This window comes from Acinetobacter sp. HZNU-JH01 (genome assembly GCF_037996845.1).
In the GTDB taxonomy this organism is placed as follows: domain Bacteria; phylum Pseudomonadota; class Gammaproteobacteria; order Pseudomonadales; family Moraxellaceae; genus Acinetobacter; species Acinetobacter haemolyticus.
Window position 1 is genome coordinate 2,364,529 of the sequence record NZ_JBBMZX010000001.1, and the last position, 115,343, is coordinate 2,479,871.

At 40.5% G+C, this 115,343-nt stretch carries 110 protein-coding genes, 4 tRNA genes and 3 rRNA genes (1 of these 117 running past the window's edge); 61 read left to right on the top strand and 56 right to left on the bottom strand.

Features of this window, described 5'->3' with window-relative positions; translation table 11 throughout:
- Nucleotides 1-28: 28 nt before the first annotated feature.
- The gene (locus AAC851_RS11245) at nt 29-1,327 is read right to left on the bottom strand and encodes an MATE family efflux transporter (RefSeq protein ID WP_161421508.1); all 1,299 of its coding nucleotides are present in this window, start codon (nt 1,325-1,327) and stop codon (nt 29-31) included.
- Nucleotides 1,328-1,397: 70 nt separating this feature from the next.
- Nucleotides 1,398-1,859: a DMT family transporter gene (locus AAC851_RS11250; protein WP_004637767.1), complete on the bottom strand. Its 462-nt coding sequence runs from the start codon at nt 1,857-1,859 to the stop codon at nt 1,398-1,400.
- 140 nt (nt 1,860-1,999) lie between these two features.
- On the opposite strand from AAC851_RS11250, the gene hemW reads away from it, so the two are divergent.
- Complete coding sequence (gene hemW / locus AAC851_RS11255) at nt 2,000-3,154, top strand: radical SAM family heme chaperone HemW (protein ID WP_125501120.1); 1,155 nt, start codon at nt 2,000-2,002, stop codon at nt 3,152-3,154.
- 126 nt (nt 3,155-3,280) lie between these two features.
- Here hemW and AAC851_RS11260 read toward each other — a convergent pair.
- The 4 genes from AAC851_RS11260 to AAC851_RS11275 form a co-directional block, all read right to left on the bottom strand.
- A tRNA-Lys gene (locus tag AAC851_RS11260) sits at nt 3,281-3,356 on the bottom strand.
- A 116-nt stretch (nt 3,357-3,472) separates the two neighbouring features.
- Nucleotides 3,473-3,548, bottom strand: a tRNA-Lys gene (locus AAC851_RS11265).
- 231 nt (nt 3,549-3,779) lie between these two features.
- Nucleotides 3,780-5,621: a long-chain-acyl-CoA synthetase gene (locus AAC851_RS11270; protein WP_340600872.1), complete on the bottom strand. Its 1,842-nt coding sequence runs from the start codon at nt 5,619-5,621 to the stop codon at nt 3,780-3,782.
- Between the two features lie 189 nt (nt 5,622-5,810).
- On the bottom strand, nt 5,811-9,182 hold the full coding sequence (locus AAC851_RS11275) for an Rne/Rng family ribonuclease (RefSeq protein ID WP_340600873.1): 3,372 nt from the start codon (nt 9,180-9,182) through the stop codon (nt 5,811-5,813).
- 426 nt (nt 9,183-9,608) lie between these two features.
- Between AAC851_RS11275 and AAC851_RS11280 the strand changes: the two genes are divergently transcribed.
- The 6 genes from AAC851_RS11280 (at nt 9,609) to AAC851_RS11305 (ending at nt 14,406) form a co-directional block, all read left to right on the top strand.
- A complete protein-coding gene (locus tag AAC851_RS11280) occupies nt 9,609-9,905 on the top strand; it encodes a hypothetical protein (protein ID WP_005083706.1) in 297 nt (98 codons plus the stop codon).
- A gap of 62 nt (nt 9,906-9,967) precedes the next feature.
- Complete coding sequence (locus tag AAC851_RS11285; protein ID WP_262570132.1) at nt 9,968-10,900, top strand: RluA family pseudouridine synthase; 933 nt, start codon at nt 9,968-9,970, stop codon at nt 10,898-10,900.
- A 20-nt stretch (nt 10,901-10,920) separates the two neighbouring features.
- A complete protein-coding gene (locus AAC851_RS11290) occupies nt 10,921-11,595 on the top strand; it encodes an HAD-IA family hydrolase (protein ID WP_026056289.1) in 675 nt (224 codons plus the stop codon).
- Between the two features lie 75 nt (nt 11,596-11,670).
- The gene (locus AAC851_RS11295; RefSeq protein ID WP_151211308.1) at nt 11,671-12,369 is read left to right on the top strand and encodes a helix-turn-helix transcriptional regulator; all 699 of its coding nucleotides are present in this window, start codon (nt 11,671-11,673) and stop codon (nt 12,367-12,369) included.
- Between the two features lie 52 nt (nt 12,370-12,421).
- Nucleotides 12,422-13,033, top strand: coding sequence for a glutathione S-transferase family protein (locus tag AAC851_RS11300; RefSeq protein ID WP_340600874.1), 612 nt, complete (start codon nt 12,422-12,424; stop codon nt 13,031-13,033).
- A 320-nt stretch (nt 13,034-13,353) separates the two neighbouring features.
- Nucleotides 13,354-14,406, top strand: a complete 1,053-nt coding sequence (locus tag AAC851_RS11305; protein WP_125501117.1) for an MBL fold metallo-hydrolase — start codon at nt 13,354-13,356, stop codon at nt 14,404-14,406.
- Nucleotides 14,407-14,542: 136 nt separating this feature from the next.
- On the opposite strand, the gene katG is transcribed toward AAC851_RS11305, so the two are convergent.
- The gene (gene katG, locus AAC851_RS11310; protein WP_340600875.1) at nt 14,543-16,747 is read right to left on the bottom strand and encodes a catalase/peroxidase HPI; all 2,205 of its coding nucleotides are present in this window, start codon (nt 16,745-16,747) and stop codon (nt 14,543-14,545) included.
- Nucleotides 16,748-17,330: 583 nt separating this feature from the next.
- On the opposite strand from katG, the gene AAC851_RS11315 reads away from it, so the two are divergent.
- On the top strand, nt 17,331-17,789 hold the full coding sequence (locus AAC851_RS11315) for a hypothetical protein (protein WP_340600876.1): 459 nt from the start codon (nt 17,331-17,333) through the stop codon (nt 17,787-17,789).
- 55 nt (nt 17,790-17,844) lie between these two features.
- Here the strand turns inward: AAC851_RS11315 and ptsP are convergent, their stop codons facing one another.
- Together ptsP and AAC851_RS11325 are read right to left on the bottom strand one after the other, a co-directional pair.
- Nucleotides 17,845-20,139, bottom strand: coding sequence for a phosphoenolpyruvate--protein phosphotransferase (gene ptsP, locus AAC851_RS11320; protein WP_004637783.1), 2,295 nt, complete (start codon nt 20,137-20,139; stop codon nt 17,845-17,847).
- Nucleotides 20,140-20,230: 91 nt separating this feature from the next.
- A complete protein-coding gene (locus AAC851_RS11325; protein WP_004637784.1) occupies nt 20,231-20,707 on the bottom strand; it encodes an RNA pyrophosphohydrolase in 477 nt (158 codons plus the stop codon).
- Nucleotides 20,708-20,891: 184 nt separating this feature from the next.
- On the opposite strand from AAC851_RS11325, the gene AAC851_RS11330 reads away from it, so the two are divergent.
- Nucleotides 20,892-21,542 (top strand): HAD family hydrolase, encoded by a 651-nt coding sequence (locus AAC851_RS11330; protein ID WP_125501114.1) that lies wholly within the window; start codon nt 20,892-20,894, stop codon nt 21,540-21,542.
- Here AAC851_RS11330 and AAC851_RS11335 read toward each other — a convergent pair.
- Nucleotides 21,539-22,396, bottom strand: a complete 858-nt coding sequence (locus tag AAC851_RS11335; protein ID WP_075316255.1) for a LysR family transcriptional regulator — start codon at nt 22,394-22,396, stop codon at nt 21,539-21,541. The two genes, AAC851_RS11330 and AAC851_RS11335, sit on opposite strands and share 4 nt — an antisense overlap.
- Nucleotides 22,397-22,520: 124 nt before the next feature.
- Nucleotides 22,521-22,739: a DUF2061 domain-containing protein gene (locus tag AAC851_RS11340; RefSeq protein WP_340600877.1), complete on the bottom strand. Its 219-nt coding sequence runs from the start codon at nt 22,737-22,739 to the stop codon at nt 22,521-22,523.
- Between the two features lie 128 nt (nt 22,740-22,867).
- Between AAC851_RS11340 and AAC851_RS11345 the strand changes: the two genes are divergently transcribed.
- The 5 genes from AAC851_RS11345 (at nt 22,868) to leuB (ending at nt 27,509) form a co-directional block, all read left to right on the top strand.
- Entirely contained in the window at nt 22,868-23,491 is a 624-nt protein-coding gene (locus AAC851_RS11345; RefSeq protein WP_252150417.1) for a hypothetical protein, read from the top strand.
- A 121-nt stretch (nt 23,492-23,612) separates the two neighbouring features.
- The gene (gene leuC / locus AAC851_RS11350) at nt 23,613-25,031 is read left to right on the top strand and encodes a 3-isopropylmalate dehydratase large subunit (protein WP_125501113.1); all 1,419 of its coding nucleotides are present in this window, start codon (nt 23,613-23,615) and stop codon (nt 25,029-25,031) included.
- Nucleotides 25,032-25,043: 12 nt separating this feature from the next.
- The gene (gene leuD, locus AAC851_RS11355) at nt 25,044-25,694 is read left to right on the top strand and encodes a 3-isopropylmalate dehydratase small subunit (RefSeq protein WP_340600878.1); all 651 of its coding nucleotides are present in this window, start codon (nt 25,044-25,046) and stop codon (nt 25,692-25,694) included.
- A 116-nt stretch (nt 25,695-25,810) separates the two neighbouring features.
- Nucleotides 25,811-26,386, top strand: coding sequence for a hypothetical protein (locus tag AAC851_RS11360; protein WP_340600879.1), 576 nt, complete (start codon nt 25,811-25,813; stop codon nt 26,384-26,386).
- 43 nt (nt 26,387-26,429) lie between these two features.
- Nucleotides 26,430-27,509: a 3-isopropylmalate dehydrogenase gene (gene leuB, locus AAC851_RS11365; RefSeq protein WP_340600880.1), complete on the top strand. Its 1,080-nt coding sequence runs from the start codon at nt 26,430-26,432 to the stop codon at nt 27,507-27,509.
- A gap of 57 nt (nt 27,510-27,566) precedes the next feature.
- Here leuB and AAC851_RS11370 read toward each other — a convergent pair whose 3' ends face one another.
- Both AAC851_RS11370 and infA read right to left on the bottom strand, forming a co-directional pair.
- Complete coding sequence (locus AAC851_RS11370) at nt 27,567-27,974, bottom strand: hypothetical protein (protein ID WP_004637793.1); 408 nt, start codon at nt 27,972-27,974, stop codon at nt 27,567-27,569.
- Nucleotides 27,975-28,196: 222 nt separating this feature from the next.
- Nucleotides 28,197-28,418, bottom strand: coding sequence for a translation initiation factor IF-1 (infA, locus tag AAC851_RS11375; RefSeq protein WP_001284370.1), 222 nt, complete (start codon nt 28,416-28,418; stop codon nt 28,197-28,199).
- Nucleotides 28,419-28,648: 230 nt separating this feature from the next.
- Here infA and AAC851_RS11380 point away from each other — a divergent pair, with 230 nt between their 5' ends.
- On the top strand, nt 28,649-29,656 hold the full coding sequence (locus tag AAC851_RS11380) for an AraC family transcriptional regulator (RefSeq protein WP_004637794.1): 1,008 nt from the start codon (nt 28,649-28,651) through the stop codon (nt 29,654-29,656).
- Nucleotides 29,657-29,704: 48 nt separating this feature from the next.
- Here AAC851_RS11380 and truA read toward each other — a convergent pair whose 3' ends face one another.
- The 5 genes from truA to asd all read right to left on the bottom strand — a co-directional run bounded on the left by truA (nt 29,705) and on the right by asd (nt 35,538).
- Entirely contained in the window at nt 29,705-30,502 is a 798-nt protein-coding gene (gene truA / locus AAC851_RS11385) for a tRNA pseudouridine(38-40) synthase TruA (RefSeq protein ID WP_134252907.1), read from the bottom strand.
- Nucleotides 30,503-30,517: 15 nt separating this feature from the next.
- Nucleotides 30,518-31,483 (bottom strand): asparaginase domain-containing protein, encoded by a 966-nt coding sequence (locus AAC851_RS11390; RefSeq protein WP_134252906.1) that lies wholly within the window; start codon nt 31,481-31,483, stop codon nt 30,518-30,520.
- A gap of 64 nt (nt 31,484-31,547) precedes the next feature.
- Nucleotides 31,548-32,753 (bottom strand): FimV/HubP family polar landmark protein, encoded by a 1,206-nt coding sequence (locus AAC851_RS11395; protein WP_134252905.1) that lies wholly within the window; start codon nt 32,751-32,753, stop codon nt 31,548-31,550.
- 58 nt (nt 32,754-32,811) lie between these two features.
- Nucleotides 32,812-34,236 carry a FimV/HubP-related protein gene (locus tag AAC851_RS11400; protein WP_340600881.1) on the bottom strand — a complete coding sequence of 475 codons (1,425 nt, stop codon included), beginning with the start codon at nt 34,234-34,236 and terminating at the stop codon, nt 32,812-32,814.
- A gap of 183 nt (nt 34,237-34,419) precedes the next feature.
- Complete coding sequence (gene asd, locus AAC851_RS11405) at nt 34,420-35,538, bottom strand: aspartate-semialdehyde dehydrogenase (protein ID WP_004637799.1); 1,119 nt, start codon at nt 35,536-35,538, stop codon at nt 34,420-34,422.
- A gap of 186 nt (nt 35,539-35,724) precedes the next feature.
- Here asd and AAC851_RS11410 point away from each other — a divergent pair, with 186 nt between their 5' ends.
- Nucleotides 35,725-36,870 (top strand): endonuclease/exonuclease/phosphatase family protein, encoded by a 1,146-nt coding sequence (locus tag AAC851_RS11410; protein WP_161411291.1) that lies wholly within the window; start codon nt 35,725-35,727, stop codon nt 36,868-36,870.
- Between the two features lie 240 nt (nt 36,871-37,110).
- Here AAC851_RS11410 and AAC851_RS11415 read toward each other — a convergent pair whose 3' ends face one another.
- Nucleotides 37,111-38,046 carry an LpxL/LpxP family acyltransferase gene (locus tag AAC851_RS11415; RefSeq protein WP_340600882.1) on the bottom strand — a complete coding sequence of 312 codons (936 nt, stop codon included), beginning with the start codon at nt 38,044-38,046 and terminating at the stop codon, nt 37,111-37,113.
- A gap of 207 nt (nt 38,047-38,253) precedes the next feature.
- Here AAC851_RS11415 and AAC851_RS11420 point away from each other — a divergent pair, with 207 nt between their 5' ends.
- Nucleotides 38,254-38,796 carry a DUF4334 domain-containing protein gene (locus AAC851_RS11420; protein ID WP_161409201.1) on the top strand — a complete coding sequence of 181 codons (543 nt, stop codon included), beginning with the start codon at nt 38,254-38,256 and terminating at the stop codon, nt 38,794-38,796.
- A gap of 55 nt (nt 38,797-38,851) precedes the next feature.
- Here AAC851_RS11420 and AAC851_RS11425 read toward each other — a convergent pair whose 3' ends face one another.
- A complete protein-coding gene (locus AAC851_RS11425) occupies nt 38,852-40,765 on the bottom strand; it encodes an ATP-binding cassette domain-containing protein (RefSeq protein WP_161404855.1) in 1,914 nt (637 codons plus the stop codon).
- 32 nt (nt 40,766-40,797) lie between these two features.
- Here AAC851_RS11425 and AAC851_RS11430 point away from each other — a divergent pair, with 32 nt between their 5' ends.
- From AAC851_RS11430 to AAC851_RS11475, 10 genes are all read left to right on the top strand, one after another.
- Nucleotides 40,798-41,043 (top strand): SlyX family protein, encoded by a 246-nt coding sequence (locus AAC851_RS11430; RefSeq protein WP_075316243.1) that lies wholly within the window; start codon nt 40,798-40,800, stop codon nt 41,041-41,043.
- 60 nt (nt 41,044-41,103) lie between these two features.
- Complete coding sequence (locus tag AAC851_RS11435; protein ID WP_075316242.1) at nt 41,104-42,246, top strand: PIN domain-containing protein; 1,143 nt, start codon at nt 41,104-41,106, stop codon at nt 42,244-42,246.
- A 66-nt stretch (nt 42,247-42,312) separates the two neighbouring features.
- Entirely contained in the window at nt 42,313-42,762 is a 450-nt protein-coding gene (locus AAC851_RS11440) for an ammonium transporter (protein WP_340600883.1), read from the top strand.
- 33 nt (nt 42,763-42,795) lie between these two features.
- Nucleotides 42,796-45,435 carry a type I DNA topoisomerase gene (topA, locus tag AAC851_RS11445; RefSeq protein WP_005083647.1) on the top strand — a complete coding sequence of 880 codons (2,640 nt, stop codon included), beginning with the start codon at nt 42,796-42,798 and terminating at the stop codon, nt 45,433-45,435.
- A gap of 88 nt (nt 45,436-45,523) precedes the next feature.
- Nucleotides 45,524-46,282: a hypothetical protein gene (locus AAC851_RS11450; protein WP_340600884.1), complete on the top strand. Its 759-nt coding sequence runs from the start codon at nt 45,524-45,526 to the stop codon at nt 46,280-46,282.
- Nucleotides 46,283-46,465: 183 nt separating this feature from the next.
- A complete protein-coding gene (locus tag AAC851_RS11455; protein WP_005083641.1) occupies nt 46,466-47,035 on the top strand; it encodes an HdeD family acid-resistance protein in 570 nt (189 codons plus the stop codon).
- A 120-nt stretch (nt 47,036-47,155) separates the two neighbouring features.
- On the top strand, nt 47,156-49,135 hold the full coding sequence (locus tag AAC851_RS11460; protein ID WP_340600885.1) for an ATP-dependent helicase: 1,980 nt from the start codon (nt 47,156-47,158) through the stop codon (nt 49,133-49,135).
- 63 nt (nt 49,136-49,198) lie between these two features.
- Nucleotides 49,199-49,444, top strand: a complete 246-nt coding sequence (locus tag AAC851_RS11465; RefSeq protein WP_340600886.1) for an RNA recognition motif domain-containing protein — start codon at nt 49,199-49,201, stop codon at nt 49,442-49,444.
- Nucleotides 49,445-49,562: 118 nt separating this feature from the next.
- Nucleotides 49,563-50,066 carry a DUF6586 family protein gene (locus tag AAC851_RS11470; protein WP_004637814.1) on the top strand — a complete coding sequence of 168 codons (504 nt, stop codon included), beginning with the start codon at nt 49,563-49,565 and terminating at the stop codon, nt 50,064-50,066.
- 113 nt (nt 50,067-50,179) lie between these two features.
- The gene (locus AAC851_RS11475) at nt 50,180-50,458 is read left to right on the top strand and encodes a hypothetical protein (protein ID WP_005083636.1); all 279 of its coding nucleotides are present in this window, start codon (nt 50,180-50,182) and stop codon (nt 50,456-50,458) included.
- A gap of 50 nt (nt 50,459-50,508) precedes the next feature.
- On the opposite strand, the gene AAC851_RS11480 is transcribed toward AAC851_RS11475, so the two are convergent.
- The 4 genes from AAC851_RS11480 to AAC851_RS11495 form a co-directional block, all read right to left on the bottom strand.
- Nucleotides 50,509-52,224: a cation:proton antiporter gene (locus AAC851_RS11480; RefSeq protein WP_340600887.1), complete on the bottom strand. Its 1,716-nt coding sequence runs from the start codon at nt 52,222-52,224 to the stop codon at nt 50,509-50,511.
- Nucleotides 52,225-52,472: 248 nt separating this feature from the next.
- Nucleotides 52,473-52,628 carry a 50S ribosomal protein L33 gene (rpmG, locus tag AAC851_RS11485; RefSeq protein WP_003654787.1) on the bottom strand — a complete coding sequence of 52 codons (156 nt, stop codon included), beginning with the start codon at nt 52,626-52,628 and terminating at the stop codon, nt 52,473-52,475.
- 12 nt (nt 52,629-52,640) lie between these two features.
- The gene (gene rpmB / locus AAC851_RS11490; RefSeq protein WP_004649871.1) at nt 52,641-52,877 is read right to left on the bottom strand and encodes a 50S ribosomal protein L28; all 237 of its coding nucleotides are present in this window, start codon (nt 52,875-52,877) and stop codon (nt 52,641-52,643) included.
- 168 nt (nt 52,878-53,045) lie between these two features.
- Nucleotides 53,046-54,500, bottom strand: coding sequence for a coniferyl aldehyde dehydrogenase (locus tag AAC851_RS11495; RefSeq protein WP_004637818.1), 1,455 nt, complete (start codon nt 54,498-54,500; stop codon nt 53,046-53,048).
- Between the two features lie 122 nt (nt 54,501-54,622).
- Between AAC851_RS11495 and AAC851_RS11500 the strand changes: the two genes are divergently transcribed.
- From AAC851_RS11500 to AAC851_RS11520, 5 genes are all read left to right on the top strand, one after another.
- Entirely contained in the window at nt 54,623-55,327 is a 705-nt protein-coding gene (locus AAC851_RS11500) for a TetR/AcrR family transcriptional regulator (protein ID WP_004637819.1), read from the top strand.
- Nucleotides 55,328-55,410: 83 nt separating this feature from the next.
- Nucleotides 55,411-56,277, top strand: coding sequence for a formyltetrahydrofolate deformylase (purU, locus tag AAC851_RS11505; protein ID WP_004637820.1), 867 nt, complete (start codon nt 55,411-55,413; stop codon nt 56,275-56,277).
- A 235-nt stretch (nt 56,278-56,512) separates the two neighbouring features.
- Nucleotides 56,513-57,271, top strand: a complete 759-nt coding sequence (locus AAC851_RS11510) for an energy transducer TonB (RefSeq protein WP_340600889.1) — start codon at nt 56,513-56,515, stop codon at nt 57,269-57,271.
- Between the two features lie 42 nt (nt 57,272-57,313).
- Nucleotides 57,314-57,934, top strand: a complete 621-nt coding sequence (locus AAC851_RS11515) for a MotA/TolQ/ExbB proton channel family protein (protein WP_004637822.1) — start codon at nt 57,314-57,316, stop codon at nt 57,932-57,934.
- Between the two features lies 1 nt (nt 57,935).
- On the top strand, nt 57,936-58,340 hold the full coding sequence (locus tag AAC851_RS11520) for an ExbD/TolR family protein (RefSeq protein ID WP_004637823.1): 405 nt from the start codon (nt 57,936-57,938) through the stop codon (nt 58,338-58,340).
- A gap of 57 nt (nt 58,341-58,397) precedes the next feature.
- On the opposite strand, the gene msrA is transcribed toward AAC851_RS11520, so the two are convergent.
- From msrA to AAC851_RS11560, 8 genes are all read right to left on the bottom strand, one after another.
- Nucleotides 58,398-58,922, bottom strand: coding sequence for a peptide-methionine (S)-S-oxide reductase MsrA (gene msrA, locus AAC851_RS11525; protein WP_075316236.1), 525 nt, complete (start codon nt 58,920-58,922; stop codon nt 58,398-58,400).
- Between the two features lie 104 nt (nt 58,923-59,026).
- Complete coding sequence (locus AAC851_RS11530; protein WP_075316235.1) at nt 59,027-59,503, bottom strand: META domain-containing protein; 477 nt, start codon at nt 59,501-59,503, stop codon at nt 59,027-59,029.
- A gap of 124 nt (nt 59,504-59,627) precedes the next feature.
- Nucleotides 59,628-60,683: an Lnb N-terminal periplasmic domain-containing protein gene (locus AAC851_RS11535; RefSeq protein ID WP_100834054.1), complete on the bottom strand. Its 1,056-nt coding sequence runs from the start codon at nt 60,681-60,683 to the stop codon at nt 59,628-59,630.
- A gap of 18 nt (nt 60,684-60,701) precedes the next feature.
- The gene (locus AAC851_RS11540; protein ID WP_125501098.1) at nt 60,702-61,211 is read right to left on the bottom strand and encodes a dihydrofolate reductase; all 510 of its coding nucleotides are present in this window, start codon (nt 61,209-61,211) and stop codon (nt 60,702-60,704) included.
- 20 nt (nt 61,212-61,231) lie between these two features.
- On the bottom strand, nt 61,232-62,074 hold the full coding sequence (thyA, locus tag AAC851_RS11545) for a thymidylate synthase (protein WP_004637829.1): 843 nt from the start codon (nt 62,072-62,074) through the stop codon (nt 61,232-61,234).
- Nucleotides 62,075-62,278: 204 nt separating this feature from the next.
- Nucleotides 62,279-62,854, bottom strand: coding sequence for a xanthine phosphoribosyltransferase (locus AAC851_RS11550; protein ID WP_004637831.1), 576 nt, complete (start codon nt 62,852-62,854; stop codon nt 62,279-62,281).
- A 144-nt stretch (nt 62,855-62,998) separates the two neighbouring features.
- The gene (locus AAC851_RS11555; protein ID WP_004637832.1) at nt 62,999-63,715 is read right to left on the bottom strand and encodes a DUF3108 domain-containing protein; all 717 of its coding nucleotides are present in this window, start codon (nt 63,713-63,715) and stop codon (nt 62,999-63,001) included.
- Nucleotides 63,716-63,909: 194 nt separating this feature from the next.
- A complete protein-coding gene (locus tag AAC851_RS11560) occupies nt 63,910-64,593 on the bottom strand; it encodes a hypothetical protein (protein WP_340600890.1) in 684 nt (227 codons plus the stop codon).
- A 234-nt stretch (nt 64,594-64,827) separates the two neighbouring features.
- On the opposite strand from AAC851_RS11560, the gene AAC851_RS11565 reads away from it, so the two are divergent.
- Together AAC851_RS11565 and AAC851_RS11570 are read left to right on the top strand one after the other, a co-directional pair.
- On the top strand, nt 64,828-65,712 hold the full coding sequence (locus tag AAC851_RS11565) for an energy transducer TonB (RefSeq protein WP_340601045.1): 885 nt from the start codon (nt 64,828-64,830) through the stop codon (nt 65,710-65,712).
- A 269-nt stretch (nt 65,713-65,981) separates the two neighbouring features.
- Nucleotides 65,982-68,159, top strand: a complete 2,178-nt coding sequence (locus AAC851_RS11570; protein WP_340600891.1) for a TonB-dependent siderophore receptor — start codon at nt 65,982-65,984, stop codon at nt 68,157-68,159.
- A gap of 70 nt (nt 68,160-68,229) precedes the next feature.
- Here AAC851_RS11570 and AAC851_RS11575 read toward each other — a convergent pair whose 3' ends face one another.
- From AAC851_RS11575 to miaB, 4 genes are read right to left on the bottom strand one after another with little or no spacing between them, the layout of a single operon-like run.
- Nucleotides 68,230-68,529 (bottom strand): antibiotic biosynthesis monooxygenase family protein, encoded by a 300-nt coding sequence (locus AAC851_RS11575; protein ID WP_005088154.1) that lies wholly within the window; start codon nt 68,527-68,529, stop codon nt 68,230-68,232.
- Nucleotides 68,530-68,540: 11 nt separating this feature from the next.
- Nucleotides 68,541-69,026: an rRNA maturation RNase YbeY gene (gene ybeY, locus AAC851_RS11580; protein ID WP_160127318.1), complete on the bottom strand. Its 486-nt coding sequence runs from the start codon at nt 69,024-69,026 to the stop codon at nt 68,541-68,543.
- A gap of 18 nt (nt 69,027-69,044) precedes the next feature.
- On the bottom strand, nt 69,045-70,124 hold the full coding sequence (locus tag AAC851_RS11585; protein ID WP_017394568.1) for a PhoH family protein: 1,080 nt from the start codon (nt 70,122-70,124) through the stop codon (nt 69,045-69,047).
- A 39-nt stretch (nt 70,125-70,163) separates the two neighbouring features.
- Nucleotides 70,164-71,615, bottom strand: a complete 1,452-nt coding sequence (gene miaB, locus AAC851_RS11590; protein ID WP_075316229.1) for a tRNA (N6-isopentenyl adenosine(37)-C2)-methylthiotransferase MiaB — start codon at nt 71,613-71,615, stop codon at nt 70,164-70,166.
- 215 nt (nt 71,616-71,830) lie between these two features.
- On the opposite strand from miaB, the gene AAC851_RS11595 reads away from it, so the two are divergent.
- From AAC851_RS11595 to AAC851_RS11610, 4 genes are all read left to right on the top strand, one after another.
- Nucleotides 71,831-73,822 (top strand): lytic transglycosylase domain-containing protein, encoded by a 1,992-nt coding sequence (locus AAC851_RS11595; RefSeq protein WP_004637840.1) that lies wholly within the window; start codon nt 71,831-71,833, stop codon nt 73,820-73,822.
- Between the two features lie 28 nt (nt 73,823-73,850).
- Nucleotides 73,851-74,537, top strand: coding sequence for a ribonuclease T2 family protein (locus AAC851_RS11600; protein ID WP_197684827.1), 687 nt, complete (start codon nt 73,851-73,853; stop codon nt 74,535-74,537).
- 169 nt (nt 74,538-74,706) lie between these two features.
- Nucleotides 74,707-75,693, top strand: a complete 987-nt coding sequence (locus tag AAC851_RS11605; RefSeq protein ID WP_004637843.1) for a malate dehydrogenase — start codon at nt 74,707-74,709, stop codon at nt 75,691-75,693.
- 154 nt (nt 75,694-75,847) lie between these two features.
- Nucleotides 75,848-76,090, top strand: coding sequence for a DUF2789 family protein (locus tag AAC851_RS11610; RefSeq protein WP_004637844.1), 243 nt, complete (start codon nt 75,848-75,850; stop codon nt 76,088-76,090).
- A 31-nt stretch (nt 76,091-76,121) separates the two neighbouring features.
- Here AAC851_RS11610 and AAC851_RS11615 read toward each other — a convergent pair whose 3' ends face one another.
- Nucleotides 76,122-76,649 carry a hypothetical protein gene (locus tag AAC851_RS11615; protein ID WP_005083598.1) on the bottom strand — a complete coding sequence of 176 codons (528 nt, stop codon included), beginning with the start codon at nt 76,647-76,649 and terminating at the stop codon, nt 76,122-76,124.
- A 92-nt stretch (nt 76,650-76,741) separates the two neighbouring features.
- On the bottom strand, nt 76,742-77,350 hold the full coding sequence (locus tag AAC851_RS11620; RefSeq protein WP_004637846.1) for a 2OG-Fe(II) oxygenase: 609 nt from the start codon (nt 77,348-77,350) through the stop codon (nt 76,742-76,744).
- 118 nt (nt 77,351-77,468) lie between these two features.
- Here AAC851_RS11620 and AAC851_RS11625 point away from each other — a divergent pair, with 118 nt between their 5' ends.
- From AAC851_RS11625 to AAC851_RS11670, 10 genes are all read left to right on the top strand, one after another.
- Complete coding sequence (locus tag AAC851_RS11625; RefSeq protein WP_005083594.1) at nt 77,469-78,326, top strand: 23S rRNA (adenine(2030)-N(6))-methyltransferase RlmJ; 858 nt, start codon at nt 77,469-77,471, stop codon at nt 78,324-78,326.
- 38 nt (nt 78,327-78,364) lie between these two features.
- The gene (gene pssA, locus AAC851_RS11630; protein ID WP_004637848.1) at nt 78,365-79,198 is read left to right on the top strand and encodes a CDP-diacylglycerol--serine O-phosphatidyltransferase; all 834 of its coding nucleotides are present in this window, start codon (nt 78,365-78,367) and stop codon (nt 79,196-79,198) included.
- A 16-nt stretch (nt 79,199-79,214) separates the two neighbouring features.
- Entirely contained in the window at nt 79,215-80,276 is a 1,062-nt protein-coding gene (locus AAC851_RS11635; RefSeq protein WP_005088163.1) for a DUF6670 family protein, read from the top strand.
- Nucleotides 80,277-80,674: 398 nt separating this feature from the next.
- Nucleotides 80,675-82,211: ribosomal RNA gene (locus AAC851_RS11640) — 16S ribosomal RNA — on the top strand.
- Nucleotides 82,212-82,375: 164 nt separating this feature from the next.
- Nucleotides 82,376-82,452, top strand: a tRNA-Ile gene (locus AAC851_RS11645).
- Between the two features lie 36 nt (nt 82,453-82,488).
- Nucleotides 82,489-82,564 (top strand) — tRNA-Ala (locus AAC851_RS11650).
- 317 nt (nt 82,565-82,881) lie between these two features.
- Nucleotides 82,882-85,772 (top strand): 23S ribosomal RNA (locus tag AAC851_RS11655).
- Nucleotides 85,773-85,947: 175 nt separating this feature from the next.
- Nucleotides 85,948-86,062, top strand: a 5S ribosomal RNA gene (gene rrf / locus AAC851_RS11660).
- The 16S, 23S and 5S rRNA genes sit together here with 2 tRNA genes alongside, the layout of an rRNA operon.
- A 118-nt stretch (nt 86,063-86,180) precedes the next feature.
- Nucleotides 86,181-87,257, top strand: a complete 1,077-nt coding sequence (locus AAC851_RS11665) for an AI-2E family transporter (RefSeq protein ID WP_151211592.1) — start codon at nt 86,181-86,183, stop codon at nt 87,255-87,257.
- A gap of 201 nt (nt 87,258-87,458) precedes the next feature.
- Complete coding sequence (locus tag AAC851_RS11670; protein WP_151211593.1) at nt 87,459-88,622, top strand: acyl-CoA dehydrogenase family protein; 1,164 nt, start codon at nt 87,459-87,461, stop codon at nt 88,620-88,622.
- 70 nt (nt 88,623-88,692) lie between these two features.
- On the opposite strand, the gene AAC851_RS11675 is transcribed toward AAC851_RS11670, so the two are convergent.
- The 3 genes from AAC851_RS11675 to AAC851_RS11685 form a co-directional block, all read right to left on the bottom strand.
- Nucleotides 88,693-89,040, bottom strand: a complete 348-nt coding sequence (locus AAC851_RS11675; protein ID WP_100834044.1) for a hypothetical protein — start codon at nt 89,038-89,040, stop codon at nt 88,693-88,695.
- A 65-nt stretch (nt 89,041-89,105) separates the two neighbouring features.
- Nucleotides 89,106-89,615 carry a GNAT family N-acetyltransferase gene (locus AAC851_RS11680; protein WP_125501261.1) on the bottom strand — a complete coding sequence of 170 codons (510 nt, stop codon included), beginning with the start codon at nt 89,613-89,615 and terminating at the stop codon, nt 89,106-89,108.
- Nucleotides 89,612-90,211, bottom strand: coding sequence for a TetR/AcrR family transcriptional regulator (locus AAC851_RS11685; RefSeq protein ID WP_005083429.1), 600 nt, complete (start codon nt 90,209-90,211; stop codon nt 89,612-89,614). The genes AAC851_RS11680 and AAC851_RS11685 overlap by 4 nt, the downstream gene beginning before the upstream one ends.
- 191 nt (nt 90,212-90,402) lie before the next feature.
- On the opposite strand from AAC851_RS11685, the gene AAC851_RS11690 reads away from it, so the two are divergent.
- From AAC851_RS11690 to AAC851_RS11700, 3 genes are all read left to right on the top strand, one after another.
- Entirely contained in the window at nt 90,403-92,205 is a 1,803-nt protein-coding gene (locus AAC851_RS11690; protein ID WP_100834042.1) for an acyclic terpene utilization AtuA family protein, read from the top strand.
- Nucleotides 92,206-92,372: 167 nt separating this feature from the next.
- The gene (locus AAC851_RS11695) at nt 92,373-92,726 is read left to right on the top strand and encodes a hypothetical protein (protein ID WP_100834041.1); all 354 of its coding nucleotides are present in this window, start codon (nt 92,373-92,375) and stop codon (nt 92,724-92,726) included.
- Between the two features lie 102 nt (nt 92,727-92,828).
- A complete protein-coding gene (locus AAC851_RS11700; RefSeq protein ID WP_205680631.1) occupies nt 92,829-93,260 on the top strand; it encodes a hypothetical protein in 432 nt (143 codons plus the stop codon).
- 167 nt (nt 93,261-93,427) lie between these two features.
- Here AAC851_RS11700 and AAC851_RS11705 read toward each other — a convergent pair whose 3' ends face one another.
- Both AAC851_RS11705 and AAC851_RS11710 read right to left on the bottom strand, forming a co-directional pair.
- Nucleotides 93,428-93,841, bottom strand: a complete 414-nt coding sequence (locus AAC851_RS11705) for a type II toxin-antitoxin system VapC family toxin (protein ID WP_100834040.1) — start codon at nt 93,839-93,841, stop codon at nt 93,428-93,430.
- On the bottom strand, nt 93,838-94,107 hold the full coding sequence (locus tag AAC851_RS11710; protein WP_100834039.1) for an antitoxin: 270 nt from the start codon (nt 94,105-94,107) through the stop codon (nt 93,838-93,840). The genes AAC851_RS11705 and AAC851_RS11710 overlap by 4 nt, the downstream gene beginning before the upstream one ends.
- Nucleotides 94,108-94,291: 184 nt before the next feature.
- Here AAC851_RS11710 and AAC851_RS11715 point away from each other — a divergent pair, with 184 nt between their 5' ends.
- From AAC851_RS11715 to AAC851_RS11735, 5 genes are all read left to right on the top strand, one after another.
- Nucleotides 94,292-95,218, top strand: coding sequence for an SDR family oxidoreductase (locus AAC851_RS11715; RefSeq protein WP_100834038.1), 927 nt, complete (start codon nt 94,292-94,294; stop codon nt 95,216-95,218).
- Between the two features lie 9 nt (nt 95,219-95,227).
- Entirely contained in the window at nt 95,228-96,841 is a 1,614-nt protein-coding gene (locus AAC851_RS11720; RefSeq protein ID WP_100834037.1) for an acyl-CoA carboxylase subunit beta, read from the top strand.
- A gap of 90 nt (nt 96,842-96,931) precedes the next feature.
- On the top strand, nt 96,932-98,089 hold the full coding sequence (locus tag AAC851_RS11725) for an acyl-CoA dehydrogenase family protein (protein WP_160126887.1): 1,158 nt from the start codon (nt 96,932-96,934) through the stop codon (nt 98,087-98,089).
- 14 nt (nt 98,090-98,103) lie between these two features.
- A complete protein-coding gene (locus AAC851_RS11730) occupies nt 98,104-98,940 on the top strand; it encodes an enoyl-CoA hydratase/isomerase family protein (RefSeq protein WP_075314769.1) in 837 nt (278 codons plus the stop codon).
- A 59-nt stretch (nt 98,941-98,999) separates the two neighbouring features.
- Complete coding sequence (locus AAC851_RS11735; protein ID WP_125501265.1) at nt 99,000-100,946, top strand: acetyl/propionyl/methylcrotonyl-CoA carboxylase subunit alpha; 1,947 nt, start codon at nt 99,000-99,002, stop codon at nt 100,944-100,946.
- 29 nt (nt 100,947-100,975) lie between these two features.
- Here the strand turns inward: AAC851_RS11735 and AAC851_RS11740 are convergent, their stop codons facing one another.
- From AAC851_RS11740 to rplM, 12 genes are all read right to left on the bottom strand, one after another.
- Nucleotides 100,976-101,443 carry a hypothetical protein gene (locus tag AAC851_RS11740; protein WP_005083417.1) on the bottom strand — a complete coding sequence of 156 codons (468 nt, stop codon included), beginning with the start codon at nt 101,441-101,443 and terminating at the stop codon, nt 100,976-100,978.
- A gap of 103 nt (nt 101,444-101,546) precedes the next feature.
- Nucleotides 101,547-102,467 carry a lipase secretion chaperone gene (locus AAC851_RS11745; protein WP_125501267.1) on the bottom strand — a complete coding sequence of 307 codons (921 nt, stop codon included), beginning with the start codon at nt 102,465-102,467 and terminating at the stop codon, nt 101,547-101,549.
- A 13-nt stretch (nt 102,468-102,480) separates the two neighbouring features.
- Nucleotides 102,481-103,827: a sphingomyelin phosphodiesterase gene (locus AAC851_RS11750; protein ID WP_340600892.1), complete on the bottom strand. Its 1,347-nt coding sequence runs from the start codon at nt 103,825-103,827 to the stop codon at nt 102,481-102,483.
- 357 nt (nt 103,828-104,184) lie between these two features.
- Nucleotides 104,185-104,604, bottom strand: coding sequence for a roadblock/LC7 domain-containing protein (locus AAC851_RS11755; RefSeq protein WP_340600893.1), 420 nt, complete (start codon nt 104,602-104,604; stop codon nt 104,185-104,187).
- 23 nt (nt 104,605-104,627) lie between these two features.
- The gene (locus tag AAC851_RS11760) at nt 104,628-105,170 is read right to left on the bottom strand and encodes a GTP-binding protein (RefSeq protein ID WP_004640850.1); all 543 of its coding nucleotides are present in this window, start codon (nt 105,168-105,170) and stop codon (nt 104,628-104,630) included.
- A gap of 8 nt (nt 105,171-105,178) precedes the next feature.
- A complete protein-coding gene (locus tag AAC851_RS11765) occupies nt 105,179-106,147 on the bottom strand; it encodes a hypothetical protein (RefSeq protein WP_004640848.1) in 969 nt (322 codons plus the stop codon).
- 153 nt (nt 106,148-106,300) lie between these two features.
- Nucleotides 106,301-106,660 carry a hypothetical protein gene (locus AAC851_RS11770; protein ID WP_005083406.1) on the bottom strand — a complete coding sequence of 120 codons (360 nt, stop codon included), beginning with the start codon at nt 106,658-106,660 and terminating at the stop codon, nt 106,301-106,303.
- A 378-nt stretch (nt 106,661-107,038) separates the two neighbouring features.
- Nucleotides 107,039-107,695, bottom strand: a complete 657-nt coding sequence (locus AAC851_RS11775) for a hypothetical protein (RefSeq protein WP_004640846.1) — start codon at nt 107,693-107,695, stop codon at nt 107,039-107,041.
- A gap of 15 nt (nt 107,696-107,710) precedes the next feature.
- Nucleotides 107,711-108,136 carry a ClpXP protease specificity-enhancing factor gene (locus tag AAC851_RS11780; RefSeq protein WP_004640844.1) on the bottom strand — a complete coding sequence of 142 codons (426 nt, stop codon included), beginning with the start codon at nt 108,134-108,136 and terminating at the stop codon, nt 107,711-107,713.
- 13 nt (nt 108,137-108,149) lie between these two features.
- Nucleotides 108,150-108,806: a glutathione S-transferase N-terminal domain-containing protein gene (locus tag AAC851_RS11785; RefSeq protein WP_005083402.1), complete on the bottom strand. Its 657-nt coding sequence runs from the start codon at nt 108,804-108,806 to the stop codon at nt 108,150-108,152.
- A 131-nt stretch (nt 108,807-108,937) separates the two neighbouring features.
- The gene (gene rpsI, locus AAC851_RS11790; protein ID WP_004640839.1) at nt 108,938-109,324 is read right to left on the bottom strand and encodes a 30S ribosomal protein S9; all 387 of its coding nucleotides are present in this window, start codon (nt 109,322-109,324) and stop codon (nt 108,938-108,940) included.
- Between the two features lie 12 nt (nt 109,325-109,336).
- On the bottom strand, nt 109,337-109,765 hold the full coding sequence (gene rplM, locus AAC851_RS11795) for a 50S ribosomal protein L13 (RefSeq protein ID WP_004640836.1): 429 nt from the start codon (nt 109,763-109,765) through the stop codon (nt 109,337-109,339).
- A 264-nt stretch (nt 109,766-110,029) separates the two neighbouring features.
- On the opposite strand from rplM, the gene AAC851_RS11800 reads away from it, so the two are divergent.
- From AAC851_RS11800 to AAC851_RS11815, 4 genes are all read left to right on the top strand, one after another.
- The gene (locus tag AAC851_RS11800; RefSeq protein ID WP_125501275.1) at nt 110,030-110,671 is read left to right on the top strand and encodes a hypothetical protein; all 642 of its coding nucleotides are present in this window, start codon (nt 110,030-110,032) and stop codon (nt 110,669-110,671) included.
- 86 nt (nt 110,672-110,757) lie between these two features.
- A complete protein-coding gene (gene pdxA / locus AAC851_RS11805) occupies nt 110,758-111,723 on the top strand; it encodes a 4-hydroxythreonine-4-phosphate dehydrogenase PdxA (protein ID WP_100834028.1) in 966 nt (321 codons plus the stop codon).
- A 35-nt stretch (nt 111,724-111,758) separates the two neighbouring features.
- Nucleotides 111,759-112,571, top strand: a complete 813-nt coding sequence (rsmA, locus tag AAC851_RS11810; protein WP_100834027.1) for a 16S rRNA (adenine(1518)-N(6)/adenine(1519)-N(6))-dimethyltransferase RsmA — start codon at nt 111,759-111,761, stop codon at nt 112,569-112,571.
- On the top strand, nt 112,571-113,410 hold the full coding sequence (locus AAC851_RS11815) for a symmetrical bis(5'-nucleosyl)-tetraphosphatase (RefSeq protein ID WP_125501277.1): 840 nt from the start codon (nt 112,571-112,573) through the stop codon (nt 113,408-113,410). The genes rsmA and AAC851_RS11815 overlap by 1 nt, the downstream gene beginning before the upstream one ends.
- Here the strand turns inward: AAC851_RS11815 and AAC851_RS11820 are convergent.
- Entirely contained in the window at nt 113,407-114,381 is a 975-nt protein-coding gene (locus AAC851_RS11820; protein ID WP_125501279.1) for a hypothetical protein, read from the bottom strand. The two genes, AAC851_RS11815 and AAC851_RS11820, sit on opposite strands and share 4 nt — an antisense overlap.
- A 111-nt stretch (nt 114,382-114,492) precedes the next feature.
- Here AAC851_RS11820 and AAC851_RS11825 point away from each other — a divergent pair, with 111 nt between their 5' ends.
- A protein-coding gene (locus tag AAC851_RS11825) for a glycosyltransferase family 4 protein (protein WP_005083393.1) crosses the window boundary here: on the top strand, nt 114,493-115,343 show its 5' portion. The gene runs 466 nt beyond the window's last position; the window shows 851 of its 1,317 coding nt (coding positions 1-851); the start codon lies at nt 114,493-114,495; the stop codon falls past the right edge of the window.

Genomic DNA, 115,343 nt, shown 5'->3' on the forward strand with positions numbered 1-115,343 from the left:
TGCCTTCATGATCATCATGAAACGTAATTTATGTGGTCTCTGCTAAACGTTTATTATTTAAGTATAAGCGCCCAATCAAGAGTACACAGGCAATGCTTAAACCAATAATCAAACCGAGCCAAACGCCTGCGACGCCCCAAATGGTATAACGTGCTAAATATAAGCCAATCGGAAAAGCAATGACCCAATAAGCCATGAGGGTAATCCACATCGGTGCTTGGGTGTCTTGCATGCCACGTAGACAACCTGCCGCACCGACTTGCCAAGCATCCATGAGCTGATAAGCCATCGCAAACCAGAGTAAATACATGGCTACAGGAATGACATGAGGGTCTGTTGTATAGATCGCAACGATATATGGACGTGCAACTGCAATCAACAGCATGGTACAGATTGCAAAGAAAGTCGCACTCATTAGTCCGATTTTCTGAACTTGACGCATGGCATGCCAGTTTTTCTCTCCATAGTACATTCCAACACGAATCGTAAGTGCAATCGCGAGAGATAACGGAATCATAAATAAGACAGAGGTTACAGAGATTGCAATTTGATGTGCAGCAATCGCATTTTCCCCTAATGGACTTAATACCAATGCACCTGTGCTGAAGATACTCACCTCAAAGAAAATCGCCAAACCAATCGGCAGACCTAGCATCAAGATGCGCTTTGCCCACATTGGGTCAAGTTTTTCCCATGTCGTGAAGATCGGAGTTTTTTGATAGGCTTTGGCTTTAGAAATATAAATGGCCAAGGTGATAAACATCAACCATTGTAGAATTGCTGTTGCGAAACCACAGCCTGCACTCCCTAAAGCAGGAATCGGCCCAAAACCATACATGAAAATTAGGTTCAGTGGGATCAGTATCACAAGCGCGGCTAAACTAATGACGGTGACTGGACGAGGATGCCCCAATGCCTCTGAGTAACTGCGTAATGCGGCATACATCATCACTGCAGGCATCCCAAAACCAATTGCATGCAAGAATAAGCTTGCCTTGGGCAATAAGCTTTCAGGTACGCCAAACAATGGCAATAATAGTGGCATCGCTTGCAAAATGAGCATAGCGATTACACCGAGAATGGCAGCAACCCACAATGATTGGCGTGCAATGGTGGGAATCTTCTCGGGTGTCTTGGCACCTCGTGCTTCGGCAACGAGAGGTGTCGTTGCAATCATAATGCCTGCAAAGAGCAGCATAATGGGCATCCACAATCCAACCCCAACGGCAATTGCCGCAAGATCACCTGCGGATAGATGCCCCGCCATAATGGTATCAATCAAACCAAAACCAGCTTGAGCAAATTGGGTGATCAAAATAGGGAGCATTAAATGAGACAGTTGTTTGAGTTCAAACCGTGTGTTGGTAACGTGAGCCACTAAATATACTCTTCAAAAATTAACGCTGTAGTGTGAGTAAAACACCAATAAAAATGACAATACTGCCGAGTAGGCGTTGCCAATTTACGGGGATTTTTTCTGTGCCTAACCAACCAAAATGATCTAATAAAATTGAGATGGTGAGCTGGCCAAAAATCACAAGGCCCGAAAAAGTCAGAAATCCGAGTTTAGGCGCAGTATAGATACTCATACTGATGGCATAAACCCCAAGAAAGCCGCCAATCCATAGAAACCATGGAATTTGTGAAAGTTCACCTAAACTAGGTTTGGCTGTGCTTTGAAAGTAAACCAATAACGCCAAGATAATCGTACCGACTAAAAAAGACAGAAAGGCTGCCTGTAATGGAGAGTGAAGATGCTCTCTGAGTTGAGCATTAATTGCAGTTTGAAATGCCATTGCCACGCCAACGCCGAGCGCTAGGGGAAGCATCAGAAGCAATTGGCTTGAAATTTTCATCATATGATTTGGTCTAATTGTTCTTTATTTTTACAGTCTAACTGAATCCAAGCATGATGATAAGCAATAGCATTGTTGCAACATGCAACCGACTTAAAGGGAGTCATGATAAAATAGAGTGGTTCTTTTATTGAGCCGCTATTTTGAGTCCGTTAAATCCAGCAAATATTCCTTTATCCCTATATATTCACATGCCTTGGTGTGTGCGTAAATGTCCTTACTGTGATTTTAATTCACATGCTGTTCCTGATGGGCATTTGTCTATGGATTTGGAACAGCAATATCTTGCAGCCTTAGTGGCTGATTTTGAGACGCAAATTGAAATGGCACAAGGGCGATCAATTCATAGCGTGTTTATAGGTGGGGGAACGCCATCGCTGATTTCTGCTCAAGGTTATCAGTGGTTATTTGAACAACTGAAAGCACGGTTGAGTTTTGAAGCTGATTGTGAAATTACCCTCGAAGCCAATCCCGGTACGGTTGAGCATGATCCATTTGCAGATTATCTTGCGGTTGGTATTAATCGGTTATCGCTTGGTGTGCAAAGTTTCGATACAGAGCATTTGCAGCATTTGGGACGTATTCATACCGCCAGCAATGCACTGGATGCGATTCAACAAGCACGTCAAGCAGGTTTCGAGCGTGTGAATGTCGATTTGATGCATGGTTTACCTCAGCAAACAGAGCAACAGGCATTAACTGATCTAAAATTGGCTGTAGAGCATGGTGCGACGCATATTAGCTGGTATCAATTGACTATTGAGCCGAATACGGTTTTCTTTAGAACTCAGCCTGTGTTGCCACAAGACGAAGTCTTAGAACACATCCAAGCGGAGGGTGAGGCATACTTAAAAGCCAATGGCTATGTAAATTATGAAGTTTCCGCATGGCGAAAGGAAAAGCCATCAGCACATAATTTGAATTATTGGCAATTTGGCGATTACCTCGCGATTGGAGCCGGCGCACATGGAAAGGTGACACGTCCTGAAGGTGTCTATCGGTTTCAGAAAACTCGTTTACCGAAAGATTATTTAGCTAAAGTTCCTGCTGAACATGTGCAAATGAAGCGTATTGAAGCAGATGAGTTAGCATTTGAATTTATGATGAATGCTCTACGTCTCAATGATGGTGTTGAAGCGACTTTATATGAACAACGTACTGGTTTAAGTTTGGCGGAGTTAGCGCCTATTTTGAACACATTACGCGAGAAGAAACTTTTGGTGGCTGATGCAGATCGTATTGCATGTACTGAGCAGGGGCATATCTTTTTGAACTCAGTATTAGAGGCATTTTTATAACTTGATCATCATTTACGTTGAGCAAGGATGCTTAAAGTAAGTTAAATATTATAGCTGTCATCTTTTGGAAAGATATTCCATACAAAATAAAAAACCTCATCATAAATGATGAGGTTTTTTAGAATCTGGTGGGTCGTCCGCGACTCGAACGCGGGACCAACGGATTAAAAGTCCGCTGCTCTACCAACTGAGCTAACGACCCTGAAATAATTTTAGAGTAACACTCTAAAATTGTTGCAAGACAAGCGAAGCGCGTAGTCTTACAAATCTTGATAACTTTCGGTTATCAATCCTTTTCAGGAGTATCAAAACTTAAAGTGGTGGGTCGTCCGCGACTCGAACGCGGGACCAACGGATTAAAAGTCCGCTGCTCTACCAACTGAGCTAACGACCCTGAGCGCGGAGAAGTAAAACAACGTTTTACCCGAGTGCAAGAGAAAATCTGTGATTTTCTTTAGCATTCATACTCGAACTGACTCAGAGAGAAGTAAAACTTCTAAACACTGTATCGTTTTGATGATGCGTATTCTAGCAACTTATTCAGCTAACACAAGAGGAAATTTAAAAACATGTGCATGATTGTTTATAAAAAGCACGATTTCCTCTTGTTTAGCTAAAAAATAAACTAGAAACGGTATTGATAACTTTGAATATTATCAAATATCTCAGTGTTTACATCACAATAGCTTGATGCACCAGGTAATAAAACCAGTAAACGTTCAGAAGTTTTGCTTGGATCAAATGAATCTTCTTTCAGCTTATTTTTCTGGTATTTAAATGTACCTGTAGTTTCAACTTTCTCTTGTACACGTAAGAACACTGGAATCGCATAAGATGGTAGGCATTTTTTAAATACATTGACCATTTCGCTAAGATCGGTTTCAGTGAGTTCCTGTCCATCAACTAAGGTGATCGCTGCCATACCAGCACGACCATTGGTATTTGGAATTTCTACACCGTATACGACAGCTTCAGCAATCTTGTCATATTCGCAAACCATGTTTTCGACTTGAGTTGTTGAAACGTTTTCACCTTTCCAACGGAAGGTGTCGCCAAGACGGTCCACGAATTGTGCATGGCGGAAACCGATATCACGAACTAAATCACCTGTGTTGAAGTATGAGTCGCCTTTTGTGAAGACATCTTTCAATATAACAGATTTGTTTTTTTCAGGATCAGTGTAGCCATCAAAAGGAGAGCGGCTGGTAATCTTACCTACCAGTAAGCCAACTTCACCTGTTTTTACTTTCTTGCAATAGCCTTTGCTATCACGTACCAGTTCATTTTTCTCTTTGTCATATTCAACGATTGCATATGGTGTTGGAGAAAAGCCAACGGTGTTGTCAAAGTTAAAGATATTACTAAAACCAACGTTACCTTCACTTGATGCATAAAGTTCAAGGACTTCTTGCACACCAAAGCGTTCTTTAAACTTGCCCCAAATATTTGGACGCATACCGTTACCAATCATTTTAGTGACACGATGTGCGCGATCAAGCTCAGTAACAGGTGCATCCATGAGGTAGCGACACAATTCACCAACATAGCCGATTGCTGATGCATTGAACTTTTGTACGTCTTTCCAGAATGCGCTGGTTGAGTATTTACGGCGTACCGCCAGTGTTGCGCTACCTGCAATCACACCACACCAACACACCACTACACCTGTGGCGTGGTAAAGCGGTAAAGTCACATACATGACATCATCTTTACCTAGATTGAGGATATGGCCATAGGTACCGTAAGCCAGTGTCCAGCGGCTATGTGTAAAGATCACAGCCTTTGGTAGACCTGTTGTACCCGAAGTATAAATGTAAAATAAACCATCTTTGCCTGTTACTGTACGTGTGGTCGATGGATTGAATTTTGGAAATTGATCAATTTGTTGAGCTAGATTGACGTAGTCCTGAGGCGCAGTCCCCGCATTCTTGCGTGTCTCTTGATCAGCAAACCAATGAAAACGGTCTGGCGCGACGGTTAAGTCTTGACGAATTTCATCAATTACAGCGCGAACTTCTTCACCGGCAATCACTGCAATTGGATTGACTAGATTAATACTATGCGCGAGTACTTTACCAATTTGTGAAGTATTAACGAGTGCAATGGTTACCCCAATTTTTGCCAAAGCAACAATCGTTGCAATAAGCTCAGGACGATTCTCAACCATTACCGCAATCACATCACCTTTTTTTGCGCCGATTGAAAGGTAGTAGTGCGCAATTTGGTTGGCCCATTCATTGAGTGCCTGATAGCTATAGCTTTGCTCTTCAAATAATAGTGCTGTGCCTTGAGGATTACGTTTTACAGCTTTTTCAAAAGCGATGCCTAAACCTGCTGGTGAAGTCGGAGTGCGTATATACGCCTGCTTAAGTCCATTGAGGATATGAGGTACTTTGGTGATGAAGTTCGGGAGTCGAGTCGCGACATCACTTAGGGTAATAATATCGGTTTGTGTAGTTTGGCTCATATCAATCCTATTTATTTTTTGATCAATCCAAAATGGCTATCTATTGGAACACAACCATTTACATCACTGTTGTTGATGCTGTTTTTAATGGTAAGTTCCTAGAGCAATCAACCTAATTTTGACAAAATAACAAAAAAGCCCAGTCATCGAAATGACTAGGCTTTTGTTTATTGTGCGCAATTTAGCAAATTATTCATTGCCAGGCGTACTTTTCTTCGGCGGACGTCCACGCGGGCGGCGCGGGCGACTTGATTTTTCTTTTTCAATTTTAGCAGCTTCGTCTTCCTCAGCTTCAGTTGCTTCCGTTTTTTCTACAGCTTCAGCTTTTTCAGTCACTTTTTCTGCTTTGGTTGCTTTTTCTACAACCTCTTTCGCAGGCTTAGGCGCTGGTTGTTGAGGTTCTGGTTGCGTTTCTTCAACAACGGCTGTAACTGTTTCTGTTTCAGCGGCTTCTACTGCTGTAGCTGCAAGTTCCAAAGGTTGTTGCTCTGGTACTGGTGTTGCCTCTACTGAAGGTTCTTCAAGAGGTGCGGTTTCTTTCACCTCTTCAGCAGCGACTTCAGTGTTCTCTACAACAGCAGGTGTGGCATTTGAAGCAAGATGTGCTTCTTTTGCTTGTTCTGCAGCAAGTTTTGCTAAACGGCGACGCTCACGAGGATCGTTTGCGACACGAGCAGCGGATGCTTTAGGCGGTGTTAGGTCTAACACTGGCGCAGGTTCTGCTTCTTCCATTGCCTTTTGAGTTGGAAGTTCTGCATCTCGTGTTACAGGACGCTTTTCTTCAACAACTGTATTTTCCACAACAAGTGTGCTTGCATATTGTTCAGTGAACTTTTGCAAAGCACGATTGAACGTGGTGATTAAACCAAACTGCTCAATCAAGATTTTGCAATCTTCACCGTATACATGACGGATTAAGCTGCCAAGCGTGTATTGTCCCAATGTTGGGATTTGTGACGGCGCTATTTTAACGGAAGTTTCTTTAGCAACAGCTTGACCACCACGTTGGCGACGGCGTGAACGTGGATCATTGCTGGCACGTTTCGCTGGAGTTTGAGTTGCTTTAGTCTCAGCTTCTTGTTCAATAACTACTGGCTCGGCTTCGGCAGTTGGAGTCACCTCAGCTTTTTCCACAACAGCAGGTACAGCTTCAACTTTAGTTGCTGGTGTCGTTTTTTGTTGCGGATTCAGTGCAATAATTTCACTTTGTCCTTGATCGATATTCACGACCAATGCAGTATTCATCGGCTCAGTGCGAGGAGCATCGATCACATCTACTTTGACCTGTTGAGGGTTAACCGCAGTTTCAGTGACAACTGGTGCTTCATTTAAAACGCTTTGATCGCGGTGGCGATTTGGGCGATTTGGACGCTGTTGATTACGCTCACGGCGTGGAACAGGAGCAGACTCATTGCCTTGTGCAGCATCGTGATGCTGTTGCTGGTTTTGAGGCTCTTGTGTTTGCTGACGTTTTTGTTGACGTTTTAGCTCACGTTGCTCATGGCGTTGTTCTTGGCGCGATAGTTGTACAACTTCTTCATGCACTTGATTTTGTTGTTCATGGGCATGTGCATGTTGTTCACGTTGCTCTTTATGCTTGCGCTTCTTCTGGTTTTGATTTGGACGATGTGTTTTTTCGTCTTTTTCAAAGCTTTCGCGTGCTTCATGTTTCACAGGGTTTTGTGAAATATAGGCATTGTTCGTTGTTGACGCAGGTGCTGGTGTTTCAGTGACAACAGGGGTGTTGACTTGACCAAATTGACCGCGGCTGACCGCACCACCATTGACCAATTGCTCAATCGCTGCTGCCGCATTTTGTGCAGAACGAGATTGATCAATCGTCTGTGCTTGTTTTTGAACAAATAGATTTTCTAACCAAGCACAAGGACTTGCTGACTTCTGTGCAGGCACTTGTGCTTGCTTCGGTTGAGCAGCCTGTGGCTGAGCAGTTTTTTTCTGTGGAGCGGCAGTTTGAGCTTGTGCTGGAGCAGCATGAACGTGTTCTGCATCTTCTAAATGCCATTCAGATGACTCATAGCCCAGTTCTTTTTCACTTGAACGTGTTGCTTCGGTACGTTCATAGCTTGAAGGTGCAAAGCCTGCTGGATTGTATTGGATTTGGTAATGTGGTGTTTCTAAATGCGGATGAGGCAATACAGTGACACGTACATTTGAAGTTTGTTCAAGATAAACAAGACTATGACGTTTTTCATTCAATAAGAAGGCTGCGATTTCTACAGGAACTTCAACTTGAACTTCACCTTGGCGCTCACGTAATGCAATTTCCTCGACCTTACGCATGATCGATAGTGAAAGTGAACGTAAGTCACGTACCATACCTGTACCATGGCAACGAGGGCATACATAACCAGTTGCCTCTTCTAAGGAAGGGCGTAAGCGTTGACGACTCATTTCCATGAGGCCAAAACGTGACAGTTGACCAAACTGGATACGTGCGCGATCGCTTTGTGTTGCTTCACGAAGTTTCGCTTCAACCATGCGTTGATTACGGTCTTTGGTCATGTCGATGAAATCGATCACAACCAAGCCACCAATATCACGTAAACGAAGTTGGCGTGCAATTTCTTCAGCTGCTTCTAAATTGGTATTTAAAGCGGTTTCTTCAACATCATGACCACGTGTTGATTTCGCTGAGTTGATATCGATTGAAACCAATGCTTCAGTTTGGTCAATCACGATAGAACCACCAGACGGAAGTTTTACTTCACGTTCATAAGCGGTTTGGATTTGGCTTTCGATACCAAAATGAGCGAATAACGGTTCATTTAAAGTATAGGTTTTTAATTTGTCGAGTTGACGTGGCATTACTGCTTTAACAAAGTTATACGCTTCGTTATAAGCTTGTTCACTATCAATTAAAATTTCACCCACATCATCGCGTAAATAGTCACGAATCGCGCGCGTAACAACACCAGCTTCTTGATGAACGAGCATTGGAGAAGGGCCAGTGCTTGCAGAGCTTTGGATTTGTGCCCAAAGGTCAAGTAAGTGTTGTAGGTCGAGTTGTAATTCTTCTTGCGTACGCCCGATACCTGCAGTACGAACGATGACGCTCATGCCACGAGGGATGTTTAGTGTCGCTAAAATTTCTTTAAGCTCTTCACGGACTGAACCCGAAATTTGACGACTAATACCGCCACCTTTCGGATTGTTTGGCATAAGAACTAAATAACGACCAGCAAGTGAAATAAATGTCGAAAGCGCAGCACCTTTGTTGCCGCGCTCTTCTTTTTCAACTTGAACTAATAATTCAGTGCCTTCAGTAATGAGTTCACGAATATTAGAAGTTTGGCGAGGATCCGCTTTGAAATATGAGTTTGCGATTTCTCGCATAGACAAAAAGCCTTGACGCTGTGCGCCGTACTCAACAAAAACCGCCTCTAAAGATGGCTCAACGCGAGTGACATGGCCTTTATAGATATTTGATTTTTTTTGTTCACGAGTACGATTTTCTAAATCGAAATCGTAAAGACGATTACCAGTGATAAGTGCAACGCGGACTTCTTCTGCGTGGGTTGCATTAATCAACATACGTTTCATGGGTGTGACACCTAATAGTGATGCACACAAACAACTGGCCCAATATTTTTGAGCAAACATCAAATTGGCGCGATCAAGACTCAGAAGCAACTATATTTCGGATGCTCTGAAACCACTGACTGTAAATCCAGCTTGGGCTTTGATACGGTTGTTTCGATGTCAGCAATACTGCTTTAATCTTCGATCTATTGACATTTCATTCATGTCTTACATCTGTGAAATATCACTAGATCCGACATAATCAAAGTTTCCTGTACGCTTCACTGGCGGGTGAGCGGTGCATTGGATGGTGACTTTCACTGTCATTAAGCATTGAAGTCGATCCATCTGGAAGTCTTGATACGGAATGATCATCGTATCTCTGCTTAGCAGTTCCAATGCATCAACGCTTTAGCCTGAATGCGACATCAGGGAGCAAATTGTCTGATGTGGATCAGTTTACGTTTAATAACCAACAAGAGTTGGCGACATATTTTTTCTGAACAAACTGTATGTGCAGATGCACAATTAAACGCAACAGTTTGTCATTTTGCCGATATAATAAGCCTTCGGCGTCGGCATAATTCTTTAGGACCTATTCGAGCTGTTGGTGAATATCTCATCGATTTAAAATTTTATCTAAATAAAATTTTTGATTTGATGCTCACTTACGGTGGTATCCGTGCGCTGAATATATCAAACCTTGCGGCATCTGCCTATGGGCTAAGTTTAGGTTTCTTGTGAAATAACTTAGCTAAATGATCATTTTTTAATCATATTTAGCAAATCTTGGATAAATCGAGCGTATGAATTCTACACAACAATGGCAAAGTGTCACTTGGTTTGACGTGGATGAGCATCAAGACGGGCAGCGAATAGACAACTTTTTATTTACCCGATTAAAAGGTGTCCCAAAAAGTCGAATCTATCGTTTGATTCGTGAAGGACAAGTACGTGTCAATAAAAAAAGAATAAAAGCAGAAACACGGTTGCAGATTGGTGACCAGATTCGTGTTGCACCGATTCGTTATGAGCAAAAAGATGAAACGGCTGCGCCTGTGAGTGATAGCGTTGCTCAAAGCTTATTGAGCCGTGTCGTCTATGAAGATGAAGGTTTATTGGTAGTTAATAAGCCTTCCGGCATTGCAGTACATGGCGGTAGTGGTGTCGCATATGGCTTGATTGAGGCTTTGCGTGCGGCGACAGGAAAAAAATATTTAGAACTGATTCATCGTATTGACCGAGATACTTCTGGCTTGGTGATGATCAGTAAAAAGCGTAGTACCTTAAAATTGCTACAAGACCTACTGCGTGAGCATAAAATTCAAAAAACCTATGCTGCGATTGTCAAAGGACAGGTCAGCTTGGATAAGCAGTTGATTGACGCGCCTTTATTGCGTTATGAACTGGCCAATGGTGAACGCCGTGTGCGTGTCACCAAAGAAGGTAAGCCAAGTAAAACAGAATGGAAGGTGGCTGAACGTTTTAAAACAGCAACTCTGGTGCATGCTTCGCCTTTGTCAGGTCGTACCCATCAAATTCGTGTACATGGTTTAAGTATTGGTCATCCACTGATTGGTGATGATAAATATGGTCACAATACATCATATTCAGGGCCTGAGGCGAGACGTTTGTGTTTACATGCCATGCGTTTAGAGATTCCAAATTATCCAACCATTGAAGCACCTATGCCTGAAGATATGCAGCAGTTAATTGATGAGTTGAGAAAGCAATCATGAATCAAATTGAGAACATCATCATGCGTCAAAATGTGGAATTGGTGATTTTTGATTGGGATGGAACCTTGTTTGATTCTGTTGGGCAAATTGTGGCAAGTTTGCAGCATGCTGCACAACAATTTGAACAGCCGCTGAGCAGTGACGCTGCGAAAAGTATTATTGGTTTGGGCTTGCCTGAGGTTATGCAAATCTTATTTCCACAGGTACCCCATTTACAGCAGGATATTTTGCAATGTTATGCGGATCATTATGTGGCGAACTCGAAGGGTGATGTCTGGTTTAATGGCGTTGCTGAACTACTCACTGATTTAAAGCAACAAGGTTTGAAACTTGCTGTTGCGACGGGCAAAAGCCGTAAAGGCTTGGATCGAGTGCTTGGACAAACCAATAGCCATGACATTTTTGATATTACCCGTGCGGCGAGCGAAACAAGATCGAAACCAGATCCATTGATGTTAAAAGAAATCATTTCAGAGATGGATGTGGCTGTGGATCGCGCCATTATGGTGGGAGATACCAGTTATGATCTTGAGATGGCACAAAATCTGAATATGCCAAGAATCGGCGTCAGTTATGGCGTGCATAGTGTTGAAACGTTACAACGTTATCAACCGCTTACGATTGCGGATAATGTGCAACAATTGCATGGTTATTTGCAAGGGATGATACAATCGACGGCACTCTCAGAGAGTTAAGTGGTTTAAGCATTACACCAAGGTGGGGGAGTATGCTCTCCCATCAGACAATAATAACAAAGCAATAGGGAAGCCATGAGTCGCTCAATTCGTTTGCTCAATCTTTTGCAATTATTAAGAGAATATCGATATCCAGTAACAGCAAAGGTACTGGCGGAACGTTTACGGATCAGTCAGCGTAGTGTTTATCGTGATATTGAGAGTTTGCGAGAGCAAGGGGTAAATATTGATGCTGCTGCGGGTCTAGGTTTTCAACTTAAAGAAAACTTCTTACTTCCACCGATGACATTAAATGAAACCGAAATTGAAGCTATTTTCTTGGCATTAAACTGGTTAAGTGAGATTCCTGATCAAGCCCTAAAATCAGCATCAACTTCTGTATTGGCAAAACTGAATGCGGTACTACCCGCGCATTGTCAGCATCTATTAGAACAAACCACGCTAAGATCAATTCAAACATGGTTGCCTGTAGATGAGCAGTTGGTCGAGCAGGTTCGAATCGCGATTCGTCAACAAGTCAAAATCATGGTTGATTATGTCGATGAGCAGCAACGAGTCAGTTCAAGAGTATTGTGGCCATTTGCATTAGGATATTTTAATGATCGTATCGTTTTAGCAGCATGGTGTGAACTGCGTAATGGATTTCGACATTTCAGAATAGATCGCATACAGCAATTGAGTTTAAGCCAAGAATTATATCCTCATTTTAAACAACAACTTTTTCAACAATGGTGGATACAAGAAGTTTGCCATTCGACTACTGACAAAAACTGACAATCACAAGTATTAAATTTAAATAAGACCAAATAAACAAGGAAATATCAAAATGGCTCTAAAACTATATACAAATTCTTTTTCACGTGGTGTTGTTGTCGATTGGTTGTTAATCGAACTGGGTATTGAATGTGAACGCATTGAAGTTGCTTTTGATACGGAAATGAAAACACCTGAATATTTAAAAATTAATCCTTTTGGGAAAGTACCTGTTCTGGTTGATGATGATGTGGTGATCTATGAGTTGGGGGCTATTTGCGCTTATTTGACCGATAAGTTTGTAGAGAAAGGCTTAGCGCCAGCGTTAAATGATCCACAACGTGGCGTTTATTATCGTTGGTTATTCTTCATTTCTGGACCATGGGAAGCTGCTGCAACCGACCGTATGCTTGGTGTAGGGGTGAATCCTGAACAAAAGTCTTCAGTTGGCTATGGCGACTATGATGATGCTTATAATGCCTTTGTGATTGGCGTGGGTGAAGCTGCACCTTATTTATGTGGTGAGCAGTTTACAACGGCGGATGTGTTGGTGGCAGCTATGTTATTTTGGCAACTGAAAATGGAAGAAATACAACCTCATCCAGCAATAGCGCGTTATCTGGATCATGTGAGTAAGCGCCCTAGTTATGAGAAATTTGCTGAATTTTTTAGTCATGCTGGTTAAGGATATAGAATTGTTAGAAACAGTCGCTTGATGCGGCTGTTTTTTTTATGTGGTAAGGACATTCGTGAAAATGCCCGTGTATATCATCTGGAATAAAATCAACCACCAAACCGTATGATAACGACGTGAAAATGGTATTGACTCGGTCAAAGAAAATCAGCATAACTAACAGCTTATGTTAGGATCAGAGCATCATTAAATTTTCTGAGATTGATACTTTTTGTATATGAGAAAAGCTTGGATTGACTTGATACTTAAAGCCTAAAGATCGAAATATTCCTATTATCCCATGCGATTGGATTTCACCATAGAAGACGTACATGAAAGATAAGCCGACATTAACCTATCAATTGCCGACACAATCTTGCTTGAGCCATACATGGATGAAGCCTCCATTTCCGCATGAGGCATCTGAGCATAGTGGTCTTGATCGTTTCTACAATCTAGAGCGTCCTTTGTCACCACTAGGTCGTAAAGGCTTGGTGAAATGGCTTGCCACACGGAAGTCCTTTACATGGCAGGTTGATCGTGCTCATGAGTTGAATCAGCGTAATCAAATTTTGGAGTTTCCCCAAAACCGTCCGCATGCAGATCTGAATGATTGGCAAATATGGTTTGTGGGGCATGCGACTGTTTTGATCCAAATAGGTCCGTATAACTTTTTAACAGATCCTGTTTGGAGTGAATATGCAAGTCCGCGGCAAGGACGTGGCCCTCAGCGTGCGTGTACAGCTGGAATTGCTTTAGAGCATCTGCCTTATATTCATGGTGTGCTATTGAGCCATAATCATTATGATCATCTTGATTTGGCGACTTTAGAATGGCTTCATCAGAAGTTTGAAATGCCGATCTATACGGGTTTAGGCAATGGTTATTATATGCCTGAACATTTGCATGTGATTGAAATGGATTGGTGGCAAGAAATTCCATTTCATGATGAATTGAAAATTGCGTATACACCTGCACAGCATGCCTCTGGGCGTGGATTGAGAGATCAGAATCGTGCATTGTGGGGCGGATTTTCGTTGCTCACAAAAACAGGACATTGTTTTTTTGCTGGTGATACAGGATATGCTGGGCACTTTAAACAGATTCATGAGCGTTATGGTGATGCGAGAGTGGCATTGTTACCTATAGGCGCTTATGAGCCTCGTCATTTGATGCGTTATGTTCATATGAATCCACAAGATGCATTCCATGCACATTTAGACTTACATGCCCATCGCTCTCTCGCAATACATTATCGAACTTTTCAGCTCACGGATGAAGATCGTGATGCGCCAGAACAAGAGCTGATGCATGAGATGAAAGCATCCTCAAAATTAGTGAGCCCATTTTATTGTATTCGTGAAGGGCATTTTATTCGAGCTTAGTGTGTTGAAGCATATTCATACACGAAAGTGAAATCATTGAACGACTTGCATTGTTCTTCTCATCATCAGGGTTCATTTTATTCACTACAAATGATGAAGACCCTTTACAGGGCCTTCAGCTTAAAACCTATTTTATTCATGATGCAAGATCAAAACGATCTGCATTCATCACTTTGACCCAAGTTTTCACAAAGTCTTTGACGAATTTCTCTTTGTTATCATCTTGAGCATATACTTCTGCATAAGCACGTAGAATTGAATTTGAACCAAAAACTAAATCCACACGGCTTGCTGTCCATTTAACTACACCGCTGTCACGTTCGACGATGTCATAACTATTGCGGCCTGTTGGCTTCCAGTTATATTTCATGTCAGTGAGATTCACAAAGAAATCGTTACTAAGTACGCCAACACGATCCGTCAAGACACCTTGCGGGTTGTTACCATAGTTCGCACCGAGTACACGTAGGCCACCAACCAATACTGTCATTTCCGGTGCAGTAAGTCCCATGAGTTGTGCTCGATCTAATAGCAACTCTTCTGGCATTGTTGCATAGTGTTGCTTCTGCCAGTTACGGAAACCATCATGTAACGGTTCTAATGGTTCAAATGAATAAACATCAGTTTGTTCTGCGGTTGCATCACCACGACCTGGGGCAAATGGTACAGTGATCTGTACACCTGCTTTATGTGCAGCTTGTTCTACGGCAGCCGTACCTCCAAGTACGATTAAATCAGCAATACTGACTTTTTTGCTTAAACTTGCTTGGATTGACTCCAATACACTTAACACACGTTGTAAACGCTCAGGTTCATTGCCAACCCAGTCTTTTTGAGGTGCTAAACGGATACGGGCGCCGTTGGCTCCACCGCGGAAATCTGAACCACGATAAGTACGTGCACTGTCCCAAGCAGTTGTAATTAAATCTGAGCTAGATAAACCACTTGCAAGTAACTTCGCTTTAAGCTCTGCAATTTCGCTATCTGTCAAAGTATAGTCAACAGTTGGAATTGGATCTTGCCAAATTAAATCTTCTTGAGGAACATCTGGACCTAGATAACGGCTCTTTGGCCCCATGTCACGATGGGTCAACTTAAACCATGCGCGCGAGAATACTTCCGCTAAATAAGCTGGATCACGATAAAAACGTTCTGAAATTTTACGATATTCAGGATCGATTTTGAGTGCCATGTCGGCATCGGTCATGATCGGATTACGACGGACATTTGGGTTGTGGGCATCGACAGGCTTGTCTTCTTCTTTAATGTTAATGGGTTCCCACTGATGAGCACCTGCTGGGCTCTTGCGCAACTCCCAATCATAAGTGAAAAGTAGATAGAAAAATTCGTTATCCCATCGAGTTGGGTGAGTGGTCCAAGCGCCTTCGATACCGCTGACCATCGTATTTGCACCATTACCCGTTCCTTCAGAGTTATGCCAACCTAAACCTTGGAATTCAACATCTGCACCTTCAACGTCAGCACCTAAATTCTCTGCTTTACCATTTCCGTGTGCTTTACCGACAGTATGACCACCTGCAGTTAATGCGACGGTTTCTTCATCATCCATTCCCATTCGATCAAATGTGGTACGCATATCTTGAGCTGTGCGTAAAGGATCAGGTACACCATCAACGCCTTCAGGGTTGACATAAATGAGGCCCATTTGAACTGCTGCAAGCGGATTTTCTAAAGATTCACGGTCTTGATCATTGTCATAACGGTTTTTGGTTGCATCTAACCATTTTTTTTCGCTACCCCAGTACACATCTTTTTCGGGTGCCCAAATGTCGACGCGACCACCAGCAAAACCAAATGTTTTCAGTCCTGCAACCTCATAAGCGACTGTACCTGCAAGCACAATTAAATCGCCCCATGAAATTTTATTGCCATATTTTCTTTTGATTGGCCAAAGCAGACGACGGCCTTTATCGGTATTGACGTTATCAGGCCAGCTATTTAGAGGTGCAAAACGTTGGTTACCAGTATTTGCGCCACCACGCCCGTCTTGTTTACGGTAGCTACCGGCAAGGTGCCATGCTGTACGCACCATCATACCAACATAACTGCCCCAATCGGCAGGCCACCAGTCTTGGCTCGTATTGATGAGTTCTCGTAAATCTTGCTTGACGGCTTCTAAATCAAGTTCTGAAAAAGCTTTTGCGTAATCAAAATCAGGATCCATTGGATCAGTTTTTTTATCATGTTGATGTAAAATATCGAGATTTAAGGCATTTGGCCACCAAGCCATGGGGCCGCCTTGCATTTCTGTATTGCCGCCGTGGAGAACAGGGCATTGTCCTGATGATGTATTGGTTTGTAATTTATCGTCGTGGTTCATATTTTCTCTCCATGAAGATGGCTCGTGGGTTATAGACCATCTCAACTGATTGACCGTTCTAAGATATGAATGTTTCACCGTTTCATGTACAAATTGGGTATCGAAATTTCAGATGCCTAAGTTGGTTTGTAATGAATGAGTTCACATCCTTTGTATTTTTACTCTAGGTTGATGAAAGCTTTTTTTCCAATGGATTAAAGTTGATGTCATAAATGCTTTATTCGATTGAAATTGTTTAAAGCTTAAACAGGAATAGGAGATTTGTGGATGTGAAAATTGTTAAAAATGATAAAAAATGTTGAAAAATAAAAAGCTTAATTCATTTTTAATTTTTTATATAAAAAGTCGTTGTGATGATTAATGACCTAACTAAAAATAGATGAAATCGGTAAAAAAGCATGAAATAGACCTGTTGCAGTTATGTAAAAATAGTGAATTTATGCATATTTTTCTACACTTATTTTAATAAAGAGGCTCATTTAAGTTTCTCAATGAAATGCTAGGTAGGAGATGTGTAAGTCACAGGAATTTGCAGATTTACTATGATATTTTTGATTTTATCTTTTGGGGAGATTAAAAAATAATGAAAGCATTCGCAATAGGAGTTGGCCTATCATTAACAGCACTTGCAGGTTGTACATCTATGCCTGAAACAGATGGAGGCAAAGCTAACTCATTACAATCACTCAGTGTTGAGTTTGTGGGGCAAGGAACTTATGGCGTCTCGCCACAGCAAGGTACGGCAAGTTTGTATGCAGTAGATAGTCGTATGGCTGATGTGCCAGCAACGTTGATTCAGCAAAAGAAAATTCAAGTTTCTCAGATTCCTTTTACTGTGGATTTTACAATTCCAGCAGATCATAAAAAGCTGATTCAACCAGCGGTTCGAGCGGATGCTGAAATTACGTATTATGTGATATGGGAATCTGATCGTAAAAATCTTGCAGCTAAAGATATGATTGTGATTGACTATGATCGTCAATTTCCTCGTGTGAGCTTAAATCAAGGTAAGCAGCAAGTTTATCTTCGTGCTGCAAAATAATTAGATTGATAAAGGGGACTCTGTCTGAACAGCATCCCCTTTGATGATGTTGCGTTTAGGCGCCGACTAAACGATTCGATTTGACCATATCAGCTAAACCATGTGTTCTGAAATAGTGTTCTAACCAACTTTTAATGACTAAAGGGTTATTCATTTGCAGAACGTCATCCAGTAGACGCTTCGCGTCACTCATTGGGACATGGCAAATCGCTTTACGTACTCTTAAAATATTACTTGAACTCATTGACAGTGTGTCAAAGCCCATTGCAATTAATAAAATAGCGGTTAATGGGTCACCTGCCATTTCTCCACAGACACTCACTGGTTTTTGGTGTGCCTGACAGTCGAGTGCTAAACGCTTTAAGGCTCTGAGGACTGATGGGTGATAATGTGAATAAACGTTGGCAACATGAGGATTGTTACGATCAACAGCGAGTAAATATTGAGTTAAATCGTTTGAACCCACAGAGAAAAAATCGACTAATTCTGCAAACTCATCAATTTGAAAGAGTACACTTGGGACTTCAACCATAATCCCAATTTTAGGTTTATTGATTTTGACTTGTTCTTCTTCTTGAACTGCAATCCAGTCACGTTCCAATAAATACAGAACTTCCTCGACCTCACTGACACTGGTCACCATCGGCAAGAGGATGTGTAGATTGTTTAGACCAATACTTGCCTTTAGCATTGCCCGAATTTGAGCTGAGAAAATTTCTGGGTGGTCGAGTGTAAAACGCAGACCACGCCAACCTAAAGCGGAGTTTTCTTCTTCAATGCTAAAGTATGGTAGATCCTTATCTGCACCAATGTCGAGAGTTCGCATGGTGACAGGTTTATTGGCAAAATGGCTGAGCTGTTGACGATATATTGCTCGTTGTTCTTCTTCACCAGGAAAGCGATCACGGAGCATGAACGGGATTTCACTACGGTATAAACCAACGCCTTTTGCACCACGTTGCACGCCACGAACTACATCAATCATTAAACCCGTATTTACAAATAGCGGAATCGCAACGCCATCTGGGGTAATCGCATCTTTGGTTTCGTATTGCTTTAAATCTTTGGCAATTTGCTCTTCTTCTTTTTGTACTTCTTTATAGCGTTGGCGCAAACGACGGGGTGGATTGACAAAGATACGCCCTTGATAGGCATCCACAATCATTTCAATATCATCGAGCGTGGTAATGGGTAACTCAGTCACACCCACTACTGTAGGAATGCCTAATGCACGCGCTACGATGACCATATGTGAATTGGCTGCGCCTTCAGATGTGACAATCGCTGCGATATTATCGACAGGTAGTTCAACTAATGCAGCAGTACTGATTTCTTCACCGATCAGGATACTATCTGGGCTCAACTCTCGATGACTAGTATCATTTTCTTGTAAACAAGCGAGGATTCGACGGCCTAGATCTTTTAGATCAGATACGCGTTCACGCAAATAATCATCTTCCATTTGTGCAAATAGAGCAGAGTGCTTGTCGATGACTTTTCGTACGGCACCTTGTGCCCAGCTACCATCACGAATATGATCTTTGATCTCACTTGGAAGTGCATTTTCATCTAGCATTCGTAAGAACACACTAAACAGTGCACGTTCTTCCGACATCAATGAATCTTGCATCTTTTCATCAAGTGATTGGATTTCTGCGCGAACAGCAACGATTGCTTGATCCAAGAGTTCCAGCTCTTCACTGATATCATCAGCCTCACGATCTGGAATCGCAGTGAGATCTGCGGGTGGATACAATACGATAGCACGTCCTAAGGCAATTCCCCCAGCACCTGATACGCCTTGAAAGGTTTTGTAGCTAGGTCCATTACTTGGTTTACGGAATACATCAATATTTCCCACCGCATGCGCATGGGCAATAACACCTGAGAGCTGTGCACAAAGCGTAACGAGAAAAGATTCAGCCGCTTCACTAAAGTCTTGGGGCTCTTTCTTTTGTACAACGAGAACGCCCATTACCTTACGACGGTACATGACGGGAACGCCGAGGAAGGAGTTAAATAACTCTTCACCTGTTTCGGGTAAATAAGCAAAACGATCATGTTTCGGTGCATTGTCTAGGTTGACGATTTCTTCGCGTTGACCGACTAAGCCAACAAGTCCTTCACCTACATTTAATGCAACTTGACCAACAGATTCTGGATTTAGACCTTTAGAGGCCATGAGCACATAACGTTTATTACGCTCATCCAGTAAATAAATCGAGCACACATCCACATCCATTGCTTCTGCAACATGGTTGACCATAATGTCCAAAGAATCATGCAAACTGACGGACGCATTAATTTCTTGGACAATGCGTCTAAGGGTGTCGAGTTGCATGTTTGACATGGATGTTTACTCCAATTTATAAATCGTTATTGCCTAGTTATAACAGCTCTCTTGTCAAAAATCATTGCTTAAAGTGATGATTTATTAACGTTTAACGCTGAGGTAATTGTAAACACAACTCCATCATGGCCTTACGGTAAACATCACGTTTGAAGTTGACCACTTGACCCAAAGGATACCAATAACTCACCCATTGCCATTCGTCGAATTCGGGTGGGTCAGAGAGGTTTAACTGAATATGATGTGGCGATGCCGTCAGCTTCAGTAAAAACCACTTTTGCTTTTGTCCAATACATACCGGATCTGAATCTGACCGAATGTACCGATGTGGCAAACGATAACGCAGCCAACCTTTTGTTTGCGCTATAATTTGGACGTGTTCGGGCAATAAACCGACTTCTTCTCTCAGTTCACGATAAAGTGCCTGTTCAGGGGTTTCTCCAAACTGGATTCCTCCTTGTGGAAATTGCCAAGCATTGTGACCAATGCGTTTTGCCCATAAGACGTGTCCGTCATCGTTTGCCAAAATGATCCCGACGTTGGGTCGGAAACCTTCTGAGTCGATCATTTGGCTACCTAAATTTTGTCTATATCGTTGACTTTGATCTCGGGGACAGTCACGCTTGCACGTCCAACTCGTAAAAGATCAAAGTAAAATGTTTAAAATTGCTATGATCTTAACGAATTTTTAGTGACTTACGGAAATAGATTTACGTTTTTTTTCTTTAATTTGCATTTAAATGAGCATTTATATGAAATTGGCTTTGTTTGATTTAGATCACACCCTGTTAAATACCGATTCTGACCATTCGTGGGGTGAATTTTTGGTCAATGAAGGTTTAGTTGATCCAGTTCATCATCGTCAAATGAACGATAAATTTTATGAAGATTACAAAGCAGGGCAACTGGATCCGATTGCTTATAACGAGTTTGTTTTTGAGTTTTTAACCAAGCATGACAATAACTACTTAACTGATCTTCATCAGTTGTTTATGCAAAAAGTTATTCGCCCTAAAATGCGCCCCAAAGGTTTTGATGCCATTAAAAAACATCAAGATCTGGGACATGCCATTGTGGGAATTACCGCGACCAGTGATTTTATTACAGCACCAATTTTCCGTGAATTTGGCATTACTGAAATTATTGCGACCAATGCAGAAATATCCGATGGCAAATACACCGGCAAGGTGACAGGGATTCCATGCTATCAAAAAGGCAAGCTTGCACGTTTAGATCAATGGTTAGCAGGGCGCACGGTGAGTGAGTCTTGGGCCTATTCCGATTCAATCAACGATCGGTTCTTACTTGAATATGCGACCCATGCCATTGCTGTAAATCCAGATGATCGTTTGGAAAAACTTGCACAAGAACAACAATGGGATATTCAGGACTGGTCAATTTAAGTCATCATTTGGATCAGTTCCTCAGCCGCTTTCGATTGGATTCGTGCTGGATGCCAAACCATTCCTAACTGGCGATTCATGTTTAGATTCAAATCTAAGCGGGTGAGTTCATGATTGAGTAAGGTTTTTGGCAAGACTGACCAGCCTAAACCGATCGAAACGAGCATTCTGATGGACTCTAAAGGATTATTACTCATGGTAATTCTGGGTTTTAATCCTTTTTTCTCAAACTCAGCCAAAGTGATTTGGCTGGTATAGGTATGTGCCGCAGGTAATAGGCTCGGATAGGCAATCAAATCCTCAAGTTGAAGATCATGTTGTTGGGCCAGTGGATGAAATGGTGCGGAGACGAAAACCAAAGGATCTTCCCAGATCGTGACATAATTAAGACGATCATCGCCGACAGGCGGCAAGGTCAGAAATGCCAGCTCCAATTCTCCAGCCAGTACTTGTTCATGAGCCTGTTCAGAATCAACAAAATGAACATCTAAAGTGACTTTGGGATAATGTTGCACAAACTTTTTTAATGGTTCGGCAAGATGATGCAGGCCAATATGATGGCTGGTACCGATTTTGAGGCGACCCTGAACTTGGGCTTGCTCATGGCTCAATGTATGATGAATCTCACCGAGTTCATTTAACCATGTTTTGACTTTGGGTAATAATGAGTGAGCAGCATGAGTAGGCTGAATTCCTCGTCCAGCCGATTCAAATAGTTTGACGCCAAAATAATCTTCTAAACTATGAATTCGTTTAGTGACCGCTGGTTGAGTAATGAAAAGCTGTTCAGCAGCAGTTGAAATTGAACTTGTTTCCATAACTTTAACAAACGCTTCAAAGGCGGCAAGATTCATAATTTAGGCTCGAAAATCATTAAAATTTAGATGTTTATTTTTGATGGCTAAGCATATACAGCAAACTATTTTAGGCAAAAGCGGTGAACGAAGATAGTTTAAGCTGTATATGTATAATTAAAAGTTAGGCTTTTTGTTCTGTTTTATTCCAAATTTTTTCATGGAAGAAGTAGGCAAATGCTTGTACGGTTGGTTCAAGTAAACTCAAAGTTACCGCCATGATGAGATTTCCAGTAACTACATAAGCGACCAACATGGCCACTGTGATATGCATGAAGTAGTAGCTCAAGGTTTTTTTTAAAGTTCGCTGATTTTTAATCACAAACTGTTGGACATTAGCCATGCTGTCACCGTCTTATCAAATTAGATTTATATAAATAATAATCATTATCATTAAAAATGTAAAAAAGAATTTTTGATTAATGATGATTGGATTTTTAGATGGTTTAACCAAATTTAAAGGAATGAACTGTGAGAAATGAATTGGTTAGAAATTTACAAGTGCTAAGTGACGAATGTATTACTTATGAAATACCTAAAAAATACATGTATTCTAGTAAAAGTAGAATCCTCATAAAAATAATTTGTCTTAGTGTATTGAGTGTTCTCTATCTAGACCTATATAAATTCATGTATTTTTTCTTTTATTCAAAAATGAGTATAGATATTAGTATTTTCTCTTATTTAGGTATAGGCGTGTTCATAGCTGTACTTACATTGATCATGCTTCAAAGTAATGGCAAGCACAATTTAAAAGTTAAATTAATATTTAGCCGTCGTTCAAAAAGATTGACGATTTATTTAAATGATAAGAAAAAAACAGTTTTTTATCCTAACTATGTAGAAGTAAAGTATGACCACATTCCTGCTATGACAATGACTCAATTACCTACTCTTGTATTCTATCTTAACTTATATAGCTTTAACCGATTAAATAAGTATTCATTAATAGCAATTAATTGTACGGATATGATGATCGCTAAAAATTTATTTGATCAATTTATTCTTGAGTCTCAGCCTTTGATTAAATGGCTTAATCTACCTTTGCATAAGAATGCTAATTGTGAGCTAATGAAATATTATTTTAAAGATTAATCATTCTAAAAAGTTTGTTAATTTATAAAAACGATAAATTAGATTTATGTGAAAGCATTGCTATAATCATTTTAAGATTTAGATACCCAGTCCTATGACAAGCACGATGGAGAGCGATGACATGGCAGGCAAGACATTGTATGACAAATTATGGGATGACCATTTAGTCACTGAGCGTGATGATGGATCGTGTTTAATTTACATTGATCGTCATTTATTACATGAAGTGACTAGTCCACAAGCATTTGAGGGTTTACAGCTTGCAGGACGTCAACCATGGCGTTTAAGTGCCAATGTCGCAACACCTGACCACAATGTACCGACCTCTAAAAAAGAGCGTGAACAAGGCATTGCAGGGATTGAAGATGATACGTCTCGTATCCAAGTTCAAACCTTAGATGATAACTGTAAGACCTTTAATATCGTTGAATTTGGTATTAATGATATCCGTCAAGGTATCGCACATGTTGTTGGTCCAGAACAAGGTTTAACATTACCTGGGATGACGGTGGTATGTGGTGATTCGCATACGGCAACGCATGGTGCTTTCGGTTGTTTAGCACATGGTATTGGGACATCTGAAGTTGAGCATGTTTTAGCGACTCAATGCTTGGTACAGAAAAAATCGAAGAATATGCTTGTTCGCGTTGACGGTGTATTAGGTAAAGGTGTAACTCCAAAAGACGTGGTTTTAGCGATTATTGGTAAAATCGGTACAGCGGGTGGTACAGGCTATGCCATCGAATTTGGCGGTCAAGTATTCCGTGATATGTCGATTGAAGGTCGTATGACGGTTTGTAATATGGCGATAGAGGCTGGCGCACGCGTGGGTATGGTGGCTGTCGATGATAAAACTATTGCTTATGTGAAAGATCGTAATTATGCACCTAAAGGTGAACAGTGGGATCAAGCAGTAGAATATTGGAATACGTTACATTCGGATGATGATGCTGAGTTTGATGCAGTCGTGGTGTTAAATGGTGCTGAGATTGAACCACAAGTATCATGGGGAACTTCTCCAGAAATGGTGATTCCTGTTTCACAGGCTGTTCCGACATTAGAACAAGCCAAAGATGATGTACAACGCAATGACTGGACACGCGCATACCAATATATGGGATTGAATGCAGGTCAGGCATTGGCAGACATCCAGTTGGATCGCGTATTTATTGGTTCATGTACCAACTCTCGTATTGAAGATATTCGTGCAGCGGCTGAAGTCGTGAAAGGTCGTAAAGTTGCTTCTAGCATTAAACAAGCCATGATTGTTCCGGGTTCTGGTTTAGTCAAGCAACAAGCTGAACAAGAAGGTTTAGATCAGATTTTCTTGGAAGCAGGTTTTGAATGGCGTGAACCAGGTTGCTCAATGTGCTTAGCGATGAATGCTGATAAATTGCAACCAGGTGAGCATTGTGCATCGACTTCAAATCGTAATTTTGAAGGTCGTCAAGGTAATGGTGGACGTACTCATTTGGTTAGTCCAGCAATGGCAGCAGCGGCAGCAATTGCAGGTCATTTTGTTGATGTTCGTTCATTCTAAAGGAGCTAAACCATGGAAAAATACACTGTAGAACAAGGTATTGTTGCACCTTTAGATCGTGCCAATGTCGATACAGACTTAATTATCCCAAAACAGTTTTTGAAATCAATTAAGCGTACTGGCTTTGGTGACAACTTATTTGACGAGTTACGTTATTTGGATGAAGGATATTTGGGACAAGACATTAGTCAGCGCCCCAAAAATCCAGATTTCGTATTGAATCAACAGCGTTATCAGGGCTCTACTATTTTATTGGCACGTACCAATTTTGGTTGTGGTTCAAGTCGTGAACATGCGCCTTGGGCGTTGAATGAATATGGCTTCCGTACGGTGATTGCGCCTAGCTTTGCTGATATTTTCTTTAATAACTGCTTTAAAAATGGCATGTTACCTGTGATCTTGTCTGAAGCAATTGTAGATCAGTTATTTAAAGAGTGTGCTGAGACTGAAGGGTATCAACTCACCATTGATTTAGAGGCGCAGGAAGTACGTACACCGAATGGTGATGCATTTAAATTTGAAATTGATCCATTCCGTAAGCACTGTTTATTGAATGGTTTGGATGATATTGGCTTAACTTTACAAGTTGCAGATGACATTCGTGCCTATGAACAAAAAGTCAAACAAGCGCGTCCTTGGGTGTTTGAAGAAATCAAAGCCTAATTGTTTGAATGCAATTTGAACATAGTCATAGCATAGCGATACAACTCTTGCTAACATGCAAACAAAGATTATTTTTGCTTGCATGTTTGATATGACATGAGGACTGGGCCTGAACAATGAGAAGGATATTGGCACGCAATATTTTGTTGTGTTTATCTGTTGGAACAATTTTAGCTGGATGTCAAAACAGACCGAATATGGTTGACCAAGTTCGTATTGCTCAAAATACTTTAGAGCAAAAAGCGAATAATGCAACTTTACATTGTTCAGGCGTAGAGAATTGTGAGTTTGCGCGGATTGGTGATATTGAAGTCATTAATGCAACTTCGCATCGAATCAGTCGGCAGGCGATGGAGCGCGGTATCGTTAGATTGCAAGGTTCGGTGTTTAGCCGAAAACAGCAAGTCTATCTCAGTGTTCCTGCCAAACAATATGAAATCGTGATTCGTTTCTACCCGATCTCTCTTGATCGTGCAGAAACTTTCCATGTCATACATGAGTTTAAGCCGTCTGTACGTTATACATTTAAAATGTATCGAGATCGAACACCGCGTTCAGGTAGTTTGTTGAATGTGTCTGTACCTGAGCCCTTATGTGTTGATTTACAGCAAGAGCAACAAACAATTCGCCGTTTTTGCAGATCTTATGATGTCAGCAAAGGCTTAGGTGAATTTATTGAAAAAAAGATTTAATTCGCTTGCAGTGAGAACTGCGCATATCAAACTGGAAAAATAGATGTCTAAACATATTTTAATTTTAGCGGGTGATGGCATTGGTCCTGAGATTGTTGGCGCTGCTGAAAAAGTACTAACTAAGGTCAATGATAAATTTAATTTAGGTTTGACATGGGAGCATGGTTTACTCGGTGGATCAGCGATTGATAAACACGGTGAACCTTATCCAGCCATCACGAGCGAACAAGCTAAAAAAGCTGATGCAATTTTATTGGGTGCAGTGGGTGGACCGAAGTGGGATACCATTGAACGTTCTATCCGTCCTGAGCGTGGACTATTAAAAATTCGTAGTGAACTCAATCTATTTGCAAATCTACGTCCAGCAATTTTATATCCACAATTGGCTGATGCTTCGAGCTTAAAACCAGAAATTGTTTCGGGTTTAGATATTTTGATTGTTCGTGAATTAACGGGTGGGATCTATTTCGGTCAACCACGTGGTATTCGTGAACTCGAAAATGGTGAGAAACAAGGCTATAACACGGACGTTTATTCAGAAAGTGAAATCAAGCGTATCGCAAAAGTAGCATTTGAACTTGCAGGATTGCGTGGCGGAAAAGTTTGCTCAGTGGATAAGGCCAATGTGCTCGAAGTGACTGAGTTGTGGAAGCAAACTGTTACTGATTTACAGCAAGCACAATATTCAAATATTCAGTTATCACACATGTATGTTGACAATGCTGCGATGCAATTGGTACGCGCGCCTAAACAGTTTGATGTGATTGTGACTGGTAATCTATTCGGTGATATTTTATCGGATGAAGCGGCGATGTTAACGGGTTCAATTGGTATGTTACCTTCTGCATCGTTGGATGAGAATGGCAAGGGAATGTATGAGCCTTGTCATGGTTCTGCGCCAGATATCGCAGGTCAAAATGTCGCAAACCCGCTTGCAACCATTCTCTCTGTAGCGATGATGTTGCGTTATACCTTCCGTGAAGAGGCTGCTGCCAAAGCAATTGAAGATGCTGTTGGTCAAGTATTGGATCAAGGTTTCCGTACAGCTGACATTATGTCAGAAGGTATGAGCAAAGTAGGTACCGATGCGATGGGTGAGGCGGTAGTTTCTGCACTCAACTAAATGCTTATAAATAAAAAAACGCAGCTAAGGCTGCGTTTTTTTATTTGGGATATCGCTTTAGCAAGCTTTGCCTTCATAGCGAATTGAGCGCGCAATTTGTTGCTGATCGAGCTCAAAAATAATATGGCAGTAAAAATTGACATCATAAGACTGTTGTCGGGTAGAGGCTGAGTTTAATCGCACTGAACCTCCCATATTTGGCCCTGAACCACTTATAGACTCGGCAATGGGTATAGGAATGTTAATTGGTCGCAAAACCGTATACGTTAAGGTATTTGTTGTCATTTGAGGATGTTTAAGCGTTTGAAAGCCTAAGTCATTCAAGTTGAGATTCTGTTGAATGTTCTGAGCAGATTGTCCGATGTAAGGTTGGAGATAATCTTGTAATTGAATAGACTGCCATTTGGGTGTTGCACAGCCTTGCAATAGTAATGCGAAGAAAATAATAAAAAATTTATAATGCATTGCGACTATTTCCTTATTTTTGGAATAAATAATTTTTTATATTTGATCGAAGAATATGAGATGCGTATACAAATCTATCGGTTCTGGAGACGATATTATATTACAGTGATAATTACTATTGCTCTAAACAACTAAGTGAGTGTTAGATCATTAAATAGCGTATTCGCTTATAGCTTATAAAAAAAGCCACATGAGTTGTGGCTTTTTTGCATTCACGAATTCTTAGCGCGCACGATAAGTAATACGACCCTTTGTTAAATCATAAGGTGTCATTTCAACTTTTACGCTGTCGCCTGTCAAAATACGGATATAGTGTTTACGCATTTTACCAGAAATGTGAGCAATAACTTCGTGACCGTTTTCTAAACGTACACGGAACATAGTATTAGGAAGCGTTTCGGTGACAACGCCTTCGAACTCGATGAGTTCCTCTTTATTGGCCATGGCCTACCTGATGATCAAATTGGAAAGGCGCAAATTATAGTCAATTTATTTAAAATTTACAAGATGAAGTCACGATAAGGCAGCCAGATATTAGCCGAAAGAAATTGTTAGACAATTTATAAATTTTTTTTACAAAAGAAGCAGAATATTGTTGTCAGTTTGGTCAATCAACGTTAATCTAAATTTATTGTTCATTGTCACAATAACGTACTTACAGGGAAGGGCACTGCGTGGGTCAGCTAACAGATGCATCAGTTGTATTGCGCTTTGGTTATCAGGCAATTCGTAAAGCAGGATTACCGACTGAAGAGATTTTAACCAAGGCTGGAGTGGCTCTCAATCAAGTTGATACCAATGCACGAACGCCATTAAGTGCACAGAATGCATTTTGGATCGCTGCACAAGAAGTAAGTAACGATCCTGATATTGGGCTACATCTTGGTGAGCATTTGCCTTTGTATCGAGGGCAGGTCATTGAACATTTGTTTATTAGTAGCGAAACTTTTGGTGAGGGGCTAAAGCGTGCTTTGGCTTACCAACGTTTAATCAGTGATGCTTTTGATGCGAAATTGATTATTGAAGATGGTCGTTGTTATCTCAGTAATGGCGAGCAATATTGGCCAGATAACTTGGTGAATCGTCATTTTTCTGAATGTGCGATGTCGGGTATTCTACGGTTCTTTAAGTTTATTACTGAAGGTCAGTTTCAGCCGATTTATATTGATTTCAATTTTAATGAAGGTGCTGACGATGATGAGTATTTTCGTGTTTTCGGTTGTCCTGTGAGCTTGGGTCAAAAAGAGACTCGACTTTATTTTGATGCAACTGTATTAGATTATCCGTTATGGCAAGCTGAACCAGAACTATTGCAGCTCCATGAACAATTAGCGATTGAAAAATTACAAGAGCTAGCCCGCTATGATTTAGTGGGTGAGGTACGTCGTGCCATTGGTTCAACCTTGGAAAGTGGTGAGACAACTTTGGAGACAGTTGCCGCACAATTGAACATCACACCTCGCCGTCTAAGAACTCAATTGAGTGAGGCAAATACCAGTTTTCAGCAAATTCTTTCTGATTATCGTTGCCGTTTAGCCAAAAAGTTATTGGCAAACACCAATGAGAGTGTAGAGCGTATTGTGTATTTAACTGGATTTTCAGAGCCAAGTACTTTTTATCGCGCATTTAAGCGCTGGACCAATGAAACGCCTGTTGAATATCGTAAGCGTAAACAACGATAATCTTTCCTAAATTCTTAAAAGTCTTATCCTTAATCGATAAGGCTTTTTTTATTCAGGGAGATTTAACCACTGTGGTCCTAACGGTGGTTGGGGGAGATCAAACTGTTCAGGATACTCTGCTTGAATGAAGTACAGTCCATCGGCAGGTGCCGTAATACCAGCGGCTTTGCGGTCTTGTGCAGCGAACATGTGATCAATATGGTCGATCTCATACATCCCTTGTCCAATCTCAAGTAAGCAGCCCATAATATTTCGCACCATATGATGCAAAAAACCATCCGCTTGGATATCAAGAACTAGATAGCGGCCATGTTCAAACAAACGACAATGTTTGACGTGGCGTACAGGTTGATTGGATTGGCATGCTGCAGCGCGGAAGGTCTCAAAATTGTGCGTGCCTTCAAATTTTGCAGCAGCAGCAATCATTTTCTGTACATCAAGGGTTTGATAGAGATGGGTTACTTGCTTATACAATAACGCGGGGCGAGTTGGGGCGTTATAAACGATATAGCGATAGCGTCTTGCGCGAGCTTTAAAGCGAGCATGGAAGCTTTCATCCATGCGTTTAATCCACTGAAGTGAGATATCCTTCGGAAGTTGGCTGTTTGTCCCCATGAGCCAACCACGATCTGGGCGGATTGCGGTAGTATCAAAATGCGCAACCATATTGGTTGCATGTACTCCTGCATCCGTACGTCCAGCACCATGCAACATAATAGGGTGATCTGCAATTGTGCTTAAGACTTTTTCAATGGTTTCTTGAACACTTGCAACGCCTGCTTGTTGTGTTTGCCAACCACGGTATTGAGTACCGCAAAATTCAATACCAATTGCATAACGTTGCATGTCTTAACCTCAGAATTAGTGTTGCTGCCAATGAGTGAACCATTGATCGTGGGTCGGGTATTTTAAATACATTTGCAGGGCTTTTGCATATAAATCGGCATGGCTATGACAATCATTGAGCAAAACTTTGGCGGAATGAATCCATGAACTAACTGCATAACGTTGATCTATTTGCCCGAAGGTGACTTGAGTACTAACAATGGTGAGGCATTGGCGCTGATAGAGGGCTTCAAATAACGATAGTATCTCATCATTGACAGCAATATTGCCCGTCCCAAATCCTTGTAAAATTAAAAAGTGAGGTGGGTTTGCAAGAATATTCTTTAGCTGTAGGGTGAGCTGCTCTTGCGCGATGGGTTGTAACATCAAGTTGAGTACGCTGAGCTGTGTGGCTTGTTCAAAATGTTCATTTTGGACCACAAAATAATCGGCGACAGTATGACATTCTTGAGTTGCTGCAACACCTGCAAATGCATTCAATTCAGTCGTATGAACTTTTTGTGCTGTTTGTGCATGGAAAATCTGTTGATGAAAGGCAAGATAGACACCAGCAGGGAGTCGAAGGACTTGCTCACATGCGAGAGTTAAATTACTCAATGCATCAGTAAACTCTCGGATGTCATTTGCATCAATGTTGAGTAGAGGATACTGGCTACCTGTAATCACGACATGGCAAGAATGCCCTATGAAACGCGCAAGTGTTGCTGCTGCATAGCTTAAAGTATCTGTACCATGGATGATGACAAAATGCTGAAAACCGTCAAGTTGTAGTTGCTGAACTTGTTGTATAAGTTGGAGCCAGTCTGTTGCAGTACAAGCGCTACTGTCTTTGATGCTTGGTGCAGCAAAACACTCTACCGAGAAATGTGTAGGGATTACTTTTTTCAGTGCAGGTAAAAAGCTGTGTTCAGGCATCGGCATTAAAGGATCACCAACGCAGCCAAAGGTTCCACCCATATAAATTAAAGCGATTGTTTTCATAATAGAAATTTTTTCATCATAAAAAAAGCAGTCATGGAGACTGCTTATTTTAGACCGATCTGCTTTATGACGCTATTTGATTCAGTAATTTTTGTGAACGTTGTTGTTGTTCAGCATTAAACTGAGATTGGCTGCTTTGTAGCAATGCTTGGGCAGACTCGTATGCCCCAAGTTCGATGTATTGCTCAGCAAGATCTAAGTTAAGTTGAGCTTCGTCTAGCTGCTGCAAATCTGGAAAAGATTGGGCAAGTGGATCAGTTAGCGTAACAGCTTCTGGTACGACCTGTGCAGGAGAATTTGCTGCTAAATCAACATTTGTTTCGGTTGTACCAAAGTCCAATTCAGCTTTTTCTAGTTCAACTGGACTGTCTTCAAATGCCACTTGTTCAGGTGCGAGGTTCGGGGATAGATCCGCTTTAGATTGAGTCTCCTCAACTTTATCTAAAGGTTGAGTGGGTGCTAACTCTAAATTACCAAAGCTAAAATCTAGGGCTGGTTTTTCTTCAGGCTGTTTTGTTTCTTCGATACTTGGTGTTGAATCAATACTTGGGGTAAATGCCAGCGCTTGCTGGTCTTGAACATCTACAGCAGTAGTGTCAGTTTTGGCTGTTTCTTTTTGCTCGAAAGAGAAGTCAAAATCTAAAGGTTCAACGGCTGATTTCGGCTCTGCAACCTTTTCTTGTTCAGCAGGTGCAATATATTCAGATTGCAAGTCATCAAAACTTTGGGGAGTATCTTGTGCTAAGCCATCAAACTCAGATTTTTGCTCTGATGTCGTGTCTATCGTAGGAGCACTAGCTTGATGGTCGAACTCAATACTGTCAAATGAAGTCGCTTTTAACCCTTCTTTTTTCTTAACTTCAGCAGCTTGAGCAATATCGGCTAACTTTAATGCATGCAAATGTTTGATCAATTGATCAATTGCGAACTCATCTTTTTGTGCTAAATGAATATCTGCTAAAAATAAATATAATTCATGTTGAGCATTATCTTGTTTTAACGCTTGGTTAATCTGTGCTTCAGCAGTCAGATAATTACCCTGTTGAATTTCATGACTCAGTTTTTGACGCAGACTTTCCGAGATTGGTGTTGTCACTGCTGGGGCAGGTACATGCTCTTCTTGAACCAATGTAGTACGCGATGAAGCTTTTTTCGCAGTTTTGCTAGCAGTTTTTTTTGCTGCGGTCTGCTTTTGCTGACCTTCACGCTTTTTAAGAACGATTGCTACAATCAAAACGATGACGAGCAATACGATTATTATAGTTGACATGATCTATACCCCTTAAAGCCAGAACCGCTTTATACAAATCTATAAATGTTTTCGTAACTTAGTGCGCTGAATTCTTCGCTTCCTGTTGCGCTTTCAACTGATCTTGTAGTGCAGCGAGTCGAGCATTGAGCAGTTGAATCCGTTGTTCCTTTTGGCGTAAAGCCAATTCTAACTGCGTTACGTTTTTTTGTAATGTAACGGTTTTTTCTCGTGCTGTCATAACTTTTAATGACAAGTCTGCAGTGCTTTTTTGCTGTAATGTGTCTTTTTTGGCACTTCCAGTGCTTGAATCTTGATTGCTTTCCGCAACTAAGGTCATTTCAGCCTGTTGCAAGCGATATTTCGCTTTCTCAGCTGGTATACGTGATTGTGCAGTTATAGTTGATGTTGGTGGTGTTTTTCTCACTGGAACTGAGTTGAGATTGAAGTTTAAATGAGAACCTTGTCTTAAGCGATTGGCATTGCCGCCGATAAAAGCATGTTCGTTCTGTTGCTTAATTTGATGCATCACTTGATGTAATGGTTGTTGCGTCTGCGCTGAAATGCGTTGGGCAATACTCCAAAGTGACTCATTTCGCTGTACGACATGCTGTTGAGCATTGGCTGATGCTGGTTGTTGATTGGTTGGCGCTTTAGGCTTTGTTGCCTCTTTTAACGGCTGTTTTTGGGCCTTTTCAGATGCTTGTTCTATTTTTACTTCTGCTTGGGCAGTTTCTATTTTGCTTTCATTTGCTGTGGTATTGCTTTGCGTAATGGCTTCATCTGTAGCAGTTTGAGTTGCTAACGTATTTGTATTGGCTTGATTTTTAGCTGTAGAGTTGATTTCTTCTTTTATTTGAGCTTGCTCAATAGTTGCAGTTGCAGTTGCAGTTGCAGTTGCAGTTGCAGTTGCAGTTGCAGAATGACGTGTCTCTGAAATATTTAAGACGGGAGGGAGTACAAAGGGCGCGTTTAAGAGCTTTTCTTGTTTCAAACTGGGCTGGGTTGTTGTATTAAATTGAGTACTTTCAGGCAGGTTTAAAGCAATGTCTTTTTCACTTACGATGAACTTGGGTGTCAAAGATTTTTCATAGCTGCTTTTAGCATTGTTTGCGACTTTGGCATTTTGTCGAATGGGTTGTCGAATATGCTTTAAATGTGAGGCACTACCTTCTTGTATTTTTAGAATAATATTTAGCTCAGGATCTAGCATTGGGCGGGTAGAGGTAACAACGATAACACCCTCGCCGCGATTATTACGACGTGTAAAAAAATTGAGATGTGCAGGTGGTTGATGTGTTGCACCTAACATACGCAAGTCATCTGGTGTTGCTAATGAAACCTCTAATCTTGCATTTGAATCTGCTTGATGAAAGCTCATTTCAGCATAAAGTAATTCACCAGGTGCAGATTGAATTTGCAGCGGGTCAAAGGTAATCGCATAAAGAGATTGCGAAGATAAAATGGCTAAAATGGCAATTTTTAATTTGTTATTAACAGTCATCTCGATCCATGAATAGTGGTGTTGTAGTCAGGTCTAGGGCCCGTTGATATTTCAGCCATGGTGAAATGCCAACACTAGCTGAGTATACATTACCGTGATGTAAATGGATTGTAAATTCCTTATCTACGGTAATAAAAAAAGCCGATCAAATGTGATCGGCTTTTGTTTTTTATCAGTTTTTGCTTACGCGTTCTTGAATTCCACAAGAATGCGTAACATACGACGTAAAGGTTCAGCAGCGCCCCAAAGTAGTTGGTCTCCTACCGTAAATGCACCGAGGTATTCTTTACCCATGTTCAATTTACGTAAACGACCAACAGGTACAGTTAAAGTACCAGTAACTGCAACAGGGGTCAGATCGGTCATTGACGCTTCGCGTGTATTAGGAACAACTTTAGCCCATTGACTCGAATTACGGATCATATCCTCGATCTCATCAAGCGGTACATCTTTTTTCAATTTCAAAGTAATTGCTTGAGAGTGACAACGCATCGCACCGATGCGGACACAATGACCATCGATAGGAACAATTTGTTGATTACCTAAAATCTTGTTGGTTTCAACTTGACCTTTCCATTCTTCTTTTGACTGACCACTTTCGAGTTGTTTGTCGATATAAGGGATCAATGAACCTGCCAATGGCACGCCAAAGTTAGCTTTAGGGAAGCCTTCACCACGTTGTAAGTCAGCAATTTGACGATCAATATCAAGAATTGCAGACTTAGGGTCATCTAATAATTCTTTAGTATTGTTGTACAAATAACCCATACCTGTAATGAGTTCACGCATGTTTTGGGCACCAGCACCAGAAGCTGCTTGGTAAGTCATAGAGGTCGCCCACTCAACCAAATTATTTTGGAAAAGTGAACCTAAGCCCATCAGCATCAATGAAACGGTACAGTTACCACCAACGAAAGTCTTTGTTCCGTTGACTAAACCATCTTTGATCACATTTAAGTTTACTGGATCAAGAACAATGATTGCATCATCTGCCATACGTAGTGTAGATGCAGCATCAATCCAGTAACCATCCCAACCCTCGGCTTTAAGTTTTGGGAAAACTTCAGAGGTGTAGTCTCCACCTTGACAGGTCAAAATGACATCCATTTGCTTCAGACTATTAATGTCCGTTGCATCCATAAGTGCTGGGGCAGTCTTACCACCAAATGAAGGTGCTTCGCCACCTGCATTACTGGTAGAGAAATAAAATGGCTCAATGTGAGCAAAATCATTCTCTTCAACCATACGTTGCATAAGGACAGAACCTACCATCCCACGCCAACCGACCAGACCTACTTTCATGTCATTTTGCCTCGGTATCTAAAAAACTTTAAGGGGCTTGAGTGTATCAAAAGTGAACGCAACTGCAAGCGTTACATGAATAAAACAGTTGATTTATTGTGTGGAATTATTTGTTTGTGTTAGATGGAAAACTGATAAAGCCACAACTTTATTTAAAATTTATCACCTCCCAAGAGAAAAATGAACATGATATGGATTCAGGTTGGTGCGGTACTGGTTATATGGCTGACGTTTTGGTCACTGATCCCACGAGATGAATGGTGGTTTCGAGGAACGGATTTCCCTCGATTGCAAATCTTAGCCGTTGGTCTTTTTATTTTCTGTGCGATGTTATTTGTAGTCGCAGATTGGACGATCTGGAGTGAGGTGCTGTTTGTTCTATTAGTTGCCGCAATTGCTTATCAATTAAAAATGGTTTTGCCGTATACGCCATTGTGGAAAAAGCAAGTGCTTAAAGTGAAGACTGGTCAATTAAAGTCTGAACAACAAATCTCATTATTGGTGGCTAATGTTTTAACACCTAATGATCAATATCATTTGTTGTTAAAACAGATTGAAAGTTTAAAACCTGATGTTGTACTAACACTTGAATCTGATGTAGTGTGGCAGCAAGCATTGAGTTCAATTGAAAAAGATTATCCTTACCGCGTTCCTGTTCCTCTGGATAATTTATATGGTATGCATTTATATAGTCGTTTACCACTTAGCCATAGCGAAGTTAAATTTATTTTAAGTGATGAAATTCCATCGATTCACACAACTTTAACTCTGCCATCAGGTTTGCATGTGCAATTATATTGCTTGCATCCTAAGCCCCCAAGTCCAACTGAAGCAAAAGATTCAACGCTGAGAGATGCTGAGTTACTTATTGTTGGGGATCAGATTAAAGATCTGGATCAATCTTGTATTGTGATGGGCGATTTAAATGATGTTGCGTGGTCCAGAACTACACGATTATTTCAAAGAATTAGTGGTTTACTCGATCCACGAGTTGGTCGCTATTTTATGAATACTTTTCATGCTGATTATCCTTTGCTGCGCTGGTCTCTCGACCATATTTTTCATAGCACCGATTTTGGTTTGGTTGAAATGAAAAGACTTGCTCATATTGGCTCTGATCATTTTCCTATCTATGTGGTTTTGCAAACAGATCGCATTTTTGAGCAGCAACACCAAGTGTTAGAGCAAAGTGCAGAAGATGAGCAGGATGCAAAGGAAGCGATCCAAGATGGTATAGAAAAAGCTGAAAAAGAAGAGAAAATAGTTGTAGATGAGTTGGCTCAGCCACATAAACGTGAGATGGAAAGTGAAAATAGACAAGGAGTATTGTAAGCATTATCGTACAGGAATTTAGGTCTACAGCGAATAGTCTGACAAGATTAAAAGGTTTATTCTAAATACATCAGTACAAGGAAGCAGGAATGGATTTCCGTTTAAGGATAGCAACGCTGAGATGGATAAAAGCATTATGGATATGATGCATGCGATGGACGCAAGAGAATAAAAAAGATGTGAAAGCACAACCTCATTTGCCCGAGTTTTGCAGGATGCGAAACTCGGGTTTTAATTTTTTTAATAAATATCTTCATACCCTTCAGCACGGGTTTTAAAACGGCGATGGAACCACATCCATTGCGTTGGTGCAATGCGTAGTTGAGCTTCAATGATTTTATTGACACGAATCGCATCATCTACTTCATCTTCACTTGGCATATTTTCGACGATTGGTTCGATAAGGACTTTATATTGTGGATTGCGGATATCACCATAACGGTAAAAATACAATGGAATCGCAACGGATTTAGAGATTTTTAATAAACGACGATGCGCAGTCACGGTTGCAGCAGGTACACCAAAAAAGGGAGCCATCACACCTTGTTTTAAACCAAAATCTTGATCTGGACTATACCAAATAGCACCGCCATCTTTTAAACGACGTACTAAGCCTCGCATATCATCATGATCAATTTGTTGTTGGTAAATGGTCGCACGACAACGATAAATTAACATATCGAGCATTGGATTGTTTTGTGGTCGATAAACTACATCAGGTTCGAAATATTGAGCACAAATAAAACCACCAGCATCAAGTAGAGTGCTGTGTGTGCCAAGTAGTAGAATACCTTTACCTTGAGCCTTTGCGTTGGTGATATGTTCTAGTCCATCTATGCTATGACGACCCTTAAACCAATTTGGGCAATACCATGCATTTAAAGTTTCAAACATACCGATCATCATATCAATGAAGACCTGTTTGGCTTTCGCCTCGACTTTCTGAGCTGACCATTCAGGAAAACACAGCTCTAAATTCCTTAGCGTGGTTTTACGACGTGATTTAAGCAGGTGCCAACACAAAGCTGCTAAAACATGCGCCAAGCGCCATTGAATCACCCAAGGCAGGATAGCCAAAAGCATAAGAAAAGTAAGGGCGATCCAAATTTTCCAATATTTTGGAAGTAAAAATTCCCATCGAAACTCGCCAGGAATATAAGACTGTTGTTGGCTCATAGACTTAGATGCGTAAATTAATTGAATTTTTGTGAAGTGTAACACGAAGTTGCTTGTGAAATAATTGTTCTAAGGGGTTTGTTATATTGCTTATAAAAAACATAAACTGGTGTTCGAGTTTTGGCCTACTCCTATGCAAATGAAAGGAAAACATCTTGATCTGGCCATATTATCGAAAATTTAAAAACAAAAACTAAGGAAAAATAGATGAATATCCTAGAGTTGCTGCAAGGGAAGAAAATGAATTCTCAGGAGATGGTGGGCTTCTTTGATCATTTGGACGAGATAGATTGCGAGTTTATGCATGGTCAATGGAAAGGTTTAGAGGTATTCACTGATCATCCAATGAATGGTGTACTGGATCATGCAAATTGGTATGGAAAATTATTTGTAGACAATGAAACCGTTTTTCCTCTTGTTTTGTTTAATCCCAAAAGAACCGCATTGTTTTCGATTGATCCTAAATGGTTGCCACTAAGCTTGGATTTTAATCTTCTAAAAAGAAATAGTCAGTATCTGGTCGGTGCTTTGAGATTACTCAAAACAGATAAAAGCAAAGCAAGACTAAGGATGATTGAGTTTAGAGGTAAATCATCTGCAACCATGATTTATGATGAAAAGCCGATTCATGATGTATTTAGACGTATTGACCAAAATACAGTGCTTGGGTGGATGGATTTAAAAGCTCAAGCTCAGCCTTATTTTTTTATTCTTATACGAGATGATATGAGTAAACTAAATTTAGAATAGACCAATCTTCAAATTGTTATTTAAAACAATTTGAAGATTGGGTGATCGAATTGAATTATAAGCCTTTGCTAAGATTTTCTAACACATCCCAACGTTCTAACTTTTCTAGCAGTAACTCTTCAATTTCTGCTAGACGTTGGCTGGCTAAGGTCGCAGCATTGGCATCGCTCACAAACCATGAACCATCCGCTAGTTTGTCTGAAAGTTCAGTTTGTTCTGCTTCTAATTTCTCAATCTCAGCAGGAAGTTGCTCAAGCTCACGTTGATCTTTATAGCTTAACTTTACTTTTTTCGGCGCTGGGGCTGCGGCGGCTAATGCAGCAGCTTCAGCTTTGGCTTGCGCTTTTTTTACATCACTTTTTTGATCAACGACTTTCTGATCTGGACGTTGTTCCAAGTAGTCTTGATAACCACCAATGTATTCATCAATATTGCCTTTGCCATCAAACACCCAAGTTGAAGTCACGACATTGTCCATAAATGCACGGTCATGTGAGATTAACAGGAGAGTACCTTTATACTCAGACAACATTTCTTCAAGTAACTCAAGTGTTACCATATCCAAATCATTGGTTGGCTCATCCATCACAATTAAGTTTGATGGTTTGAGAAGAAGTTTTGCCAACAGAATTCGGTTACGCTCACCACCAGAAAGTGCTTTCACAGGTGTGCGTGCGCGTTCAGGTGAGAATAAAAAGTCTTGTAAATAACTATAGATATGACGACGATTACCATTCACATCGACAAAGTCTGAGCCTTCCGACACGTTAGCCATAACGGTTTTTTCGAGGTCGAGTGCATTACGTAATTGATCAAAATAAGCAACTTCGAGTTGTGTCCCTGTTTTAACCGAACCACCGTGTTGGATTTGACCTAAAATCGCTTTGATAAGTGTAGTTTTGCCGACGCCATTATCGCCAACTAAACCAATACGATCTCCACGTAACACGATTGCAGAGAAATCTTTAATCAGTGGTTTACTGTCATAGCTGACGCTTAAATTCTCAATCTCAAACACCAACTTACCTGAACGGTTGGCCTCTTGGGTCGCCATGCTGACTTTGCCTTGTTGTGAGCGGCGTGCTTTGGACTCTTCACGTAATGCTTTTAAGGCACGAACACGTCCTTCGTTACGGGTACGACGTGCTTTAATACCTTGACGAATCCATGCTTCTTCTTCAGCAAGCTTTTTGTCAAATAAAGCATTTTGCTTTTCTTCGGCTTCCATTTGTTGTGCTTTGAGATCAAGGTAGCGTGAATAGTTACCTTCATAGCTGCGCAAAATGCCACGATCAAGTTCAACAATTCGTGTAGCGATACTGTCTACAAATGAGCGGTCATGTGAGATAAATAAAAGCGTTAGATTATTTTGGTCCAGTAAGAATTTTTCTAGCCATTCAATACTTTCGACATCCAAGTGGTTGGTTGGTTCGTCGAGTAATAATACATCTGGTTGGGTGAGTAGGGCGCGCGCGAGGAGCACACGACGTTTACGACCACCTGAAAGGTCAGCCAAATCTGCATTTGGGTCGAGTCCCATTTTGCCCAAAATAGTATTTACTTTGTTTTCTAAAGCCCAGCCATCTAGCTGATCTAGTTTGTGTTGTAGCATGCCCATACGATCACAGGCATCCATATCACCGAGTACACAGGCATCGCTTGCCTCATGGTATTCTTTTAATACACTGGCGGCTTCACCAGCACCATCAGCAACAATATCTGCTACTTTACCCGAATCCATAGGTACATCTTGGGCTAACATTGAAACAGTTAAACCATTTTGAATCGAAACTTCGCCACCATCAGGCAATAAGCTTCCCTCAATGAGTTTAAGTAAAGTAGACTTACCTTCACCATTACGACCGATTAGACACACTCGCTCACCTCGTTCTAGGTTAAAGTTCGCGCCGTCGAGTAGGGCTGGTCCGCCAAATGCGAGATGGACATCCCTTAAAGTAATATAGGCCATAATGTTTCCTAAAAGCTCAGATGAGGTCTGAAATGACTAAACAACAAAATTTCGATGATCACGCGTCATTGTCCGCACCCATTGAAGATTTGCAAGTGCGAATTGCATTTTTAGACGATTTAGTTGAACAACTCAATCAACAGCTCGCTATTCAGACACAAGAAATCGCAGTTTTAAAGAAACAGATGCAAATTTTGTATCAACGTGTTGAGGCTTCTGACTTGTCTGAAGGCATTGCACCTTTTGATCCGGTGAGTAACAAACCACCGCATTATTGATAAAATAAATCTTAAACGCTAAAGTGATGAAATTAGGGGATTTTACATTTAGAGATAAAAATGAAAAAAGTCTTGCTCTTGGATATTGAAAATATTCATAAAACTGAAAAAGAGCTATTACAACTATTGAAAACTTATGCTTGCGTGTATTTAGTCTATGCAAAGTCTCCTGTGACTTTAAGTTTAGACGCATTAATTAAATTTTCTCCTTTTGTCATGGATAAAAAGCTGGTTGTCATTAAAATGCCTAAAATTGGTAAAGATGCTGCTGATTTTGGTCTTGCATTTTTAGCAGGACAACTTTCAATTCAAATGGATAAAAATCAGACTTGTTTTGATATCATGTCTAATGACGGGGCTTTAGAGTATATTGTTGATTTATTGAGGATAATGGGTTTTAAAGCATCGCAACTTAAAATGCTTGCGGAGGTGAAAGAGGTTGAAAAAATAAAAGAACAACCATCACTAGTCTTAGCTCAAAATAACTTAAGTGATTCTGACTTTACATTAAAATTAAAGCATCTTATTAGCATTCTTTCAAAACTAAAAAATATGCCAAGTAATGAAAAAGCATTATTAAATGGTGTTAAATCATGGGCAAATGTCACGACTAAAGAGGCTGAAAAATTAATCAAGGCGTTAATGAATTTCAAGATGATTAAATTTAGCGCACAAGGAATTACGCTTAATCGAGAGAATTTAAAAACTTTTTTAAATAAATCTGAAATAGCACACAATGAAAGTCCAAATGAGTCTGAGATAATTGAAGAAATTCCTGCAATCCAAGATATCTCAGAAAAATTTCATCTACGGCAAATTAAAGAATATTGTGATTATTTAATTAAGCAACAAGGAAAGCCGTCGAGTTTATCTAGCTTAAATAATTCAATTAAATCAGTTTTAAAGTTAGAAAGTGATAGTTTAGTTAAGAATAGATTTAAGCTTCTTCTTCGTTATAGCATTGTGAAGAACTTAGATAATGAGAAAATTATTTACATAGATAAAAATATTAGAAGATGGTCAAATTTGGAATTATTGCCACAGCATCCTCCTATGGATATGGTGATACCTGACTTTGAGCTTTGTCAGAAAGAGTCTAAAGAAAAACTGATTCAAAAAATCATTTATGTTTTGAGTGAAATAAAAATACAGAAATCGTTTGTGATGAAAACATCAAATAATTTTTATTTGGAAGAGATGTAAAAACTCAACTTGCGTTTTTGATTCAACTTATGTAACGCTAATAAAAGGAAGTTTTGGGCACCTTAAATGAGTAATGTTGGAATTTGGATAACGGCAGCGATTGTACTTTTTGTACTTGGCTCTATTTTTGGTTTACGTGTGAGTCCGCGCGAAAAAGCGCTTGGATCAATGCGTGATCAAGCTAGAAAAATGGATTTGCATCCTCGTATTATTGTTGCTCCAGAGTGGACCAAAGTTCCAATGGCAACCGAAAAACGTGCCAGTATGGTGGCCTATTATAGTGTATTGATTCCAGATGCACGTTTAGCACTTATGCGAGCAAGAGTTGTTGATGGAAAGCTTCAAGTCGTGCAAGGTGATCAGAAATTTAATGATTTAACCATTGCATTAAAAGGAGTTTATGCTATTGATATGCAGGCAAACTGTGTTGGGTTGTATTGGAATGAAGAAATTGATTTAAAAGCCACACAGCTTGATGAAATGAAAGCTTATTTATACCAATTAGCTCAACGCTAATTATCTGATTAATTACAGGAAAAACGATTTATTATGGCGAATACTCCACGCTCTGCTTCAGAAAGCACAGCAGCTTCCGCATCTGCTGCAAAGAAACGTGCCTTAGTGATTGTGGAATCGCCTGCAAAAGCGAAAACAATTAATAAATATTTAGGCTCACAATATGTGGTGAAGTCTTCCGTTGGTCATGTGCGTGATTTACCGACAGGAGGTGGGGCAAAATCCACCGAAAAGAAGCCTGCAACACGTGTTAAATTAACGGAAGCACAAAAAGCTGAAAAAGCACAATCTGCCTTAATTAATCGTATGGGTGTCGATCCAGAACATGATTGGATTGCACACTATGAAGTGCTTCCAGGTAAAGAGCATGTAGTCGCTGAACTTAAAAAACTTGCTAAAGATGCTGACGCAATCTATCTCGCAACGGATTTGGATAGAGAAGGAGAAGCGATCGCTTGGCATTTAAGAGAAGTGATTGGAGGTGATGACAGTCGTTATCATCGTGTGGTCTTTAACGAGATTACCAAAAATGCGATTCAGGAAGCCTTTAAGCAGCCAACACGTCTTGATTTAAATCGTGTCAATGCACAACAAGCTCGCCGATTCCTTGACCGTGTTGTTGGTTTTATGGTTTCACCATTGCTGTGGGAAAAGATTGCCCGTGGCTTATCGGCAGGTCGAGTTCAATCTGTTGCGGTCAAACTGGTGGTCGAACGCGAGCGTGAGATTCGTGCTTTTATCCCAGAAGAATATTGGCAAGTCTTTGCGGATACGTTGTCTAAAAAAGACGACATCCGTTTAGAAGCCGTTAGACAAGCAGGTAAAACGCTTAAACTCAAGAATAAAGCTGAAACAGATGCGCTATTAAGCGTATTAAAAGATGCTGAATACAAAGTCGCATTACGTGAAGATAAACCGACCAAGGTTAATCCAAGTGCACCATATATCACCTCAACCTTACAGCAAGCGGCTAGTACACGTTTAGGTTTCTCAGTAAAGAAAACCATGATGTTGGCGCAGCGTTTGTATGAGGGTGGTTTTATTACCTATATGCGTACCGATTCAACCTTCTTGAGCGATGATGCTGTGAATATGGTGCGTAATCATATTCAACAAAACTTTGGTGAAAAATATGTGCCTGCTAAGCCAAATCGTTATGGCAACAAAGCGGGAGCGCAAGAAGCCCATGAAGCCATTCGTCCATCTGATGTTGGCTTGACAGGGGATAAGCTTGCAGGTGTTGAACGAGATGCACAGCGGTTATATGATTTAATTTGGCGTCAGTTTGTGGCTTGTCAGATGACACCAGCAGAGTATTTATCTTCAACGTTAACGGTTCAGGCGGCTGATGTTGAACTTAAAGCCAAAGGTCGTACCTTAGTTTTTGATGGTTTTACCAAAGTTCGTGGTGCAAATAAATCAGACGATGATGTATTGCTGCCAGCAGTTAAAGTGGGTGAGGTGCTCAAGTTAGAAAAGCTTGATCCGAGTCAGCATTTTACCAAGCCACCTGCACGCTTTACTGAAGCATCACTGGTTAAGGAATTAGAGAAAAAAGGCATTGGTCGTCCATCAACCTATGCAGCGATCATTTCAACCATTCAAGATCGTGGTTATGTGAAGTTGGAAAATCGTCGTCTCTTTGCTGAGAAGATGGGAGAAATCGTCACGGACCGCCTTGATGAAAGCTTTAATAACCTGATGAATTATGCATTTACCGCTGATTTGGAAGGCCAGCTAGACCGTGTTGCTGTGGGTGAGCGGAATTGGAAGGAGCTACTTGATACATTCTATGGTGACTTTAAAAAGCGTTTGACCAATGCGCAAGGCGAAAACGGTATGCGCCGTAATCAGCCAGTTGAAGTCGCGGATGTTGCTTGTCCTGAATGTTCTCGTCCAATGCAAGTTCGTACAGGAACAACAGGTGTATTCTTAGGATGTTCAGGTTATAACTTGCCACCTAAAGAGCGTTGTAAGGGAACATTGAATTTAACCCCAGTTGAGTCTTTAGCTGCGCTATCGGATGATGATGGCGCTGAGACAGCCGATCTCATGTCTAAACATCGTTGTCCAAAATGTGGTACAGCAATGGATAGTTATGTGATTGATGGTGGACGTAAGCTTCATGTCTGCGGTAATAATCCAGACTGTGATGGTTATGAGCTTGAGGAAGGGCAATTTAAGATCAAGGGCTATGATGGCCCAACCATTCCTTGTGATAAATGTGATGGTGAAATGCAGCTTAAAACTGGACGTTTTGGTCCTTATTTCGCATGTACCAGCTGTGACAACACTCGTAAGGTCTTGAAGAGTGGTCAACCTGCGCCACCGCGCGTAGATCCGATCAAAATGGAGCATTTACGCTCAACCAAACATGATGACTTCTTCGTACTGCGTGATGGTGCTGCAGGTCTATTCTTGGCAGCAAGTAAATTTCCGAAAATTCGTGAAACACGTGCGCCAAAGGTTGCAGAATTACGGAGCGTTGCAGATCAACTGGACGCTAAATATCAGTTCTTATTACAAGCACCAGATGTAGACCCTGAAGGAAATCCGACAGTGGTGAAGTTTAGCCGTAAGAACCAAGTACAATATGTGGGTTCTGAAACTTTGGAAGGGAAGCAGACCAAATGGAGTTTGGTGTTCCAAGATGGGAAATGGGTTGAGGCTTAAAAACTGAGATCATCAAAATGCTAGCAATCGCTAGCATTTTTTATAGCCAAAATAAAAAATAGATAAGATTTAGTTGAAGGGGGAGTACATGTGGAAAAATATTCGAGTTGCCTGTTTGCTGCTGGTGTTATTGATCGTCGCAGTTAATGCGTATCGTGATCAAAATCAGGATTGGAATCAGCCGATTCAGGTGTTGTTGCATCCGATTAATGCCGATGGGTTGCCTACAACACAGCAGTATATTCAACAATTGCAGCAAGATGATTTTGCTGAGGTGAAGCACTATCTAGAAAAAAACAGCCAGCAATATCGAGGGCAAAGTAGTTATTTTATGCTTCAGATTGGTCGTCAATTGAGTCAAAAACCGCCTCAAATGCCAGCACAACCAAGCCTTCTGAATAATATTTTATGGAGTTTAAAATTTCGTTTTTATGCATGGAAACAACATCAATCTGTTGATGGTTCACCGACATTAACGCTGTATTTAAATTTCCATGATCCTAAGCAAAGCAATGAATTGAAGCATTCAACTGCTTTAGAGCGTGGTCGGATTGGTTCAGTGAACTTATTTGCTTCGGATAGACAAGCTGCACAAAATAATGTGGTCATTGTGCATGAGTTACTTCATGGATTCGGTGCAACTGATAAATACAATTTAGCGACTGGAGAGCCACTTTTCCCAATTGGATATGCACAACCAGAACAGCAGCCGTTATATCCACAAACACAAGCTGAAATTATGGGTGGACGAATCCCGCTATCAGAGCATAAAAGTAAAATGCCGAATGGTTTGGAGCAAACCATAATCAGTGCGCTGACTGCACAAGAAATTGGCTGGATCAAGTAATTTGTGGATAAGTTCTGACTTATCCATACCTGCTGGATTACGCTTACTTAAAGAAAAATGATGCAATAAAAGCCTACTTTTTCTGACATTCCGTCATTAATTATCAACATGCCTTATACAGAGTTTAGGGAAAAACTTGCTCAATATAGAGATATAACATTGATGATAAAAGAGTAAATAAATATGAAAACAGTGGGCAATGATTTGATTCGTAATCAGCTGCACGCTGATCGTAAATGGTATTTATTATTAGGCATTTTATTGGTTGTCTTTGGCTTCATTCTTTTAGCTGCTTTACCGTTTGCAACCCTTTCAGCCGTTCTATTATTCGGTGTGCTGATGATGTTAAGTGGTGTCATGCATTTGGGTGCTGCATTTATTGTATTTAAAGGTGGAACCCGATGGTTATGGGCAATATTTGGAATATTGTATTTAATCGCAGGTTATTTTGCTTTTACCACACCTGTGATTACGGCTGTCGTGCTAACGAATTTGTTAGCGATTGCTTTAATTATTGCAGGCATGATTCGCTTAATTAATGCATTTATCCTAAAACCGCTTTCTGGGTGGGGCTGGATTTTGTTTTCGGGTTTATTGACATTGTTGACTGGTATCTTGATTTTGTCGTTACCAGGATCACCTTTTTGGGTATTAGGTATGTTTCTTGCGATTGATATCCTATTCCAAGGAATTAATTACCTCACCTTTGCAAATGCGATTAAACAATTACCGCATAGTTCAACCGCTGTTTGAGTGAAGCGATCATTTTAAAATTAAGAGCATGCATTGACATGCTCTTTTTGTTTTGCCGCAAGGCGGATTGAAGCATTCTAGTCTGCTAAAATAGTAATTCATTTTTAATTGACCATTTCTATGACGCTTGCCAAGCTAATTGATGAATTAAACCCACAACAGCGACTCGCTGCAACAACAGTTGCTCAAAACTGTTTGGTCTTAGCAGGTGCAGGTTGTGGCAAGACCAAAACCATTGTGGCGAGAGCAGCGTATTTAATTGATCAGGGTCTACCAGCTCAACAGATTCAGATTCTCACGTTTACGCGCCGTGCCGCGAGTGAAATCGTGACGCGTGTTGAACAACATATGGGGGCACAGGCGAAGGGCTTACGGGCTTCGACATTTCATACCTTTTGTATGTATTTATTGCGTCGTAATCCGCGCGCATTTGGTTTGACCCAATTCAGTATTATTGATCGTGATGATCAGCTACTGATGTTTCGTTTGTTACGTGGTAAAGATAAAGGGAATGTACTGCCTAAAGCGGCTGAGCTGTGTGATTTGTACTCGTATGCACGAAATACCAAGACTAAACTATCAGAAGCCTTGGCGGCGCAGCTACCACAAGCTATCGAGTATAAAGCACAAATTACTGAACTCATGAAAGCTTATGAGCAGCGTAAGCGAGAGCGAAACTTCCTTGATTACGATGATATTTTGGCGATCGTGGCGGTACATTTGCAGAATTCACCTGAATTGGTGAAGTGGGTAACCGGTTTTTGCTCAGCGCTTTTGGTCGATGAGATGCAAGATACCAATCCTTTACAATGGGCTTTGTTGCAGCCCTTGGTCGGTAAAGTGAAATTATTCTGCGTAGGGGATGACGCACAATCTATTTATGGCTTTCGCGGTGCGGATTTTGAAAATATTCATCACTTTAAAGAGCGTGTGCCTGATGCAGAAGTGCTGACCTTGCAAATGAATTATCGTTCGACACAAGGCATTTTAGATTTATCCAATTGGTTACTCGATCAAAGTCAGATTGAATATGATAAACATTTGAAAGCCTATCGTGGGCAGGGCTTAAAACCCCAACTTCATATTTTAAGTAATGAGTTTGAGGAAGCGAACTGGATCATTCAGGATTTAAATCAGCGTCATCTACAAGGCGCTGCGTGGTCTGAGCATATGGTGTTGCTGCGTTCTGGTTTTAGTGGGCGTTATTTGGAAGGGGCATTGATCGCGGCCAATATTCCTTATCGCTTCATTGGCGGTGTAAAATTACTTGAATCTGCACACGTCAAAGATGTATTGAGCCTGCTGCGGGTGAGTGTCAATCCACAGGATGATTTGGCTTGGATGCGCTTTTTGACTTTATGGGATGGGGTGGGGGATGTCGGTGCAAGTAAATTAGCGCAAGAGTTGATTCAGCTTCCTGATATTGAGGCTCGCTGTCAGCGCTTAGAACGCCACGGTAAAGTTCCACAACAAGCGATTTTGATCTTGATGCAGTTGGATGTGTTACAGCAACATGTGGAAGCCTGTATTGGTTTGGCGCTTGATGCGCTCAATGAACAATTAGAGAATAACTATAAAAACAAAGATTGGTCTCGTCGTACGAAAGATTTTGATTTGGTTAAACAATTGGCACGTAAGCATCGTTCTCTCGGGGAGTTTTTAGAAGAATATGTCCTCGATCCAATCTCTGTTTCAGAAATTGATAAAACACCTGATCAAGATTTGGTGACTCTGATTACGATCCACTCGGCGAAAGGAACTGAGCAAAAGGTCTGCTACGTCCCACATGTGTCGCCAAATCAATATCCACACGCTAGAGCACAAGGTGATTTTGATGATGTTGAAGAGGAACGGCGTGTATTGTATGTGGCATTGACACGTGCGGAAAATGAATTGATTTTGACCAAACAGAATTTAAATCTATGGTCACAAGATCAATATGATGAGTTAGGACGGAAGATAGAAAGCTACTTTCTAAATGATTTACCTCAACATTTTGTGGATGTGCAGATTCATCGTCAGGTTCCATCGTCATTTAATAAAAGTAATTGGCAGCGTAACTCAGCAATAAGTTTAGGTTTTGGTATTGATCTCGATTAAACTAGGCATATTCAATTATTTTGATTCATTTCTTTAAAAATGAATCATTTTTTAGGTTTTAGCATGAAAATTTTAGTTCGTAATTTAGATCGTTCCGTGACTGATGCAGAAGTCCTTGAGTTATTCAAGCAATATGGCAAAGTCGAATCTTGTGTCGTAGTGAAGGATGAGGGAACAGGGAAATCTAAAGGTTTTGGCTTTGTAGAAATGACCAACCCTAGAGAAGCTGTTAAAGCGATTAAAGGCTTAAATACCTTACGTGTCAAAGATGTGGGTATCCGAGTGAAAGCTGCAGACGATAAAGCTTAAATTATTCTTAAGGAATCACTTCCTCGTCTTTCTTTGATGTAATCTCGGCTATTTGTTTCTCACATATTTCGTTTTACAATCGATCATGCTTTAAATTATTTGAAATAGGGATTTATCTATGTCTCGTGTTGCTCGTTATCATGCTGATCGGACCAATCAAAAACTGTATTTTGCTCGACTCGCATGTCAACAAGCAGAGCAAACTGAACATATTCAACAAGTGCAAGCGCATCGTGAAGCTGCTGTATTTCACTTACATGGTGCGATTTTAGCGTTCTTACAAGAATTGGTACGTTATTATCGTCTGAATGATTTGCAACCAACTTTCAAGTCAATTGAAGAGCATATGGCTGACAAGGGGCAAGTTTCACCTGAAGTTGCGGTGTTACAACAATTAGCAAAAGATGGTTTTATTGCTGAGTTAAAACGAGCTTACCGTATGTGCCAATATGCCCCTGAGCCGACTGCGCCTGAACCTGAAAATGAGACTTCTTCAAATCTAATTATTAAAGTTACGCAAAGCCCTCAAGCATGGTTACCTGATGTAAAAATCTTGCGTGAATGGCATCGTGAACTCAGCCATTTAATTGATGGTTTTCGTAATGAAATGGTTGAGTTTTAAGTCTTAGCAGTGAGATACTTGAAATCTATGCACATCGTACTTATATAAATAAGACGTGAGAGAGTAAAGCACATTTGTGTTTTGCCACCATGGTTGAAGCATGGAGAACTTATATGTCAATGCAGCAGTTAAAAGAATTATTTGGTAATCAAGAAGCCGTTCTCGAATTAGTTCAACTCGAAGGTGGTGTACTTGCTTTGCGTAATGCAGGTTCTGAGAATGAACCTTTAGTAAAAATTCAATTTAGCGAAGAAGTGAAACAAATACTCGGTGATCAAACACCTACTGTCGCACAACACATGATACAAGCGGCGCTCTTTGGTCTGTTGGAAAAACAGATGAATCAATGGCAAGCTGAAGTGGTGGATGAACAACCACAGCATTTCAGCTGATCAAAGCAAAAAAAAGCGTACTTCAAGTACGCTTTTTTTTGCTTTAGGAATTAATGTCCAGCAGGGTGATGGGCAAGTTCGATTTGATTGAGAATATGGTGGCTCATATTCTTTGCCATTTCTTCTTTGGCATAGAACACCTCACCAATATTTTCCTCTCGAATAACGGCTGCTTCCTCTTTACTTTCAGCACAGATGAGAACTTGAATTTTCGGATTAAGCTTTTTAGAAATATCGACAATGCGATGAATATCTAAGATATCCATTGGTGAGATCACCAACAAACGAGCATGATGTATGTGTGCTTGAATTAATACATTTGGTTCGGTTGCCTCACCACTAACCGCAGCAACACCTTCAGCTCTTAGCTTTTCTACTATTTCTCGGTTTTCCTCTGCGATCACAACTTTGATATCTTGTGCGATGAGATTCTCCGTAATACGACGTCCAACACCGCCATAGCCGATAATCACGACCTGATCACGTAAATACTCCTGATCTACTTCATCTGGAAGCATGGCAAGCGGGTCACCGCTACGCTCTAACAAACGTGCTAAATGCGAACGTTGACGAATCCAGCGTTGTGTCGGTTCAATTGCTGAGAACACAAAAGAGTTTAATGTGATCGAGAACAAAGCTCCCGCTAAAATAAGATTTTGTGCTTCGAGCGTAAGTAATCCTAGTGCGACCCCCATGGTTGCTAAAATAAATGAGAATTCGCCAATTTGTGCGAGACTTGCACCGACTGTTAAAGCTGTATTGAGGGGATAACGGAAAAACAAAACCAGAGCAATCGCTGCAAGCGTTTTACCAATCATAATGATCGCAACAACTGCGAGAATATGATGTGGTTCTTTGAGCAAGATGCTTGGGTCGAATAACATGCCGACCGAAACGAAGAACAAAATGGCAAAGATTTCACGAAGAGGAAGTGTTTCCTCTTCAGCACGATGACTAAAGTCTGACTCTTTGACCACCATACCCGCAAAGAAAGCACCCAGTGCCATAGAGACACCAAATACCGCATAAGAGCCATAAGCAATCGAAACCGCGGCAGCCACAACCGTTAGGGTAAATAACTCACGTGAGCCAAGACGAGCAACAAACTGCATGATCATGGGTACAAGGCGCTTACCTACAATCAGCATAAAGGCAATGAAGCCCGTTACTTTTAAAAGTGTTAAGCCAATTGTGACCCAGATACTCTGTTCGGGATCTGTGCCATGCAGGGCTTGCCCACCGAGTAATACAGCAACAGCAGGTAGTAGTACCAAAGCTAAAACCATAACCAGGTCTTCGACCAAAAGCCAACCCACGGCAATTTTGCCGTTGACCGAGTCGAGTAAACCTCGATCTCCTAGGGCTTTAAGTAGAACAACGGTGCTCGCACACGATAAGCTGAGACCAAAAATGAGTGCAGCTCCAAAGTCCCAGCCCCAGTACATGGATACACCAATACCAAGCAAGGTGGCTACAGTGATCTGTAAAATTGCACCAGGTAAAGCAATTCGGCGAACTTGTAATAAGTCATTGATCGAGAAATGCATGCCCACGCCGAACATGAGAAACATCACTCCAAGTTCGGCGAGTTGATTTGCGAGTTTCATATCGCCCACAAAGCCTGGGGTGTTCGGGCTAATAATAATCCCGGCAATAAGATAACCAATTAAAGGAGGTAGGCGTAAACGTGCTGCGATAAAGCCAAAAACCAGCGCCAAACCAAAACCAGCAGCAAGTAATATAATTAAACCAACGTCATGTGGCATTGTCGCTCCTTAATCATTGCGGTTAAGGTATAAATAAATGAGCATAAAACATGCCAAGAAAATTTCGAATAAATTGTAACAAGTAAAATCGGATTTGTTGATGTCAATTTTTTTAATTATCAAAAAAAATTATGTAAATTTTCTCTAACTTTGAGCGGTATTCTGAGTTTCATAGCAATAGATGCAGAGTAGAAATGTTAAGCAAAAAAAACGACTTCAATAGAAGTCGTTTTTTTAAAGAACTAAAATTATTTAATTTTAGCTTCTTTGAAGATTACGTGTTGACGGATTTTTGGATCAAATTTTTTGATTTCCATTTTTTCCGGCATAGTACGTTTGTTCTTAGTAGTGGTATAGAAATAACCTGTACCAGCTGTAGAAACGAGGCGAATCTTATCACGCATTGTTCAGACTCCTTAGATCTTTTGACCTTGAGCACGGAGATCAGCAACAACTTTCTCGATACCCAATTTATCAATAATACGCATACCTTTAGTGGTTAAACGAAGACGTACAAAACGCTTTTCGCTTTCTAACCAAAAACGGTGGTGGTGCAGGTTCGGCTCGAACCGGCGTTTGGTTTTGTTGTTTGCGTGCGATACGTTGTTACCAACGATAGGACGCTTGCCGGTAACTTGGCAAACCTTAGACATGGTGAACTCCATTGCTAGTTCATATAGCACGGTTTCGTGCAACTAGCCATTCAAGTAAACGGATGAAATCATTCAAGGGGCGTTTTATACCAAAAATACGATTAAAAGACAAGCGAATTTGGTAAAAACTCGGCATGATCTCGTGTGATAGATCATGCCTTGATCATCTTAACGGAATAGTGTTTTCAAAAGCAGTTTGTGTGCTGCTTTATTGTACGGAGGTAAAATAAATTTCAGACTATAAAGTTTAGGGCTGACTGGATTTGACATCATTGAGCGTTCATGAGAGAAGCTAAAGAAGCCTTCTTTACCATGATATTTACCCATACCTGATGCGCCAACACCGCCAAACGGTAAGTCATCCTGAGCAACATGAGTTAAGACTTGGTTGATCCCGAAATGCCCAGAATGGGTACGACCAGCAATATATTCAGCACGAGCGCTATCGACATCAAAATAATAGAATGCGAGCGGGCGAGGGCGGCTATTGATAAATTGTAGTGCGTCTTCAATTTGCTCATATTCTAAAATCGGAAGAATTGGACCAAAGATCTCATTCTTCATGATTTCCATGTCAGTTGTTACACCTGTGACTAATGTCGGTGCAATTTTACGTGCTTCAGTGAGAGATTCATTGTTATTGTTTAATTCAACAATGGTTGCACCTTGCTTATGAGCATCTTCAAGATAGCCTTGGAGGCGATTGTATTGTTTATCGTTCACAATCGAGGTGAAGTCTTTGTTATCAGCAAGTGTTGGATACATGCTATTCACAAAGTCTTGATAATGTTTGGTGAACTCTTGAGTTTTTCCTTTAGGAAGGAACATATAATCAGGTGCGACACAGGTTTGACCTGCATTCCACAATTTACCAACAGCAACACGTTGTGCGACATCGCGAATATTCATGGAAGAATGTACAAGCGCAGGTGATTTACCACCGAGCTCCAAGATCACAGGTACGAGATTTTGAGAAGCAGCAGCCATCACTGTTTTACCGACAGAGGTTGAGCCAGTGAAAATCATTTTGTCGAATGGTAAATGACTAAACGCATCAGAGATTTTACCGCCGCCGTTTACAACTGCGACAAGTTCTTGAGGAAATGCTTCTGAAAGTGCATTTTCAAGTACATATCCAAAATTAGATGAGGCACTTGAGATTTTGATCATGGCGTGGTTACCCGCAGCCAATGCACAGATTAGTGGTCCAACCGAAAGCAATAGTGGATAGTTCCACGGTGCAATAATTCCGATTACACCGAGTGGTTGATACTGTACCCAACCTTTTGCGGGTTGATGTAACATGCTGATATGGCGTTTAGAGGGCTTCATCCACTCGGTTAAGTTCTTGCTATAGTACTTAATATGTTCTAAACAAGTTAGAACTTCACCAATTTTGGTTTCCATAACGGCACGATTGCCATAATCTTGACTAATTGCATCCGCAAATTGATCTTGATATTTTACCAAGATGTTTTTTAATCGAGCCAAGCGTTCAATACGTTCTTTTGCGCTTGGTACAGGATGGCGTTGGTAAGCTACTTTTTGTTGCTCAAGCAAATCATGTAATCGTTGCACGTCAACATGAGGTGTCATTGCGGTTGTTTTTGTTTGACTGTTCATAGGAGTAGACCAAAAGAAATCTTATTACTTTTTAATTTTTAGAGTAAATACTCTAAAGTGTCAAGTCGCTTTTATGGGCTTGTTTTATAACCTATTGATAATGTTATAGATGGTTGAATTCAATGTCGCATGCTAAACCAAACAAAACCAAAGACAGAATTTTGCAAATCAGTTTGCAATTATTTAATGAGCGTGGTGAACGTTCAGTCACAACCAATCATATCGCGGCTGAACTCGGCATTAGCCCAGGCAACTTGTATTATCACTTTCGTAATAAGCAAGAAATCATCAAAGAACTAGCATTGCAATATCAGGCTGAAACTTTGGAAATGTTAGCGCTACCTGATGATCGTCCTCTCAATGCCAATGATAAAATTAGTTATTTTCAGGTATTAAGTAACCAGCTTTGGGCTTATCGTTTTATTCATCGTGATGTTTACCATCTTGTTGAAAATAATGAAGACTTTAGAAAGATTTACCCTCGCTTTGCAGGGCAGGTCATGCAGCAAGGACAAAAAATTTATCGTGCCTTTGTGGATGCAGGATTGATGAAAATGACTGACTCAGAAATTGAGGCATTGATCATTAACTTGTGGATCGTACTGACCAACTGGACCAACTTCTTATATATGTCGGGTCATATTAGTGACAACAATCGTTTGGAAGAAAAATGGGTCTGGCAAGCATTGCGACAAATGGTGTTCTTAGAAGGACCATATTTAATGGGTGAAAGTCGTCAAACCTATGAGCAATTATTGCAATCGCTTGGACCTTCAGAGTTATTTGCTAGTTTATCGAATCTTAAAAATGATGATGATCATCTGTGACTAGCTATTTAGTCGTAGGCAAAAAAGCGTTAGAATGCTCGGCTTGATTTTTTTAATTTGATTCGAATAAGTGAATTAACAACATGAACACGACTACTGCCCATACAGCACGACTACTGATTACTTGTGAAGACAAGCCAGGAATTGTGCAAGCTGTATCGAGCTTTTTGTATCATCAGGGAGCAAACATCACCGCACTTGATCAGTACGCAACAGAAGCTCAAGGCGGACGTTATTTTATGCGTGTTGAATTTGAGTTGGATCATTTACAATCGCGTAAAGAAGCATTGATGCAAACCTTTGCAGCAAATGTTGCTGAACGTTATGGCATGCAATGGAAACTAAATTTTGTTGGCGAGCTAAAGAAAGTCGGCATTTTGGTTTCTAAAGTAGATCATGCTTTGTTAGAGCTATTATGGCGTCATGCACGCGGTTCATTAGCTTGTGAAATCACTCAGGTGATCTCAAATCATCCTGACTTACGTGAAGCAGTGGAAAATTTTGGGATTCCATTCCATGTTGTGCCGGTGAATAAAGACAATAAAGCAGAAGCTTATGCACAAATTAATGACATGATGCAAGGCAATGATTTATTGATCTTAGCGCGATATATGCAGATATTGAGTGAAGACTTTGTTTCTCAATGGGAAATGAAAATTATCAATATTCATCATTCATTCTTACCTGCTTTTGTGGGCGCAAATCCATATAAGCAAGCGTATGAGAAAGGGGTGAAGTTGATTGGTGCAACAGCGCATTATGTGACTGCTGATCTTGATCAAGGTCCAATTATTGAACAAGATGTTGAGCGTGTGAGCCATGACTACAATGTTGAGCAGTTACGTGAGTTAGGTGAAGATGTTGAACGTAATGTGTTAGCACGTGCGGTAAAGTGGCATCTTGAAGACCGTGTGATTGTTGATGGCAATAAAACGGTTGTGTTTCAATAAGCGATCAAAAATTTTAAAAGTATGCTTTTTTAGGCATACTTTTTTTATGTGAATGTGTTGTTACATTATAACGTTACTTTTTTGTGTGGCTTATCAGTGATTTGAAGTATATTCACAAAAAAACAGTTGCAAATGAAAACACTTCTCATTTATTATTACGGCACTTTAATTGTTCTATCCGATGTGTGTAATCGTTTTTTAGACTAACACCATCTATATAGGTACTTAGATTCTTATGAGTCCATCTCCTGCATCATTTAACACACCAAACCCGATGAAAAAGAAAATCATCACTGCTTTAGTTGCAGTTATGATTGGACATGTGGGAGTCTTGTGGGCAGTTAGCCACATCAAAACGATTGAGTTAAAACCAATCGAAAAAGAACCGCTTAAAGTCAAATTTGTTAAAATTAAAGAGCCACCAAAAGCTGAGCTTCCTAAGCCAAAAGAGCTGCCTAAACCTGAACCGAAAAAAGAGGTAAAAGAGGTTAAGGTCGTTGAAAAGCCTGTTGCGCCACCTCCAAAGAAAATTGAGAAAGTGCAACAAGTTAAGACTGAAGCACCTAAGCAAGTGATTCAAAAAACTGAACCAAAAGTTGAAACCAAAATTGAAACGACTGTTGTTAGTACAACGGTAAAAGAAAAGGTTGTTGAAAAACCGCAACCAGTCCAAGAGGTGGCGAGACCTCAGCCAGCAGCTGATCCGTCACCGAGAACCGTATCGATTGGTGGTTCAGGTGTACAATGGAGTCGATCTCCAAGAATTAGCTTCACACCTAAAGAGTTAGACAACCAAGCACGCACCATTATGGTTATGATTGAAGCGGATGAAAAAGGCCGTGTGACCAATGTGCGTGTGACACGCAGTTCGGGCATACCTGCTTTGGATGAAAAAGTAGTACGTGCTGTGAAAAGTGCAAAGTTTAAACCGTATATGGAGAATGGTGTTGCTTACCCAATTCGAGCAGAGCAACCGTTTGATCTTAATCCTTAATAAATTTGAGTCCTTGTGACAGATTAAATCAGGAGTTCGTATATGAACTTTTCAGTTTATTGGCAACATGCAGATGCAGTAAGTAAAACACTGTATTTTGTTCTTCTCGCAATGTCGATTGCAACGTGGACGATTTTTATTCTACGTATTTTAGGAACACGCCAATTAAAACAACAAGCTTATGCTCAGCTTGCTCAGGCTTTGGCTACACTGAAAGCAAAGTTACAACCACTCACCTTTGAACAGCGTAAAGCGGTTGCTGAACAAGCTTTGCTTCGTCAGATTTCTGCTGAAAAATCGCAAGCTGAAAAAGGCGTTTCAGTCTTGGGTACGATTGCTTCACTTGCACCGTTTGTGGGTTTGTTCGGTACGGTGTGGGGGATTTTCCATGCACTTGTCGCTGTTGGTAAAAGTGGTCAGGCAGGCTTAGCGCAGGTTGCAATTCCTGTCGGTGAGGCATTGATCATGACGGGTCTTGGTCTTGCTGTTGCGATTCCTGCGGTATTGGCTTACAACATTTGTATGCGTTTTAACCGTGGTTTGGCACATGAACTTCAAGATCAAGCACATCTGTTGCTTATCGATACGATGTTGCAACAAGAGACAACGGTAAAAACTGAAGCTAAAGCAACGCAACAAAGTTTAGTTGGAGGTCAAGCTTAAAATGGGCTTTCAATTGGGTGAAGACCACGACAGTGGCATGAATGAGATGAACCTCATTCCTCTGATCGATATTATGTTGGTATTGATGATTATCTTTTTAGTCACAGCAACGGTTGCAAACCCATCAATTCCATTAAGTTTACCAAAAACAACTGCTGAAATTATCGATCCACCACCAAAAGCAATTACGATTAGTATTAATGCCAAAGGTGAAGTTGCTTGGGATACTCAGATCATTAGTTTGGATGAGTTAGAAACACGCTTTGCAGAAGCGGGTCAAGCAACTACAAAACCGACAGTGCAGTTACGTGCAGATAAAGAATCAAAATATGACACGGTTGCACAAGTTATGTCGCGTGCCAGTGAAGCTGGATTGAGTGATATTGCTTTCGTTAGTGAAAACTAGAGCTAGCGCCTATCATTGAAAAATTAAAGCAACTCTTTCGAGTTGCTTTTTTTATTGCTATTCAGTTTTGAGTAAATCTAAAAACTTAGAGCGTAGCTTGGATAATTTGGGTGGAATACTAAAGTTGCAATAACCTTGGGAAGGATTACGGGCATAGAAATTTTGATGATATTCTTCAGCTGGATAGAAAGTCGGTTCAGGACTTAGTTCAGTCACAATGTTGAGCCCTTCATCCTCTAAATTTTGGATGACCTGTTCGGCTTGTTGTTTCTGCTCTTCATTGAAATAATAAATAACAGAACGGTATTGTGTTCCAATATCATTGCCTTGACGGTTTAATGTGGTTGGATCATGGGTGGTAAAAAACACATTTAAAAGTTGGGTGTAACTGATTTGTTGCTCATCAAAATCGATAAGCACAACTTCAGCGTGTTGAGTATTACCTTGGCAAACCTGCTCATAGCTTGGATTCTGCACAATACCGCCAGCATAACCACTGACTACTTTTTCAACGCCTTTGAGCTGTAAAAAAACTGCTTCTACACACCAGAAACATCCACCACCAAATAGTGCTTGTTGCATTTAAGTCCCCAATTTCTAATTTTATGAATGCCTTTAAAGTAAACGATGTCGACAAAAAGTAAAAGCCCGTGTTTGCAACGGGTTGTGGCTTTGATCAAGGTGAATTACGGTAATGGTTGAACCACCGTAACGAAAGTTACAAGAACTTGTCCAGAAGCATCGAGGAATTTTAGTTCATGTCCTTTCAGCTGGTAGTTTGTAGTTGCAGCTAAGGCATTTGCGTATTGACGTGATAGGTCATTGTTGTCTTTACCAATACATGCCATCTTGGTTGATGCGACAGCACCTAAGCGTAAAATAGCACCTTGGCTTTCGAAGCTTCCTTGAATATTGTTACAACCATCTGCACCCAAAAAGCGTTTAGCTTGAGCATCAAACTGAATCGAAGGTCGTTTTATTGATAACTCATTACTTTTGACTTCGATACCGTTAATATGTGTAGCAATCCACGTGCGATTATATAAATTGATTGTTTCTTTCTGTGATGCGTTTGGAGAGGTGCTTAAAGATTCTGTGGTTGTACAACCCGTCATGATGATCGTAACTGCCAAAGTACAAGAAGCTAATAATGGTTTTAACATAAATGAAAGATCCGAGTCTTTGAGTTTAATGATTTTAATTAAACTTAATAAACGTGGATCTGAGCCGCATATTACGTATCATTTTGTAAATATTGAGATAGGTTTGACTAAGTGAGCAGAAGAATTATTCAGTTTTGGGTAGTCCTGCGCGAATGACTTCAGAATAATATTCACTACTTTGATTTGGTTGTTTGGCATATTGTTCGGTACGTGGATTGATATGTGCCAGTTGATACCATTCTTTCATGCTGTAATTCTGATTCAATGCTTTGAGATCATGTAGATAATTTGGCAAATAACCAGAAGCCAGTAAGCGGTAATCTTTGGGTAATGCTTGCTGGCTAATGGCTTGTGCCATATCAAAGATTAAGGTGGTACAGTTACTGGTCAGGGTGTTATACCATTTTGCTTCCGCACGCAGTTCATCTGCCTTTTTAAGATATTCAATAAATAATGCTTTACGTTCCGCAGCAGGAATTTTGATCGGGAATAAATAAACCTGTTCATTACGAATATTGCTACGTGTATAGACAATATCTTTCTCATCGGATGCAATTAGGCTTAACTCATATTTACGAAAGAATCCTCCGATCGCAGAGAAAGATTCGCCTTTTTCTTTTCGAATTTCGATCGAGAATACCAGTGGTTTTTGATCTGAGAAGTCAAAGCTCACGAGAGTATGTGCGATTTGGGGACCCATCCAGTAGGAGGCAATCACATTAATTCCTGTGATTTTGTTCAGATCAATTGTCCGATCCTCCCAGTGAATGTCATAACTTCCATCGGGGTACCAATTAAAGTTTCGTACCTTGTGCAACGTTACAATATCGCCTTTTTTCTCATAGCTGAGTTGCTCAGATACCTCTGGATCCCAGACGCGGTCTTGACGTGCATCTAAAGAAAAATACCAGAACAAAGAACAAGCGAACGCAAAACAATAGAGCAGAATATCTGTACGTCGACTAAAAATATGTCCGCTGACATAGAAACCAAGCAAACTCAGTGCGAATAGTCCCCAAAGAATAATGATAATGCGACTAAAGATCGGACCAAGGGGTTGCTGTATCCATAAGGCTAAACATAGCCAAATACTGGAAAGGATCACGAAAAGAGTAAAGGTACTATGTAAGAACCATATCCCTAATCCAATGAAGAACTCACGTGATCCAATCTCATGCATAACAATTCGCAGTCCATTTTATTTTTGGTAAGTTGCGAACTCGAAGGCGATATTTGATTTTTCATCAGTATGTAGTTCTGAGTTCACTTTTTGAAAATTCTCAGAGATTTTTGGGTAATGTGCATCGCCTTGAACATCTAAATCTACATGGGTCAGTTCTAGGCGGTCAGCAAAGGCAAGTGTTTGATTAAAAATCTCTCCTCCACCAATAATAAATAAGGATGCTTTTTCAGAGTGTTGTACGTCTGTAAGTGCAGCATCTAAAGCCTCCTCAATACTATGCGCAATTTTTACACCATCAAATTGCCAAGATGGATCTCGCGTAATCACCCAATTTACGCGATTCGGTAATGCACGTCCCATTGACTCAAGGGTTTTACGACCCATGATAACCACACCACCTTGAGTGATGGCTTTAAAATGTTTGAGATCTGCAGAAATATGCCACGGCAGGGCATTTCCTTTTCCAATACAGTTATTTCTATCCATTGCCACTACGTGGACAACTTCTGTGCCTTGCCATGCCATAAGTGAGCTCTCTTATCGTTTTAAACTGCAACGGGTGCTTTAATTGCTGGGTGTGATTCATAACCCACGATTTCGATATCTTCAAATTTAAAATCAAAAATATCGGTAATTTCTGGATTCAGTTTAAGCTGGCACAACGGTAGAGGATCACGGCTAAGTTGTAATTTCGCTTGTTCAAAATGGTTCGCATAGAGATGCGTATCACCACCTGTCCATACAAAATCACCGACGCCTAAACCGCAAACCTGTGCAATCATATGTGTCAGCAAGGCATAGCTGGCAATATTAAATGGCACACCTAAGAACACATCAGCACTGCGCTGATACAGCTGGCATGACAATTTATTATCTTGTACGAAAAATTGGAATAGCGTATGACAAGGCGGTAAAGCAACCTTTCCAGCCTCGTTAGGATTCCATCCAGACACGATTAAGCGACGTGAATTTGGATTGGTTTTAATTTCGTTAATCAGCCATTTGATTTGATCAAAACCATTTTGTTGATAACTACCATCCTCATTTTGAGTTGCACCAAAATTACGCCACTGATGTCCATACACTGGACCTAATTCACCTTCTGGACGACCAAAGCGAGCGGTTTGTTCGGCAGTTGCCCATTCATCCCAAATGGTGACTTTATTGTCTTTGAGATATTGAACATTAGTATCACCTTTGAGGAACCACAGTAGTTCAATCACGATGGAACGAAAATGGACTTTCTTGGTGGTGAGTAAGGGGAAACCTTTAGAAAGATCAAAGCGCATTTGATGACCAAATACTGAACGTGTACCCGTACCTGTACGATCACCTTTGTCGCCGCCATTGTCGAGAATATGTTGTAAAAGGTCTAAATATGTGCGCATAGCTTTCTCTAAAATCTTGTGTGAACTTTCAGTTTGAGTGGCATCGATGGGTTCAATCAATCGAGTGTAGTTCCATTGACTGGGTATAGAATGATACTTGATTATTCTGATTAAGGCACTTATCTCTGTTGCTTCGATGATGAAATCCTACAAAAGAAAAGAGCGCTTTATATTGAAAGCGCTCTTTCGAATTCATAATGTTGCTTATTCAGTCACGAAGGTTACTTTACCATCGCTGAGGGATTTAACGCGTGCCAAAGACTCTACACGATAGCCTTTTTCGAGTAAGACATCACGACCAGGTTGGAATGATTTTTCAATCACGATTCCTACTCCAACCACTTCAGCATTGGCTTGATGAATAAGGTCAATCAGGCCCAATGCCGCTTGGCCATTTGCCAAGAAGTCATCAATCACAAGTGCTTTATCACTTGAACTGATGTGCTTGTTAGAAATAGCAATTGTACTTTCAGTTTGTTTAGTAAATGAAAACACTTTAGAACGATAAAGATCATCTTTTAATGTTAATGACTGATATTTGCGAGCAAAAATCACAGGCACACCAAGCTCTAGACCCGCCATGATCGCAGGTGCAATACCTGATGCTTCAATGGTAATAATTTTGGTAATGCCAGCATCTTTGAAACGAGCAGCAAATTCTTTGCCGATCTGCTGCATGAGCACAGGGTCGATTTGGTGATTCAAGAAAGCGTCAACTTTCAAGACTTGATCAGATAGAACGATACCTTCATTTAAGATTTTCTGTTCTAGAGCGTACACGGGAGAATCCTCTAAACGGATGCTTTTTCAAGCAAAGGCATATTTTAAAAAGCATCAAAAAAATTGCAAGCCATAAATTAAAGCTTTGTTGATATTTCACAGAACTTTACGATGTTTGGTATATGGCTGCAATTTTAGCGCTGATTAATTAGTTTTACCCGTATAGCCCGTTAATAAAAGCCCATACGAAGATTTTCCGTCATTATGTGTCACCTTGACAGGGAGATAATCAAGTTTTGGCGCGAGCCAGAATACCGTGTTGCGTTCTGGTTTGTCGTGCTGAAGTACGACTTTAATTGTGTTAAAAGTCCCATAATTAGTTTTGATGGTTTCAGTACCTTGGCGAATAAAACGGCGCTCATCCACTGCTTTACTATCTGCAATGAAATAGCGTGTTTGTAAGGTGTTACCATTTTTGAGATCTTCACGAACTTGTAATTCGGCATTCAGCTCATCTAAAACACCATCTTTCCAAGGGAAAGAGCGCTTTTTGTCATCTTTCTGGGTGTTAATTACTTTCGCACTAGGATTAAAGTTGATGTTCATAGTATTGTTATGAATCAAGATCTTACTGGTGCGACTAAATTTTTGCGATGTGATCTTATTGTCAGCAAAGCTAAATTGACTGGTTTCAGAGGCAGAGGCGATACCACCAGCACGTGCGTTAAAAGAATATGTCCAGTTATTACCTTGTTGAGCGAGTGTACGTGTTGCAGAACCTAGGTTTTTGTTATTGTAGCTAAATTGATAGTTTGCTTGGAATGGGGTCATTGCCAAAGCATGACTAGATAAACTGCCGCATAGAATCGCTGCAGATGTTACTGTTGCAATACCGAGCACTTTTGATAATTTCTGTGTCATAACGTTGAGTCCTTAGAGCGAATACGAGGTATTTGCACTCATTTATCAGGAAAATTTAGATTTATTATGCCTGTAGATTGTGAAGAAAAGTTCAGCCTTTTTACTAAGCGCTTGTTAATTTTCGTATAAATCGTAAAGGTGGAGGCTCAATGGGGTAGGTGTAAAGTAATAAGTAAACCCATTGAGCATTTTATTTATTTTCTTTTCGCCTTCTTCTGTTGAATGGGCGTCACAGTACTATCTTCTAACTCATCTTCACCAAAATCATCATCATTCGGTGGGTATAGAATCGCAGTGAGATTGACATTGCCCCACACGATGAGCTCAGCAGGTCGGACCCTTGCTCGGTTGACATGAACCTTACTCAAAGTTTCAATAATGCTTGGCTTTTTCCCAAACCAGCGATTTAGATCGAGATAGAGTAAATCATCTTTCACCGTTACAATTTCAAAATGCGCTAAAATTTTGCCTAAAGGATCTTCTTCCTTAAATTTTTGGTAATACCAAATCGCAATATGGAAGCCCCATTTTTGAAAAATGTTTTTGAATTTTGCTTCGATCACTTGAGTATTACTAATTTGTTCAAACACCATCAGTTGAACATCCTGATTCATTTCCATTTGAATCAGTTTTAAATCAACGGATAGCGTCGTGTGTAAGCCTTTTACATCCAAAGTGGTGTATAGACGTAACCAACCATCATATAGATCTGCATGTAAATCTTGCATGATTCCGACATTATTGGTGACGTACCGCTCCATTGTGGCATTTACAAATACTTGTGAAAGTGGGAATTCTCTTTCTTCTTCAATGAAATCTTCGGCTTTTTGGTAAACTTTACGTAGACGTTTAACAACAGATGAAAGTAGCGTTTGCATAAAAGTTGTTCCAGAAAGTGAATGGTGTATTCGCCATCTTTGCTTAACTAAAAAGTAAAAATTAAATTTGTGGCTTGCAGTGTAGCAAAATTAATTGCTACATTTTCATAAAATGATGCGATGGAAGCACTCAAGCTATAAGTGGATCACATTTTTTCGTACTTTTGAATATTGGTTTGGTTTTTTATGCGGTAGCTGCCGTTGGGGATGAGACATTTTTGTCGCTTATATACCATGTGGAATAAAATAAATTTTCGTACTCAGATGACTTCCTTTTGGTGGCAAGATCCGATTTTTGTTGGAGCAGTTGTTATTGCAATCATGGTACATGGACTCGTACTGATAACACAATTTTCAATGCCTGCACCTACTGATACATCAACCAAAGAAATCGCCGTGTCTGTACGTCCAAGTCAAGATAAGGTCGAGCATGCAGATTTTTTAGCGCAAACTGATCAACAAGGATCAGGTGAATTTCATCAAGCACATCGTATGTCTAGTGATATGCCCACGCCAATGCAAAGTGATGCAACCACAGGAGAGCATGAGCTAGAAAGTCTCGAAACCATACAACAGAAGCGTGAACTCCTCTTTGAGGAAAAAGTGTTAATGACAGTGTTAAGTTGGCAAAAGCAAGCTGAACAGAATGAACGTAAGAAAGCATTAGAAGAATTACAAAGTCAATTTCAAGCCAAAGCTGCGATGGTGGCAAGTTTAGAAGCGCAATATTTACAACGGCAACAAAATTTTAGCCGTAAGCAACGTATTAAAACGGTTGATGGGATACAAGCGAAACAAGATGCATCGGCAGCGTATCTCGATAAATTCCGACAAAAAGTTGAGTTGTATGGCAATCGTTATTATCCCGATGCGGCAAAACAGCAACGCTTAGCGGGTGAAGTCCGTTTAATGGTGATTTTAAATGCGCAAGGCGGTATCCGAGCCATTCGTTTAATTGAGAGCTCAGGACATCCGATTTTGGATGAAGCAGCTCGTGCTTCTGTTCGCCGTGGTGCACCATTTGGAGCTTTTGACAGCAGTATGGAAGATATTTCTGAGTTACGTATTATCCGAACATGGCGTTTTGATCCAGTGGATGCTGAATTTGAAGTGCATTAACTAAGACAGAATTTACTTTGTTGTATGTGTTGAAATATCCATTAAAATTAATATCTTATATTTTATGAGTCATCTTTTTTAAGTACAAACTTCATAGTCATAGCTGCTTTTGGTTTATAGCTCTTGAATTGATAATAAAAACGATTATCATTCGTCTTGTAATTTCTTTAATTCTCCTTTAGGGCATTCATACATCCTTCTTTAAAATTTCGGGGGGAAGTGGTGTGTGTCTCCAAATGCTCTAAACTTTGTGAAAAGGATAATTTTGCATGCAACACGATTCTGAATTGAGCTTATTTAAAGCACACCCGCTTGTTCTGGCAATGGCAGCAATATTTTTACCCTCATTGGCTTCTGCTCAGTCAAATATTGAAAGTACACAAATGCCAACAATTACAGTAAAAGCTAAAGAAAATAATGATGCGACCACTGAAGGTACGGGGAGTTATACAGCAAAAAGTACCAATACAGCGACTAAACTGAATATGTCTTTACGAGAAACACCACAAGCAGTGAAGATATATACTCGGGAATATTTAGATGATCGAAATATTGAGTCGTTTCAAGAGTTAATGAGTAATGTCACAGGAGTAACAGTTTCTCGAACAGATGAACGTCAAAGTTATTTTGCTCGCGGTTTTCAGTTGGATTATCACTTAATCGATGGGATGCCAAGTACATCATCACTTGCAGAAGGTGATTTAGATTTGGGAATTTATGATCGTGTTGAGGTGGTGAAAGGAGCAAATGGTCTTAACTCTGGCGCAGGTAACCCTTCAATGGGGATAAATATGGTGCGTAAACGAGCGAATGCCACAGAGTTTACAGGCAATGTTAATGCAGCTGTTGGATCATGGAATAATTATACAAGTTCTGCGGATCTTTCGAATTCATTAAATGAGGATGGTTCATTACGTGGTCGCATTTATGTGAAACATTCAGATGAAGATTCCTTCATGGACTACTATTCAAGAGAGCGAAATATTGTTTATGGTGTAATTGATTACGATGTGACTGATAGAACAAATTTATCATTGGCTGCAACCTATCAGGAATTAAAGCGCGATGGAATCCGTTGGGGAGGATTACCAGCTTTTTATAATGATGGGACAAGAACCAAATTTGATCGTTCTTTGACTGTAAGTTCGGATTGGACTTATTGGAACGTTGATACGAAAGCGGTTTTTGCTAACTTGAAACAGAACCTTTTTAATGATGTTGCTTTAAATATTGCTTATTCATACCAGCAAAACGATAACCAATCAGCTCTGCTCTATGTCGCAGGTAAAGTCGATAAGGAGACGAACAAAAGCTTAGGGGCTGTGTCTGTATATTCTTCTGATAAGCGGAATGAAGAAAATAACATAGATATGTATATATCAGCACCTTTCACCATTGCCAATCGTAAGCAAGAAATTATATTGGGCAGCTCATGGAATAAAAATGAATTGGTTTATAGCCGTTATGGAACGATTCAGGGAAAAGATAAAGGAACCAATGATTTGGATATTGATCAATGGGAACATTTAGATTTTTCTAATATGAATACTCAATTGTTAACGCCTATTACTAATCCCAATAAATTAGCTGGAAATGAAACCACGCAAACAGGATATTACATTGCAGGTAAATTCCAAGTTCTTGATCCATTAAAGATTGTGGCAGGGGCCAGATTGACGAACTGGGAATATAAGTCTGAAGATCATAAAGGTAATCGACAATTTAATGATCAACTCACGCCATATTTTGGTGTTATTTATGACTTTGCTCAAGATCATTCTCTTTATGCAAGTTATACCGATATTTTCACGCCTCAAAATCGTCGTGAAGAAAATGGGAACTATTTAGACCCAATCATTGGACGGAATTATGAAACAGGAATCAAAAGTGAATGGTTTGGTGGTCATTTAAATACAGCTCTATCTATCTTTAGAATTGAACAAACCAATTTCGCTGAAGCAATTTCAGGTAAGTTCGTTAAGAATGCGCAAGGTATAGATACTTCTGAGCAAGCTTATCGTGGGGTTGATGGCGTTGTAAGTAAAGGGGTTGAGCTCGAAGTTGATGGGGAGATCAATGACAATTGGGCAATCAACTTTGGCATCGCGAACTTTGAAGCAAAAGATGGTAAAGATCAGAAAGTCGCTACAACAAGCGCCCGCACAACATCTAATTTATTCGTTAAATACAAACGTGATCAGTGGAATACGGGTGTTGGGGTAAATTATCGTGGTAAAACCTATACAGGGACTGGAGCAACTTTAATTGAGCAAGATGAGGTTTTCTTATTGAGTGCGATGCTAGGTTATAAAGTTGATCAAAATATCAGTGTGCAACTGAACTTGGATAATTTATTAGATAAAGAATATTTTGATGGTATTGGTGAAAATCGTATGAATTATGGCGCACCACGAAATGCAACATTGACTTTCCGTTATCAATTCTAAAAGTTTAATAAATAAAAAACGGCTGAATTCAGTCGTTTTTTATTGAACATGTGGATAACTTAAATGTTATTCACAATCCATTTTGACTAGAGTAAGCACGCTCAACTTTGCAAATTTCCACGCTAAAGTGTTGGTACCATATTTCTTTACCTAGACGCTGAGCAACTTGATGTTCAGCGTCTTGTTGCCAATATCTGATATCTTCATGGTTGTGCCAATAAGACAACGCAATTTCAAAGCCATTTTCACTACATGCTTCGAATTTGATACAGTTAAATTGGCTTAAAGCTTTATTTCTCAGCTTTTGTGCCATTTCAGAGTAAGTTGCATCGAGTGTATTGATTGTGGCTTTAAAAATCACAACATACATAAGCGTTTCAACTAGATTTCATCAGCTTGGTAAGGATTGGCAATGTTGAGTTTCTTCAAAATTGCTATTTCTAATCCTTCCATCTCTTCAGCATCAGATTCACTGGTTTCATGGTCATAACCGAGTAAATGCAAAATGCCATGTACCAATAAATGTGTGAAATGATCCATCGGTGTTTTTTGTTGCTCTTCCGCTTCTTGCAAAACCACAGGCATACAAATGACCAAATCACCCAAAGGTTCAGCATCTAGCAAACTTAGCATTTCCTCTGGAATGTCACTTGGAAAAGAAAGTACATTTGTTGGTTTATCTTTTTCCCGATATTGCAGATTTAGTTCATGGCTTTCTGCTAGATCAACACAAGCAATGCCAATTTCACAATCAGCATCGAAACCGACATGACGTAATGCGGTTTCGATGTGTTTTTTGATTTGACCACGTTTCAGTGGTAACTCAGCAGTTTGAAAGTCTTGTTGCAGACTTAAATTGATTTTCAAAATAAACCCTTAATCATCTTAATGCTGTGCATCCGCTTTTTCATCGTTCTCAGCAATTAGAGCTTCTTGCTTGGCTTTACGTTCGGCACGAGCTTCAGCTGACAAGCGCTGTTGTTCGCTGTCCCAACCTTCATAAGCTTCTACAATTTTTTGTACTAACTGATGACGAACCACATCGCGAGAGTGGAAGCGGGTAATATGAATTTCGTGTACATTTTCCAGTACACGGAGTGCTTGTGCTAAGCCTGATTGCTGTCCACGTGGTAAGTCAACTTGGGTCACATCGCCCGTAATCACAGCACGGGAACCAAAACCTAAACGCGTGAGGAACATTTTCATTTGCTCAGGTGTAGTGTTTTGTGCTTCATCCAAGATCACGAATGAATGATTGAGTGTGCGTCCACGCATGTAGGCAAGGGGTGCTACTTCAATCACTTGACGTTCAATTAGTTTGGCAACTTTCTCAAAACCGAGCATCTCATACAAAGCATCGTATAGTGGGCGCAAATATGGATCGATTTTTTGAGTAAGATCACCCGGTAAGAAACCTAGTTTTTCCCCAGCTTCGACAGCAGGGCGAACCAATAAAATACGTTGAATTTCATTGCGTTCTAACATGTCAACCGCAGCGGCAACCGCTAAGTAAGTTTTACCTGTACCTGCGGGACCAATACCAAAAGAAATGTCGCTTTGCAAAATACGTTGTACATAACGCTTTTGGTTAGCGCCGCGAGGATTAATTCGTCCTTTGCGTGTTTGAAAATACACATCTATCGGCGCGTCATATTCATCCAACTCCTCACCCACCAACTCGAAATCACGTTCGGATTGTGAGGATTGAATCATGAGATGTAACAGATCAGCGCTGATTTGTTGTGATGTTTCAGACTCTTGATAGAGCCGTTGCAATAATGCTTCGGCTCTTTCGACCGTTTCTATATCACCATCGAGATAGAACGCATCTCCTCGGTGAGTAATTTTGACATCTAAACGTTGTTCGATTTGTTTTAAATGCCCGTTATATGCACCGAGCATGCTTTTTAAGCGTTCCATGGAAATCTCAGGGAACATTACTGTACGTCGAATCGCTGCAGTCAAGAGAAGCCCTTTTTGTTGACTTATAAGAATACCTCTACATTACGCCACGTCAGGTTCAAGATTCAAGAGTTCACCATAAACTAAATTTAAAGTTTTAATTTCAGTAATCTCGATTTCAGCAAAACGACCGACCCAAGCTGCATCGCCTATAAATGTAACCAGACGAGTATTATCTGCTGTCCCAATCAAGATATTTGGATCTTTATCAGATACTTTCTCAATTAAGACACGTTCGATCTTACCGAGCATAGCATCAGTTTTATCGATGCTTGAGCGTTTAATCACCTCTTGAACTTGTGCGAGACGATCCTTTTTCACTTGTTCAGGTGTGTCATCTGGAAGATCAGAGGCTGGTGTCCCCGGACGTTTTGAATAAACAAAACTATAAGAGTGATCAAAGTCTAAATCTTTAATGAATTGTAGGGTTTCTGCGAAATGTTGATCCGTTTCACCAGGAAAGCCAATAATGAAGTCACTTGATAAATGCATATCAGGGCGAACTTTACGGAGTTTGGCTATTTTATCGATATAGACATCAATGGTGTGGTTACGTTTCATCGCCTGCAGCACATCATTCGAACCGCTTTGTACGGGCAAATGCAAGTGTGAAACCATTTGCGGTAAATCACGATAACATTGAATCAACTCATCTGAAAATTCGAGTGGGTGAGAAGTGGTGTAACGTAAACGTCCAATACCTGGAATTTCTGCCACTAAGCGAAGTAATTCTGGGAATGTACAAATTCCGCCTTCAAAAGTTTCACCACGATAACCATTTACGTTTTGACCAAGTAGGCTGATTTCACGAACACCTTTTTCAGCCAACCCAGCGATTTCTGCTAGAACATCATCTAATGGTCGTGAAACTTCTTCACCACGAGTATATGGTACCACGCAGAAAGAACAGTATTTTGAACAGCCTTCCATAATCGAAACAAATGCTTTAAAGCCTTCGACGCGAGGTTCTGGTAAGAAGTCAAATTTTTCAATATCAGGAAAGGAGATATCGACCAGTTTAATTTTTTCTTTCTTTGGTTTTTCAACTTGCGCTTGATGTTGATCTAACATTTGTGGCAAACGGTGCAAGGTTTGCGGACCAAATACCATATCGACATAAGGCGCACGTTTTTGAATGTTGTCACCCTCTTGAGAGGCAACACAACCACCGACACCAATCACGAGGTCAGGATTTTTCTCTTTAAGTTTGCGCCAACGGCCGAGTCCACTAAATACTTTTTCTTGCGCTTTTTCACGAATAGAGCAAGTATTCATTAAAAGGATGTCAGCTTCATTTGGTTTGTCAGTGAGCACATAGCCATGTGAATCACCTAACAAATCTGCCATACGATGACTGTCATACTCATTCATCTGACACCCTTGCGTTTCAATATATAACTTCTTCATTGAAACATCAGCGGTGTGCATTGGCTGGGTAACAGTGTTTTCTGAGGCAGCGTGTGTCGCACTTGGAATGAATGTTTGAACCGTCATGCAGGCTCCTAAACAAGATGGGTTTAAATAAACGGCGGATTATAACAGTATTTTTGTCAGAACGCAGAGAATAAAAAACTGACAAAAATGGACAGTTTGTGAATAAAATTGTATGCATTTTAATGAATATGAATCAGTAAGTTACATAACACAACAATAGTGGAAAGCTAGACTTATTACACTATATCACTAGGGTGAATAGGGCATATTGATTGATGAAGATGAAAAAGCAACGTGATTTGATAACAATGGATGCTAAAAAAGTGAAGTATAAGAACAGTTTCCGTTATTTTTTCGCAGTGGGAGGTATGTTCGCATGTTCATCCCTATACGCTTTAGATATTCAATTCAATGATGCTTTGCGTGCGGCAAATGCCAGTAATATAGCTTTACTCGATCAATTCCAAGAACAAATGCAGAATGATGTATTGGGGTATTACCCTGAATACTGGAAACTCAATACCAATTTAGCCTCACAGCCTGCCTCTGCCATTATTAGTTTTGCTCAACGCTACCCACAATCAGCAATGGCTGAAAAGTTGGCAGCTGACTATGTTGAAGAAAAAGTGAAATACGCCAGCTTTGCTGAAGCCAAGCCCGTACTCAGTTATGTCACAAACCCTGATCAAGCAGAAAGCTGTGCTGTTGCCCAAGTTCGAGCACAAACAGGAGATAGCCTTGTTTTTGCAGAGTACAAAGACATTTGGTTAACCACCACGACACAACCTGAATCATGTAATGGTTTAGGGCGATTGATGCTGGCTAGCCCGTTGATGACCGCGCAAGATCGCCAACATCGCTTGTGGTCACAACTACGTGCGGGGCAATCTGGTTTTGCGATCACCACAGCACAATCAATGGGGCTGAATTTATCGCTTGCACAGCTCAATCAGATTCAAGCCAATCCATTGGGCTATCTGTGGAGCGCTGCTAAAAACAACGACGCAGATTATGCATATTTGATTTTTGCTTTGGGGCGAGTCGCGGATAGTGATCTAACCAATGCATTGGCGAATCTTCCTCGTGCGCTTCAAGATACGCCACAAGCTGTACAACAATATCTATATCGTACAGTCGGTTATGTGGGAGGTACGACTGTGATGAAAAATGGTTTTAATCGTGAAGTATTAACTGCATTTGATCAAAGCTATGGTTATCCATTTAGTCCTGAGGAAGCCGAAATTTATGCAAGACAATCCATTCGATTTGGTTCTTGGGAAAGTCTGATTCGGGCAATAGATGCGATGTCTGTGACGCAAAAACAAGAAGATCGTTGGCAGTATTGGTTAGCAAGAGCGTCTGAGCAACGTGCCGATGCTGCGTCTAAGCAAGCAGCACAGCAGATTTATCGTAAATTGGCTCAAGCTGGTGATGATTATCATCATTTGTTGGCCAAAGACCGTTTGGGCCAGCGTTATCACCATCAACCATTTAATGAGCAACCCTCTGCCCAAGATACGCAACGACTTAATCAAAATATCCATTTTAGACGTGCATTTACCCTTAGAGAAATTAATGCACCAGCCACATATATCAATCGTGAGTGGAATTGGGCAGTACGCCAAGCTTATTTACAGCATGATGATGGTTTGATTCTCGCTGCTGCAAAACGCGCGCATGATATGGGATGGTATGATCGGGCAATTTATGCTGCGGATCGTACGACCACCCGTCATAACGATACCTATCGATTTGCTACACCACATCGTGCGAATGTCACGAGCCATAGCAATAATGCAGGTGTAGATCCTGCTTGGGCATATGGTTTAATGCGCCAAGAAAGTCGTTTTGTCACCACAGCACGTTCTCATGTCGGTGCTGGTGGTTTGATGCAGATCATGCCAAATACCGCAAAGTTAATTGCGCGACAAATGGGCGAAACCTACAATCCAGCTGCGCTGAGTGAAATGAATACCAATATTCGTTATGGTACTTTCTATCTTTCAATGATTCAGGGGCAACTCAGCGGCAATGCAGTGCTGGCTACTGCGGGTTATAACGCAGGTCCTAATCGAGCACGACGTTGGCAGCCTGACAATCAACCTTTGGCGGCAGATCAATACACAGAATCGATTCCATTGTTGGAAACACGTGACTATGTCAAACATGTCATGACCAATGCAACGCATTATGGTGTGGTATTGGGGCAAGGGCCACAGTCCCTAGAAAAAAGGATGGGTGTGATTCCTGTGCGAAATAGCCCTTGAAATATAAGCTGATATTAAATTTGAAGTCATGAAGTTTTGGTATTTGATGAAATCAATAGATTTTTTAAAACGACGGTTTACAAGGTGGGTACAGGCTTTAGGCTGTATGCTTGTGCTTTCGTTTGCCTCATCATTATATGCTGCGAGTAACCAAAATCTCACGGGCTATATTTTACATGTAGAAATGACGCCAGCGGTATGTGCTTTAGATTCATCAAAACAAAAACAACGTAAGTGTTTGGAAGGTTATTCTTTAACAATTTCAAGTTTATTGCCAGAAGTTCCAGTCAATCGGAACTGCGAAACAAAATCATCAGCCGCATTATCTCCATTGCAATCGACCGTGGTCGCACGTGTCATGCCGAATGAAACTGAGCGGGTACAACTTTGGCAAAATGTTGGAGGTTGTGTCCCGATGAATGCGAGCCAATATTATAGAACGATTATTAATTTCGCTGAACGTTTAAAGATACCTGCTGATCTGACCAGTCAAAACACGATTAGTGTACAAAAAGAAAATCTGAGACAACAATTTACTAAATTAAATCCCTCTTTACCTGCAAATGGTATTCGTTTTAGTTGTCAATCTTCACGATCAGACTCCATTTTGACAGAGGTCCGAGTGTGTTATCACAAAAATGGGCAGTATAAACAATGTGCAAGTCATGTTGTGACTGGTTGCCCAAGTGAATTTACAATTAAGGGTAGCTATTAACTTTTCTAGCTGCACTTAATTTGTATTTTCTATCAGACTTTTGTGGAAATTCATTCTCTTTTATATGCATATGCTGCTGCTTTAGAGTACAATCTTTGCCGTTTATGATGATTTGACTGGATAGAATCACTATCTAGTCCAATTAAGGACCCTCATTGGAGACAATTACATGAAGCAACCCGTTCGTGTTGCCGTTACAGGCGCTGCAGGTCAAATTGGTTATAGCTTATTATTCCGTATCGCAAGCGGTGAAATGCTTGGTAAAGATCAACCTGTAATTTTACAATTGCTTGAAGTTCCTGTTGAGAAAGCCCAACAAGCGCTTAAAGGCGTAATGATGGAGTTAGACGACTGTGCTTTCCCATTATTGGCAGGCATGATCGGAACTGATGATCCTAAAGTTGCATTCAAAGATGCTGACTATGCATTATTAGTTGGTTCTCGTCCACGTGGTCCTGGTATGGAACGTGCTGACTTATTGAAAGTAAACGGTGAAATCTTCATCGGTCAAGGTCAAGCATTAAACGAAGTTGCTAGCCGTAATGTAAAAGTATTGGTTGTAGGTAACCCTGCAAATACAAATGCTTATATCGCAATGAACTCTGCTCCAGATCTTCCTGCGAAAAACTTCACAGCGATGTTACGTCTTGACCACAACCGTGCGTTGACTCAAGTTGCTCAAAAAGCTGGTGTTGCTGTTGCTGATATCGAAAAATTAACGGTTTGGGGTAACCACTCTCCAACGATGTATGCTGACTACCGTTTTGCGACTGCAAATGGTGAAAGCTTAAAAGACAAAATCAACGATGCTGAGTGGAATAAGGATGTATTCCTTCCAACAGTTGGTAAGCGTGGTGCTGCGATCATCGAGGCGCGTGGTTTGTCTTCTGCTGCTTCTGCTGCAAATGCTGCAATCGATCATATGCGTGACTGGGCATTGGGTACAAACGGCAAATGGGTAACTATGGGTATCCCATCTGACGGTTCATATGGTATTCCAGAAGGCGTTATGTTCGGTTTCCCTGTAACAACTGAAAACGGTGAATACAAAATCGTTCAAGGTTTAGAAATTGATGAGTTCAGCCGTGAGCGTATTAACTTCACGTTGAACGAACTTGAAGAAGAGCGTGCAGCAATTGCTGATATGCTAAAATAATTTATCACTGATAAATTAAAAAATGCCTCCGATTGGGGGCATTTTTATTGTGTAGGAACCACACAAAAAACAACAAGAAAACAAAGTGCTTCACTGCAATAGTGCGTGCTTTATTGATACATTAAAAGAAGAAAAAAGCTAAGGGAGAATAAACATGTTTGAACAACAACCTACACTAGAACTGTTATTTGAACAGCTTGGGTTAGAAGCGGATGAAGCGGCTATGGAGCTTTTTATCCAAACGCATCAATTACGTGCCGAGGAAAAACTGCATGAAGCTGATTTTTGGAGTGCAGGGCAGCGAGATTTTTTAAAAAGTCATTGGGAAAAAGATGATGAATGGGCGATAGTGATTGATGAGTTAAATCAACAATTGCATGTAGACAGCACGGAATAATCATAAAAAAATAAATAAAGCTCACAAATCATTAGTGAGCTTTATTACGTAGAAGTGTTTTAAACCAAGCCTCTTGTCGTACTTGATCGAAAGCAGGGTGGGCTTGAAGCAATTCAAGATCATGATCTAGGCAAGACACATATTTTTTCAACCAATGTCGAGTAAGTGCATATTCTTGCTTTACAACAGATGCATAGGCGAGAAAGAAATAAATATCTAAGTGATCATGATGTGCTAAAGGTTTTAAGATCTGTTGTGTAATCAAAGCGAAACGTTGTTCTTTGTTGAGCTCAAAATAAATCATATATGCTTTAGCTAAATACAGAGACAAACTCAAATACAAGCTTAAAGGCATCTCTTCGTGTTCAATACGTGCTTGTTCAAGTAATACAATTGCCTCTTGTAGAAAATGTAATTGTTCCTGACGAACATGGCTGAGCATCACTAACTGCAAACGTAAGTCCGCACGTTCTAAAGCAAGCTCGGGGGTGTTGCCACTTAAATAAAGTTGGTCTGTTTCCCCAATCCGAGAAATTACCTGTTTGGTTTCATTCGACATGCATTGATCCACAAAAATCGTCAGTTAGGTAGGTTATATAAGGTTGTTTTGAGAAATTTAAAGGTTTAGTGTCCCTTGATATTCATTCGATCCTAATTATTCCAAATAGAATTTCCACTTCTTAACCATGCAGTAATAGAGAGACGCTGTTGTTTGGAGAGAAGAACTTCATGCAATATATCACTTTGGAAAATAGCAAGGCGATTGGGTGTAGGTTGAATGATATGCCACTCCCCATTCTTATCCTGTAAACGCAATTGACCACCCCAGTCTTCCTGCCAATGTTCGTGTAGATAGAAAACAGTTGAAATCATTCGATCATTTTTTAATTGCGGATTATCGCGATGTAACGCGTAAAACTCACCTGCGTTATAGCAAGCAAAATGTGCTTCTACTTCTTTAATCCCGAGATAGAATGCTTGATTTAAGGTTTGAGATAAGCTTTGTAAGGTCTTGATGTGTTGTTGTGCGATGGGCAGTTGATGATCAATCCATAAAATGTGGTCGCTTCGAATATGACTGACAACGCCATTCTGTATTCCCGCTGCTCGAAACTCCTCCAGATGAAGACTACATTCTTGAACCAGATCGATTATATATTCTTTAGGGTACGCGTCATTCACTAAAGCAAAACCAGACGTATTTAAATCATCTAAAATTTGATCAATATTCCAAGATGTAGGAAGAGAGGTGGATTGCATACAGCTCCAGTTAACATTCATTTGATTACAGTACAATTTTGGCTGATCACATCAACGCTAAAGAATAGCCTTTATTTTCATGATAAACTATCCTTTGAATTGAGGAATAATTGTCAACATGAATTACCGTCACCATTTCCATGCAGGTAACTTTGCCGATGTTATGAAGCATGTGCTTTTGCTTCAACTGCTTAATCGTTTAAATGCTAAAGATAAGCCATATCGATATATCGATACCCATGGTGGGGCAGGTAAATATGACTTATCTCTTGCACCAGCACAAAAGTCTGGTGAGTTTTTAACAGGGATCCATCGTCTCGTACAGTTGGGCGAGATAGAAAAGCGTCAAGCACCTGAGGGTGTGCAAGAATATTTGAAACTAGTTGAAAGTTTACGTGCCGAAGAAGGCAAAGGTAGTTACCCGGGTTCCCCATGGTTTGCTTTGCAAGGAATGCGTGAAATTGATAAGGCAACTGTTTTTGAAATGCAGCGTGATGTGTTTCAACAGCTACGCCAAAATATCCGTGATAAACGCATGGGTTTACATGAGCGAGATGCTTATGAAGGTTTGCTCGGCGTTATCCCACCAAAAGAAAAACGTGGGTTGGTCATGATTGATCCACCATATGAACTAGAGCGTAAAGATTTCCCACAATTAGTCGAATTGCTCCAAGCTGCTCATAAAAAATGGCCGACTGGTGTGTTTGCTGTATGGTATCCAATTAAAGATCGCGCCATGATTGAACGTTTCGAAAAGAAAATGTTTAAAACAGGCATTCGCCGCCAATTGGTTTGCGAAATCTGTGTATGGCCTGATGATACACCTGTGGGGCTAAATGGTTGCGGGCTTTTAGTGATTAACCCACCTTGGAAATTTTCGGAAGATGCAGATCAAGCATTACAATGGTTATTTCCACATTTGCGTATGCAAGAAATTGGCGGTCATGCCGCAGTGCGTTGGTTGGTGGGTGAATAACCCATCAACATCAAGATATTGTTGAGGAATTGAAAATAATGACAAATTCTCTGAAACCTGATTCTGATTTAAATAAAGATGGTCGAACTTTCGATGGCATTACATTTGAAGTGGAAGAGGAAGAGCATACGCAGGAAGGGCAAAAAGTAAAACGTCGTGGAATTTATTTGTGGCCGAATTTAATTACAACAGCGGCGCTTCTATCTGGTTTTTATTCCATCATTGCGAGTATGAATGGTAATTTTAATCAAGCGATTTATGCAATCTTTTTAGCTGCATTGTTGGATGGTTTAGATGGGCGTGTTGCACGTGCAATCGGGGCACAGAGTGCGTTTGGTGAACAATACGACTCATTATCTGATCTGCTTGCTTTTGGTGTTGCGCCTGCAATTTTGATGTATAGCTGGAGTTTACACGATCTTGGTCGTATAGGGTTGGCATGTTGTTTTATCTATACCGCTTGTGCAGCTTTCCGTTTAGCTCGTTTCAATGTACAGATTGGCGTGGTCGATAAGCGTTATTTTATTGGTATTGCAAGTCCACTCGCTGCTGTAGCTGTGATTTCGATGGTGTGGGTCGGGCGTGATTTTCCATTTATTTTTGATTTAAAAGACATTGTGATTCAAATTATTAATGCAGCTGTCATGGTTGGTATAGGTTTGCTCATGATTTCAAATATTAAGTATTACTCATTTAAACAAATGGACCGTAAGCGTGTACCTTTTGTTGTGATGTTGCCCGTGGTCTTGATTTTTGCAGCGATCACGTACAACATTCCAGTAGGGATATTGACAGTTTGTATTATTTATATCCTCTCTGGATTTGTAACGACTTTGTTGGCGAAAAAGAATGATTCAAAAATAACAACTTAAAAAATGGAGGTTCAGTATGCCAATATTGATCAGTAATAATCAATTAAAGCAGCTGAACCTCAATAAGTCAGATGCTCTAATCTTCTATCCACCTAAAGGTTTGTTTAAAATCGTTTATCAGGCATTGATCCTGCCGAATCTTCCAGCGCCCTTCCATTATCTGAATTTTATCAGCCTCATTGGACAACCACGCATTCCAGTTTGCTATAACGCGAGTGCAGTAATGACAACCGCAATTGATACAGCAACCGTATTGGTGAGCAGTAGTGTAGCAACGGTTGGGCATCTTAAAAGTTATAGCGCAAAAGATCAGTGCCAATTTGATGTTGATCGTTATCAATTTTTAAATATTGATCATATCCATGTTGATGCACCCAACTATTATTTTAAGCGCTTTGATGATGAACTTAGTTGTGAATTAAAAGTAAACACATTTGCTGAAGTTGAAAATCACTCTGCGTTACAATGGGGAGTTGCTGATTATTGGTACACACGATGTCAATGTGAAGGGGAGCTAGTATATAAAAAACAAAAATATCAAATCACAGCACAAGGGGTTTTAAAACATGCCCGCGCTGTACATTTACCTTTTATTGCATTTCACTTCTTTACCTATCAAATTATTCAAGTCCATGCTGAATTGCAAATTATTCTCACAGAGTTAAGAAATCAATGGAATCAGATTATTTTTACTCGAATAGAAGTTCAATATGATCAACAACCAAGCATACTTTACAATCAAAATGTGAGTTTTGATGTTATGCGAGTTTATCCAAAAGTACGAACGCCAAATGGACGTGATATGTACTTAGCGCGAGAATTTATTTGGCAGTACCAGCAAGGTGATCAGATTGTTTTTCAATTACATGGTCAAAGTCGTGGTGATTATAAATTTGGATTAGCTGCAGGTTATGTCGGAAGTTTTAACTATCAACTTTTTTGGAATAATGAGGCGTATCAAGGATCAGGCTATTGTGAATACATTGATTGTCGACCTTTACATTGGCAAGAAAAAAATAAAACCGAGCAAATAATAGATAAAATTCCACATTTTCAGCCCTATTTGTGCAAGAAGTAGACAGTCGTTCTGGTAAATGTGAAAAACCTCTTGCAACTCATTTCTAATCCTCTATAATGCACATCCATCGGCGGTGATGCGGATAAAAACTTGTTGATAAACAAGGATTTGGCTTTAGTGGTTAGATTTTTGGGTTGTTTGATAAGTTTTAAAAATATCTAAATTACCTGTTGACTTTTAAGAGATTAAGAGTAATATAGCCGACCTAGCTTGATGATGACGAATCATCGAGAAGATCATTAAGAGAATAGAAGAACAACTTGTGTGGATTTTTACTGGTTAATCGATTGAAAATATTTCATTGATTGAATGGTAGAAATTACTCGAAGTTTATTTGAGAAATTAATGTCAGAAAATTGATGAGTCAAGATTTGTAGCCATAAGCTACTAATGATTTTAAACTGAAGAGTTTGATCATGGCTCAGATTGAACGCTGGCGGCAGGCTTAACACATGCAAGTCGAGCGGGGAAGTGTAGCTTGCTACCTAACCTAGCGGCGGACGGGTGAGTAATGCTTAGGAATCTGCCTATTAGTGGGGGACAACATTCCGAAAGGAATGCTAATACCGCATACGTCCTACGGGAGAAAGCAGGGGATCTTCGGACCTTGCGCTAATAGATGAGCCTAAGTCGGATTAGCTAGTTGGTGGGGTAAAGGCCTACCAAGGCGACGATCTGTAGCGGGTCTGAGAGGATGATCCGCCACACTGGGACTGAGACACGGCCCAGACTCCTACGGGAGGCAGCAGTGGGGAATATTGGACAATGGGCGGAAGCCTGATCCAGCCATGCCGCGTGTGTGAAGAAGGCCTTATGGTTGTAAAGCACTTTAAGCGAGGAGGAGGCTACTCTAGTTAATACCTAGAGATAGTGGACGTTACTCGCAGAATAAGCACCGGCTAACTCTGTGCCAGCAGCCGCGGTAATACAGAGGGTGCGAGCGTTAATCGGATTTACTGGGCGTAAAGCGTGCGTAGGCGGCTGATTAAGTCGGATGTGAAATCCCTGAGCTTAACTTAGGAATTGCATTCGATACTGGTCAGCTAGAGTATGGGAGAGGATGGTAGAATTCCAGGTGTAGCGGTGAAATGCGTAGAGATCTGGAGGAATACCGATGGCGAAGGCAGCCATCTGGCCTAATACTGACGCTGAGGTACGAAAGCATGGGGAGCAAACAGGATTAGATACCCTGGTAGTCCATGCCGTAAACGATGTCTACTAGCCGTTGGGGCCTTTGAGGCTTTAGTGGCGCAGCTAACGCGATAAGTAGACCGCCTGGGGAGTACGGTCGCAAGACTAAAACTCAAATGAATTGACGGGGGCCCGCACAAGCGGTGGAGCATGTGGTTTAATTCGATGCAACGCGAAGAACCTTACCTGGTCTTGACATAGTAAGAACTTTCCAGAGATGGATTGGTGCCTTCGGGAACTTACATACAGGTGCTGCATGGCTGTCGTCAGCTCGTGTCGTGAGATGTTGGGTTAAGTCCCGCAACGAGCGCAACCCTTTTCCTTACTTGCCAGCATTTCGGATGGGAACTTTAAGGATACTGCCAGTGACAAACTGGAGGAAGGCGGGGACGACGTCAAGTCATCATGGCCCTTACGACCAGGGCTACACACGTGCTACAATGGTCGGTACAAAGGGTTGCTACCTAGCGATAGGATGCTAATCTCAAAAAGCCGATCGTAGTCCGGATTGGAGTCTGCAACTCGACTCCATGAAGTCGGAATCGCTAGTAATCGCGGATCAGAATGCCGCGGTGAATACGTTCCCGGGCCTTGTACACACCGCCCGTCACACCATGGGAGTTTGTTGCACCAGAAGTAGGTAGTCTAACCGCAAGGAGGACGCTTACCACGGTGTGGCCGATGACTGGGGTGAAGTCGTAACAAGGTAGCCGTAGGGGAACCTGCGGCTGGATCACCTCCTTAACGAAAGATTGATGGCCGGTAAGAATCCACAACAAGTTGTTCTTCGAGATATGTCTTTAAAGATTTAGAGTTAAGCCTTTAAGAAAAAACGAGACTCAAACACTACGCACAGCGGAGCTGTTTGTCTTGCAAAACTTTTAAAGCGTTGCTTTAAAACTTTCTCAGGGTCTGTAGCTCAGTTGGTTAGAGCACACGCTTGATAAGCGTGGGGTCACAAGTTCAAGTCTTGTCAGACCCACCAAATCTGAAAGATATGTCGTTCATTATGATTAAAGCTGGGGACTTAGCTTAGTTGGTAGAGCGCCTGCTTTGCACGCAGGAGGTCAGGAGTTCGACTCTCCTAGTCTCCACCATGTACTTTACGGAGTACGGGCTAAAGATTACAGAACTTAGTAAGTTAAACGCTTATTAACTTCTGTGATTTATCACAGTTTACTGCAAGCTGACGAGGCTGTAGTTAATCATTAACAGATTAGTAGAATTGAGTCTGAAATAAATTGTTCACTCAATTCATTCGAAAGAATGAAATTGAGAACTAGCAAAAACACTGAATCAAGCGTTTTGGTATATGAATTTAGATTGAAGCTGTACGGTGCTTAAGTGCACAGTGCTCTAAACTGTAATGTTGGTAATACTACTTGTAGGTATTAACGACTGTTTGGGGTTGTATAGTCAAGTAATTAAGTGCATGTGGTGGATGCCTTGGCAGTCAGAGGCGATGAAAGACGTGATAGCCTGCGAAAAGCTCCGGGGAGGCGGCAAATATCCTTTGATCCGGAGATGTCTGAATGGGGGAACCCACCCGCTACAAGGCGGGTATCAATAACTGAATACATAGGTTATTGAAGCGAACGAGGGGAAGTGAAACATCTCAGTACCCTTAGGAAAAGAAATCAATTGAGATTCCCTTAGTAGCGGCGAGCGAACGGGGAGCAGCCCATTAAGTTATGTGTGTTCTAGTGGAACGCTCTGGGAAGTGCGAACGTAGAGGGTGATATTCCCGTACACGAAAGGGCACACACAATGATGACGAGTAGGGCGAGGCACGTGAAACCTTGTCTGAATATGGGGGGACCATCCTCCAAGGCTAAATACTCCTGACTGACCGATAGTGAACCAGTACCGTGAGGGAAAGGCGAAAAGAACCCCTGTGAGGGGAGTGAAATAGATCCTGAAACCGCATGCATACAAGCAGTGGGAGCACCTTCGTGGTGTGACTGCGTACCTTTTGTATAATGGGTCAGCGACTTACATTCAGTAGCAAGGTTAACCGAATAGGGGAGCCGTAGAGAAATCGAGTCTTAATAGGGCGTTTAGTTGCTGGGTGTAGACCCGAAACCAGGCGATCTATCCATGAGCAGGTTGAAGGTTGGGTAACACTAACTGGAGGACCGAACCCACTGTCGTTGAAAAGCCAGGGGATGACTTGTGGATAGGGGTGAAAGGCTAATCAAGCCTGGTGATAGCTGGTTCTCCCCGAAAGCTATTTAGGTAGCGCCTCGGACGAATACCATTGGGGGTAGAGCACTGTTTCGGCTAGGGGGTCATCCCGACTTACCAAACCGATGCAAACTCCGAATACCAATGAGTACTATCCGGGAGACAGACTGCGGGTGCTAACGTCCGTAGTCAAGAGGAAAACAATCCAGACCGCCAGCTAAGGCCCCAAAATCATAGTTAAGTGGGAAACGATGTGGGAAGGCATAGACAGCTAGGAGGTTGGCTTAGAAGCAGCCACCCTTTAAAGAAAGCGTAATAGCTCACTAGTCGAGTCGGCCTGCGCGGAAGATGTAACGGGGCTAAAACTATGTGCCGAAGCTGCGGATTTGACATTAGTCAAGTGGTAGGGGAGCGTTCTGTAAGCCGATGAAGGTGTATTGAGAAGTATGCTGGAGGTATCAGAAGTGCGAATGCTGACGTGAGTAACGACAAAACGGGTGAAAAACCCGTTCGCTGAAAGACCAAGGGTTCCAGTCCAACGTTAATCGGGGCTGGGTGAGTCGACCCCTAAGGCGAGGCCGAGAGGCGTAGTCGATGGGAAATTGGTTAATATTCCAATACTTCTGTGTAATGCGATGAGAGGACGGAGAAGGTTAAGTCAGCCTGGCGTTGGTTGTCCAGGTGGAAGACAGTAGGCATGCATCTTAGGCAAATCCGGGGTGCTCTATGCTGAGAGTTGATAGCAAGCTGTACTTGTACAGTGAAGTGGCTGATACCATGCTTCCAGGAAAAGTCTCTAAGCTTCAGTTACACAGGAATCGTACCCGAAACCGACACAGGTGGTCAGGTCGAGTAGACCAAAGCGCTTGAGAGAACTCTGCTGAAGGAACTAGGCAAAATGGTACCGTAACTTCGGGAGAAGGTACGCTGCTGACGGTGATGGGACTTGCTCCCTGAGCTATTGGCAGCCACAGAAACCAGGCCGCTGCAACTGTTTATTAAAAACATAGCACTCTGCAAACACGAAAGTGGACGTATAGGGTGTGATGCCTGCCCGGTGCTGGAAGGTTAATTGATGGGGTTAGCGTAAGCGAAGCTCTTGATCGAAGCCCCAGTAAACGGCGGCCGTAACTATAACGGTCCTAAGGTAGCGAAATTCCTTGTCGGGTAAGTTCCGACCTGCACGAATGGCATAATGATGGCGGCGCTGTCTCCAGCAGAGGCTCAGTGAAATCGAAATCGCTGTGAAGATGCAGTGTACCCGCGGCTAGACGGAAAGACCCCGTGAACCTTTACTGCAGCTTGACATTGAACTTTGACCTTACTTGTGTAGGATAGGTGGGAGGCTTTGAAGTTGGAACGCTAGTTCCAATGGAGCCGTCCTTGAAATACCACCCTGGTAATGTTGAGGTTCTAACTCTGTCCCGTTATCCGGGACGAGGACCATGTCTGGTGGGTAGTTTGACTGGGGCGGTCTCCTCCTAAAGAGTAACGGAGGAGTACGAAGGTGCGCTCAGCGTGGTCGGAAATCACGCGTAGAGTATAAAGGCAAAAGCGCGCTTAACTGCGAGACCCACAAGTCGAGCAGGTACGAAAGTAGGTCTTAGTGATCCGGTGGTTCTGTATGGAAGGGCCATCGCTCAACGGATAAAAGGTACTCTGGGGATAACAGGCTGATACCGCCCAAGAGTTCATATCGACGGCGGTGTTTGGCACCTCGATGTCGGCTCATCTCATCCTGGGGCTGAAGCAGGTCCCAAGGGTATGGCTGTTCGCCATTTAAAGAGGTACGCGAGCTGGGTTTAGAACGTCGTGAGACAGTTCGGTCCCTATCTACCGTGGGCGCTGGAAATTTGAGAGGATCTGCTCCTAGTACGAGAGGACCAGAGTGGACGAACCTCTGGTGTACCGGTTGTGACGCCAGTCGCATCGCCGGGTAGCTATGTTCGGAAGGGATAACCGCTGAAAGCATCTAAGCGGGAAGCCTACCTCAAGATAAGATTTCCCTAGGAATTTATTCCTCTAAAGAGCCGTTCGAGACTAGGACGTTGATAGGTTGGGTGTGGAAGCACGGTGACGTGTGAAGCTGACCAATACTAATTGCTCGTGAGGCTTGACTATACAACACCCAAACAGTTGTTGTATTCAAGATAAATTCAATACTTAACTTGATTTAGTGTCAAAACTAGTTACAATACGACTCAATTAACTAATCCGTTAATAACTCTTTCGGTACTAAGTGGCATGAACTTAATAATAAGTTCAAAAGTAAGACCACCCAAAGCCAAAACAGTTTGCTGGCGACAATAGCAAGAGTGAACCACCTGATCCCTTCCCGAACTCAGAAGTGAAACCTCTTCGCGCTGATGGTAGTGTGGCACTTGCCATGTGAGAGTAAGTCATCGCCAGCTTTTAAATTCAAACACCCCCAACCTAATGGCTGGGGGTGTTTTTTTATGCACTATAAAAAATAAATTGGGGAAAATTACGGTATAACTATTGGGTGAAAAGATAAAACGTGATGTGAATATGCAAAATCATAATCTTGGTTCTTGGCAATCTAGCTTACAGACATTGGTTTATATTTTATTGTTTTTAATTCTCTTTGGATGGTTGTTGAAAGTTGGACAGGGTTTTCTATTACCTATCCTTGTTGCGACGATAGCGATGTATATCCTTATCACATTAAGCCATTGGCTTGTGAAGTTTCCCGTTTTGAAATCTACGCCAGAGTGGTTTAGAAGGATATTGGTATTAATTAGTTTTATCGTGGTTATGGTTCAGCTTATTAGTTTAGTAATTACAACTGGACAGAAAATTTTGGCAAAGATGCCAATCTATGAGGCGAATATTGAACAAGTTTTTTTGCATGTAAATGCATATTTAGGGTGGAGTAATAGTCCTGATTGGCAAATCTTTAGAGAAATGCTGATGAGTCAGATTAATCTTCAAAGTCTAATTACTTCGACGCTTACTTCATTTAGTGCGCTGACAGGCATGTTTTTTGTCATCATTGTATATGCCTTATTTTTATTGAATGAGCGAGATCAGTTTGTTAAAAAATTAATGATTGCATTTCCAGATGGTAAAATTGAACAAACACGGTTATTGATTGCGGATATTAATAAAAAAATTAGTGAATACCTTGTTGTTAAGACACTTATTAATTTGATTTTAGCAACGATTTGTTTTGTCATCCTTTGGGCTTGTGGTGTGGAATATGCATTATTTTGGGCTTTAATTATTGGTTTGTTTAACTATATTCCATATGTTGGTTCTTTATTTGGTGTAATTTTCCCTGTCCTAATGACATTGGCTCAAACTGGTTCGCTGCAATTAACTATTCTGGTTACGATCCTGTTGACGGTTGCGCAAATGTTCGTAGGTAATTTTTTGGAACCGCGTATGATTGGTAAACAAATTAATTTATCTCCGTTTGTTGTATTGCTCTCCTTGTCATTGTGGTCTTCATTGTGGGGAGTCGCAGGAGCGATTCTAGCAATTCCTCTTACTTCAATTTTTGTGATTGTTTTGGAGGCATTTCGATCTACTCGTCCATTTGCTATTTTACTCATGCAAAATCCTAAAAACTACGATCAAGCATAATTGCAACAATAGAGCTCAAATACTTACTTATAGAATTGGGCTCTTATTTTGAATAAATATATCAACGTTTTTAATAAATCATGACGGATAAAATTGATGCGCATTTTGCCAAGCGCTTGCTTGGTTTTTTCTTTTTTGATAAGGTAAAGCGCTTATAAATACTCTAATCGATTCAGAACTATTCAAGCCAGGAAGCAGAAAATGCAACTTAATCCGATCTACTATAATGAACAACACCAAGCTTTTGCGGACAATGTGCGTCGATTCGTGCAAAAAGAAATGGCACCATTTGTTAATGAATGGGATGAGGCTGAAACGTTTCCTCGAGAGCTTTATAAGAAAGCTGCTGAGATTGGATTATTGGGCTTAGGCTTTGGTGAAGAATATGGGGGTATTCCGGATGCGGATCCTTTTTACTCGTTACTCGCTGGTGTGGAAATGGCGAAAGCGGCTTCAGGCGGTGTGCATATTTCTTTGATGGTGCATACCATTGGCGCCCCACCAATTCAGCATTTTGGCAGTGAAGAATTAAAGGCTAAAGTTTTACCGGGCATTATTTCAGGTGAAAAAATTTCAGCGTTAGCAATTACTGAACCTGGTGGGGGGTCAGATGTTGCCGCTTTGCAGACCAAAGCAATTCGTGCGGGCGATTATTATATTGTTTCTGGTGAAAAGACCTTTATCACTTCTGGAATCCGTGCGGATTACTACACAGTAGCGGTGCGTACTGATCCCACCAAAACGGGTGCTGACGGTATTTCTATGCTGTTGGTTGATGCACATAGTGAAGGTATTACTAAAACACCACTAAAGAAAATGGGATGGTGGGCATCGGATACAGCTCATCTACATTTTGATCAAGTTCGTGTTCCTGTATCAAATTTATTGGGTAAGGAGAATGCTGGTTTTAAAGTGATTATGAATAACTTTAATATGGAGCGTTTTTTCTTGGGCGTGGTGGCTTATGGCTATGCGCTTGTCTGCTATGAAGAGGCATTAGATTGGGCACAACAACGCAAAACGTTTGGTAAACGTTTAGTTGACCATCAAGTGGTTCGTCATAAGTTGGTTGATATGGCAACGCAATTGACGACAACACGCGCTTTGCTTGAAGAAACGGCTTGGAAAATGACTCAACCACAATTACAGGGTGCTGATTTGGTTGCTCAAATTTCCATGCTCAAGAATGTCGCAACACGAACCATGCAGTTTTGTGCGGATGCTGCTGTGCAGACATTAGGGGGAATGGGCTTTATGCGTGGAACCAAGTCTGAGCGTATTTACCGTGAGGTGAAGGTGAATATGATTGGTGGGGGTGCGGAAGAAATTATGAAGGACTTGATTAGTAAGCAATTAGGTTATTAAACTTTAATGGAGCTTATTGAATTGTCTCAATCCAGTAGGCTCCTTTTCCATTTGGATGGGTTGCAATATGTCAAACTGATGAATCCTGAGTATAAATGAAAAATTGAAACCCTTGATCCTGTAATTTCTGCTTTGTACCCCGAGTCGTATCGTTTATTTTAATTGGAACTGCATCATGATCGATAAAATAGTTTAAGTCAGTTGGAGAGAAGGTAAATGAACCATGACCAACATTTAAATCAAGGTTATTTATTTCAATAATATTTTTTGTGCTTGGCGGTAAAATTGGAGGTAGCCAACCACGTTCAAAAGCATGTTCTGTTTGAGCATGCTGTAGATCTATAAATTTTGTTGTAACAGTATCATTTGTACAACCGAACATTAGGCTGGAAAGTAGGATTATAATTGTACGTTGCATATATTCTGCTTATAAAATTGGCATCACTTTATTTGTTTATTTTAAAGCTTCAAATATTTCAATCACTAGAAGACTTGATATTTTTTATCTGTCCAATTCGAATTTAAAATCGCCCAACGCTCATGATCTTTCCATTCTTTACCACCAACACGTAAATATTGGCGTGAAAACCCTTCTTTAACAAAGCCTGCTCCTGCCACAAGGCGAATGGAGGGGGAGTTTTCAGGTTGGATATTCGCTTCTAATCGATGCAAGTTCAGTGTTTGAAAAGCTTCTTGTAAAATAAGTTGAAGCCCATGTCGCATATATCCAAGACCTATATATGGATAAAAGGCTTCATAGCCTAAATAAGCTGAATGGAAGTGACCTCGAATAATATTCGAGATATTAAAGGTTCCTACAATGGCATGATTCTCAGTTAAGCAGACAAAATAATGATGTTCTTGTTGTAGGTATTGTTCAAAATCTTTAGGAGGATATGTCCACGGTTGATGTAGATGAATACTATTTTGGTAGGCTTGTTTGATTTCAGCTAAATCGCTGAGTTGAGGTTTACGCAAATAGACTCGACTCATTTCAAAGCCATTTCCCACACCATTTCAGTCAATTCATCAATTTTCACTTTACCTTCAGGTCGATACCAAGTCACTGTCCACGAAATAGAACCACCGACCAACCGTCGCCAAATAAATGCATCATGTTTGACTTTACCTAGGGTCCGTAATTTTTCAATCACATCAAGCCAGACTTGCTCATATTCATTACGCATTTTCAAAAGGTATTCTTGTTTTTCTTTAGAAAGCGCAAACCATTCATGAACCAGCACCGCCATAGCCGCACCAGTATCACCAGTAATTGAGATTAATTCAGCTCTGATTAAATCACGCAATTGCTGTTCAGGATCATTTGATCGTTCAGCCGCTTCTTTAAGCCGTGCAAAGTTATAAATAATAGTTTGTTCCATCACAGTAGCAAGAATGTCATCTTTACTTTTAAAGTGATGAAAGAGACTACCGGATTGAATACCAATAAATTCACCCAGTTGGCGAACCGTGGTTTTATCATAGCCTTGCTTGTAAAACAGATAGGCGGCACCTAAGAGTAAACGTCCACGTGGGCTATCGTCAAAACATACGATTTTAGGTATTTGCTCAATTGAAGTTGCGATCATGCCTGTCCGTCTATCCCGTCTTATCAAAGTGTATTGTAACAAAATTCATTTTATGAATTGTCTTATCTTTTTATAACAAGCATTTGCTTGAATTTGTCTGTTTTTGCTAATACAGCATATCATTCTGCACTTTACAAACCAAGCACTTGCTTGGTAATGTTGTGTTGTTTTTAATAATAATGAGAAAGCTCATGACAAGCGTCAAGCAGGATGACCAAAAGCCAGTAAAAATCGGATGTGCTTCAGGGTTTTGGGGCGACACCAATACAGCTGCTTTTCAGTTGGTACATCTGAGTGATATTGATTATTTAGTCTTTGATTATCTATCTGAAATTACCATGTCAATCATGGCTAAAGCAATGATGACTGATCCTAATCATGGTTATGCATTGGATTTTGTTAGTCGTGTGATGTCTCCACTGATTAATAAAATTGCTGAAAAGAAAATCAAAGTAATCAGTAATGCAGGTGGGGTAAATCCCTTAGCTTGTCGGGATGCTTTACAAAAAATCATTGATGAAAAAGGTTTAGATTTAAAAGTTGCGGTGGTGTTAGGTGATGATGTATTGCCTATGCATGCTGAATTACTCACACAAAATGTTCAGGAAATGTTTAATGCTGAGGCCTTGCCTGCGCATGTAGCAAGTAGTAATGCTTATTTAGGTGCTGTTGCTATTCGTGACGCTTTGGATTTGGGCGCGGATATTGTGATTACAGGTCGTGTAGTTGATTCGGCTGTAGTACTTGCACCGTTGTTACATGAATACAAATGGTCACTGGATGACTATGACAAACTCGCACAAGGTTCATTGGCAGGGCATGTGATTGAATGTGGTGCTCAATGTACAGGTGGTAATTTTACTGATTGGCGTTTGGTACAAGGCTTTGACAATATGGGCTTTCCAATTGTAGAAGTCAGTGCAGATTCCTCTTTTATTGTGACTAAACCACAAGGTACAGGTGGTTTAGTGTCGACTGCAACGGTCGCAGAGCAAATCGTTTATGAAATTGGCAATCCACAAGCCTATTTACTTCCTGATGTGACAGCTGATTTTAGCCAAGTCCATTTAGAACAAGTGGGTGATGATCGAGTTAAAGTCACAGGTGTAACAGGTCGAGCACCAACTCAACAATATAAAGTGAGTGCCACTTATGCCGATGGTTATCGTGTTTTAGTCAGTTTCTTGATCGCAGGTCGAGAAGCGCCAGAAAAAGCACAAGCCATTGCCAATGCCATTATCAATAAATGTGAGCGTGTATTGGCTTTACGTTCTGTTCCTCCATTTACAGAAAAATCGATCGAAATTTTAGGTATTGAAAGCACCTATGGGGCACATGCACGCATTAAAGAAAGTCGTGAAGTCGTGGTCAAAATTGCAGTCAAACATATGTTTAAAGAAGCATGTATGTTCTTCGCTTCGGAAATCGCACAAGCTTCTACAGGTATGGCACCTGCATTAGCGGGCATTGTCGGTGGTCGTCCTAAAGCTTCTGTCGTCGTGAAATTGTTCTCTTTCCTGATTGATAAAGATCAAATCAAGGTTGAAGTTGATTTTGCAGGCCAGCGACATCCTGTTGAGATTCCTACAGGCTCAGCAACACAGAATTTCGCTCCCCATCCAACTGGTGAAGTCGCAACTTATCAAGGCGATGAAATCGAAGTGCCTTTGATTGAGATTGCCCATGCCCGTAGTGGAGATAAAGGTAACCATAGCAATATTGGCGTGATTGCGCGTAAAGCAGAATATTTGCCTTGGATTCGAGCAGCACTTACTGAATCTAATGTTTCAGACTATATGCAGCATGTTTTAGATCCACAAAAATCAAAGGTCATTCGTTATGAGTTACCTGCGATGAATGCACTGAATTTTATATTGGAAAATGCCTTAGGTGGTGGTGGGATCGCAAGTTTACGCATTGATCCCCAAGGTAAGGCTTTTGCACAGCAGTTGTTAGATATGCCAGTCAAAGTACCGAAAGGGTTATTTGATTAAAAATTTATAAGGTAAAAATAATACTTGACTTGCTGTAATCAATTTTATAATTTTGCTGTGTGTTCTTATATCTTTAATATTCCTCTTGTTTAAATTGGTATTATTAAATTTATTTTAGAGCACAATAGCCTAATCATTTTTTATTAATTCTTATGAGGAATTGAATAATGGACTATAACACTGCTTTAGAAGCTGTTGTTTCTCTATGTTATCGTGACAAATTGCGTTTAGCTCAACTGCTCATCCAACTGGCGAGAAAAGAAGAGGAAGAACAGTCCGTAAAATTTGAACCTAAACAAGAAAAACAATCCTCTTCAAAAGAAGAATCACTTGACCTCAATTATGTCAAAGAACGCCTTTTAAAAAGTAAACCAAGTAAATTAAGTTCGTTAGAGAACTTTATTGATGCGATGTTTCAATTTAAAGGAAGTATCTCTGAATCTAATCGTAATCAACTTATTAAAGATTTACAAAAGAAGAAATTCTTGCGTATAGAAAACAATAAGGTTACGTATTTATAAATCCATTTTAAATTCATATCATAATGCAGTCATTTTTTATTGCATTTAGGATATTTATTTAACATTTTTTATAACTTAGATTTTTATATTTTGAGGTTGAGTATGTCGAATAATACACATTTACGTTTACTTGAAAAATACAAAGGATATGCTAATACAGAAGATTCTCGTGCTGTTGGATTCATAAAAGAGCATCTTAGAAAATCAGCAGGTCATTGGGTTGATATTGAATATTGTGAATCCTATGATCAATCTGAAAATAAATTTCACTTTAAAATTGTTGAGGGTGGATTATATAAAAGAAAACTAAAACCCCAATATCCACCGAAATCCGACTTTACTTTGAATGGAAAATTTGATGAAGAAAGATATTATCTGGTTGTACGAGCGATTACATGGAAAACAGCACATTTAGATATAGAGCAACAGAAAAAAAGCAGAGTAAAACCAATCAACTTTGAAGTTGCAGGCGTTTGTTATGATAAAAATCGTAACAATCCAAATTTTTTAGAGAAGATGTACCACCTGAAATAAAAGCACTTGCTAAGAATTTATCGGATCGTACGCATCGATTATGGGACAAAGCGATGCGCTATCTGCTTGAGCATGAGTTTATTTATAAAATAAAATATATTCGTTTGAATTAGCGTATTAGATTGGTCGTAAAATCTTTGGTATAAAGGTTTTACGACTTTGAAGACTTATTCTTCCAATGCCCAATTTTGTAGTTTTAACTCAGTAATCCGTTGAAACTCCTTGGTATTATTAGTGACTAAAATACATTCTAATGCTAAAGCATGGCTTGCAATCCATAAATCATTATTACCAATAATTGTGCCTGCACGCTTTAGGCGAGTAGCATGTTTTGCATAGTGTTCACACATGATCGGTTGATTATTATAAACTACAGGAATAATTCTGATTAACTTGGCGAGTTGTTGTAATACTTTTTCCTGTCTCTGGCTGTCATAAGCACCTTTGAGTAATTCAGCATAACTGACAAATGACATGCACAATTCATCTGAGGCAGGTAGTTGATTGACTCGTTGTACAACGTTCAAAGGTTTATTTTTAAGATAATAAATCAGAATATTGGTATCAAGCATATATTTCATAATGCTTCACGTTCCTGAATGATATTATCCTCTAAACGATTTTTTTCAAGAATTTCAACAAAATCATCATCAAAACCCTGCAATATTTGCAGTAGTGTTTCACCACGATTTTCCTGATTTTCTGGTAAAGGGTGGATGACTAAATCACCATTTTCAGCTTTAGAAATTGTAACCTGTCTAGTGTTTAAACGTAATTCTTGCGGAATACGAATAGCTTGGCTATTACCATTCATAAACACTCGGGAATTAAAGGCTGTATTTGACATCTTTGTTCCTTTTTGTGTGTACATTGATGTATGTACATTAAAGCATGTTTTTTAACTCGGGGCAATCTGTTCATAAAAGAGATCATTCTTAAGATAGCAAGATAAATTCTGTACTTTACAAACCAAGCACTTGCTTGGTAGTGTATAGGCATTCAAAAATAATAGATGAATGGATTTTATCAAAATGGGTTATCAATCAATTTTCAGAGCAGATGCATTTGACGACAAAGTGATTATCGTCACAGGTGGCGGCTCAGGTATTGGACGCTGTACAGCACATGAGCTGGCATCTCTGGGTGCTCAAGTTGTGATTACAGGTCGAAAAATTGAAAAGTTAGAAAAAACTGCAGCAGAAATTACCGAAGATGGTGGAAAAGTCCATTTTATCGTTTGTGATAACCGTGATGAAGAACAAGTCAAAAGTATGGTTGCTGAAGTCATTGAAAAATTTGGCAAGCTCGATGGTTTAGTGAATAACGCAGGTGGGCAATTTCCTTCGGCATTGGAAAATATTTCTGCTAATGGCTTTGATGCTGTGGTTCGCAATAATTTGCATTCTACATTCTATTTAATGCGTGAAGCTTATAACCAATGGATGGCTAAACATGGGGGCAGCATCGTCAACATGACTGCAGATATGTGGGGCGGTATGCCAGGTATGGGGCATTCAGGTGCAGCACGCTCGGGTGTGGATAACCTCACCAAAACGGCTTCGGTGGAATGGGGGAAATCGGGTGTACGCGTCAATGCAGTTGCGCCAGGATGGATTATTTCATCAGGTATGGACAACTATAGTGGTGACTTTGCCAAAGTGATCATTCCAAGTTTGGCAGGTAATGTTCCGTTAAAACGTATGGGTACAGAATCTGAAATTTCTTCAGCAATTTGTTATTTGCTTTCTGATGCTGCGGCTTTTGTTTCAGGTGTGACTTTACGTATTGATGGTGCTGCATCTCAGGGAACACGCATGTATCCATTGGCAGATGCAACCAATAGCCAGTCTTTTAATGGTTTCCACCGTGCTTTTATTCCAGAAATTTTTAAAGATGAGGCTGGAAAAGCAGAGCAACGCTCTGCCCAGCCGCAAGACGACAAGCTAGGCTTGGAGTGAGGAAAAACAATGACCATTCTCCAATCTGAAATTGCTGTCGGTAGTGAGCTTTACGAGCAAAACCGTGAAGCTTTGTTGAATCAAATTGCGGAAGTACGTGCAGTACAGCAAAAGAGTATTGATAAATCTTATGCGGCTAAACCAAAGTTTGATAAGAAAGGCAAAATCTTGCCGCACGAACGTGTGCGCTTACTATTGGATGCGGATTCACCTTTTGTCGAGTTATGTGGTCTAGTTGGCTACAACATGCATGATGATAAAGATGGCTCAGAAGCAGGTGGTGGGATTATTGCGGGTTTGGGTTTTGTTAGTGGTGTACGCTGCCTAGTCTCTGCTAGCAATAGTGCGATCAAAGGTGGAACTATGTCACCGATGGGTGTACAGAAAACCTTACGCTTACAGAAAATCGCACTTGAACAAAAACTACCGATTGTTACTTTAACGGAAAGTGGTGGGGCGAATCTTAATTATGCTGCTGAAGTATTTACCTATGGCGGTATGACCTTTGCCAATCAAGCACGGATGTCTGCGGCAGGGATTCCACAAATTTCGGTGGTACATGGTAATGCTACAGCAGGTGGAGCATATCAGCCTGGTCTGTCTGACTATGTGATCGCGGTGCGTAAACAAACCGAAATGTTACTGGCTGGTCCGCCATTGTTATTGGCTGCGACTGGTGAGGTGGCAACGGCTGAAGAGTTGGGCGGTGCTGAAATGCATACCCAAGTTTCAGGTGTAGCAGAATATTTGGCGGAAAATGATGCAGATGGGATTCGACTTGCTCGTGAGATTTTAGAGCATTTGAATTGGAAGGAACAAACCACTAGTCTAAATCAAAACTACAAAGAACCGCGTTTCGCGCCTGAAGAGTTGCTTGGCATTATTCCCAAAGATCCAAAGCAACCTTTTGATATGAAAGAGGTTGTAGCTCGTATTATTGATGATTCAGATTTTCTTGAGTTTAAACAGGAATACGATGCTTTAACCGTATGTGGTTGGGCGAAAATAGGTGGTGTACATATTGGCATTATTACCAACAATGGACCTATCACACCACAAGGTGCGGTCAAAGCAGCACAATTTATTCATCTGTGTGAGCAAACCAAACGACCACTTTTATTCTTGCATAACACCACAGGTTTTATGGTGGGAACAGATGCTGAACAGAACGGTATCATTAAGCATGGTTCGAAATTAATCCAAGCAGTTGCGAATGCGACTGTACCGAAAATCTCGATTATTGTGGCTGGTTCCTACGGTGCAGGCAACTATGCGATGTGTGGGCGTAGTCTCTCTCCAAGTTTTATCTTTGCATGGCCAAATTCACATGTTGCGGTAATGGGGGCAGCACAAGCAGGGAAGGTGTTGCGTATCGTCGCAGAAGGTAAACAGAAAGCTTCTGGAATGGAACCGAATCCACAAATGTTGGATTTCCTAGAGCAAAGCACTGCGATGAAATTAGAACAGCAATCGACTGCTTTGTTTAATACAGCAATGTTGCATGACGATGGCATTATCGATCCAAGAGATACGCGTAAAGTCCTGATCTTCTTGCTACAAACCATTTATGAAGCACAACAACGTGAACTTAATCCAACACGTTTTGGTGTATCGAGATTTTAAAAATCCCTCCCGACCTCCCTTCAAAAAAGGGAGGAGTTCTCCTCTTTATTAAAGAGGGGTTAGGGGAGATTAAATTTAAGGAAAAAAATAATGAAATTTACCGCAGAGCATGAAGCATTACGTCGTACGGCACGTCAGTTTGTAGAAAACGAACTCAATCCATTCATTCCAGAGTGGGAGGCAGCAGGACGTTTTCCGATCCATGATGTGTTTAAGAAAATGGCAGATTTAGGTTTGCTAGGTATTTGTAAGCCAGAAGAAAATGGCGGTCTGGGTTTAGATTATTCCTATAACCTTGTGGTCGCTGAAGAATTAGGGCGTGCTGCATGTGGTGGTGTGCCACTGGCGATCGGCGTCCAAACCGATATGGCGACACCTGCACTTGCTCGTTTTGGTAGCAAAGAATTAAGAGAAGAATTTTTGAATCCTGCGATTCGCGGTGAATATGTGGCATCAATTGCAGTATCAGAAGTGCATGCAGGTTCAGACGTGGCAGCAATCAAAACCACTGCGAAAAAAGTGGGTGATGATTATGTGATTAACGGCAGCAAAATGTGGATCACCAATTCATTGCAAGCTGATTTCTTCTGTTTACTTGCCAATACTTCAGATGACAAACCGCATGTCAATAAATCCATGATTATTGTGCCTGCGAAGACTGCGGGTATCAGTTTTTCAGAGCCGCTGAATAAATTAGGTATGCGTTCAACCACAACTGCTCAGGTCTATTTTGATAATGTTCGTGTACCACAGCGTAATTTGGTTGGTGCTGAAGGCATGGGCTTCATGATGCAAATGATGCAGTTCCAAGAAGAACGTATGTGGGCATGTGCCAATGCAGTAGGCGGTTTAGAAAAAGTCATTCAACAAACGATTGATTACGCTAAAGAACGTACTACTTTTGGTCAGCCCTTGATTAATAACCAATATGTACATTTCCGCTTCGCCGAGTTAATGACTGAAGTTGAAGCATTAAAGGCGCTGACTTATCAAGCCTGTGAACAGCATATTGCTGGGGAAAATGTCACGATGTTAGCTTCAATGGCAAAACTCAAATCAGGGCGTCTCACTCGTGAAGTCGCTGATACCTGTCTGCAATATTGGGGCGGCAATGGCTTTATGTGGGATAACCCTGCTTCTCAACTTTATCGTGATGGTCGCCTTGGTTCAATTGGTGGTGGAGCCGATGAAATTATGCTTGGAATTATTTGTAAGTTGATGGACATTTTGCCGAAGAAACAGAAATAAGGCAGGGGAAGATCATGACGCTTTCAACTTCTCTTACTGATCTACAAGTGGATGAAAGTATCCAACTTGAACAACAAGGCAGTATTTTAACGATGTGGCTTAATCGACCTGAAAGTCGCAATGCCATGAGTCTCAATATGGTCAATGCGATTCAACAGGTCTTTAATCAAATTGCAGATGATGTATCGATTCGTGCTGTGATTTTACGTGGCAAAGGCGGACATTTCTGTGCAGGCGGTGACATTAAAGATATGGCAGCACTCCGTGTAGAGGCGGCGAATGTGGGTAGCTTACAGCCTTATGTTGATTTTAACCGTCGTTTCGGTGCCATGATTGAACAAGTTGATCAAGCGCCACAAACCGTGGTTGTGATATTAGAAGGTGCGGTATTAGGTGGAGGTTTTGGCTTGGCCTGTGTTTCTGATGTCGCGATTAGTCGTGACAATGCTCAGTTTGGCTTACCTGAAACAGGCTTAGGTGTTTTGCCAGCGCAAATTGCACCTTTTGTAGTGAAACGCATTGGACTAACTCAAGCGCGTCGTTTGGCATTGTTAGGTTCTCGTTTCAATGGTGAGACTGCACAGAAGTTAGGTGTAGTACATGATGTAGTGCATGATGAAAATGAACTTGAGCAGTTACTAAGCGATACAGTTCAACAAATCAAACGTGCTGCACCATTGGCCTCTCGCAATACTAAAGCTTTATTACATCGGACTTTGAATGAACCTTTAAATTCTCTACTTGATGATGCTGCACAGCAATTTGCACAAGCTGTCGGTGGAGTAGAAGGTCAAGAAGGTACGATGGCATTTATTCAAAAACGTTTACCAACTTGGACTGATGAACAGTGAAATGCAAAGCATTGCTTTGCCACTGTGCAAGGCGAAAAGCTATGCTTTGAGAGGATAATATGAAATTTTCAAAAGTTTTAGTCGCAAATCGTGGTGAAATCGCAGTTCGTGTGATGCAAACTGCGAAAGCGATGGGCTATCAGACCGTTGCTGTATATTCAGATGCTGATGCCAATGCGCGCCATGTTCAAGTGGCTGATGAAGCGGTGTATATTGGGGCATCCAAAGTTTCAGAGTCTTATTTGTCGATCACCAGTATTATCGAAGCCTGCAAAAAGACAGGTGCCGATGCTGTTCATCCAGGTTATGGATTTTTATCTGAAAATACCGATTTCGCCCAAGCGTGTAGTGATCATGGCATCACTTTTATTGGTCCAAATGCCGCTGCGATTCATTTGATGGGTAGTAAGCGCTTGTCAAAAATTGCCATGATTGAGGCGGGTGTACCTTGTGTACCGGGTTATGAAGGTGATCGACAAGATATCGAATATTTAGCTGAACAAGCAGAAAAAATTGGTTTCCCCTTGATGGTGAAGGCATCTGCTGGTGGTGGTGGGCGTGGTATGCGTTTGGTTCACCAGTCTGCTGATTTACTCGAAGCTTTAAAAACAGCGCGTTCAGAAGCCGAAAATGCATTTGGTTCAGGTGAGCTGATTATTGAAAAAGCAGTGATCGCACCTCGTCATGTGGAAATTCAAGTGTTTGGTGATACGCATGGCAATTATGTTTATCTATTTGAACGAGATTGTTCAATTCAGCGCCGTCATCAGAAAGTAGTCGAAGAAGCACCTTGCCCAGTGATGACACCTGAATTACGTCAGCAAATGGGCGAGGCTGCGGTTGCTGCTGCCAAAGCTTGTGACTATATCGGTGCAGGTACGGTTGAATTCTTACTTGATCAATCAGGCGAGTTTTATTTCCTTGAAATGAATACCCGTTTACAGGTTGAACATCCTGTAACTGAAATGATCACGGGACTCGATTTAGTTGAATGGCAGCTACGTGTCGCAAATGGTGAAACTTTACCTTTACAGCAGCATGAGCTCATCTTAAATGGACATGCAATTGAGGTGCGTTTATATGCAGAAGATCCACGTCAGGATTTCTTACCTCAAACTGGAAAAGTGCTCAGTTGGCAACCTGTAAGCTTACCGAATGTTCGGATTGATCATGGTATGTTAGAACAGGGTGAAATTAGCCCGTTTTATGATCCAATGGTGGCGAAGGTGATTGCTTATGGTAAAACTCGTCAGGATGCGATTCGTCTATTAGCGCGTGCAGTAGATGATTGTGTGCTACTGGGTGTGAACAGCAATAAACAGTTTTTGGTGAATTTATTACGCCATCCGATTGTCGTGGCAGGTAATACCAATACCGCATTTATTCAACAACATTTTCAAGAGGATGTCAGCCTTCATCAGCAAGGGCCAAGTTTGGAAAATCTTGCGGTTGCTGCAGCATTGTTCACCCAACTGAACCAAGCGAAAGTTGCATGGCAAACAGGTATTTCTGTGCCTTTCCCATTAAAAGTGAAATGTGCTGATCAACATTTATTACTTCATGTCCAAACAGATCATGATCAACTCATCGCTACGCTGTGTGATCAGCAAGTTAAAATTAAGATTTTAGCGATTCAAGATACCCAGATCATTTATGAGGTTGATGCTGTACGCCGTAAATTGAATTATGTGCTTGACCAAAACCACCTTTATTTGGATACAGCCAATGGCAATCTCATAATAGAGAATAGCACTTACGCGGAACCAGAAGCGGTTGAGGTCATTGGTGATGGGAAGATTCGAGCACCAATGGATGGCGCGATTGTGAATCTACTGGTCAATGCTGGAGATACTGTTAGCAAAGGACAAACTTTATTGATTTTGGAAGCGATGAAAATCCAGCAACAGATTAAATCTGATGTGGATGGTGTCGTTGATGAGCTGATTGGTCAAGTCGGTCAACAAGTGAAAAAACGACAATTGTTATTAAATGTCACAGTTGCATAAAACGTATGAATTAAAAAGCTAGGCTAGACCTAGCTTTTTAATAATTTCTCTACAGCATTGAGTGAACTTTCCGAATTTCCCATTAATTCTTGTGTTGCAAACTCTGCCAAAGCTTGTTCATGTGCCAATAAATATTGCAGAAATGTTTGAGTTTGAGCATCGGCATGTTGATTCATTCGCTCGAAGGTTTCCATAAAAGGTTTGGTACCTTGTTTAAGCAAATGCATCGCAACTTTCCACGGAAGCTTTGCCATCGCAATCCCTGATGCTTTGGCTTGTAATTTGATATGTGCTCGTATCTTTGCGGTATGACCATTTTCAATTAGAAAATTTTGTAACTTATGTAAAGTTTGAGTTTCTAATTGAGCCAAGACATTCCATTTATATTGTTGTTCAGTCGAGCGGGTATGCTTTGCTGCATTCAGAAAAATTATTTCACCTAAGATTTCAGATTCAAGTGCAGTATTTAAGTCCTGTTGCAGTTTTGGGTAATTCATTCCATTGATTTCCAAAAATAAAGAAGCGTTCTTTTACAGCAGTATAGGTGAAAAAATTAGATGCTGAAATAGTCGCCATCTGTTTATCAGATGGCATTATTTTTTAAGGAAACAGATTCGATCGTAAGCTTTCTAGACGTTGTTGATACTGCTTTTGCCACTCAGTTTCGGAAAGCTGAGACTTAAGCGGTTGCATTTCTTGTTGCAGTTGTTTGAGTGCTTGTTGGTATTGATCCACTTTTTGTTGCTGCTGTTGTTCACGTTGTTGCTTAAATTGCAGGTCCAATTGCTCTTGTTGTGTGAGATAGCGTTGTTGTAACTCTTGTTTTAGACGTTGTGTTTCAGCAGTGGGCTGTTTCTCATCAAGTAGTTGAACCGCTTGCTCATAACGACCAAAACTACTTTCTTGTTCCATCAGTCGAGGGTATTTTTGTTGAAGCGTTTCTAATGCAGCCAATCGTTGTTCAGGATTCAATTGCGTATTCTGTTTAAGTTCTGCATAAGCAAAACGATAATCTGCATATTCACGTTCTTGTCCAAAACCTAAAGCCGCTTCATCTTTGCCTAGTGTCTGTTCTCTAAGTTTCCAAATTGCATCAAAGCGTTCTTTTGGTGATAGCGTTGTTGAAAGTACGGTGCTTTGCATTTGCTGTTCATATTGCGGCATACGCTTCAATAAATTCTGCACAGTTTGAGCAAATTTTTGATCAGGATAATTTGCCAGAGCTTTGGCTAAGGCAGCATCACAGCTTTCTAGTTGGCAATTAGCTTTAAACGCATTGATAAATTGGGTGATATTTCCAGGTTGATGCTGCAAGGATTTTAATTGCGTGGACAAAGACTCTTGTAAAATTTGATCTGCATTTTTATGTTGCATGTACTTATCTTGAGTTGAATTGGGTTTTGTTGATTCGGTCCGTGCTGCTTGTTCAATTGCAGCGGAAGAGGCGGTGCTCTTCCAAACTGCAATTCCGACCAAGACCAGTAAAACAAGAAATATTGTCAGTAGTAGTCTCTTATTCATTCGGCTTTCCGCTTTATGGGTTGTAATTAAAGTGTCCCATCACAGGGAAATGATCGGAAAGATCCCATGTCATAAACAATGGATCAGCAGCCGAACGTAGAATGCGAACATCGTTGCGAGATTGGGTCGGTTGACGGTGATTATTTGATGAAACAACATAATCTAGATATTCAACGGTGGTTCCCCCAGAGCCAGCTGCACCAGCAAGTTTATTGATACGTGGATCAAAAGTAGAGGCCGTATAGCCTGTGCTAACAGGTGCAGTCGCATTGAGGTTTGTCAGCATGTCTTGGTAATCTTGTGGCCATAACAGCTTATTTACATTGAAATCGCCACCCATCAATACTGCATCGAAGCTTGGGATATTTTGCTGATTAATCAATTGTCGAATTTGTTGGAATTGAACCTGACGTAACGCACGAGCTTCATTGGTATCAAATGATGCCGTGTGGGTTGAAGTCACATGGTAGGCTTTACCATTTTTGATGATTTCTGCATAAATCACGCCTTTATCCGCGAAGCAGTCCGTTCCAGTGCAGTCTGGATAAATCATTTCAGCTGTTTTAACAATAGGGTAACGACTTAATACCAATACGCCACTATCGAATAAGTTATAGCCAGATCCAATCGGAACATGTGTTTGATATGGATATTGCTGTGCGAGTTGATTGAGCATGCCGGTTCGTGAAGATGAAAATGCTTCCTGCATGAGAATGACATCGTAACCATTTAGATGTTGGGGTAACTCAGCTAAACGCTCGCTAATTTTGCTGGCGACCATAGGTAGGGCGTAAATATTATAGGACAAAACCTTAATTTCATTGGCATTGTTCGAGACAGGTTCAGGTATCGTATTTTGATGAATGGTGTAATGAAAATCATCATAGCCCCCTGTATATTCTGCTTTCACAGCAGTCTGAGCGGCTAAACCAGCATATACAGTATTGATGCGATATATATTACGATCCGTATACCAAGGTGAGGTTGTCGATGCGGTTTGCATACCATGTTTAATGGTGCTGCCATACCATGTTCCCGTCATGGATTGCTTAAAGGTCACTTGAGAGCTGCCACTGGAAACTACGGTATCAAAATTATAGGTTTGACCAGATTTAAGACCTGAATATCGATTCATGCGAAGTACGCGTTTGGTTTCATAAGGCGCTATCTGTGTTGCCTCTTGTGCCCATTGATTTCCATGTTGCAGAATTTGAGTGCCTGTATGGTTGACTTGTACAGATACCGTTTCAGGAGTGGTATTCGTAATAAAAACATAAGAATCTGCCAATGTATTTTGCATGGCAAATGTCCCCATCAGTAGTGCTGTACCGACACTGAATTTAATAGTGCTTAGCCCCATTAGATCTTTCTCCTTGTTGATCGTGTATTGCATAGATGATTAATAAGTTTCATCAGGCAATAGTGTTGATTTTCATTTTTGAACATTTATGTTGTTATTTGTTCGAAAATTATCATAATTAAAAATTATTGCTAAATCATGTAATTTTTATACCGTTCATCCGATTTAAATGAAGTAATTTATATAAATGATTCTCAAGTAGACATTCAGAAATATTGTACGGAGAGGAGTGATAGGTGTTTACAGTGTAGATTCGAATATGAAAATCTAAATTTATAAATAACTAAATTCGGGGCTAAAAAAAAATCTGACAGGAGGATTTTTCCTGACAGATTAAATGAAATTGATGAGGACGGATTAAGTTTGATCTGCTGCACTAATCGCTGCACTGGCTTGCTTTAAGCTGTATAACAGTTGTCCGAGAAGGACATCTTTATTGCTTAGTGTCACTAGCACCATTGGATGATGTGGTGCTGGGATGGCTGTTAGAATCGCTTTGCCATTTTCAGCATCTAAGGTAATACTCTGGCATCCTGTAAGTTGAATTTCATTGAGAAAAGCGCTGACCATTGCCAAAATAGAACTACTCACCGCAGCCAGTTTACTATTGTTATAAGGATTTTTTTTATAAATAGATGCCAACTCAAAACCGTCGGTAGAACAAATCATAATATAATCAATCCCACGAATATTAACGAGAATATCATTGGCTTGCGATTTTGCGAACTGAATCAGCTCTTTGGGTGCAGTGCGTTGTTGACTTGGGATACTGAACATAATTTTTCTCTTTATTAAAGTCGTTAATGGGTTGCTTTTAAATTTACTTCTAAAGTTGCAATCAGTGATTCAATCATCAGTAGAATATGTTCTTGTTTGCGGGCATCAATAAAAAAAAGTGGATATTGGTAGTTATTCTGCGTCAACCATTCTCGATACATCGTCGTGGATTGTCCTTTATTTTCGTCAACATGAGTAATACCAATCGAAATATTCTGTGTATAGTCTTTGAATGTGTCTAGATAGCCTTCAAGCTCTTCGATAGGCACTTTACTGTTATGATCAACTAACAGAATTACTCCTAGCGCCCCTTGACAGATGACGGGCCAAATAAAATCAAAACGCGTCTGTCCTGGCGTGCCATATAAACCTATCTTAACACCGTCATCTAGCGTGATTTCGCCGTAATCAATTCCTACAGTTGTTTCGGCTTTGCTGTGCGCTTGAGTGTCCGTATTAAATGCTTCCGTTGCTAGCACAGGAACTTCAGAAAGAGATCGTATTGCTTCAGTTTTACCTGCGCCCATGCTTCCTGCAAAAACAATTTTATATTGTTGTAGAATCATATTATTCCTTAAAGCCCAAAGCGGCGTCTAATTTTCCCAAAAAACTTATTCAAAAAACCTTGTTGTTCAGTAGGTTGTTCTACTGTATTTGATTTTAAGTAATGACCGTCAGTAGCTGAAATAATGCTGCCATTATTTGAGGCAATACAGGCGGCAATATATTGCTGCACTGTTTGAATTGGTATGTTTAAGTGGCTTGCAACGTGATTCAATTGAGCGCCTTGGATAAAACAAGCAGACAGCAAAAGAATGATTTTTCGATCAGTGCTTTGCATCGGCTGAGGCCAATAATCAATTTTGTAATATTCTTCTGCAACAGGTGCTAGTGTTTGAAACTCATGCGAGTACCATATCAAGTTCCATAGCCAGTCTTGTAAATTGTATTCAACTTTACGAGAAACTTTGGTGAAATCAAATGTTGTCGCAAATCCATAATTAAAACTGTGATTGGTATGTGTATGTATACGTGTGGGTTCTAGCCAAGCAACTTGGCTGCGTGTATCGATAATTGCCAATGTGCCGTGATCGTCAAAAAGATGTAGACGTGCATTTTCAGGATCTAACATATCCGTTAGAAACTTTGCATCTACGGCATTGTGCGTTGAAACTGTTTCTGTTTTAGGTTGCTGTGATTGTTGATGTGATAGATAGCTTAAAAGACGGAGTTGAATCCAGTTTTTCAATGCATCAGTTTGTTGAAAAGGTAGGTATAGAGTATTATTTTCTTCGATGTTACAGCTACCTTGTCCTTTTGAAACTTTTAAACAAGGAAGTTTCTTCTCTTTTAAAATACGCTGAATACCTTCGGTATCAAAAAAATTTTCATTTATTAATAATAAGTCTATATTTGGATCTGCAATATTAATCCAGTTAATTCCAAAATCATTGGGTATGGTTTTTCTAAGCTCTATTTTTAATTCATCTGAAACTTTTAAACTTATACCTGAAATTGCGATATTAATGCAATGCCCATTCATAGTATCACTTTAATAATGTTAAAATATTGGACTGCATGAAAATGGTCTTTATATAATATATAAAGACTAATACTAGACCTCTTATATTATTTTATTGTTTTAAATAAAAATAGATATAAGAAGTCTAATATACTAAATTTTTAGTTTTGCAAATTAAGCAAAATCTAATTCTTTTTCAAAAGTCTTGAGTTCGTGACGAGCCATTGCTAGGTTTGATTTTGTACGGTCAAGTACAACATAGAGGAAAAGGTTACCATTGCTTTCTAATGGTCGAATTAAGTGATATGCCTTACCAAGCGTGATTAAGATATCTTCGATATCATCGTTTAATTTCAGTGAGTTAGCAACACGGCGTTTTGCTCGTACAACTTCGGTATTACCCGCTGCTGCAAGCTCTAAATCAATTGCCCCACCACCTTGTGTTGCAAGGGCTAAGCCACTTTCCGTGTCTACTAATGCTGCTGCAACGAAACCATCAATGTTTGATAAGCTTTCTAGTGAAATTTTAGCCATGATATTATCTCTACTAATACATTATTGTTTATAAGTTTATATAACTTACTTTTGTTTTAATTGGTTTTCAAAAGTAGTTAATTTCATTATAGGAAAGTATTTTATTAAATCAATCATGCGATAGAATAATGGAAATATAAAGGATGTTAATAATTGACAATTTTTGTCATGATTGGAAATTAAAATATTAAATGAAGATGGTATTTTGATTTTATTGTGATTTTTGTCACGCTATTAGCTGGGTTTTTAATGAGATTGTGATTGTAAATAAATGTAAAATATTCTATTAACTTGCTTAAATATAATATTTATCTAAACTTTATTATTCCTAAGTATGTGATAAAGAAAGAAATCAATCTTTCTTTATCATGCGTCTATTTAAGCAACGAGCTGTGTATATGAGCAATACAAGATGCCTAAAATAAATAAAGCAACGAAAGGTGCTGTAATAGAAGACCATGTTGGCGTTACTGGTGGCTCAATATCAACGGTTTCTTGGTGGTCTACATTGGGTTGAGCCTGGTGTACCATTTTGTTGAATTCTTGCATGGTTGCTTCAAGTGAAACATCTTCTTGTTCAATTGGTTTTGAGCCAAGCAGTTCCGTTAATTGATTGGTTGACCAAACCCAGTCTTCTGCTTGACCAGATAAGTGCTCTACTTGGCCTAAAAGTAACTCAGTAAGACCAGTTTGGCCAAAGCTTCCTGTTTCATCTAACTGTTTTAGCTCAGCAAGTTGTAAGGATAAAACCTCAGCAAGGCTCATTTCTAATTCAGTTGCGCTGAGCGTTGATTGGTTATGCGCGGAAGTGGTTAGGTGGCGTGTAATTTCTTGGATATACAGTGGATCAGAGGTTTGAACCTCTTGATAATGCTTCTGAGGATTTTGTTTCCAGAGACTAATCAAGCGACCCAGTGCGAGAGCATTGATCTCACTGATATACAGCAGTTTTTCTTGTTGAGAATATTGACTGAATAGTTGCGGTTTTTGAATTTTAATTTGTTCAGCAAAATATTGAACTAAGTCAAAGGCCATTATATATATCCTCAATTAATCTAAAATTCTAAGCGAAGGTTTTTTCTTAGTTGTTTCAGCTTTTTGTTGTGATTCTTCGTTTGCAGTGCTGATTGTGTCTTCAATATCAGCATACTCAGAAGGATCGAAAAATAAACCTTGGCCGTTTTCTTTTGCATAAATACCGAGTACAGCTCGGATAGGCACGTAAATTTCTTTGGCAACACCGCCAAATCGTGCAGAAAAAGTAATTGCTTCATTGCTGATATGCAATTGATGGACGGCATGAGGTGCAAGATTTAAAACAATTTGACCATCTTTAACAAATTGTAGTGGAACATCAGTATGCGGTTGAGTTGCATCAACCAATAGATATGGCGTGAGTTGGTTATCGCAAATCCATTCATAAATGGCACGAGCAAGATAGGGGCGTGTAGGGGTAAACGTTATTTGCTCAGACATAATTAAAAACTTATTAAATCGTAGAAATCAATTTATTGTAGCTGTTTTTTTCTTGAGCTGTCATTGATTTAATGAAAGATGGGCGGCTAAAGATACGATGACAATACAAGAAAATTGGTCGACAGTGTTGTTGAGGTAAATCTATTCCCATACTTTTGAGTCTTAGGAAGATCGGTGCAAGCATACAGTCCAAGATGGAAAATGTTTCAGACATAAAAAAGGGATAGTGTTGAAATAATGGTGTAAGTGAAATTAAGGTATTCCTCAATTCCTTTTGTGCTTGTTGTTTTTGAGCTAAATCGAGGGTATCCGCATGTCTGAGCATATGATCAACGAGCTTAAACCAGTCTTGTTCAAAACGCCAAATATATTGGCGCTGTTCTGCTCTGGCCATCGGGGCATCAGCATAAAGCTTATTTTGACGATAGCGATCATCTAAATATTCAGCAATCACAGGTGCAGAGAAGAGTTTGAGGTTCTGCTCTATTAGCATTGGGAGTTGATTGTACGGGTTAAGATCGGCCAAATCTTCATCTTCATGATCAGTAAGAATCAGATGATATTTGATCTGCTTTTCGGCGAGTAATAAACGAATCCAGTGAGAACGGAAATCATCTGCGTGACTATAAAGGGTGATGCCCTGAACTGGTGTATTTTCAACCGATGACATATGACAAAGCTAGAGATATAAACGCTTTAGCATACTAAAAAAACGTAGAAAAAGCATCCATGAGATTCGACCCAAGTGATAAATAAAAAACCTCGGAATAATCCGAGGTTTTGGTCCAATTCGTAAAACGATTAACGTTTAGAGAATTGAGGACGCTTACGAGCTTTACGTAAACCAAGTTTCTTACGTTCAACTTCACGAGCATCACGAGTAACGAAACCAGCTTGACGAAGAGCAGGTTTTAAAGTTTCGTCTGCAGCGATCAACGCACGAGTAATACCGTGACGAATTGCGCCAGCTTGACCACCGATACCACCACCTTTAACAGTGATGTAAAGGTCAAACTTTTCAGTAACTTCTAAAAGTTCTAAAGGCTGACGTACAACCATACGAGCAGTTTCACGACCGAAATATTGCTCTAAAGTACGATTGTTGATTACGAGTTTGCCTGTACCAGCTGATAAGAAAACACGTGCAGTTGCGGTCTTACGGCGACCTGTACCATAATTAGTAGCCATGTGCTGTATCCCTTAGATGTCCAAAACTTGTGGCTGTTGAGCAGTATGAGGATGCTCGCTACCAGCGTACACTTTCATTTTTTTGATCATTGCATAACCAAGAGGACCTTTTGGCAACATACCTTTAACAGCTTTTTCTAAAACAGCTTCAGGTTTGTGAGCAATTAACTTCTCGAAGTTAGTCTCACGGATACCACCAGGGAAACCAGTATGGCGATAATACTTTTTATCAAGTGCTTTGTTACCAGTCACTTGAATGTTCTCAGCATTGATAACAACGATGTAGTCACCAGTGTCAACGTGAGGAGTATAAGAAGTTTTGTGCTTACCGCGTAAACGACGAGCGATTTCAGTCGCGAGGCGACCTAAAGTTTTGCCAGAAGCATCAACAACATACCAGTCATGTTGAACTTCAGCTGGCTTAGCGCTGAGAGTTTTCATTAAACCACTACCTATTATAGTTGGTTTGGACGGTGAAATCTGTCCAAACAAAAGGAGACCGAATTCTACATTAATTTATAAAACGGCACAACAAAAAATCATGCGAGAAGCATTATTTTGCTGCAAAGTGACTGATTTGGTCAACAACAAGACCATAATTTGAGCTTGTGCTGTTTCGCTTGTGATAGGGGAGAGTTTGACTTATTATTTTTATTAATTATTTGAAATAAATAGAAGTATTTACATGTTCTTTTGGGGATCTGGATGAGATTGTCGTTTTCTACAAAAATTGTTGTAGTGACTTTATTAATAGGTGTTTGTTCTACACAGACAAATGCACGACGACTTTATAAATGGGTGGACCAAAGCAGTGTGACCAACTATTCAGAGTTTCAACCTAGGGAAGGGACGACTAAAAAATTAGAAGTATTAGAAAGTCGAGGGAGTGATTATGTTGATCCAATAATGGCTGTCACGGCCGAGATGAAAGCAATCGAAATACCTGTAGACCTGATTACACCACAAGACCAAGTAACAACGCGTCCATCGACCACTCTTCCGCAATCGCAACAAACCTCGACTCAAACAGTAGTGAAGCAGGGAATGTTGGCTCCAACATATACTCAGCCTAATACCACAGTTGCTGTAATTCCTATGACTGAGAAAAAAGAGATTCAAGTTGCACAAACAATAGCTGTGATTGAGAAAAAAGAAATTACGATCAATCCTACTCTCGATAAAGTAAATAATGCAGGGGGAATTGCAGAGAAGAAGGCGGATTTGGCAGTAAGTGTACCCGCTGAAAGAAAACCACAGGCTACCATTAATCCTTGGACACGTGCGCCAAGCTTTGTCCCGTCAAATTTAGTGCCTCAGAATCTCACTAAAACGACAACCAGCCCTTAATTTGAATATAAATAAAGGCTGAAAAACTACAGCTGATTTTAGATTTTCGCTACACTAAGAAAAGTATCAAATGATCGGCGAAAAATATGCTTCCTTTATATGTCACTTCTGGTGAACCTGCAGGAATAGGACCTGATATCTGTTTGGGCTTGGCCGAACGAGTAGATGAGCGTCCTATTGTCATTTTAGCTGATTTGCAGATGTTACAGCAGCGCGCTGATCAATTAGACCTTGTTGTTGAGCTTATTCCATACCAAGGTCAATCAACATCTAGTCGAAAAGGACAGCTATTCGTTGAACATGTCCCACTGATAGAGACTGTAATTGAAGGACGATTAAATCCAATAAACTCAGGTTATGTCTTAGAGCAATTACGACGTTCAGCTGATTATGCGATGTCAGGTCGAAGTGTTGGTGTGGCAACAGCACCTGTGCAAAAATCCATTATTAATGAAGCAGGTATCGCCTTTAGTGGGCATACTGAATATTACCAAGAGTTCGCAGGTGTTGACCGTGTCGTTATGATGTTGGCGACTAAAAGTTTGCGTGTCGCCTTGGTAACGACTCATTTGCCGTTACGTGATGTGCCAGATGCAATTACCCAAGAGCGTTTGTATCAAGTGATTGACATCTTAATTCAGGACTTAAATCAAAAGTTCAAAATCGCGTATCCCAAAATTTTAGTCTGCGGTTTAAATCCACATGCAGGTGAGGATGGTTATCTTGGACGAGAAGAAATTGAGGTGATCAATCCTGTGTTGGAAGCGTATCGCGCACAGGGTGTGAAGATGAGTCTAAGTTTGCCTGCAGACACCTTGTTTACACCCGAAAACTTGAAAGATGTAGATGCAGTTTTAGCGATGTATCACGATCAGGGCTTACCTGTGCTAAAATCTCAAGGCTTTGGTGAAGCTGTAAATATTACATTAGGCTTGCCATTTATTCGAACCTCTGTCGATCATGGTACAGCACTTTCTCTTGCAGGCACTGGACAGGCTAAAGCTTCAAGCTTACATGTTGCAGTAGATTTAGCACTAGATTTGGCTCGTTAGTGACTCACGAGTAAATTATTCACGTTGGAATTATTATGTATCAAATTAATGCCCTAAACCCTAAAGATGAAGGGCATCAGGCTCGAAAACGTTTTGGTCAGAACTTTTTACATGATCAGCGTGTGATTGCCAAAATTGTACGCTCAGTGAATCCGCGTGCGGGCGAAAATATTGTGGAAATTGGTCCAGGATTGGCTGCGTTGACATCTCCGCTGATTGGTGAGTGCGATGCTCTGACTGTGGTTGAGCTGGATCGGGATTTGGCGGCAGGTTTACCTGGGCGGGTACCACATCCTGAACGTTTGACGATTATTGAAGCTGATGCTTTAAAGTATGATTTCACCCAACTGTTTCAAGATGGTCGCCCATTGAGAGTCGTGGGTAACTTGCCATACAACATTTCAACGCCATTATTATTCCATCTCTTAGAGTTTGGTGACAAAGTCAAAGACATGCATTTCATGTTGCAAAAAGAAGTGGTTGATCGCATTACGGCAGTACCTAATACCAAAGAGTATGGTCGTTTATCGGTAATGATTCAGTATTATTGTAAACCAACATTTTTATTTGAAGTGCCACCAGGATCATTTAATCCGCCGCCAAAAGTGACGTCAGCAGTTTTCCGTTTAGAGCCGTATGAAACTAAGCCAATTGTAGCGAAAGATGAGAAAGCGTTGGCTCGTCTTGTGAGCCATGTGTTTACACAACGTCGAAAAACTTTGCGTAACAGTTTAAAAGGCATGCTGGCTGATAATGGTTTTGAAAAAGCAGGTGTTGATCCGATGGCGCGCCCAGAAACTTTAAGCTTGGCTGACTTTGTTGCCCTGTCTGACCAGATGGTGTCTTAATGTCAAAACGCTATAACTATGTGATTGGTGATGTGCAGGGGTGTTTTGCTGCACTCAAAGCCTTACTCAAAGAAATTCGTTTTGATCCTGACCAAGATTTTATCTGGTTTACGGGAGACTTGGTTGCACGTGGTGAAGATTCGGTTGGTGCTCTACGCTTTATAAAAAAACTGGCGGATCGTGGGGCTGCTGCAACGATTTTAGGAAATCACGATCTATCATTAATTGCTTCTGCACGTGGTTTCAAAAAAATCAAAGCCAAAGATCGAGTTCAGGATGTGATTGATGCGATTGATGGAGATGAACTAATCGATTGGTTGCGTAAACAACCGTTATGTTTATTTCCAAATGCTGAAACGATGTTGACGCACGCGGGAGTACCTTGTATTTGGTCAGCAGAAAAAACTGCTGAACTTGCACAAGAGGTACAAGCTGCAGTTGGTCATGAAGATTTGATGGTCTTAGATGCATTCTTAGCTGAAATGTTTGGTGCTCAACCTGATTTTTGGTCTGATGATTTGACGGGTATGGCTCGTTTGCGTTGCATTACCAACTATCTAACTCGTATGCGTTTAACGACCGCAGAAGGTCAGTTAGAGTTTGAGTTTAAAGAGGGCTTGGATGCACCAATGCCTGAAGGTTACAAGCCGTGGTTTGATTATGAAAGTCAAGCTGCTAAGACACATCACCTCGTCTTTGGTCATTGGGCCGCTTTGCATGCAAAACGCATCAGTGATGATATTCAAAGTGTTGATGGTGGATGTGTTTGGGGGCATCAGTTGGTGGCTTTTCGCCTGGAAGATCAGCAACTTTTTGCTGTGGATAATCCGTTGGCTTAAAGAAAAATCCGATTATTGATTGAAAGAATTTTAAGCAGTAATGGTGGCCTTTTAAAAATTTTTCGTTGATATAGTATTTGTGATTGAATAGATGCGTTTTGTTTAAATTGCCGATATTTTAAAAAATCAATTTTATTGGCAAGCATCAGTTCTAATTTTGTAAAACCCGGACACGTTGTGGAAATATGATATTGGTTTTGCTGCCAAGATGTAATGATTAACTGATATTGCCATCTATGATTTTCATGACGGTTAGCTTCGATCTTTTGAATTGAAAAAAATTCTTGTGCAAAACAAGAGGGTATATCTTTGAGAATCAGTTTTTTTCGAGTGCGTAATGGATCCAAAAAATCAGAAGATAAATGTTGAAGATTATTTTGTTCAGGCAAGCCAATCAATTGTACGATGCGTTTAGAGTTGGGTAAAAAGCAAACTTCAACTTTTTGTCCAATCCATGAGATATTTGCATAAAATTTTGTATAGTTTGAATCAGCAACGAAAATATTTTGAAATAATAGGTTTAAATGCACATATTGATCTGTAATGATTTTATTTGATCCATCTAGTTGTAAAGTTATGGTGTGTAGCTGCGGTTTAAAAAATGCTCTGGATGCAATTTGAAGATCAATAACGGTTGCTGTAGTTTTTATATAGTGCAATGCTTGTAAATCTTGCACCAAATTTTGATCAATAAAGTGTTTTTCAAAAATAAAAGGCAGGCGATAATCTCTAAATTTTTGATGGGAGAGTGGAGAGGTAGTCGCAGCAATCCAACCGACAATAAAATATCCCCAATGAAATTGATAGGGTTGGCCATTGATCAAGTCCAAGAAAAAAAGAAAGGCTATAAAGAAAAGGCTAAGAATCATGAAAAAAACAAGATGTGATAAAACAGCCTTACCTTTATATATCGTTATAAAACGAAGGTGGTCGGCCAATTCTGAACGTGATTGGGCTTTAAGTGTTTGCATGATTTTAAAATTTTTTTATTTTATATGAATGTGGTGAATCATATCATTCGATTCATAAAACTGTCATCTATTGATCATTAAAGTGTCAAAAAATATTTTTATGCTTAAAGCATGAAAATAACGACACAAATGGATGGCGATATGCAAAGTACATACGCGACATCTCTATTAAAGCAAGAACAGTTTCCTGAAAGTTTGAAATTTTACTTTAAAAGGAAACATTTCAAAGATCAACAAGATCAATTGTCTGAACTTCAAGACCTTGTTCGCCCTCGTTTGAGAATTGCAATTGTGACCGAAACATGGCCACCAGAAATTAATGGTGTTGCGATGTCGATGATGCAATTATGTCAGGGCTTACAGCGCCTCGGTCATAAGATTTTACTGGTTCGCCCTGTACAGAAAAATGTCTGTACTGAGTTTCATCCAGATCAGGAATGCTTGGTGTTTTCACAACCTGTGCCGAAGTATCCAAGCGTCCAATTGGGTTGGCCACAATATCTCAAAGTGTCTAAAGCATTTGAAAAATTTGCGCCAGATGTGGTGCATATCGTGACGGAAGGGCCTTTGGGTTTAACTGCATTACAAGCCGCAAAATCTAAAAAAATTGCTGTATCAAGTGGTTTTCACTCCGCTTTTCATGATTTTAGTCGATTTTTTGATTTGGCATTTTTAGTCAAACCTATTCAACGTTATCTCACTTGGTTTCATAACAGTACCGATGTGACGTGTGTACCTAGCCAATATACAGAGCAGGCGCTGCGTGGTTTTGGTGTGACTTGTCCGTTAGTTGTTGTTGGACGTGGAGTGGATACAGCAAAGTTTTCACCCAAACATCGTTCGCAACAGTTGCGCCAGCGATGGGGTGTAGATGCTGATACGCGAGTCTTGTTATATGTCGGGCGTCTCTCACCTGAAAAAGAAGTGGATGTTCTAATTAAGAGTTTCCATGCACTACGGAC

Coding starts and splice junctions, on each gene's coding strand:
- AAC851_RS11245 (WP_161421508.1), bottom strand. CDS start 1,327: ATGCTCCCTATTTTGATCACCCAATTTGCTCAAGCTGGTTTTGGTTTG.
- topA (WP_005083647.1), top strand. CDS start 42,796: ATGGCGAATACTCCACGCTCTGCTTCAGAAAGCACAGCAGCTTCCGCA.
- AAC851_RS11685 (WP_005083429.1), bottom strand. CDS start 90,211: ATGATCGCAACTTCAATTGAGCAAATACCTAAAATCGTATGTTTTGAC.
- AAC851_RS11325 (WP_004637784.1), bottom strand. CDS start 20,707: ATGATCGACTCAGAAGGTTTCCGACCCAACGTCGGGATCATTTTGGCA.
- AAC851_RS11270 (WP_340600872.1), bottom strand. CDS start 5,621: ATGAGCCAAACTACACAAACCGATATTATTACCCTAAGTGATGTCGCG.
- AAC851_RS11500 (WP_004637819.1), top strand. CDS start 54,623: ATGTCGCATGCTAAACCAAACAAAACCAAAGACAGAATTTTGCAAATC.
- AAC851_RS11670 (WP_151211593.1), top strand. CDS start 87,459: ATGCAACTTAATCCGATCTACTATAATGAACAACACCAAGCTTTTGCG.
- AAC851_RS11565 (WP_340601045.1), top strand. CDS start 64,828: ATGTGGAATAAAATAAATTTTCGTACTCAGATGACTTCCTTTTGGTGG.
- AAC851_RS11725 (WP_160126887.1), top strand. CDS start 96,932: ATGAAATTTACCGCAGAGCATGAAGCATTACGTCGTACGGCACGTCAG.
- AAC851_RS11470 (WP_004637814.1), top strand. CDS start 49,563: ATGTCTCGTGTTGCTCGTTATCATGCTGATCGGACCAATCAAAAACTG.
- AAC851_RS11540 (WP_125501098.1), bottom strand. CDS start 61,211: ATGGCATGGCAAGGCACAGAAGTTGTCCACGTAGTGGCAATGGATAGA.
- purU (WP_004637820.1), top strand. CDS start 55,411: ATGAACACGACTACTGCCCATACAGCACGACTACTGATTACTTGTGAA.
- AAC851_RS11330 (WP_125501114.1), top strand. CDS start 20,892: ATGAAATTGGCTTTGTTTGATTTAGATCACACCCTGTTAAATACCGAT.
- AAC851_RS11600 (WP_197684827.1), top strand. CDS start 73,851: ATGAAGTTTTGGTATTTGATGAAATCAATAGATTTTTTAAAACGACGG.
- AAC851_RS11395 (WP_134252905.1), bottom strand. CDS start 32,753: ATGTCAACTATAATAATCGTATTGCTCGTCATCGTTTTGATTGTAGCA.
- pdxA (WP_100834028.1), top strand. CDS start 110,758: ATGCTTCCTTTATATGTCACTTCTGGTGAACCTGCAGGAATAGGACCT.
- AAC851_RS11570 (WP_340600891.1), top strand. CDS start 65,982: ATGCAACACGATTCTGAATTGAGCTTATTTAAAGCACACCCGCTTGTT.
- AAC851_RS11705 (WP_100834040.1), bottom strand. CDS start 93,841: ATGAAATATATGCTTGATACCAATATTCTGATTTATTATCTTAAAAAT.
- AAC851_RS11420 (WP_161409201.1), top strand. CDS start 38,254: ATGAATATCCTAGAGTTGCTGCAAGGGAAGAAAATGAATTCTCAGGAG.
- AAC851_RS11340 (WP_340600877.1), bottom strand. CDS start 22,739: ATGGCTAATGTCCAACAGTTTGTGATTAAAAATCAGCGAACTTTAAAA.
- rpmB (WP_004649871.1), bottom strand. CDS start 52,877: ATGTCTAAGGTTTGCCAAGTTACCGGCAAGCGTCCTATCGTTGGTAAC.
- ptsP (WP_004637783.1), bottom strand. CDS start 20,139: ATGTCAAACATGCAACTCGACACCCTTAGACGCATTGTCCAAGAAATT.
- AAC851_RS11280 (WP_005083706.1), top strand. CDS start 9,609: ATGTGGATCAGTTTACGTTTAATAACCAACAAGAGTTGGCGACATATT.
- AAC851_RS11605 (WP_004637843.1), top strand. CDS start 74,707: ATGAAGCAACCCGTTCGTGTTGCCGTTACAGGCGCTGCAGGTCAAATT.
- miaB (WP_075316229.1), bottom strand. CDS start 71,615: ATGACGGTTCAAACATTCATTCCAAGTGCGACACACGCTGCCTCAGAA.
- AAC851_RS11285 (WP_262570132.1), top strand. CDS start 9,968: ATGAATTCTACACAACAATGGCAAAGTGTCACTTGGTTTGACGTGGAT.
- katG (WP_340600875.1), bottom strand. CDS start 16,747: ATGAACCACGACGATAAATTACAAACCAATACATCATCAGGACAATGC.
- AAC851_RS11555 (WP_004637832.1), bottom strand. CDS start 63,715: ATGACACAGAAATTATCAAAAGTGCTCGGTATTGCAACAGTAACATCT.
- AAC851_RS11740 (WP_005083417.1), bottom strand. CDS start 101,443: ATGAATTACCCAAAACTGCAACAGGACTTAAATACTGCACTTGAATCT.
- AAC851_RS11275 (WP_340600873.1), bottom strand. CDS start 9,182: ATGAAACGTATGTTGATTAATGCAACCCACGCAGAAGAAGTCCGCGTT.
- AAC851_RS11300 (WP_340600874.1), top strand. CDS start 12,422: ATGGCTCTAAAACTATATACAAATTCTTTTTCACGTGGTGTTGTTGTC.
- AAC851_RS11720 (WP_100834037.1), top strand. CDS start 95,228: ATGACCATTCTCCAATCTGAAATTGCTGTCGGTAGTGAGCTTTACGAG.
- msrA (WP_075316236.1), bottom strand. CDS start 58,922: ATGCAACAAGCACTATTTGGTGGTGGATGTTTCTGGTGTGTAGAAGCA.
- AAC851_RS11775 (WP_004640846.1), bottom strand. CDS start 107,695: ATGGCCTTTGACTTAGTTCAATATTTTGCTGAACAAATTAAAATTCAA.
- AAC851_RS11625 (WP_005083594.1), top strand. CDS start 77,469: ATGAATTACCGTCACCATTTCCATGCAGGTAACTTTGCCGATGTTATG.
- rplM (WP_004640836.1), bottom strand. CDS start 109,765: ATGAAAACTCTCAGCGCTAAGCCAGCTGAAGTTCAACATGACTGGTAT.
- AAC851_RS11425 (WP_161404855.1), bottom strand. CDS start 40,765: ATGGCCTATATTACTTTAAGGGATGTCCATCTCGCATTTGGCGGACCA.
- AAC851_RS11675 (WP_100834044.1), bottom strand. CDS start 89,040: ATGCAACGTACAATTATAATCCTACTTTCCAGCCTAATGTTCGGTTGT.
- AAC851_RS11665 (WP_151211592.1), top strand. CDS start 86,181: ATGCAAAATCATAATCTTGGTTCTTGGCAATCTAGCTTACAGACATTG.
- AAC851_RS11415 (WP_340600882.1), bottom strand. CDS start 38,046: ATGAGCCAACAACAGTCTTATATTCCTGGCGAGTTTCGATGGGAATTT.
- AAC851_RS11400 (WP_340600881.1), bottom strand. CDS start 34,236: ATGACTGTTAATAACAAATTAAAAATTGCCATTTTAGCCATTTTATCT.
- AAC851_RS11610 (WP_004637844.1), top strand. CDS start 75,848: ATGTTTGAACAACAACCTACACTAGAACTGTTATTTGAACAGCTTGGG.
- AAC851_RS11535 (WP_100834054.1), bottom strand. CDS start 60,683: ATGCATGAGATTGGATCACGTGAGTTCTTCATTGGATTAGGGATATGG.
- AAC851_RS11315 (WP_340600876.1), top strand. CDS start 17,331: ATGAAAGCATTCGCAATAGGAGTTGGCCTATCATTAACAGCACTTGCA.
- AAC851_RS11680 (WP_125501261.1), bottom strand. CDS start 89,615: ATGAGTCGAGTCTATTTGCGTAAACCTCAACTCAGCGATTTAGCTGAA.
- AAC851_RS11305 (WP_125501117.1), top strand. CDS start 13,354: ATGAAAGATAAGCCGACATTAACCTATCAATTGCCGACACAATCTTGC.
- AAC851_RS11430 (WP_075316243.1), top strand. CDS start 40,798: ATGACTAAACAACAAAATTTCGATGATCACGCGTCATTGTCCGCACCC.
- rpmG (WP_003654787.1), bottom strand. CDS start 52,628: ATGCGTGATAAGATTCGCCTCGTTTCTACAGCTGGTACAGGTTATTTC.
- AAC851_RS11360 (WP_340600879.1), top strand. CDS start 25,811: ATGAGAAGGATATTGGCACGCAATATTTTGTTGTGTTTATCTGTTGGA.
- AAC851_RS11690 (WP_100834042.1), top strand. CDS start 90,403: ATGACAAGCGTCAAGCAGGATGACCAAAAGCCAGTAAAAATCGGATGT.
- AAC851_RS11710 (WP_100834039.1), bottom strand. CDS start 94,107: ATGTCAAATACAGCCTTTAATTCCCGAGTGTTTATGAATGGTAATAGC.
- rpsI (WP_004640839.1), bottom strand. CDS start 109,324: ATGGCTACTAATTATGGTACAGGTCGCCGTAAGACCGCAACTGCACGT.
- AAC851_RS11575 (WP_005088154.1), bottom strand. CDS start 68,529: ATGTATGTTGTGATTTTTAAAGCCACAATCAATACACTCGATGCAACT.
- AAC851_RS11560 (WP_340600890.1), bottom strand. CDS start 64,593: ATGCAAACGCTACTTTCATCTGTTGTTAAACGTCTACGTAAAGTTTAC.
- AAC851_RS11450 (WP_340600884.1), top strand. CDS start 45,524: ATGTGGAAAAATATTCGAGTTGCCTGTTTGCTGCTGGTGTTATTGATC.
- AAC851_RS11455 (WP_005083641.1), top strand. CDS start 46,466: ATGAAAACAGTGGGCAATGATTTGATTCGTAATCAGCTGCACGCTGAT.
- leuC (WP_125501113.1), top strand. CDS start 23,613: ATGGCAGGCAAGACATTGTATGACAAATTATGGGATGACCATTTAGTC.
- AAC851_RS11475 (WP_005083636.1), top strand. CDS start 50,180: ATGTCAATGCAGCAGTTAAAAGAATTATTTGGTAATCAAGAAGCCGTT.
- leuB (WP_340600880.1), top strand. CDS start 26,430: ATGTCTAAACATATTTTAATTTTAGCGGGTGATGGCATTGGTCCTGAG.
- AAC851_RS11410 (WP_161411291.1), top strand. CDS start 35,725: ATGATATGGATTCAGGTTGGTGCGGTACTGGTTATATGGCTGACGTTT.
- AAC851_RS11765 (WP_004640848.1), bottom strand. CDS start 106,147: ATGAATGGGCATTGCATTAATATCGCAATTTCAGGTATAAGTTTAAAA.
- AAC851_RS11615 (WP_005083598.1), bottom strand. CDS start 76,649: ATGTCGAATGAAACCAAACAGGTAATTTCTCGGATTGGGGAAACAGAC.
- AAC851_RS11290 (WP_026056289.1), top strand. CDS start 10,921: ATGCGTCAAAATGTGGAATTGGTGATTTTTGATTGGGATGGAACCTTG.
- AAC851_RS11750 (WP_340600892.1), bottom strand. CDS start 103,827: ATGGGGCTAAGCACTATTAAATTCAGTGTCGGTACAGCACTACTGATG.
- AAC851_RS11715 (WP_100834038.1), top strand. CDS start 94,292: ATGGGTTATCAATCAATTTTCAGAGCAGATGCATTTGACGACAAAGTG.
- AAC851_RS11520 (WP_004637823.1), top strand. CDS start 57,936: ATGGGCTTTCAATTGGGTGAAGACCACGACAGTGGCATGAATGAGATG.
- AAC851_RS11595 (WP_004637840.1), top strand. CDS start 71,831: ATGAAGATGAAAAAGCAACGTGATTTGATAACAATGGATGCTAAAAAA.
- AAC851_RS11800 (WP_125501275.1), top strand. CDS start 110,030: ATGAGATTGTCGTTTTCTACAAAAATTGTTGTAGTGACTTTATTAATA.
- AAC851_RS11695 (WP_100834041.1), top strand. CDS start 92,373: ATGGACTATAACACTGCTTTAGAAGCTGTTGTTTCTCTATGTTATCGT.
- AAC851_RS11335 (WP_075316255.1), bottom strand. CDS start 22,396: ATGAATCTTGCCGCCTTTGAAGCGTTTGTTAAAGTTATGGAAACAAGT.
- AAC851_RS11755 (WP_340600893.1), bottom strand. CDS start 104,604: ATGTTCAGTATCCCAAGTCAACAACGCACTGCACCCAAAGAGCTGATT.
- leuD (WP_340600878.1), top strand. CDS start 25,044: ATGGAAAAATACACTGTAGAACAAGGTATTGTTGCACCTTTAGATCGT.
- AAC851_RS11730 (WP_075314769.1), top strand. CDS start 98,104: ATGACGCTTTCAACTTCTCTTACTGATCTACAAGTGGATGAAAGTATC.
- AAC851_RS11735 (WP_125501265.1), top strand. CDS start 99,000: ATGAAATTTTCAAAAGTTTTAGTCGCAAATCGTGGTGAAATCGCAGTT.
- AAC851_RS11760 (WP_004640850.1), bottom strand. CDS start 105,170: ATGATTCTACAACAATATAAAATTGTTTTTGCAGGAAGCATGGGCGCA.
- AAC851_RS11295 (WP_151211308.1), top strand. CDS start 11,671: ATGAGTCGCTCAATTCGTTTGCTCAATCTTTTGCAATTATTAAGAGAA.
- AAC851_RS11510 (WP_340600889.1), top strand. CDS start 56,513: ATGAGTCCATCTCCTGCATCATTTAACACACCAAACCCGATGAAAAAG.
- AAC851_RS11480 (WP_340600887.1), bottom strand. CDS start 52,224: ATGCCACATGACGTTGGTTTAATTATATTACTTGCTGCTGGTTTTGGT.
- AAC851_RS11435 (WP_075316242.1), top strand. CDS start 41,104: ATGAAAAAAGTCTTGCTCTTGGATATTGAAAATATTCATAAAACTGAA.
- AAC851_RS11700 (WP_205680631.1), top strand. CDS start 92,829: ATGTCGAATAATACACATTTACGTTTACTTGAAAAATACAAAGGATAT.
- AAC851_RS11515 (WP_004637822.1), top strand. CDS start 57,314: ATGAACTTTTCAGTTTATTGGCAACATGCAGATGCAGTAAGTAAAACA.
- AAC851_RS11820 (WP_125501279.1), bottom strand. CDS start 114,381: ATGCAAACACTTAAAGCCCAATCACGTTCAGAATTGGCCGACCACCTT.
- AAC851_RS11465 (WP_340600886.1), top strand. CDS start 49,199: ATGAAAATTTTAGTTCGTAATTTAGATCGTTCCGTGACTGATGCAGAA.
- AAC851_RS11770 (WP_005083406.1), bottom strand. CDS start 106,660: ATGGCTAAAATTTCACTAGAAAGCTTATCAAACATTGATGGTTTCGTT.
- asd (WP_004637799.1), bottom strand. CDS start 35,538: ATGAAAGTAGGTCTGGTCGGTTGGCGTGGGATGGTAGGTTCTGTCCTT.
- AAC851_RS11815 (WP_125501277.1), top strand. CDS start 112,571: ATGTCAAAACGCTATAACTATGTGATTGGTGATGTGCAGGGGTGTTTT.
- AAC851_RS11635 (WP_005088163.1), top strand. CDS start 79,215: ATGCCAATATTGATCAGTAATAATCAATTAAAGCAGCTGAACCTCAAT.
- AAC851_RS11780 (WP_004640844.1), bottom strand. CDS start 108,136: ATGTCTGAGCAAATAACGTTTACCCCTACACGCCCCTATCTTGCTCGT.
- truA (WP_134252907.1), bottom strand. CDS start 30,502: ATGCAACGTTATGCAATTGGTATTGAATTTTGCGGTACTCAATACCGT.
- infA (WP_001284370.1), bottom strand. CDS start 28,418: ATGGCCAATAAAGAGGAACTCATCGAGTTCGAAGGCGTTGTCACCGAA.
- rsmA (WP_100834027.1), top strand. CDS start 111,759: ATGTATCAAATTAATGCCCTAAACCCTAAAGATGAAGGGCATCAGGCT.
- AAC851_RS11785 (WP_005083402.1), bottom strand. CDS start 108,806: ATGTCATCGGTTGAAAATACACCAGTTCAGGGCATCACCCTTTATAGT.
- AAC851_RS11440 (WP_340600883.1), top strand. CDS start 42,313: ATGAGTAATGTTGGAATTTGGATAACGGCAGCGATTGTACTTTTTGTA.
- AAC851_RS11460 (WP_340600885.1), top strand. CDS start 47,156: ATGACGCTTGCCAAGCTAATTGATGAATTAAACCCACAACAGCGACTC.
- AAC851_RS11390 (WP_134252906.1), bottom strand. CDS start 31,483: ATGAAAACAATCGCTTTAATTTATATGGGTGGAACCTTTGGCTGCGTT.
- pssA (WP_004637848.1), top strand. CDS start 78,365: ATGACAAATTCTCTGAAACCTGATTCTGATTTAAATAAAGATGGTCGA.
- AAC851_RS11370 (WP_004637793.1), bottom strand. CDS start 27,974: ATGCATTATAAATTTTTTATTATTTTCTTCGCATTACTATTGCAAGGC.
- AAC851_RS11745 (WP_125501267.1), bottom strand. CDS start 102,467: ATGAATAAGAGACTACTACTGACAATATTTCTTGTTTTACTGGTCTTG.
- AAC851_RS11530 (WP_075316235.1), bottom strand. CDS start 59,503: ATGTTAAAACCATTATTAGCTTCTTGTACTTTGGCAGTTACGATCATC.
- AAC851_RS11620 (WP_004637846.1), bottom strand. CDS start 77,350: ATGCAATCCACCTCTCTTCCTACATCTTGGAATATTGATCAAATTTTA.
- AAC851_RS11495 (WP_004637818.1), bottom strand. CDS start 54,500: ATGAACAGTCAAACAAAAACAACCGCAATGACACCTCATGTTGACGTG.
- thyA (WP_004637829.1), bottom strand. CDS start 62,074: ATGCGCACATATTTAGACCTTTTACAACATATTCTCGACAATGGCGGC.
- AAC851_RS11250 (WP_004637767.1), bottom strand. CDS start 1,859: ATGATGAAAATTTCAAGCCAATTGCTTCTGATGCTTCCCCTAGCGCTC.